General features: G+C 64.0%; 104 protein-coding genes and 1 riboswitch (2 of these 105 running past the window's edge). Of the genes, 62 read left to right on the top strand and 42 right to left on the bottom strand.

Annotated elements, in window-relative coordinates; genetic code table 11:
• The 7 genes from EN850_RS11750 to EN850_RS11720 all read right to left on the bottom strand — a co-directional run.
• Nucleotides 1–96, bottom strand: the 5' portion of a protein-coding gene (locus EN850_RS11750) for an aa3-type cytochrome c oxidase subunit IV (RefSeq protein WP_127277793.1). Its footprint begins 129 nt before the window's first position; the window shows 96 of its 225 coding nt (coding positions 1–96); it begins with the start codon at nucleotides 94–96; its stop codon lies beyond the left edge, outside the window.
• A 164-nt stretch (nucleotides 97–260) separates the two neighbouring features.
• The gene (locus EN850_RS11745) at nucleotides 261–410 is read right to left on the bottom strand and encodes a DUF3096 domain-containing protein (protein ID WP_015314280.1); all 150 of its coding nucleotides are present in this window, start codon (nucleotides 408–410) and stop codon (nucleotides 261–263) included.
• A gap of 142 nt (nucleotides 411–552) precedes the next feature.
• Complete coding sequence (locus EN850_RS11740) at nucleotides 553–1,368, bottom strand: acyl-homoserine-lactone synthase (RefSeq protein ID WP_246689178.1); 816 nt, start codon at nucleotides 1,366–1,368, stop codon at nucleotides 553–555.
• Between the two features lie 246 nt (nucleotides 1,369–1,614).
• Entirely contained in the window at nucleotides 1,615–3,930 is a 2,316-nt protein-coding gene (locus EN850_RS11735) for an EAL domain-containing protein (protein ID WP_127872939.1), read from the bottom strand.
• Between the two features lie 144 nt (nucleotides 3,931–4,074).
• Nucleotides 4,075–7,563 carry an indolepyruvate ferredoxin oxidoreductase family protein gene (locus tag EN850_RS11730; protein WP_135917339.1) on the bottom strand — a complete coding sequence of 1,163 codons (3,489 nt, stop codon included), beginning with the start codon at nucleotides 7,561–7,563 and terminating at the stop codon, nucleotides 4,075–4,077.
• 217 nt (nucleotides 7,564–7,780) lie between these two features.
• A complete protein-coding gene (locus tag EN850_RS11725) occupies nucleotides 7,781–8,314 on the bottom strand; it encodes a hypothetical protein (RefSeq protein WP_136091291.1) in 534 nt (177 codons plus the stop codon).
• A complete protein-coding gene (locus EN850_RS11720) occupies nucleotides 8,307–8,915 on the bottom strand; it encodes a CGNR zinc finger domain-containing protein (RefSeq protein ID WP_136091290.1) in 609 nt (202 codons plus the stop codon). The genes EN850_RS11725 and EN850_RS11720 overlap by 8 nt, the downstream gene beginning before the upstream one ends.
• Before the next feature lie 140 nt (nucleotides 8,916–9,055).
• On the opposite strand from EN850_RS11720, the gene EN850_RS11715 reads away from it, so the two are divergent.
• From EN850_RS11715 to EN850_RS11700, 4 genes are all read left to right on the top strand, one after another.
• Complete coding sequence (locus tag EN850_RS11715; protein WP_135930623.1) at nucleotides 9,056–9,961, top strand: branched-chain amino acid ABC transporter permease; 906 nt, start codon at nucleotides 9,056–9,058, stop codon at nucleotides 9,959–9,961.
• Between the two features lie 181 nt (nucleotides 9,962–10,142).
• Nucleotides 10,143–10,727 (top strand): TRAP transporter small permease subunit, encoded by a 585-nt coding sequence (locus EN850_RS11710; RefSeq protein ID WP_135883735.1) that lies wholly within the window; start codon nucleotides 10,143–10,145, stop codon nucleotides 10,725–10,727.
• Nucleotides 10,727–12,514, top strand: coding sequence for a TRAP transporter large permease subunit (locus EN850_RS11705; protein ID WP_136091353.1), 1,788 nt, complete (start codon nucleotides 10,727–10,729; stop codon nucleotides 12,512–12,514). The genes EN850_RS11710 and EN850_RS11705 overlap by 1 nt, the downstream gene beginning before the upstream one ends.
• 19 nt (nucleotides 12,515–12,533) lie before the next feature.
• Nucleotides 12,534–13,562 (top strand): zinc-dependent alcohol dehydrogenase family protein, encoded by a 1,029-nt coding sequence (locus EN850_RS11700; RefSeq protein WP_136091289.1) that lies wholly within the window; start codon nucleotides 12,534–12,536, stop codon nucleotides 13,560–13,562.
• 246 nt (nucleotides 13,563–13,808) lie between these two features.
• On the opposite strand, the gene EN850_RS11695 is transcribed toward EN850_RS11700, so the two are convergent.
• The gene (locus EN850_RS11695; RefSeq protein ID WP_127278183.1) at nucleotides 13,809–14,918 is read right to left on the bottom strand and encodes a TRAP transporter substrate-binding protein; all 1,110 of its coding nucleotides are present in this window, start codon (nucleotides 14,916–14,918) and stop codon (nucleotides 13,809–13,811) included.
• Between the two features lie 262 nt (nucleotides 14,919–15,180).
• On the opposite strand from EN850_RS11695, the gene EN850_RS11690 reads away from it, so the two are divergent.
• Nucleotides 15,181–15,954 (top strand): gamma-glutamyl-gamma-aminobutyrate hydrolase family protein, encoded by a 774-nt coding sequence (locus tag EN850_RS11690; RefSeq protein ID WP_136091288.1) that lies wholly within the window; start codon nucleotides 15,181–15,183, stop codon nucleotides 15,952–15,954.
• Here the strand turns inward: EN850_RS11690 and EN850_RS11685 are convergent, their stop codons facing one another.
• The 5 genes from EN850_RS11685 to EN850_RS11665 all read right to left on the bottom strand — a co-directional run bounded on the left by EN850_RS11685 (nucleotide 15,955) and on the right by EN850_RS11665 (nucleotide 19,999).
• Nucleotides 15,955–16,359, bottom strand: a complete 405-nt coding sequence (locus EN850_RS11685; protein ID WP_136091287.1) for a hypothetical protein — start codon at nucleotides 16,357–16,359, stop codon at nucleotides 15,955–15,957.
• Nucleotides 16,360–16,445: 86 nt separating this feature from the next.
• A complete protein-coding gene (locus EN850_RS11680; protein WP_136091286.1) occupies nucleotides 16,446–17,429 on the bottom strand; it encodes a 2-hydroxyacid dehydrogenase in 984 nt (327 codons plus the stop codon).
• Nucleotides 17,426–18,448, bottom strand: coding sequence for a LacI family DNA-binding transcriptional regulator (locus tag EN850_RS11675; protein ID WP_136091285.1), 1,023 nt, complete (start codon nucleotides 18,446–18,448; stop codon nucleotides 17,426–17,428). Before EN850_RS11675 ends, EN850_RS11680 begins: the two co-directional genes overlap by 4 nt.
• 65 nt (nucleotides 18,449–18,513) lie before the next feature.
• Nucleotides 18,514–19,398 carry a DMT family transporter gene (locus tag EN850_RS11670; protein ID WP_189591051.1) on the bottom strand — a complete coding sequence of 295 codons (885 nt, stop codon included), beginning with the start codon at nucleotides 19,396–19,398 and terminating at the stop codon, nucleotides 18,514–18,516.
• A gap of 193 nt (nucleotides 19,399–19,591) precedes the next feature.
• Nucleotides 19,592–19,999, bottom strand: coding sequence for a DUF2000 family protein (locus tag EN850_RS11665; RefSeq protein ID WP_136091283.1), 408 nt, complete (start codon nucleotides 19,997–19,999; stop codon nucleotides 19,592–19,594).
• 54 nt (nucleotides 20,000–20,053) lie between these two features.
• Between EN850_RS11665 and EN850_RS11660 the strand changes: the two genes are divergently transcribed.
• Nucleotides 20,054–20,923 (top strand): AraC family transcriptional regulator, encoded by an 870-nt coding sequence (locus EN850_RS11660; protein WP_136091282.1) that lies wholly within the window; start codon nucleotides 20,054–20,056, stop codon nucleotides 20,921–20,923.
• A 12-nt stretch (nucleotides 20,924–20,935) separates the two neighbouring features.
• Here the strand turns inward: EN850_RS11660 and EN850_RS11655 are convergent, their stop codons facing one another.
• Nucleotides 20,936–21,406, bottom strand: coding sequence for a MarR family winged helix-turn-helix transcriptional regulator (locus EN850_RS11655; RefSeq protein WP_127278016.1), 471 nt, complete (start codon nucleotides 21,404–21,406; stop codon nucleotides 20,936–20,938).
• Nucleotides 21,407–21,814: 408 nt separating this feature from the next.
• On the opposite strand from EN850_RS11655, the gene EN850_RS11650 reads away from it, so the two are divergent.
• From EN850_RS11650 to EN850_RS11635, 4 genes are all read left to right on the top strand, one after another.
• Nucleotides 21,815–22,876 carry a GTP-binding protein gene (locus EN850_RS11650; RefSeq protein WP_135862446.1) on the top strand — a complete coding sequence of 354 codons (1,062 nt, stop codon included), beginning with the start codon at nucleotides 21,815–21,817 and terminating at the stop codon, nucleotides 22,874–22,876.
• An 80-nt stretch (nucleotides 22,877–22,956) separates the two neighbouring features.
• Entirely contained in the window at nucleotides 22,957–23,235 is a 279-nt protein-coding gene (locus tag EN850_RS11645) for a DUF1778 domain-containing protein (protein WP_136091281.1), read from the top strand.
• Nucleotides 23,232–23,759: a GNAT family N-acetyltransferase gene (locus tag EN850_RS11640; RefSeq protein ID WP_136091280.1), complete on the top strand. Its 528-nt coding sequence runs from the start codon at nucleotides 23,232–23,234 to the stop codon at nucleotides 23,757–23,759. Before EN850_RS11645 ends, EN850_RS11640 begins: the two co-directional genes overlap by 4 nt.
• A 97-nt stretch (nucleotides 23,760–23,856) precedes the next feature.
• On the top strand, nucleotides 23,857–24,831 hold the full coding sequence (locus EN850_RS11635) for a WD40 repeat domain-containing protein (protein ID WP_136091279.1): 975 nt from the start codon (nucleotides 23,857–23,859) through the stop codon (nucleotides 24,829–24,831).
• A gap of 16 nt (nucleotides 24,832–24,847) precedes the next feature.
• On the opposite strand, the gene EN850_RS11630 is transcribed toward EN850_RS11635, so the two are convergent.
• Nucleotides 24,848–25,300: a hypothetical protein gene (locus EN850_RS11630; protein ID WP_135862449.1), complete on the bottom strand. Its 453-nt coding sequence runs from the start codon at nucleotides 25,298–25,300 to the stop codon at nucleotides 24,848–24,850.
• Between the two features lie 151 nt (nucleotides 25,301–25,451).
• Here EN850_RS11630 and EN850_RS11625 point away from each other — a divergent pair, with 151 nt between their 5' ends.
• The 4 genes from EN850_RS11625 (at nucleotide 25,452) to EN850_RS11610 (ending at nucleotide 31,041) form a co-directional block, all read left to right on the top strand.
• Nucleotides 25,452–26,831, top strand: coding sequence for an aspartate aminotransferase family protein (locus EN850_RS11625; RefSeq protein ID WP_136091278.1), 1,380 nt, complete (start codon nucleotides 25,452–25,454; stop codon nucleotides 26,829–26,831).
• A 32-nt stretch (nucleotides 26,832–26,863) separates the two neighbouring features.
• Nucleotides 26,864–28,249 (top strand): glutamine synthetase family protein, encoded by a 1,386-nt coding sequence (locus EN850_RS11620; protein WP_127278010.1) that lies wholly within the window; start codon nucleotides 26,864–26,866, stop codon nucleotides 28,247–28,249.
• An 87-nt stretch (nucleotides 28,250–28,336) separates the two neighbouring features.
• On the top strand, nucleotides 28,337–29,572 hold the full coding sequence (locus EN850_RS11615) for a putative DNA modification/repair radical SAM protein (protein ID WP_135933089.1): 1,236 nt from the start codon (nucleotides 28,337–28,339) through the stop codon (nucleotides 29,570–29,572).
• A 2-nt stretch (nucleotides 29,573–29,574) separates the two neighbouring features.
• Nucleotides 29,575–31,041, top strand: coding sequence for a UdgX family uracil-DNA binding protein (locus EN850_RS11610; RefSeq protein ID WP_136091277.1), 1,467 nt, complete (start codon nucleotides 29,575–29,577; stop codon nucleotides 31,039–31,041).
• A 250-nt stretch (nucleotides 31,042–31,291) separates the two neighbouring features.
• Here EN850_RS11610 and EN850_RS11600 read toward each other — a convergent pair whose 3' ends face one another.
• The 4 genes from EN850_RS11600 to EN850_RS11585 all read right to left on the bottom strand — a co-directional run bounded on the left by EN850_RS11600 (nucleotide 31,292) and on the right by EN850_RS11585 (nucleotide 35,667).
• Nucleotides 31,292–32,557 (bottom strand): glycerate kinase, encoded by a 1,266-nt coding sequence (locus EN850_RS11600; RefSeq protein ID WP_136091276.1) that lies wholly within the window; start codon nucleotides 32,555–32,557, stop codon nucleotides 31,292–31,294.
• Nucleotides 32,554–33,057: a heme-degrading domain-containing protein gene (locus tag EN850_RS11595; RefSeq protein WP_136091275.1), complete on the bottom strand. Its 504-nt coding sequence runs from the start codon at nucleotides 33,055–33,057 to the stop codon at nucleotides 32,554–32,556. The genes EN850_RS11600 and EN850_RS11595 overlap by 4 nt, the downstream gene beginning before the upstream one ends.
• A gap of 76 nt (nucleotides 33,058–33,133) precedes the next feature.
• Nucleotides 33,134–34,447, bottom strand: coding sequence for a guanine deaminase (guaD, locus tag EN850_RS11590; RefSeq protein ID WP_135917005.1), 1,314 nt, complete (start codon nucleotides 34,445–34,447; stop codon nucleotides 33,134–33,136).
• Nucleotides 34,448–34,449: 2 nt separating this feature from the next.
• Entirely contained in the window at nucleotides 34,450–35,667 is a 1,218-nt protein-coding gene (locus EN850_RS11585; RefSeq protein ID WP_127279466.1) for a urate hydroxylase PuuD, read from the bottom strand.
• Nucleotides 35,668–35,803: 136 nt separating this feature from the next.
• Between EN850_RS11585 and EN850_RS11580 the strand changes: the two genes are divergently transcribed.
• The 3 genes from EN850_RS11580 to EN850_RS11570 all read left to right on the top strand — a co-directional run bounded on the left by EN850_RS11580 (nucleotide 35,804) and on the right by EN850_RS11570 (nucleotide 39,339).
• The gene (locus EN850_RS11580) at nucleotides 35,804–36,724 is read left to right on the top strand and encodes a LysR family transcriptional regulator (protein WP_127872927.1); all 921 of its coding nucleotides are present in this window, start codon (nucleotides 35,804–35,806) and stop codon (nucleotides 36,722–36,724) included.
• Between the two features lie 378 nt (nucleotides 36,725–37,102).
• Nucleotides 37,103–38,098 (top strand): LLM class flavin-dependent oxidoreductase, encoded by a 996-nt coding sequence (locus EN850_RS11575; RefSeq protein WP_127279468.1) that lies wholly within the window; start codon nucleotides 37,103–37,105, stop codon nucleotides 38,096–38,098.
• Nucleotides 38,095–39,339, top strand: a complete 1,245-nt coding sequence (locus tag EN850_RS11570; protein WP_127872926.1) for an LLM class flavin-dependent oxidoreductase — start codon at nucleotides 38,095–38,097, stop codon at nucleotides 39,337–39,339. The genes EN850_RS11575 and EN850_RS11570 overlap by 4 nt, the downstream gene beginning before the upstream one ends.
• Here the strand turns inward: EN850_RS11570 and xdhC are convergent.
• The 4 genes from xdhC to uraH are packed head-to-tail and all read right to left on the bottom strand — an operon-like array spanning nucleotide 39,336 to nucleotide 44,652.
• Entirely contained in the window at nucleotides 39,336–40,370 is a 1,035-nt protein-coding gene (xdhC, locus tag EN850_RS11565; RefSeq protein WP_127872925.1) for a xanthine dehydrogenase accessory protein XdhC, read from the bottom strand. The genes EN850_RS11570 and xdhC overlap by 4 nt on opposite strands.
• Before the next feature lie 59 nt (nucleotides 40,371–40,429).
• Nucleotides 40,430–42,793, bottom strand: coding sequence for a xanthine dehydrogenase molybdopterin binding subunit (gene xdhB, locus EN850_RS11560; RefSeq protein WP_135862457.1), 2,364 nt, complete (start codon nucleotides 42,791–42,793; stop codon nucleotides 40,430–40,432).
• Nucleotides 42,793–44,274 (bottom strand): xanthine dehydrogenase small subunit, encoded by a 1,482-nt coding sequence (xdhA, locus tag EN850_RS11555; RefSeq protein WP_136091274.1) that lies wholly within the window; start codon nucleotides 44,272–44,274, stop codon nucleotides 42,793–42,795. The genes xdhB and xdhA overlap by 1 nt, the downstream gene beginning before the upstream one ends.
• Nucleotides 44,275–44,277: 3 nt before the next feature.
• Nucleotides 44,278–44,652, bottom strand: a complete 375-nt coding sequence (gene uraH / locus EN850_RS11550; RefSeq protein WP_127872922.1) for a hydroxyisourate hydrolase — start codon at nucleotides 44,650–44,652, stop codon at nucleotides 44,278–44,280.
• A gap of 203 nt (nucleotides 44,653–44,855) precedes the next feature.
• On the opposite strand from uraH, the gene puuE reads away from it, so the two are divergent.
• The 14 genes from puuE to EN850_RS11480 all read left to right on the top strand — a co-directional run bounded on the left by puuE (nucleotide 44,856) and on the right by EN850_RS11480 (nucleotide 61,213).
• A complete protein-coding gene (gene puuE, locus EN850_RS11545) occupies nucleotides 44,856–46,274 on the top strand; it encodes an allantoinase PuuE (protein WP_136091273.1) in 1,419 nt (472 codons plus the stop codon).
• 10 nt (nucleotides 46,275–46,284) lie between these two features.
• Nucleotides 46,285–47,145 (top strand): bifunctional allantoicase/(S)-ureidoglycine aminohydrolase, encoded by an 861-nt coding sequence (locus EN850_RS11540; RefSeq protein ID WP_135882793.1) that lies wholly within the window; start codon nucleotides 46,285–46,287, stop codon nucleotides 47,143–47,145.
• On the top strand, nucleotides 47,142–47,654 hold the full coding sequence (locus EN850_RS11535; RefSeq protein ID WP_127275733.1) for an ureidoglycolate lyase: 513 nt from the start codon (nucleotides 47,142–47,144) through the stop codon (nucleotides 47,652–47,654). The genes EN850_RS11540 and EN850_RS11535 overlap by 4 nt, the downstream gene beginning before the upstream one ends.
• Nucleotides 47,651–48,244, top strand: a complete 594-nt coding sequence (locus EN850_RS11530; RefSeq protein ID WP_136091272.1) for a nucleoside deaminase — start codon at nucleotides 47,651–47,653, stop codon at nucleotides 48,242–48,244. Before EN850_RS11535 ends, EN850_RS11530 begins: the two co-directional genes overlap by 4 nt.
• An 84-nt stretch (nucleotides 48,245–48,328) precedes the next feature.
• A complete protein-coding gene (locus EN850_RS11525; RefSeq protein WP_136091271.1) occupies nucleotides 48,329–50,314 on the top strand; it encodes a CocE/NonD family hydrolase in 1,986 nt (661 codons plus the stop codon).
• A 154-nt stretch (nucleotides 50,315–50,468) separates the two neighbouring features.
• On the top strand, nucleotides 50,469–52,055 hold the full coding sequence (locus EN850_RS11520) for an ABC transporter substrate-binding protein (RefSeq protein ID WP_136091270.1): 1,587 nt from the start codon (nucleotides 50,469–50,471) through the stop codon (nucleotides 52,053–52,055).
• Between the two features lie 16 nt (nucleotides 52,056–52,071).
• Nucleotides 52,072–53,031, top strand: a complete 960-nt coding sequence (locus tag EN850_RS11515; protein ID WP_127275729.1) for an ABC transporter permease — start codon at nucleotides 52,072–52,074, stop codon at nucleotides 53,029–53,031.
• 10 nt (nucleotides 53,032–53,041) lie between these two features.
• On the top strand, nucleotides 53,042–53,866 hold the full coding sequence (locus EN850_RS11510) for an ABC transporter permease (RefSeq protein WP_127275728.1): 825 nt from the start codon (nucleotides 53,042–53,044) through the stop codon (nucleotides 53,864–53,866).
• Nucleotides 53,866–55,521, top strand: coding sequence for an ABC transporter ATP-binding protein (locus tag EN850_RS11505; RefSeq protein ID WP_127275727.1), 1,656 nt, complete (start codon nucleotides 53,866–53,868; stop codon nucleotides 55,519–55,521). Before EN850_RS11510 ends, EN850_RS11505 begins: the two co-directional genes overlap by 1 nt.
• A gap of 119 nt (nucleotides 55,522–55,640) precedes the next feature.
• A complete protein-coding gene (locus EN850_RS11500) occupies nucleotides 55,641–57,227 on the top strand; it encodes an ABC transporter substrate-binding protein (protein ID WP_135862476.1) in 1,587 nt (528 codons plus the stop codon).
• An 83-nt stretch (nucleotides 57,228–57,310) separates the two neighbouring features.
• Nucleotides 57,311–58,150, top strand: a complete 840-nt coding sequence (locus tag EN850_RS11495; RefSeq protein ID WP_127275726.1) for an alkaline phosphatase family protein — start codon at nucleotides 57,311–57,313, stop codon at nucleotides 58,148–58,150.
• Between the two features lie 282 nt (nucleotides 58,151–58,432).
• Nucleotides 58,433–58,999, top strand: a complete 567-nt coding sequence (locus tag EN850_RS11490; RefSeq protein WP_127275725.1) for a sigma-70 family RNA polymerase sigma factor — start codon at nucleotides 58,433–58,435, stop codon at nucleotides 58,997–58,999.
• Complete coding sequence (locus tag EN850_RS11485) at nucleotides 58,996–59,664, top strand: anti-sigma factor (protein ID WP_136091269.1); 669 nt, start codon at nucleotides 58,996–58,998, stop codon at nucleotides 59,662–59,664. The genes EN850_RS11490 and EN850_RS11485 overlap by 4 nt, the downstream gene beginning before the upstream one ends.
• Before the next feature lie 160 nt (nucleotides 59,665–59,824).
• Nucleotides 59,825–61,213 carry a S8 family serine peptidase gene (locus EN850_RS11480; protein WP_136091268.1) on the top strand — a complete coding sequence of 463 codons (1,389 nt, stop codon included), beginning with the start codon at nucleotides 59,825–59,827 and terminating at the stop codon, nucleotides 61,211–61,213.
• Nucleotides 61,214–61,224: 11 nt separating this feature from the next.
• On the opposite strand, the gene EN850_RS11475 is transcribed toward EN850_RS11480, so the two are convergent.
• The gene (locus EN850_RS11475) at nucleotides 61,225–61,719 is read right to left on the bottom strand and encodes a hypothetical protein (protein WP_135917019.1); all 495 of its coding nucleotides are present in this window, start codon (nucleotides 61,717–61,719) and stop codon (nucleotides 61,225–61,227) included.
• A 23-nt stretch (nucleotides 61,720–61,742) separates the two neighbouring features.
• On the bottom strand, nucleotides 61,743–62,561 hold the full coding sequence (locus EN850_RS11470) for a class I SAM-dependent methyltransferase (RefSeq protein ID WP_136091267.1): 819 nt from the start codon (nucleotides 62,559–62,561) through the stop codon (nucleotides 61,743–61,745).
• Between the two features lie 79 nt (nucleotides 62,562–62,640).
• On the opposite strand from EN850_RS11470, the gene EN850_RS11465 reads away from it, so the two are divergent.
• Nucleotides 62,641–63,549 carry a LysR family transcriptional regulator gene (locus EN850_RS11465; protein WP_136091266.1) on the top strand — a complete coding sequence of 303 codons (909 nt, stop codon included), beginning with the start codon at nucleotides 62,641–62,643 and terminating at the stop codon, nucleotides 63,547–63,549.
• Here the strand turns inward: EN850_RS11465 and EN850_RS11460 are convergent.
• On the bottom strand, nucleotides 63,546–64,568 hold the full coding sequence (locus EN850_RS11460) for a substrate-binding domain-containing protein (protein ID WP_135921741.1): 1,023 nt from the start codon (nucleotides 64,566–64,568) through the stop codon (nucleotides 63,546–63,548). The two genes, EN850_RS11465 and EN850_RS11460, sit on opposite strands and share 4 nt — an antisense overlap.
• Nucleotides 64,569–64,934: 366 nt before the next feature.
• Here EN850_RS11460 and EN850_RS11455 point away from each other — a divergent pair, with 366 nt between their 5' ends.
• From EN850_RS11455 to ugpC, 5 genes are all read left to right on the top strand, one after another.
• Nucleotides 64,935–66,290, top strand: coding sequence for an ABC transporter substrate-binding protein (locus tag EN850_RS11455; RefSeq protein WP_127275672.1), 1,356 nt, complete (start codon nucleotides 64,935–64,937; stop codon nucleotides 66,288–66,290).
• Between the two features lie 168 nt (nucleotides 66,291–66,458).
• Nucleotides 66,459–67,472, top strand: a complete 1,014-nt coding sequence (locus EN850_RS11450; protein WP_127275671.1) for a sugar ABC transporter permease — start codon at nucleotides 66,459–66,461, stop codon at nucleotides 67,470–67,472.
• 1 nt (nucleotide 67,473) lies between these two features.
• A complete protein-coding gene (locus tag EN850_RS11445) occupies nucleotides 67,474–68,628 on the top strand; it encodes a carbohydrate ABC transporter permease (protein WP_127275670.1) in 1,155 nt (384 codons plus the stop codon).
• A gap of 4 nt (nucleotides 68,629–68,632) precedes the next feature.
• Nucleotides 68,633–70,297 (top strand): alpha-glucosidase, encoded by a 1,665-nt coding sequence (locus tag EN850_RS11440; RefSeq protein WP_136091265.1) that lies wholly within the window; start codon nucleotides 68,633–68,635, stop codon nucleotides 70,295–70,297.
• 29 nt (nucleotides 70,298–70,326) lie between these two features.
• Complete coding sequence (ugpC, locus tag EN850_RS11435) at nucleotides 70,327–71,439, top strand: sn-glycerol-3-phosphate ABC transporter ATP-binding protein UgpC (protein ID WP_136091264.1); 1,113 nt, start codon at nucleotides 70,327–70,329, stop codon at nucleotides 71,437–71,439.
• A 79-nt stretch (nucleotides 71,440–71,518) separates the two neighbouring features.
• Here ugpC and EN850_RS11430 read toward each other — a convergent pair whose 3' ends face one another.
• The 3 genes from EN850_RS11430 to EN850_RS11420 form a co-directional block, all read right to left on the bottom strand.
• A complete protein-coding gene (locus tag EN850_RS11430) occupies nucleotides 71,519–71,767 on the bottom strand; it encodes a DUF680 domain-containing protein (protein ID WP_127275667.1) in 249 nt (82 codons plus the stop codon).
• Nucleotides 71,768–71,831: 64 nt separating this feature from the next.
• Nucleotides 71,832–72,038 (bottom strand): DUF680 domain-containing protein, encoded by a 207-nt coding sequence (locus EN850_RS11425; RefSeq protein WP_127275666.1) that lies wholly within the window; start codon nucleotides 72,036–72,038, stop codon nucleotides 71,832–71,834.
• Nucleotides 72,039–72,111: 73 nt separating this feature from the next.
• Nucleotides 72,112–72,312 carry a DUF680 domain-containing protein gene (locus tag EN850_RS11420; protein WP_127275665.1) on the bottom strand — a complete coding sequence of 67 codons (201 nt, stop codon included), beginning with the start codon at nucleotides 72,310–72,312 and terminating at the stop codon, nucleotides 72,112–72,114.
• A gap of 494 nt (nucleotides 72,313–72,806) precedes the next feature.
• Nucleotides 72,807–73,009: riboswitch (cobalamin riboswitch) on the top strand.
• Between the two features lie 114 nt (nucleotides 73,010–73,123).
• Between EN850_RS11420 and EN850_RS11415 the strand changes: the two genes are divergently transcribed.
• From EN850_RS11415 to EN850_RS11380, 8 genes are all read left to right on the top strand, one after another.
• Entirely contained in the window at nucleotides 73,124–74,371 is a 1,248-nt protein-coding gene (locus EN850_RS11415; RefSeq protein ID WP_127873346.1) for an aromatic ring-hydroxylating dioxygenase subunit alpha, read from the top strand.
• A 77-nt stretch (nucleotides 74,372–74,448) separates the two neighbouring features.
• Entirely contained in the window at nucleotides 74,449–75,549 is a 1,101-nt protein-coding gene (locus EN850_RS11410; RefSeq protein ID WP_136091263.1) for a hybrid-cluster NAD(P)-dependent oxidoreductase, read from the top strand.
• Between the two features lie 139 nt (nucleotides 75,550–75,688).
• A complete protein-coding gene (locus EN850_RS11405; protein ID WP_127275662.1) occupies nucleotides 75,689–76,120 on the top strand; it encodes a PqqD family protein in 432 nt (143 codons plus the stop codon).
• 33 nt (nucleotides 76,121–76,153) lie between these two features.
• Entirely contained in the window at nucleotides 76,154–77,200 is a 1,047-nt protein-coding gene (locus EN850_RS11400) for a serine kinase (protein ID WP_136091262.1), read from the top strand.
• A complete protein-coding gene (locus EN850_RS11395; protein WP_189521925.1) occupies nucleotides 77,197–77,949 on the top strand; it encodes a glycosyltransferase family A protein in 753 nt (250 codons plus the stop codon). The genes EN850_RS11400 and EN850_RS11395 overlap by 4 nt, the downstream gene beginning before the upstream one ends.
• Nucleotides 77,950–78,004: 55 nt before the next feature.
• Nucleotides 78,005–78,757 carry a glycosyltransferase gene (locus EN850_RS11390; RefSeq protein WP_136091261.1) on the top strand — a complete coding sequence of 251 codons (753 nt, stop codon included), beginning with the start codon at nucleotides 78,005–78,007 and terminating at the stop codon, nucleotides 78,755–78,757.
• Entirely contained in the window at nucleotides 78,757–79,434 is a 678-nt protein-coding gene (locus tag EN850_RS11385; protein WP_127873341.1) for a glycosyltransferase family A protein, read from the top strand. The genes EN850_RS11390 and EN850_RS11385 overlap by 1 nt, the downstream gene beginning before the upstream one ends.
• A complete protein-coding gene (locus EN850_RS11380; RefSeq protein ID WP_189591050.1) occupies nucleotides 79,434–80,918 on the top strand; it encodes a nucleotidyltransferase family protein in 1,485 nt (494 codons plus the stop codon). The genes EN850_RS11385 and EN850_RS11380 overlap by 1 nt, the downstream gene beginning before the upstream one ends.
• 96 nt (nucleotides 80,919–81,014) lie before the next feature.
• On the opposite strand, the gene EN850_RS11375 is transcribed toward EN850_RS11380, so the two are convergent.
• The 4 genes from EN850_RS11375 to EN850_RS11360 form a co-directional block, all read right to left on the bottom strand.
• The gene (locus EN850_RS11375; RefSeq protein WP_136091259.1) at nucleotides 81,015–82,238 is read right to left on the bottom strand and encodes a glycosyltransferase family 87 protein; all 1,224 of its coding nucleotides are present in this window, start codon (nucleotides 82,236–82,238) and stop codon (nucleotides 81,015–81,017) included.
• 55 nt (nucleotides 82,239–82,293) lie between these two features.
• Nucleotides 82,294–82,923 carry an alpha-ketoglutarate-dependent dioxygenase AlkB gene (locus EN850_RS11370; RefSeq protein WP_136091258.1) on the bottom strand — a complete coding sequence of 210 codons (630 nt, stop codon included), beginning with the start codon at nucleotides 82,921–82,923 and terminating at the stop codon, nucleotides 82,294–82,296.
• Nucleotides 82,924–83,092: 169 nt separating this feature from the next.
• The gene (arfB, locus tag EN850_RS11365) at nucleotides 83,093–83,530 is read right to left on the bottom strand and encodes an alternative ribosome rescue aminoacyl-tRNA hydrolase ArfB (protein ID WP_136091257.1); all 438 of its coding nucleotides are present in this window, start codon (nucleotides 83,528–83,530) and stop codon (nucleotides 83,093–83,095) included.
• 91 nt (nucleotides 83,531–83,621) lie between these two features.
• Entirely contained in the window at nucleotides 83,622–85,232 is a 1,611-nt protein-coding gene (locus tag EN850_RS11360; RefSeq protein ID WP_136091256.1) for a phosphoenolpyruvate carboxykinase, read from the bottom strand.
• Nucleotides 85,233–85,576: 344 nt separating this feature from the next.
• Between EN850_RS11360 and EN850_RS11355 the strand changes: the two genes are divergently transcribed.
• The 15 genes from EN850_RS11355 (at nucleotide 85,577) to EN850_RS11280 (ending at nucleotide 104,227) form a co-directional block, all read left to right on the top strand.
• Nucleotides 85,577–86,278, top strand: a complete 702-nt coding sequence (locus tag EN850_RS11355; protein ID WP_010912942.1) for a response regulator transcription factor — start codon at nucleotides 85,577–85,579, stop codon at nucleotides 86,276–86,278.
• Between the two features lie 24 nt (nucleotides 86,279–86,302).
• Entirely contained in the window at nucleotides 86,303–88,087 is a 1,785-nt protein-coding gene (locus tag EN850_RS11350) for a sensor histidine kinase (protein ID WP_136091255.1), read from the top strand.
• Nucleotides 88,088–88,106: 19 nt separating this feature from the next.
• Nucleotides 88,107–88,568: an HPr kinase/phosphorylase gene (locus EN850_RS11345; RefSeq protein ID WP_136091254.1), complete on the top strand. Its 462-nt coding sequence runs from the start codon at nucleotides 88,107–88,109 to the stop codon at nucleotides 88,566–88,568.
• Nucleotides 88,569–88,732: 164 nt separating this feature from the next.
• Nucleotides 88,733–89,134, top strand: a complete 402-nt coding sequence (locus EN850_RS11335) for a PTS sugar transporter subunit IIA (RefSeq protein WP_010912939.1) — start codon at nucleotides 88,733–88,735, stop codon at nucleotides 89,132–89,134.
• Complete coding sequence (locus EN850_RS11330) at nucleotides 89,131–89,427, top strand: HPr family phosphocarrier protein (protein WP_127275650.1); 297 nt, start codon at nucleotides 89,131–89,133, stop codon at nucleotides 89,425–89,427. Before EN850_RS11335 ends, EN850_RS11330 begins: the two co-directional genes overlap by 4 nt.
• 173 nt (nucleotides 89,428–89,600) lie before the next feature.
• On the top strand, nucleotides 89,601–91,001 hold the full coding sequence (ahcY, locus tag EN850_RS11325; protein ID WP_127279621.1) for an adenosylhomocysteinase: 1,401 nt from the start codon (nucleotides 89,601–89,603) through the stop codon (nucleotides 90,999–91,001).
• Nucleotides 91,002–91,189: 188 nt separating this feature from the next.
• Nucleotides 91,190–93,745, top strand: a complete 2,556-nt coding sequence (locus EN850_RS11320) for a PAS domain-containing sensor histidine kinase (RefSeq protein WP_136091253.1) — start codon at nucleotides 91,190–91,192, stop codon at nucleotides 93,743–93,745.
• A gap of 8 nt (nucleotides 93,746–93,753) precedes the next feature.
• A complete protein-coding gene (gene tsaE / locus EN850_RS11315; RefSeq protein WP_127279619.1) occupies nucleotides 93,754–95,265 on the top strand; it encodes a tRNA (adenosine(37)-N6)-threonylcarbamoyltransferase complex ATPase subunit type 1 TsaE in 1,512 nt (503 codons plus the stop codon).
• A 2-nt stretch (nucleotides 95,266–95,267) separates the two neighbouring features.
• The gene (locus EN850_RS11310) at nucleotides 95,268–95,990 is read left to right on the top strand and encodes a nucleotidyltransferase family protein (protein ID WP_189591071.1); all 723 of its coding nucleotides are present in this window, start codon (nucleotides 95,268–95,270) and stop codon (nucleotides 95,988–95,990) included.
• Nucleotides 95,987–99,121, top strand: coding sequence for a double-strand break repair protein AddB (gene addB / locus EN850_RS11305; RefSeq protein ID WP_136091251.1), 3,135 nt, complete (start codon nucleotides 95,987–95,989; stop codon nucleotides 99,119–99,121). Before EN850_RS11310 ends, addB begins: the two co-directional genes overlap by 4 nt.
• Entirely contained in the window at nucleotides 99,118–102,624 is a 3,507-nt protein-coding gene (gene addA / locus EN850_RS11300) for a double-strand break repair helicase AddA (protein WP_136091250.1), read from the top strand. Before addB ends, addA begins: the two co-directional genes overlap by 4 nt.
• Before the next feature lie 74 nt (nucleotides 102,625–102,698).
• Nucleotides 102,699–103,022 carry a thioredoxin gene (gene trxA, locus EN850_RS11295; protein ID WP_015314366.1) on the top strand — a complete coding sequence of 108 codons (324 nt, stop codon included), beginning with the start codon at nucleotides 102,699–102,701 and terminating at the stop codon, nucleotides 103,020–103,022.
• A gap of 131 nt (nucleotides 103,023–103,153) precedes the next feature.
• On the top strand, nucleotides 103,154–103,435 hold the full coding sequence (locus EN850_RS11290) for a cupin domain-containing protein (RefSeq protein WP_127873332.1): 282 nt from the start codon (nucleotides 103,154–103,156) through the stop codon (nucleotides 103,433–103,435).
• Between the two features lie 133 nt (nucleotides 103,436–103,568).
• A complete protein-coding gene (locus EN850_RS11285) occupies nucleotides 103,569–103,817 on the top strand; it encodes a plasmid stabilization protein (protein ID WP_127280589.1) in 249 nt (82 codons plus the stop codon).
• Nucleotides 103,814–104,227, top strand: coding sequence for a type II toxin-antitoxin system VapC family toxin (locus tag EN850_RS11280; RefSeq protein ID WP_136091249.1), 414 nt, complete (start codon nucleotides 103,814–103,816; stop codon nucleotides 104,225–104,227). The genes EN850_RS11285 and EN850_RS11280 overlap by 4 nt, the downstream gene beginning before the upstream one ends.
• Before the next feature lie 28 nt (nucleotides 104,228–104,255).
• Here EN850_RS11280 and EN850_RS11275 read toward each other — a convergent pair whose 3' ends face one another.
• The 5 genes from EN850_RS11275 to EN850_RS11255 all read right to left on the bottom strand — a co-directional run bounded on the left by EN850_RS11275 (nucleotide 104,256) and on the right by EN850_RS11255 (nucleotide 109,607).
• Complete coding sequence (locus EN850_RS11275) at nucleotides 104,256–105,581, bottom strand: folylpolyglutamate synthase/dihydrofolate synthase family protein (RefSeq protein WP_136091248.1); 1,326 nt, start codon at nucleotides 105,579–105,581, stop codon at nucleotides 104,256–104,258.
• 152 nt (nucleotides 105,582–105,733) lie between these two features.
• Nucleotides 105,734–106,660 carry an acetyl-CoA carboxylase, carboxyltransferase subunit beta gene (gene accD, locus EN850_RS11270; RefSeq protein WP_127279848.1) on the bottom strand — a complete coding sequence of 309 codons (927 nt, stop codon included), beginning with the start codon at nucleotides 106,658–106,660 and terminating at the stop codon, nucleotides 105,734–105,736.
• 44 nt (nucleotides 106,661–106,704) lie between these two features.
• Nucleotides 106,705–107,544 carry a tryptophan synthase subunit alpha gene (gene trpA / locus EN850_RS11265; RefSeq protein WP_135917034.1) on the bottom strand — a complete coding sequence of 280 codons (840 nt, stop codon included), beginning with the start codon at nucleotides 107,542–107,544 and terminating at the stop codon, nucleotides 106,705–106,707.
• 62 nt (nucleotides 107,545–107,606) lie between these two features.
• On the bottom strand, nucleotides 107,607–108,857 hold the full coding sequence (trpB, locus tag EN850_RS11260; RefSeq protein WP_135862522.1) for a tryptophan synthase subunit beta: 1,251 nt from the start codon (nucleotides 108,855–108,857) through the stop codon (nucleotides 107,607–107,609).
• 90 nt (nucleotides 108,858–108,947) lie between these two features.
• The gene (locus tag EN850_RS11255; protein WP_136091247.1) at nucleotides 108,948–109,607 is read right to left on the bottom strand and encodes a phosphoribosylanthranilate isomerase; all 660 of its coding nucleotides are present in this window, start codon (nucleotides 109,605–109,607) and stop codon (nucleotides 108,948–108,950) included.
• Between the two features lie 112 nt (nucleotides 109,608–109,719).
• Here EN850_RS11255 and EN850_RS11250 point away from each other — a divergent pair, with 112 nt between their 5' ends.
• The gene (locus EN850_RS11250) at nucleotides 109,720–109,938 is read left to right on the top strand and encodes a hypothetical protein (protein WP_135862525.1); all 219 of its coding nucleotides are present in this window, start codon (nucleotides 109,720–109,722) and stop codon (nucleotides 109,936–109,938) included.
• 39 nt (nucleotides 109,939–109,977) lie between these two features.
• Here EN850_RS11250 and EN850_RS11245 read toward each other — a convergent pair whose 3' ends face one another.
• From EN850_RS11245 to EN850_RS11230, 4 genes are all read right to left on the bottom strand, one after another.
• Nucleotides 109,978–110,736 (bottom strand): M48 family metallopeptidase, encoded by a 759-nt coding sequence (locus tag EN850_RS11245; RefSeq protein ID WP_127873325.1) that lies wholly within the window; start codon nucleotides 110,734–110,736, stop codon nucleotides 109,978–109,980.
• A gap of 99 nt (nucleotides 110,737–110,835) precedes the next feature.
• The gene (locus EN850_RS11240; protein ID WP_127873324.1) at nucleotides 110,836–111,318 is read right to left on the bottom strand and encodes a DUF2852 domain-containing protein; all 483 of its coding nucleotides are present in this window, start codon (nucleotides 111,316–111,318) and stop codon (nucleotides 110,836–110,838) included.
• Nucleotides 111,319–111,435: 117 nt separating this feature from the next.
• Nucleotides 111,436–112,578 carry a benzoate/H(+) symporter BenE family transporter gene (locus EN850_RS11235; RefSeq protein WP_135862529.1) on the bottom strand — a complete coding sequence of 381 codons (1,143 nt, stop codon included), beginning with the start codon at nucleotides 112,576–112,578 and terminating at the stop codon, nucleotides 111,436–111,438.
• Between the two features lie 2 nt (nucleotides 112,579–112,580).
• The gene (locus EN850_RS11230) at nucleotides 112,581–113,348 is read right to left on the bottom strand and encodes an alpha/beta hydrolase (protein WP_136091246.1); all 768 of its coding nucleotides are present in this window, start codon (nucleotides 113,346–113,348) and stop codon (nucleotides 112,581–112,583) included.
• A 220-nt stretch (nucleotides 113,349–113,568) separates the two neighbouring features.
• Here EN850_RS11230 and infC point away from each other — a divergent pair, with 220 nt between their 5' ends.
• Nucleotides 113,569–114,015, top strand: the 5' portion of a protein-coding gene (gene infC / locus EN850_RS11225; RefSeq protein ID WP_010912915.1) for a translation initiation factor IF-3. Its footprint extends 90 nt past the window's final position; 447 of the gene's 537 nt are visible here — the first part of the coding sequence; it begins with the start codon at nucleotides 113,569–113,571; its stop codon lies off the right edge, out of view.

Raw genomic sequence — 114,015 nt, 5'->3', positions numbered from 1 at the left:
GGCCAGCGCCAGAAAGCCCGCATAGGTACGGTCATGCTCGGCATAGTCCATCTTCGCGCCCAGTTCTACAGGACCGGTCGGCGTGTGCTCAGCCATAGGAATACCCCTTCGAAGACATCTTTCAGGCACATACCGAAAAGCTGGGCGCAGAGCAATGGCGCTATTGCCGCATCGCAGCCGACAACTGCCTCAAGGGAAAATTGAAACTGGCCGCCGATGCCGGGCAATCGGCGGCTTTGCGGCACGCTTGACCCGCTGTCTCAGCCGGCCAGATGCGGAAACAGGCCCAGCAGTCCAACGACAATCAGATAGAGCGCGACGATGTAGTTCAGCAGCCGTGGCATGATGAGGATCAGCACGCCGGCAATCAGCGAGATGAGCGGCGTGAGGGCCAGCGAGTGGATGGTCATGACCGTATTCCTTCCCACGAACAATGCGACACGCCGGGGGCGAACGCCCGTTGGGCAGAATTGCGGCGATACTCGATGGCGATGCCGCTACTCATAACGGCAGATCCGCGGGAAAGGTTCATGATGCCAGGAAGGCGCCCGTTCAGGCAGCGTCGCGATAGTATTTCGCCGTCGGTACGATGGACAGCGGCGTCAGCCGGTTGATGGCCGGATTAGCGAACATCATCCGCTGCTCCACCGCCGTCGACTTAAAGAACGGGAACCGTTCGAGTGTCTGGCGCAAGTTTTCGCCGCAGGGGATTTCGAACAGAGCGATCGGCGCAAGAACACCCGGGAACACCTTGCCCTCTGTCCTCTGAATGGCATGGAAGATGCGAGCATAGTAAGCGGAATGCTCGATCTTGATCGGCGTAAGCACTGCCGTAAGGTTGAAGTAACTGGCGGCCACCATGCCAAGCCTGAGCGTCAGAAAAGGCAGGACTCCGGGCGCGGGCGCACTGTCGGCATCGGTTGCGAAGCGAGTCCCGTCGATGAATGTCTCTCCGCGGGCAAGCCGCTCGGTCAATATTTCCGGATAGGCGTCGACGGACGGCGAATGAGGGTGCTCTCGGGAAATGTAGTGGAGCCGTAATGTGCTGACCAGGTGTCCATCGAAGTAGACGCCGAACCGATAGGAATTCGGCAGATTGTCCCAGCGATCCTCGAACATCCCGCTGGCGATCGGGCCGCACATGCCCGATTGCAGGTAGGAATGATAGCGAAGGCGGTAGATCGCCTCCAGATCCTCGCCTCCAGTGATGAGACGATAGTCGACATGCTCCAGCAATTGCATGATCGAATGGTTCAGCGCCGACCCAGCATTTGCGCCGGCGCCAGCCCGCGCATCGTTTCTTGCAGCATCCATTCTCAAGTCCTCGTATCCGCCTCTGAACAGGCTATTCGAGTTGAAATGAGACACAAGCCGAAAATTCGACCCTACCAATTTACCACTTGTTAACCTTAACGACCGGAGATTCTGGCGGCAGAGTGGTGTTGGCTAAAGGAGCAGTTTTGGCGTCCAGATCCAAGTTCGCGTGAAAACTACTGAGCGCTTTGCTTGGAATTGTTCCAAGTCACTGCCAAATATGCTGGTTCCTACGAGCCCGCCACACGATCCAAGCAACGCACATTATTGACTTCGATGGGCGGGAATTTGCGGCGAAAGCTAGCCGGCTGTGCGCTTGGCGGCGAGACGCAGATCCGCGGCAAATGGCCAAGTGACGTTCGACATCGTCTCGATACCCGACGCGCTGAGCGCTGCGCCGAACAGGAAGCCCTGGACAAGATCCGGCTTCACCGAATGCATCAAGACCTTAAGCTGCTCGAATGTCTCCACGCCTTCGATGGTGACGGTAAGCCCCAGGATACGGGTCAGATCGACGACGCCCTTCAACAGCTCGAGTGAGCGCGGATTGTGGGTGATGTCCATCACGAACGACCGGTCGATCTTGATCTTGTCGAGTGGAAGCTTATGGAGATAGCTCAGGCTTGAATAGCCGGTGCCGAAATCGTCGAGGGCGATGCGGACGCCGAGCTGCTTCAGTTCCTCGATATATTGGCGGGTCAAGGACTTGTCGTCGAGCAGCGCGGTTTCCGTGACTTCGATTTCTAGGCGGCCGGCGGCGAGGCCGGAGTTCGCCAACGCATCGCGCACCTTCTGGATGACGTCGCGGCTGCGGAAATCCCTGGCCGAGAGATTGACCGAGACGCTGGTCTGGTCAGGCCATTTGGCGCATTCGGTGCAAGCCGCATGCAGCACGAAGGTGCTGATTTCGGAAATGATGCCCATCTCCTCGGCCAGCGGAATGAAGATGCCGGGCGAAATCGGTCCGAGATCGGGATGGTCCCAGCGGCAGAGCGCCTCGCAGCTGGCGATGCGCATGGTGTTCATCGCCACGATCGGCTGGTAGACGACCCGCAGGTCCCTGCTTTCCACGGCACTGCGCAGATCCGCCTTCATCAGCTGGCGATTGCGGAACGCGGCGTCCATCGCCGCCTCGAACAGCCGCCAACCGTTCTTGCCGAGCTCCTTGGCCTTGTAGAGCGCCAGGTCCGCCTTGACGATCATGGCGTCGACATCGGTCCCGCCGACCTTGGACAGCACCGCGCCGGCGCTGGCCTGGATCCGCAACCCGTGGCCCGCGACGTCGACCTCTCCCTGCAGCTCGGCGAAAATCCGGTCGAGCAGGCTCTCCAGGTGGCTCTCGTCATCGATGCGGTCGAAGAACAGCATGAACTCGTCGCCACCGAAGCGGCTGACGGTAAGGCCTTGCCCGGCGATGGCCGCTAGGCGATCGGCGACGGCGTAAATCAGCCCGTCGCCGACAGGATGTCCGAGCGTGTCGTTGACGCTCTTGAAATCGTCGAGGTCGATCACGGCGAGGCCGCACAGGCGGTCGCGGTCGCCGGAGGCCATCAGTTCGCCGACCAGTTCGTGGAAATAGGCACGGTTGGGAAGGCCGGTGAGATTGTCGTAGCGCGCCATGAACCGGATCTTTTCCTCCGCTTCGACGCGCGCCGTAACATCCTCGAAGGTGATCACGCCGAGTTCCTGGCTGCCTTCGCGCGCGGAGAATTCGTAATGCTGGCCGTTGGCGAGCGAAACAAGCACCTTGCGGTCCCTGCCCTCGCGCAGGGCGCGAGTCAGCTGCGCCTCGACGTAGCGGCAGTCCTTCGGCGCCAGCATACCGCCGGCGACGCCGCGCATCAGAAGGCCGTGGATGGAGCGCCCGAGCAGCGCGTCGGCCGATTTCAGCGACATCAGATGAGCGGCCTCGGCATTGGCGACCGCGACACGCCCGTCAGGGCCGAGCATGACTAGGCCGTGCGACATGGTGTTGAGCGCGCGGTCGAACCTGCGCGTTATGCTTTTCGCCTGCTGGTGGCCGATGACCGCGGAAAAAAGCACATTGCGAACATGGTCGGCGCTGTTGATGGTAATGAACGTCATCGGGAAGATCATCAGACCGAGGACGACAGACGGGGCATCCTGACGCAGCAGGAGCGCAACTGCCATCGGACCGATGAAGGTTACGGAAAAAATCCGCACCATGCGCGGAGAACCGTAGTTGCGGGCGACAACCGTGACCAGGGTTGCCAACGTCAGTGACATCGCCGCCAGTTCGGCGAATGGGTCGGGATACACATAGATCGACACGAAGCACAGCGCACCCAAACCGAGGCCCTGCAAGCAGCCTTTGAAGATGTAGCTGCGCTCCAATCGGTGTGCGTGTTCGACATCGGCAATCATGCCGCCGGTCTTCAGGAAGCTGCGAATACCGAAATAACGAAGAAGGCTGATCGGCAGTAGAATAAAAGAAAAGGCCAGAAACAACAGATTTTGCGTGCGCTGATAAATCATGAATCCGAGGATCCAGTAGCACGCGCCACCGATCACCAACATGTGCGCGTTGTCGAACAACGACCGCACAAATTGGATATAAACATCCGCGGGGATGCTTTCGGTCTTTGTTTTGCCCATATGGTCGGCCCAACGCTAGGCCTTGTCATGCCACAACCGCCTTAAGAAAGGCTTAGAACAGGGGGTTAAGCAACGGCTTCGGTCCGCCTGCCAAGGCGAGAGGGGCCTACAGCCCGAAAAAGGCTTTGAACATTGGTGGAGGAATCACTCAGCGGCACTGAGAACCGGTATCGGCATCGTTTGGGTCAGCCGCTGGAGCAACCTGCGGCGCTCGCCCGCCGCCTTTTCGGCGCTGGTCCGACGGACATGGCCGTAGCCGCGGATCAGCGCCGGGACCGAGACCAGGGCTGTCGCGGCCTCGATCTTGCCTGGCGCCAGCGAGTTGGCCACGAGCTGCAGATCGGCTTCGTACTGCGCCAGCAACTGCCGCTCCATGCGCCGTTCGGCGGTGTAGCCGAATAGGTCGAAAGCAGTGCCGCGCAGGCCCTTCATCGCCGCCAGCACGCGAAAACCCTTCATCATCCAGGGGCCGAAGCTCGATTTCCTCGGTTTGCCGTCATTGCCGCGACGCCCCATGATCGGCGGTGCGAGATGGAATTCGAGTTTCTCGTAGCTCTGGAACTGCTTGCCAAGCTCGGCGGCGAAGGAGCCGTCGGTGTAAAGCCGCGCCACCTCGTATTCGTCCTTGATCGCCATCAGCTTGAACAGGCTTTTGGCCGCGGCCTCGGTCACATCGGTCGAACCCGGCATGGCCTTCGTTTCCGCCGCTCGCAGCGTCGAAATCCTGTCGGCGTAGCGCTTGCCGTAAGCAGCATTCTGATAGGCGGCGAGGAAGGCGACACGGCGGGCGATGATCTCGTCGAGCGTCTCAGCGACCGAAGCGGCCTGTCCGGCCTTGTCGGCGAAGCCCGGCTGGGCGACGAGGCCGCGTACGAAATCCGGCTGATGCGCCGCGCGGCGACCCCAGCGGAAGGCGGCGATATTCATCGCCACCGCTTCGCCGTTCAATTCGATAGCCTTTTCAACAGCTTCGGCCGAGAGGGGCAGACCGCCGTGCTGGAAGGCAAAGCCGAGCATGAACATATTGGCGCCGAGCGAATTGCCGAACAGTGCGGTGGCGGTGCGGGTGGCGTCGAAGAAATGCGCCTTGTCGTCACCGGCGGCGGACCGGATCGCCTTCTTCAGGCGCTCGACCGGCAGCGAGAAATCGGCCGATCGGGCAAATTCGCCCGGCATGATCTCGGCGGTGTTGGCCAGGAAGATCGTATGCCCCTCGCGTACCGCGGTCAGCACCTTCTTGGCGCCCGACACGACGAGATCGCAGCCAAGTACGAGGTCGGCCTTCCCAGCCGAAACGCGGATGGCATTGATGTCTTCCGGCGTGCGGGCGATGCGGACATGAGTGAACACCGAACCGCCCTTCTGGGCGAGGCCGGCCATGTCGATCATGCCGCAGCCCTTGTCCTCCAGATGCGCCGCCATGCCAAGCACGGCGCCGATGGTGACGACGCCGGTGCCGCCGACGCCATCGATGATCGCCGCCCAGCCCTCGACGCCGAGCGGGAATTCGGCTGGTGTCGGCACGCCTTCAAGTGGGTCGGTCCCGCCGGCCAGGCCTTCGGCCTTGCGGATCTTGGCACCGTGCACGGTGACGAAGGACGGGCAGAAGCCGTTGACGCAGGAGAAGTCCTTGTTGCAGCTCGACTGGTCGATCTTGCGCTTGCGGCCGAATTCGGTCTCCACCGGCTGGATCGAGACGCAGTTCGACTGCACGCCGCAATCGCCGCAGCCTTCGCAGACCAGTTCGTTGATGAAAACGCGCTTGTCGGGGTCGGGAAAGGTGCCGCGCTTGCGGCGGCGGCGCTTTTCGGCGGCGCAGGTCTGGTCGTAGAGCAGGATCGACACACCCTTGACGTCGCGCAACTCGCGCTGGACGAGGTCGAGGTCGTCGCGATGATGAATGGTGGCGCCGGCCGGAAACTCGGCCTTGCCCGCATATTTGTCGGGTTCGTCGGTGACGACAGCGATGCGGTCGACGCCCTCTGCCCGCACCTGCCTGGCGATCATGTCCACGGTCAGCCCGCCCTCATGCGGCTGGCCGCCGGTCATGGCGACGGCGTCGTTGTAGAGAATCTTGTAGGTGATGTTGGCTTCGCTCGACAGGGCGAAGCGGATCGCCAGCGTGCCGGAATGGTTGTAGGTGCCGTCGCCGAGATTCTGGAAGATGTGGTCGCGCCTGGAGAACGGCGCCTGGCCGACCCATTGCGCGCCCTCGCCGCCCATGGCGGTGAAGCCGAGCGTGTTGCGGTCCATCCACAGCGCCATGAAGTGGCAGCCGATACCGGCGGCGGCGATCGAGCCATCAGGTACCTTGGTCGAGGAATTGTGCGGACAACCCGAACAGAAGAAGGGCGTGCGCGAGCCGATGTCGGTGGCGTCCGCCAGCATCGCCTGGAATTGGCGCAGCTTGGCGACCCTTGCCGAAATCTCCTCGGACGGGCCGATGGTCTTCACGATCCTCTCGCCGAGCGCTATGGCGATCTCGTTGGGGTCCAGCGCGCCCTTGGCCGGGAACAGCCAATCGCCGCGCTCGTCCTTCTTGCCGACAATGACCGGCGGCGAGGCCGTGCCATAAAGGCTCTCGCGCAGCTGCACCTCGATCAGCGAGCGCTTCTCCTCGACGACGACGATGGTGTCGAGACCGCGGGCGAACTCGGCAATGTGCTGCAGGTCTAGCGGCCAGGGGCAGCCGACCTTGAACAGCCGCACGCCGATGCGGTTGGCTCCCGCCTCGTCGATGCCGATATCCTCCAGCGCCTGGCGGACGTCGAGATAGCTCTTGCCCAGCGTGATGATGCCGAGCTTCGGATTGCGGCCGCCCGAATAGACGATCCTGTTCAGCCCATTGGCATGGATGAAGGCGGAAGCCGCGGCACGCTTGTGCTCATGCAGCCGCTCCTCCTGGCCGAGCATGTCGATCTCGTGGCGGATGTTGAGGCCGCCCGGCGGCATGTCGAAATCCGGGACGACGATCTTCAACCGTTCGAGCGAGGCATCGACCGAAGCCGTCGATTCGATGTTGTCCTTGACGCATTTTATCGCCGCCCAGGTGCCGGCAAAGCGCGACATGGCAAAGCCATAGAGGCCGTAGTCGATGATCTCCTGGACACCGGCCGGGTTGAGGATCGGCACCATGGTATCGACGAAGAGGAATTCGGTGGCGTGCGCATTGGTCGAGGATTCGGCCATGTGGTCATCGCCCATGAGCGCAAGGACGCCGCCATGTTTCGACGAGCCGGCGAGATTGGCGTGGCGGAACACGTCGCCCGAACGGTCGACGCCCGGCCCCTTGCCGTACCAGACCGAAAAGACCCCATCATGGGTGCCCTCGCCCAGCAGCTCCGTCTGCTGCGAGCCCCAGCAGGCGGTGGCGGCCAGCTCTTCGTTGAGGCCGGGCTGGAAGATGATGTCGGCCCCGGCGAGCTGCTTTTTCGCCTTCCACAGCTGCATGTCGAGGCCGCCGAGCGGCGAGCCGCGATAGCCGGAGACGAACCCTGCCGTGTTCAAGCCAGCGCGGCGGTCGCGCTCGCGCTGCATCAGGAGCATGCGGATGACCGCCTGCGCGCCGGACAGGAAGATGCGCTCCTTCCCGAGATCGAACTTGTCGTCGAGCGCGACATCATGCAGCGTCATCAGGCATTTCCTCTGCGAAGGCCGCGCGGGGCAGCGGCCAACGTCGGGATCGGATGACGCATCCTTTCTTCCCTTGCAAGGCAGGTCAAACAAAATCGAAAGGACCAGCCAACGCGCAACAAACAGTCCGGCGGATGGTGGACCGCGCATGAAAGCGTGCGCCGACAGCGCGACGGCGCACGAAAATTCCAGACGAAATCGATGCCGTCGGGAGGTGTCAGCCGCCTTTCGAGCAGTCCGGCTTCGGCTCGCCGGGCAGCTTGCCGTCGGGATGGCCGACGAGATCGGGATTGGCCGTATAGAGCTGGTCGATGACCAGCGGCCGGTCGGGCAGGATCGACTGATCTTCCGTCGACATCAGCGTGGTGTCGATGGTCTGCAGGACCGCACCATCGGCGCCCTTGATGCTGATGGCGATGGCATAGGGTTTGTTCTTGACGACGCAGGTCAGCGCCGGGCTCTCCAGGCTCACCTTGTCGAGCTTCGGCCAGACCTTCTGCTCGACCACGAATGGATCACCTCCGGCGGGGTTCTGGAAGCTGGCAACCGCCACCTGGCCCTCGCCCATCGGCTGCAGGGGCCGCAGCGTCACGACATAGGTCGCCCGGGCGAGGCGGTAGTTGAAGACGAATATCTTGCCGGAAACCTCGAACAGCTTGCCTTCGCCGCCGGTATCGCGACAGGCGCCGAGGGCCGCGGCGGCAAGCAGCATGGCGCCGGCAGCGAGCGAACGTGAAAATCCTCTAGGCATTCCTGACCTCATTGGCCGCCATGCGGCGGCGATAGTGACGGCTCGCCTTCTGCCTGTTGCCGCACACCGCCATGTCGCACCAAAGGCGGCTGGAATTGCGGCTTCTGTCGACAAACAGCCAGGTGCAGTTGGGGCAGATCCTGAGCCTTGCGACCGTGTCATCGCGCAACAGAGAAAGGGCTGAAACCGCCAGCGCCGCCTCGAAGGCGATCGGCGTCGCCGGATCGCCGAACGGCCGTCCCGGCGCCCCGATCTCGGTCCGGCCGGCAGCCAGGCCGTCTGCACAGGCCCGCAGGAACTCGGGCAGGTCGGCGGTGGAAACCGCGCCCTTCGACACCGCGCCTCGAAACAGCCGGTCGGTCGTCTCGCGGATCGACAGCACGATGGGCGCGATTGCCACCGGCGAGGACACCGACAACCGCCTGTCGCCAAGCTCGGCGGCGCGAAAGCCGCTGGCCGCGTCGGCGAAGCGGGCGATTTCCCCCGGATCGTCGAAGCGGTCGAACGTGCGCTCCGGATCGCCGCGCAGCACGACGGTATTCGCGGTGTCGAGCGCGAGCAGGCCGCCGGTAAACCGATGTGGGGTCCAGGCAACTGTCATTCCTGGAAATCTAACCGATAAATTGCGTTTGACAAGTTAGATTCGCCGATGCAAACCTCACATGCGCACGGTATCGTCGCCTTTGCCCGATCCGCTCTTGGCGAGATGCTCCGGGCGAGATGCTTCTGGTGTTGTCGAGCATGCTCTATTTCTTCCAGCAGGTGCTGAACGGGCTGCATTCGGGCGCGCTCTATGCCCTGCTCGCCTTCGGCTATGTGCTGACCAACGGCATCCTGCACCGCACCAACCTTGCCTATGGCGCGCTGTTTGCCTTCTGCGGCCAGGCAATGATCCTGAGCGTCGCCTTCGCCTACCAGGTGCTGTGGCTGACGCTGTTGGCCTCGGTGCTGTTCGGCGTCGTCGCGGCGTTCCTCTATGCCGCGCTCATCAGCCATGTCCTGTCGCGGAGCGTCTTTGAACCGTTGGCCGACCGCTCGCCCAACGCGATCGTGGTGACGACGCTCGGCATCCTGCTCGTGCTTTCGGAAGCGAGCCGCATCGCCGCCGACACGCACGATCTGTGGCTGCCGCCAATGTTGGCCGAGCCCATCGTTTTCGCCGAAAGCTCCGGCTTCATGGCGACGCTGACGCTGATCCAGGTGCTCGACTGCGCCGTGGTCCTGGCGGCGGTCGCACTCGCTACATGGGCGTTTGCCCGCTCAAACTTCGGCCGGTGCTGGCGTGCCGTCTCCGACGACCCCAGGGCCGCCGCCCTGTGCGGCGTCGACGTGCGCGGCGTGTTCCGGCGTGCCGTGCTGTTCGGCGGCTTCTGCGCCGCGCTGGCCGGGGTCATGGCCAGCCTCTATTACGGCAATGTCAGCTTCGGTTCCGGCCTTGTCTATGGCCTGAAGATCCTGTTCGTGACCGCTGTCGGCGGCTATCTCTCGCCGCCACGGGCCGCGCTGGGCGCGGCCGCTTTCGGCATGGCCGAATCACTGTGGGCCGGCTATTTCCCGGTCGAATGGCGCGATGCGTGGATGTATCTGTTCCTGGTGGCCATGCTGATCCTGATCGGCGCCGGCCGCGACACCGGCAAGGTCGTCTGAGCCCATCAGACTTTGGTTGCATGACGTTTCGTCAGGCTGCGGTTTTCCACCGTGCCGCAAGGGCTGATTGCCTGCATCCGTCCTCCTCGTGTTGACCAACCGGACCACGCACTGCATACCGTTGGGCCACGCGACGCGACGAAAAAGGGGGATCGCGCGTCACCGCATCAGGGAGGAATGCATGGCAGGGCTGCTTGCTCTATCCAGGGTCATTGACCGCGCCAACGAATTCATCGGCAAATCGGTATCCTGGCTGATCCTGCTGGCGATCCTGGTGAGCGCCGCCAACGCCGTCATCCGCAAGGTCTTCGACATTTCGTCGAACGCATGGCTGGAGCTGCAATGGTACCTGTTCGGCGCGGCGTTCATGCTGGCTGCCGCCTATACGCTGAAGCAGAACGAGCATATCCGCATCGACATCGTCTACGGCCTGTTTTCGCGCCGCGTGCAGCACTGGATCGATCTTCTCGGCCACATCCTGTTCCTGATGCCGTTCGTGACGCTGATGGTGTTCTATTTCGTGCCCTACGTACGGCTGTCGTTTCATAGCGGCGAGATGTCGACCAATGCCGGCGGCCTGATCGTGTGGCCGGCCAAGGCCATCCTGCTGGTCGGCTTTTTCCTGCTCGCGCTGCAGGGCATTTCCGAGATCATCAAGAAGATCGCCATCATGCGCGGCGTCATGGATGATCCCAACCCGTTCATTTCCGTGCACGAACAGGCCGAACTCGAAGCCAAGGCGCTCGCCGAAGAGGTGCGCTCGTGATGGAGTTCATCGCCCAGAACATGGCGCCGATCATGTTCGCCTCGCTGATCCTGTTCATGCTGATCGGCTATCCCGTCGCCTTTTCGCTTGCCGCCAACGGCCTGATGTTCTTCTTCATTGGCGTGCTTTTGACGCCCTATTCGGGCGGCGCGATCAATCTCGCCTGGCCCCTGCTCTATGCGCTGCCGGACAATTTCTACGGCAGCCGGGTGATGTCGAACGACACGCTGCTGGCCATCCCGTTCTTCACCTTCATGGGCATCGTGCTCGAGCGATCCGGCATGGCCGAGGACCTGCTCGACACGATCGGCCAGCTGTTCGGACCGATCCGCGGCGGCCTCGCCTATGCCGTGATCTTCGTCGGCGCGCTGCTCGCTGCAACGACCGGCGTGGTGGCGGCGTCCGTCATCGCCATGGGGCTGATCTCGCTGCCGATCATGCTGCGTTATGGTTATGACCGCCGGGTGGCGTCCGGTGTCATCGCGGCGTCGGGTACGCTCGCGCAGATCATTCCGCCGTCGCTGGTGCTGATCGTCCTCGCCGACCAGCTCGGCCGCTCGGTGGGCGACATGTATGCCGGCGCCCTGATCCCCGGCCTGGTGCTGACCGGCCTTTACACGCTCTACATCGTGATCATGTCGATCGTCCGGCCAAAGTCGATGCCGGCCCTGCCGCTCGAGGCGCGGACTCTCGGCCATGGCGTGGTGTCCCTGCTGATCGCGTTGGTGGTGGCCGTGGCGATCGCTTATGCCGCCTACCATTACCTGGTGCCCGCTCATGGCGACAATGCCGACATTCTCGGCGCGGCCGTCGGCGTCATCTTCATCTACGTCGTCGCGATTCTCGACCGCAGCCTGAACATCAACATGATGTCGCGGCTGGCGCAGCAGGTCGTGATCGTGCTGATCCCGCCGCTGGCGCTGATCTTCCTGGTGCTCGGCACCATCTTCCTCGGCATCGCCACCCCAACCGAGGGCGGTGCCATGGGCGCGGTCGGCGCGCTGGCGATGGCGGCGATGAAGGGCCGGCTGTCGATGGACGTGATCAAGCAGGCGCTGGCCTCGACGACGCGGCTGTCGTCCTTCGTGCTGTTCATCCTGATCGGCGCGCGGGTGTTCTCGCTGACCTTCTATGGGGTCAACGGCCAGATCTGGGTCGAGCATCTCTTGACCTCACTGCCGGGCGGCGAAGTCGGCTTCCTGATCGGCGTCAACATCCTCGTCTTCTTCCTCGCCTTCTTCCTCGATTTCTTCGAACTGGCCTTCATCATCGTGCCGCTGCTGGCGCCGGCCGCCGACAAGCTCGGCATCGACCTGATCTGGTTCGGCGTGCTTCTGGGCGTCAATATGCAGACCAGTTTCATGCACCCGCCGTTCGGCTTCGCGCTGTTCTACCTGCGCTCGGTCGCCGCCCGCGTGCCCTATCTCGACCGCCTGACCGGTAAGCAGATCGCGCCGGTAACGACGGGGCAGATCTATTGGGGCGCGGTGCCGTTCGTCTGCATCCAGGTCATCATGATCGGCCTGACCATCGCCTTCCCGCAAATGGTGATGCGCTACAAGGGCACGGCCGTCGATTCCGGCACGATCGACTACCAGGTGCCAGCAGCGCCCGGCCTGTCGCCGCTCGGCGCGCCGGAAGGTGGCGGCGCTCCTGCCAATGGCGGCGGCGCACCGGCCGCGCCCGGCACGCCCGACCTGTCGCAGCCGCCGAATTTCGGCGATGCACCGCCGGCCAAGCCGGCGACACCGACGCCGGACCTGTCGCAGCCGCCGAATTTCAACTGAGCTCGGAGGGGAAGACGCCATGAAAGCCGTGCGGCTGGAGAGCGTGGGCGGCATCGCGCTGCGCGAGGTCGCCAAGCCGGTTCCCGGTCCGGAAGAGCTTCTGGTGCGGATCGAGGCCTGCGGTGTCTGCGGCACCGACCGGCATCTTTTCCACGGCGAATTCCCTTGCAGGCCGCCTGTGACGCCCGGGCATGAGTTCGCCGGCATCATCGAGGCGGTCGGTAATGCGGTCTCCGGCTTTGCCGTCGGCGACCGGGTCACTGGCGATCCCAACATCGCCTGCGGACGGTGCCCGCATTGCCATGCCGGCCGGGTCAATCTGTGCCGCAATCTCAACGCCATCGGCATCCATCGCGACGGCGGCTTTGCCGACTATGTGGTGATGCCGCAAAAACAGGCTTTCATCCTGCCCGCCGATCTGCCGCCGACACATGGCGCGTTCTGCGAGCCGCTTGGCTGCTGCCTGCACGGTGCCGACCTTGCCGAGATCAAGCCTGGCAGTTCGGTTGTCGTGCTCGGCGGCGGCGTGATCGGCCTGCTAACGGTGCAGCTGGCTCGGCTCGCCGGGGCCACCACCATCATCCTGTCGACAAGGCAAGCCTCGCGCCGCGCGCTTGCGAGGGAACTCGGCGCGACGGCGACGGTCGATCCCACAGCCGCCGATGTGATCGATGCCATCGCCGGACGGGCGGGACTGATGCCCGGCGGCGCCGACGTGGTGTTCGAATGCGCCGGCGTGCGCGACACCGTCGAGCAGTCGATGCGGCTGGCAAGGGCCGGTGGCACCGTCGTCATCGTCGGCGTGACGCCGCAAGGCATGAAGGCGGAATTCGAGCCCTTCGACCTCCTGTTCCGGGAACTGAAGGTACTGGGCTCGTTCCTCAATCCCTATACGCATCGCCGCGCCGCCGAGCTCATCGCGTCGGGCGCGATCGAGATCGACCGGCTGATCTCCAGGCAGGTGTCGCTGGAAGAGGCGCCTGGTGTGATCGCCAATCCGCCCGCGCCGGGCGAGGTCAAGGTGCTGGTGGTGCCAGGCCTGGGCTGAAGTGCGGTCCTTCATCTTGCAACGTTGGCGATTGGCGAAACCGTCGATGACAGCTTCCCTCTCCCCGTCCCTATACGGGAGAGGATGCCGGCAGGCAGGTGAGGGGCGGCGCCAATGCTGAATTGATAAGATGCGCGGTTGGGCTTGCGCCGAGGGCGTTCAATCGCCGAAGCCGGCGCTGCCCCTCATCCCCCTGCCGGGACCTTCTCCCCGTATAGTGACGGGGAGAAGGGACAAGGCTCAACCCTACAGCTTGCCGTTGCGCTGCTGGACCATCATGAACGTATCGTAATTGTATTCGGCAACCTGCGCCCAGAGATAGTGCTCCTTGCGGAAGCCCTTGATCGATTCCCAGATCTTCTTGAAGGGCGCGTTCGAGGCTTCCATTTCGGCATAGACCTCGTTTGCCTTCTCGAAGCACGCGGTCATGATCTCCTGGCTGAACGGGCGCAGTTTGGCGCCGCCGGCCACCAGCCGCTTCACCGCCGGAGGGTTCACGTAGTCGTATTTCTGCAGCATGTTGGCATCGGCGGCCTGGGCGCATGTACGCAGCAGCGACTTGTAGGTCGGCGAAAGCTCTTCGTATTTCGCCTTGTTGAACATCAGGTGGACGGTCGGGCCGCCTTCCCACCAGCCGGGATAGTAGTAATAGGGCGCGACCTTGTAGAAGCCGAGCTTCTCGTCGTCATAGGGGCCGACCCACTCAGCGGCGTCGATGGTGCCCTTTTCCAGCGCCGGATAGATGTCGCCGCCGGCGATCTGCTGCGGCACGACGCCGAGCTTCTGCACCACTTTGCCGGCAAAGCCGCCGATACGCATCTTGAGGCCGGAGAGGTCGGCGACGGTTTTGATCTCCTTGCGGAACCAGCCACCCATCTGCACGCCGGTGTTGCCGCCCGGTAGGCCGAACAGACCTTGCGTGGCGAGGAACTCGTTGAACAGGTCTATGCCGCCGCCATGATAATGCCAGGCATTCATGCCGCGCGCATTGAGCGAAAAGGGCACGGCGGCACCCAGCGCCCATGTCGGATCCTTGCCCCAGTAATAATATGCCACCGTGTGGCAGGCCTCGACCGTGCCGGCCGTGGTGGCGTCGGCGGCCTGCAGGCCAGGGACGAGCTCGCCGGCGGCAAAGACCTGGATCTGGAAATTGCCGTCAGTGGCTTCAGACAGCATCTTGGAGAACACTTCGGCGCCGCCATAGATGGTGTCGAGCGACTTCGGGAAGGACGACGCCAGCCGCCATGTCACCTTGGGGTTGGACTGGGCTATGGCCGGTGCGGCGAGCGTGGCCGCCGCTGCGGCTGCACCGACGCCGGTCACGCCGGCCTTGCGGATGAATGAACGACGATCCATGCAGTTCCTCCCTTTTGGATCAACAGACCGACGCCGGAGACATCCTCCGTACCCGCATCGGCTGGCGAAACAATACACAGGCACGGGGTCGAGTCCAGCACGGCCGCCGGATTTGGCGACCGGGCCATGGGGACCTGCAACTATAGTCTAACAGGGGATTTCGTGGCCTATGCGACCCGCTGAAACTTGGCATGGAAAAATGCCCTGACATCGCCTATTTTGGGGGCAGGACATTCCTTGCCAGATGGAAAACAGACCCAAAATGCAGCAGCCGCTCGTCGCCGTATCGACCGACGTCCGTCAATTCGACAACTACACCTGGCATGCCGCGCCGCAACAATATCTGGAAGCGGCGATCGCGGGTGCCGGCGTTTTCCCCCTGCTCGTGCCCTCGTTCGGCGACCGGCTGGACTTCGACGAACTCCTGTCGTCGGTCGATGGTGTCATGCTCAGCGGTTCGAAATCCAACGTCGACCCTTCGCTCTATGGTGGCGATGCCAGCGAAGCCAACGGCCCCTATGACACCGCGCGCGACGGCACCACGCTGCCGCTGATCCGCAAGGCGATCGAGCGCGGCGTACCGCTGCTCGCCATCTGCCGCGGCATTCAGGAGCTGAACGTGGCACTTGGCGGTACGCTGGGCACCGAGATCCAGGAGCGCGAGGGATCGCTGGACCACCGTGCGGCAGTGAGCGACAAACAGGACGAGCGCTTCGCCATTCACCAGACCATTTCGATCAAGCCGGGCAGTTGCCTGGCCGGCGTGTTCGGTGCCGGCGACATCAAGGTCAATTCCTTGCATCGCCAGGCGATCGAGCGGCTGGGGTCGAAGCTCGAGATCGAGGCGGTCGCCACCGACGGCACGGTCGAGGCGGTTTCGGTCAAGGGCGCCCGCGCCTTCGCCGTCGGCGTCCAGTGGCATCCCGAATATTGGGTCAAGTCGGACAGCAATTCGGCCAAGATTTTTCGCGCCTTCGGCGATGCGGTGCGCCTGCATGCGGCCGCGAAAGCCGGCGCACGGGCCGCGGCGGAGTAGTCAGTCTCGCGGCTTCAAGTCACCATCCGCCGCGAGCGACAACAACGGCAGCGCCGGGGCATAGGATTCGTAGCCATCGCCGTCAGCCACGCCAAAGGTGACGATCGGATCGATGCCGTCGGCGCTGAAGGCGACCGTTCCGTCGTTTTGCTGGCGCCAGAATTTCGCCTGCTCGATGCCTGGCAGGAGCCGTCGGCAGTTCGGCGCCACGGTCAACTGCGACAGGCCATCCGAGACCGAGGCGCCGCGCGTGACCGCGCAGCCCCCCTCGTCACCGTTGGCGACCAGCCTGTAGATGTTTGACGGCGTGGCCTCCTCGGCGACGCTTTCACCGCTGCCGCCATGAAACAGCTGAATGCCGCCAAACAAGGCGGCGGCGGCGATCAATGCGGAAAGCGCCTTCATACTGATCTTCACCCATACATACAGACAGGATGAAGAATGATTTCAAAGGGTTAAGCAGACGTTAATAAATATGGCAGCCCGACCGCTCAAGGGCGAGCCTTCACATTGACCGTCTCCGGCACCGGCGTCAGCGCCCGGCGCTCGCTGAACCAGGACACCAGATTGTCGACGCAGAGATCGGCCATGGCGCGGCGTGTGTGCTCCGAAGCCGAGCCGACATGCGGCAGCAGAGAGGTGTTTGGCAAGTCGAGCAACGCCTTGGGGACATTCGGCTCGTCGGCGAAGACATCGAGCCCGGCGGCGGCGATGGTGCCGTCTGCAAGGGCCGCCGCGAGGGCCGCCTCGTCGACCGTGCTGCCGCGGCCGATGTTGACGAAGACGCCATTCGCGCCGAGTGCCGACAGGATTTCAGCATTGACCGCTTTCTGCGTCGAAGCTCCGCCGGGCGCCACCGAGATCAGCGTGTCGACCGCCTCGGCCAAGCCCTTCAACGTCGGGTGGTACTGGTAGGCAAGACCTTCGACACGACGCCGGTTGTGGTAAGCGACCGGCAGGCCGAAGGCCTCCAGCCGCCGGGCAATGGCCTGCCCGATGCGACCCATGCCGAAAATACCGACGCGGCGCGCGCGCAAGGTGAGCCGGCTCAGCGGATAGTTGCCCTTGCGCATCCAACTGCCGTCACGCAGCCAGGTCTCGGCGCGCGGCAGGTCGCGCACGGTGTTGATCAGCAGCCCGATCGCGGTGTCGGCGACCTCCTCGGTCAGCACGTCGGGCGTGTTGGTGACCATGATGTTCTTCGCCGCCGCATGGCCGACATCGACGGAATCGTAGCCGACGCCGAACGAAGCGATGAGTTCGAGATTGGGCAACGCATCCATCATCGCCGCGCTGATGCCGGCAAAGGAAGCGATGCCACGCACGGTGCGGCGCATCTCCTCGGTGACCAGCCCCGGATCGGTACGCTCGATGCCGACGCGCCTGAATGTCCGGTCGATGCGATCGGCGGCATGGCCGCTGAAATCCGCCGGCACCAGAATGGCGACGGCTTGCAGATCTTCGGCCCTGGTCATGCACGCTCCACCGGCTTGCCGGTCGACTGGCGCACATGCAGTTCCGGCTTGATCAATTCCTGCGAGGGCCGCACCGTCTGGCCGTTGAGCTTGTCGAGCAGCGCGCTGGCGGCGCGGCGGCCAACCTCGCGCTGGCCGTTCCAGACGGTGGTCAGCGCCGGCGTGGCGATCGCCGCCTCCTCGAGATCGTCATAGCCGGTGACGGAGATGTCGATGCCCGGCACGAGGCCGGCGCGCGCAATGCCGTTCATCAGGCCGATGGCGACGAGGTCGTTCCAGCAGCAGGCGGCGGTCGGCCTGTCCTTCAGCGCCAGGAATTGCCCCGCGGCCTCGAAACCCGCCTGCTTGGTGCGCGGGCCGGCGATTCGCCACGACGGCCTCACTTCGAGCCCCGCCGCCTCCATGGCGTTGACATAGCCCTGGTAGCGATCGCGGCCGGTCGAGGTCTGGTCGGTGCCGCCGATCATGGCGATGCGCTTGTGGCCGAGCGAGATCAGATGGTTGGTGGCGAGGCCTGTTCCATAAGAGTCGTCGCCGCGAAACACCGGCACGTCGGCGCCCTCGACGGTGCGTGCGATCAGCACCGCCGGCAGGCCGTTCTCCTCGGCCATGACGATGTCGGACGCGGGCGTGCCTATAGCGGGCGACATGATGACGCCGTCGGCGCCGAGTTGCAGCAGCGTATCGATGAAGGTGCGCTGCTTTTCGAGCTGATCATAGTGATTGGACAGGATGAAGGTCTGCCGGCTACGGTCGAGCTCGCTCTCGATCGATCGCAGGATCTCGGCGAAGAACGGGTTCATGATGTCGTGCACCACGACACCGACAATGCCCGAGCGCGAGGTGCGCAGGCTGGCGGCGCGCCGGTTGTAGATATAGCCGATGGCGCGCGCATGTTCCTTGATGCGATCTCGCGTCGAGCCGGCAACCAGCGGGCTGTCGCGCAGTGCCAGCGACACGGTGGCCGTGGACACGCCAAGCGCATCCGCGATCGTCGACAGCTTGATTTTCTGTGCCAGGCTTTCGCTCCCCGTCGTTTTTTAAACTGTTTAAGGGCGGCCTTATGCCATCGATCGGGGCCAAATCAAAGTTTTTTTGCCAGCGCCTCGGCCTCGACATCCGAGGCCGCGCGGCTGCGCAGCCGAAGTCGGTGTTCGCGATGGACGATGTAGAGGCCGCTGGCGACAATGATGCCGGCGCCGACCAGCGTCCAGCGGTCGGGGAACTGCTTGAAGACAAGCCAGCCGGAAAGGATCATCCACACCATCTGCGAATAGGGATAGGGGGCGAGCGCCGTGGTCGTTGCCCGCCGATAGGCCTGGACCAGCAGCCAGTGGCCGACGCCGCCGAACACGCCAAGCATGAGCAGGACGAACCAGTGCCAGCCATCGTGCGGCAGGGAGAAGGAAAACGGCAGCATCGGCAACAGCAGCACCGCCGGCGCCAGCGCCGAGAACAGGATCAGGCTTTCCGAGGTCTCGGTCGCCGACATGCGGCGCGTCATGATGACATAGAAGCAGTTCGACAGCATCGAGCCGAGCGCGAAGAGATGTCCGATGCCGAAAACACCGACACCTGGCCTCGTGATGATCAAAACCCCGGCGAAAGCGGCCAGGATCGCCAGCCACCTCCGCCAGCCGGCCCATTCGCCGAGCAGCGGGCCGGCAAGGGCGGTGATCACCATCGGCCCGAAGAAATAGATCGACGTCGTCTCGGCCAGTTGCAGGGACCGCAGCGCCAGGACGTTGAACATGGTCGAGCCGAACAGGAAGGCGCCGCGCATCACATGCGCCGGCAGGTTGACCGGGCGAAACCGCGCCGGCTCGCGCCAGCCCCGCAGCAGCGCCCCAACCAGCACGACATGCACGGCAAAGCGCACCCAGGCGACGATCAGGACGGAGACGCCGGCCAGGACGAGATATTTGCTTGAGGTGTCGAGGAAGGTGAAGAAGACATAGGTGGTCAGCATGCACAGGATCGCCACCGGCGGCGTCGCGCTTTCTGACTGTCTTTGGGAAGGATTCACGTGCAGGCCGGGGAAAAGCTGGGCTGGAGCCCACCTTTGCGGGAATTGTCGCTTGCCGGCAAGCCAATTGTCGCCCGCTGCCGCGCCTGGGGTCGCTGGTACAACAACAGCCGCCGCCAGGCTTAGTCCGCGGGCGCTATGTATGCATACGGGCGCCCTTGGTGATCTTGTCGACAACCTTCTTCTCGGCGCGCAGCGCGATGCCGACCACCTTGGCGTCTTCGGGCGCGAATTCGGCAAACACGGCGCGGTTGGCGGCGTCGAAGCCGGTGGAAAACATCTCCTCGACATAGAGCGAGATCGTCACGCCACGTTCCAGCGCACGCCGGTGGATCGCACCGATCGTCGCCTGGTCGGCCGAGAGCACGATGACCGGCTGGATCGACAGCGGGTTGTAGAGATTGCCGGCGCGGTCGCGATAGGGCTCGCCGATGATGTCGGGGAATTGCGCGACGATGCCGCTGGTCAGGAAGGCGGTGACGTTGAGTTTCTGCCAGACCGGCAGATCTTCCCTGAGTACGATTGCAAATTTCGTATCGAACATGAGAAAATGGACCATTCTAAGCGAGGCCCCGATTGCGGGGCTGAGAAGGAGACGATGTCGTTCGAACTAGACCGCCAGGCCTTCGAGGGTCTTGGACGTTTGTGCGCCGATGCCGCCGAAAACTGCATCATCTCGGCTCCCGATCCCGCCGGGATGGAGCGCATCGAGGCCCGGTTTCACGGCAGCGCCTTCGATCCGCATCGCCACGACACCTATGCGATCGGGGTGACGCTGCGCGGCGTGCAGACCTTCCGCTATCGCGGCGCGGCACGGCTGAGCCTGCCTGGCCAGGTCATCGTGCTGCATCCCGACGAACTGCACGATGGCGGCGCGGGCACCGAGGAAGGCCTGTGCTACAGGATGCTCTATCTCGAGCCGTCACTGATGCTCGACTGCCTCGGCGGCACGGCGCTGCCGTTCGTCAGGGACGGGGTGGTGACGGACGATGCCTTCTGCGCGACGCTGCTTTCGGCGCTCGGGCCGTTGGAGCAGGAACTCGACGAGCTGTTCGTCGACGACTTCCTGGCGCAGCTGATGCAAAGCCTGGCCCGGCACGCCGGCCAGCCGGCAAAGCCGATAGCCGGGACGGCGCGGCGGGCGGCGACGCTGGCGCGTGAGTATCTGACGGAAAACCTCGACCGGCCCGTGCGTTCGGGTGAGTTGGAAGCCATCACGGGTCTCGACCGCTATGCCCTGTCGAGACATTTCCGCACGGCCTTCTCGACCAGTCCGCATCGTTTCCTGGTGATGCGCCGGCTTCAGCGCGCGCGCAGGATGATCGCCGCCGGCGAGCCCTTGGCGCAGATCGCGATCGAAGCCGGCTTCAGCGACCAGAGCCACTTCAACAGGCAATTCAAGAAGGCGTTCGGCATGACACCGGGACGCTGGTCGTCCTTGATCCATGGAGCTGCCGCGGCAGCCTGATTGCCGAAGAGATCAGTCGTCCGACTCGGCGTCGTCGTCGATCAGCACCAGTTCCTCATTGGAGAGGTTGGCCTCGATGCGGGCGAGCAGCTTGAACAGCGCCTTCTGGTCCTTCTTGTCGAGGCCTTTCAACGCTTGCTTTTCGGTCTTCTTCACCGACTTCTCGATGGCGCGGATGGTTTCACGGCCGGTATCGGTGAGGAAGATATGCGCCTGGCGGGCATCGGATTCCGACGCGCGTTTTTCCAGAAAACCCTGCGCCTGCAGCCGGTTGATGGTCTTGGTGATGGTCGGCGGGCGCACGCCGAGACGCCCGGCGAGATTGCCCGGTGTCTGGCCGTCCTCACGGTCCAGCGCCAGCATGATCTGGTCCTGGCCGGCGTAGAAGCCATGTGCCAGGAGCCGTGCCGCCAGCGCGGTCCTTGCCAGCCTTGCCGCTGAATGCAGCCGGCTCATCGTTGCAGTCTTGTCCGCCTTGGCCATGGTCATCCCTCTTCGGCCGTACCGGTGCGCACAGCATAGACGCAGCCGGCCGGTTGGCAATCGACGATCGAAAGATTCCGGCATTCGAAACAGCTTTGCCGGCAAGCATTGCGGTGTCCGCCGTGGTGATGCCAGATGTTTATTTCAGTTAGATGACAAACGAGTTTGGCGGGGAACGGATTCGCTGCGGCTGCGATCCCACGACCGGCGGCCCCGGACAGGACGTCTCCTTGATCTTCCATCGCCGGGGGCGGCGACGGCTTTTCGCGGCCACGATGTCAGGGCGAATCCCAGCCGGTCTTTTGGCCGATGGTTTGCCCGTGCAAAAACCCGGCGCACATCCTATATGGAACCGACAATCCCTTTTCGCGGCCTGGATTTCAGGGCCCAGTCATTTCGAGGCAAGCCATGAGCGACGCACAGACGCAGATTCCCGTAACCGTTCTCACCGGCTATCTCGGCGCCGGCAAGACGACACTGCTCAACCGCATCCTTTCGGAGAACCACGGCAAGCGCTACGCCGTCATCGTCAACGAATTCGGCGAGATCGGCATCGACAACGAGCTAATCGTGGAATCCGATGAGGAAATCTACGAGATGAACAATGGCTGCGTCTGCTGCACGGTGCGTGGCGACCTGATCCGCGTCGTCGAAGGCCTGATGCGGCGGCCCGGCCGCTTCGACGCCATCGTCGTCGAAACCACCGGGCTCGCCGATCCAGTGCCGGTGGCGCAGACCTTCTTCATGGACGACGACGTGCGCTCCAAGACCAAGCTCGATGCCGTGGTGGCGCTGGTCGACGCCAAGCACCTGCCGCTGCGGCTCAAGGATTCCAAGGAAGCCGAGGACCAGATCGCCTTCGCTGACGTCGTCGTGCTCAACAAGACCGACCTCGTCACCCCCGAAGAACTCGCCAAGGTCGAGGCGACGATCCGCGCCATCAATCCGGCGGCCAGGATCCACCGCACGACACGCGCCGGCGTGGCGCTGTCGGAAGTGCTCGACCGCGGCGCCTTCGACCTGTCCAGGGCGCTGGAAAACGACCCGCATTTCCTCGAGGCGCATGACGACCATGATCACCATGACCACGATCATGATCATCACGACCATCATCATCACGACCACGATGGGCACGACCACCACCATCACGCGCATCCGTCCGATATCCATGACGTGACGGTGCAGTCGGTGTCGCTGCGCGGCGGCGAAATGGACCCGAAGAAATTCTTCCCGTGGATCGAGAAGATCACTCAGATGGAAGGCCCCAACATCCTGCGGCTGAAAGGCATCATCGCGCTCAAGGGCGATGACGAGCGCTATGTCATCCAGGGCGTGCACATGATCATCGAGGGCGACCACCAGCGCGCCTGGAAAGACGGCGAAAAGCATGAGAGCCGGCTGGTGTTCATCGGCCGCGAACTCGACGCCGAACGGCTGAAGAAGAGCTTTGACGCCTGCCAGGCATCGTAAAGTCGTATTGATGATCTTGAAGGGTTGATGTCGACTTCATGTACACATAGGATGTGTACATGAGTTTGAGGAGATTTCCGATGCCCAGGTCGGCAGACAATAAAACTGAGCGCTTTCAAATCCGCATCGCGCCTGCGCAGAAGGCGATGATCGCGCGCGCTGCCGCACTGTCTCATCAGGACGTTACCGACTTCATTCTCAACAAGGTGGTTCCCGAAGCACAGGCGGTAATCGAAGCAGCCGAGGTTGCGAAAGTATCCGACCGCGATTTCACACGTATACTCGACCTGTTGGAGAACCCGCCGAAACCAAATGCCAAGCTCCGAGCGGCGATCGCGGCCTTGCCGGATACTCTGTGACACTTCCGTCCTGGCACGAGGAGCCGATCGCGAAACGCCATGATCGGGCCTCGTTCGATTGCGGCGATGCGCAGATGAACGATTTTCTGCGGCGGTACGCGCGGCAAAGCCACGAACAAAATGCCGCCAAGACCTTCTGTGCGATCGACGATGCGGCTTTGGAGCAGATCCTCGGCTGCTATACGATCGCACCTTCAGCCGTTGCTCATGAAGCCATGCCCGAGGCGATGACGAGAGGTTTGGCGCGGCACGAGGTTTCCGGCTTCAAACTTGCCCGGCTGGCGACCGACCGCAGAGTCGCCGGACAGGGGCTCGGAAGTCAGCTGCTTGCCGCCGCGGCATTGCGCTGCTTGCGACTGGCCGGCGAAGGTGGCGGAATCCTGCTCATCATCGATGCCAAGAGCGAGCGGGCCGCAAGATGGTATGCCAGCTACGGAGCCGAGCGCCTCCAAGGATCGAATCTGACCCTGGTGATGCCATTGGCGACGTTCGCAACCGATCTGCGGGCGAAGGGGCTGCTTTGATGACAGCCTCTCGCACTTCGCTGATCCTCCGGTTGCCGGAACCGCAAACGTCGAGTAAGCCGCCTCTGTACTGTCATCTAGCTGAACAAAGATAATCATGCCCACTGTCGCCCCGCTCGATCTCGAAGGCCATTGCGTCGCCGCCGTCTTCCTTGGCGATGTGCCGCATTTCGCGCTGGCCGATGGCGCTATCCACCGGCTCGACAATGGCCACAAGACCGTGCAGGCCAATGATGGGCTGCTTGCGGCCTTCCATGACGCGGCAAACGACCGGCTGATCACCGGCGGCGAGGACGGCAAGGTGTTTGCCGTGAAAGCCGGAGGTGAGACCCGGGAGGTGGCGAGCGCCGGCAAGAAATGGATCACCAGCGTTGCCGCCGGGCCGCAAGGCGCCATCGCCTATGCCACGGGAAAGACGGCCTTCGTGCGCTTCGCCGATGGCAAGATCCGGGAATTTGCCCATCCGCGCTCGGTCGAGGGGCTGGCCTTCTCGCCCAAGGGGATGCGCTTCGGCGTCGCCCGCTACAATGGCGCGACGCTGCATTTCCCGGCCGCCGAAGGCAAGCCGGTGGAACTCGAATGGGCCGGCGCGCACACCGGCATCACCTTCTCGCCGGACGGCGCCTTTCTGGTCACCACCATGCAGGAAAACGCCCTGCATGGCTGGAAGCTCGCCGACGGCAAGCACATGCGCATGAGCGGCTATCCCGGCAAGGTCAAAAGCCTGTCGTGGAGTGTCAAAGGCAAGTGGCTGGCCAGTTCCGGCGCGCCGGCGGCGATCGTCTGGCCGTTTTCGGCCAAGGACGGGCCGATGGGCAAGGCGCCGCTGGAACTCGGCACGCGCGGCAACGCCATGGTGACGGCGGTTGCTTGCCACCCGAGCCAGGATGTCGTCGCCGTCGGCTATGATGACGGCATGGTTATGGCCGTGCGCTTTTCCGACGCCAAGGAAGTGCTTTTGCGGCGCCCGGGCAAGGGCGCCATCACCGCGATGATGTGGGACAAGGAAGAACGGCGCGTCGCCTTCGGCAGTGCCGCCGGCGACTGCGGCGTCATCGACATCACTGCCTAAGTCTTGAACCAGCGGATTACTCGGCGCCGCAGGAAACCTTGCCGGTCAGATCGACCGGCTTGCCATCGCTGTCCTTGTCGGCCGTGCTGTCATAGACGGCGAGCTTGTAGTTTCCATCATAGACGCCCTCGTCGCTGCCCTTGGTCAGGATCGTCAGTTCGACCGAACTGTAGGTCTTGGCCACCTCCTGCTCATGGTAGATGTTCAGCCGCAGTTCCTTGTTGTCCAGCCAGTACTGGGTGAGGTTGGAGTTCTCAAAAATGGTCTTTCGCAGCTGATCGCCGGCGGGCCTGGCCTTGATTTCGAGATCACCGCGAAAATTGAAGGTCGGGCCGCCCATCCCGGTGGTGACGCCGGCATCGACCTGGAATTTGACCTGTGGATCATCGACTGAGCACCAGATGCCGCCGGTGGCGAACGCCGTGCCGGCCGACAGGAACAGTATCGTCACGCAGATGATCGTCCGCATTTCCCTTGCCCAATTGCCGTCCACATTGGCGCCGACTTCGCACGGAGCGTCAAGCGCCGCCGGCCAAGGCTGAGCCAATGCAGAACAGACGCACGGCCAATTGCCGTTGCGGAGGTGGATTGGCTAAGAGGAATGAGCCAGAGGGGTTTTCATGCACAGCAGCGATAGTTCAAAGACCATCGGCGGCATCAGCCGCGACCGCATCGCGCAATTGCGCGAGACGGAAGGGGCTGCCTTCCGCAAGGCGCGGCCGAAATCGCAGGCCAAGGTCGGCAACGGCCTGCCCGGCTTCTTCGGCGGCGTGCCTATGCACTGGATGAATGACTGGCCGACGCCGTTTCCGATCCTGGTGGACAGCGCCAGGGGCGCCACGATCACCGACGTGGACGGCAACAGGCTCGACGATTTCTGCCTCGGCGACACCGGCTCGATGTTCGGCCACTCGCCGCCGGCAGTGGCACGCGCCATTCGCCGCCAGGCCGGGCGCGGCCTGACCTATATGCTGCCATCCGAAGATGCGCTGGCCATCGGACCGCTGCTGCAGCAGCGCTTCGGCCTGCCGTTCTGGCAGATCGCGACGACGGCGACCGACGCCAACCGCTTCGCGCTGCGCGTCGCCCGCGCCATCACTGGACGAGAGAAAATCCTGGTCTTCAATGGCTGCTATCACGGCTCGGTGGACGAGACGATGGTGCGGCTGATCGACGGTATCCAGGTCAACCGGCCAGGACTGGCGGGCGAATTCCGCGACCTGACCCGCACGGCCAAGGTCATCGAGTTCAACGATGTCGCCGCACTGGAAGCCGCGCTCAACGACAGGGATGTCGCTTGCGTCATCGCCGAACCGGTGCTGACCAATTCCTGCATGGTGCTTGCCGATCCCGGCTACCACGAGGCGCTGCGACAGTTGACCCGTGCTGCCGGCACGCTGCTTTTGATCGACGAGACGCATACGATCTCGACCGGCCCGGGCGGTTACACCAGGAAATATGGGCTGGAGCCGGACTTGTTCGTTCTGGGCAAGCCGATTGCCGGCGGCGTGCCGGCGAGCGTCTGGGGCATGAGCGATGAAGTCGCTTCGCGCTATGCCGACTACAACAGGACGAAAGAGCCTGGCTATTCCGGCATGGGCACGACGCTGTCGGCCAACCCGCTGCAGTTCGCCGCCATGCGCGCCACGCTCGAGGAGGTGATGACGCAGGAGAATTACGACCGCATGGATCATCTGGCGCGCCGGCTCGATGCCGGGCTGACCGGCGTGATCGACCGTTACCGCCTGCCCTGGCATGTCGCCCGTGTCGGGGCCCGTGTCGAGTTCATCTGCGCGCCCGGTCCGCTGCGCAATGGCGCCGAGGCGGAGGGCGCGCATGCGCCGGAACTCGAAGCCGCCATCCATGTCGCGCTGGTCAATCGCGGCGTGCTGATCGCACCCTTCCACAACATGATGCTGATCTCGCCGGCGACGTCAGGTGCCCAGGTCAACCGGCTGATCAGCGCCTTTGGCGCGGTTGCGGCAAAGCTTGCGGCATGAGACAAGCCCCTCAAGCCAACCCGAGTTCCATCATGACTTCACCTTCGGGCTCGACGCCCACCGAGGCGCAAGCCTTCCTCGACGCCCATCCCGAGATCGAGGCCTTCGATATCGTGCTGACCGACGCCAATGGCGTCGGGCGCGGCAAGATCGTGCGCCGGCATGAGCTGAAAAGCATTTTCGAAGGCGGCCGGCATATGCCGATCTCCATCCTCGGCCTCGACATCACCGGCGAGGATGTGCACGAAACCGGGCTGATCTGGGACAGCGGCGACGGCGATCTCCGGGCCTGGCCGATTCCCGGCACGCTGGTGCCGCTTTACGGTACGAACCCGCCGCGCGGCCAGGTGCTGATGGCGATGTATCATCTCGACGGCCAGCCAATGTCGTCGGACCCGCGGCTGGCGCTCGCCCGGCAGGTCGACATACTGGCTGCCAAGGGCCTCCATCCGGCCGGCGCCTTCGAACTCGAGTTTTTTCTGCTGGCCAATGAGCGTGATGCCGATGGCAAGGTGCAGCCGGCGCGCGCGGTGCTCGATGGCCGCGTCTCGGGCAAGACCGAAGTCTATTCCGTCGACCATCTGCACGGCATGGAGCCGCTGTTCTCCGACATCTACGCCGCCGCCAAGGCGCAAGGCATCCCGGCCGAGACGGTGATTTCCGAATATGCGCCTGGCCAGTACGAGCTGACGCTGAACTACCGCAAGGACGTGATGCGGGCGGCCGACGACCTAGTCATGCTGAAGCGGCTGGTGCGGGCGCAGGCGCGCCGGCACGGTGTCACCGCCTGCTTCATGGCCAAGCCGATCGAGAAATATGCCGGCTCCGGCATGCATTTCCACGTGTCGCTGCAGGACAAGGATGGCCGAAACGTCTTTTCGGAAGCCACCGGCGAGAACTGGTCGCTGCCGCTGCTGCGTGGCCTTGGCGGCCTGATCCAGACCATGGCGGAATCGATGCTCGTGTTTGCGCCGCACGCCAATTCCTGGCGCCGCTTCGTCTCGCAATCCTACGCACCGGTGGCGCCGACCTGGGGCGTCAACAACCGCTCGGTGGCGCTGCGCGTGCCGGCGGGCGATGCGAAAAACCGGCGCATCGAGCACCGGCCGTCCGGCGTCGACGCCAATCCCTATCTGATCGCCGCGACGGTGCTCGCCGGCATCGTCAAAGGCCTCGACGAAGGGCTCGATCCGGGCCCCGAAACGACCGGCAATGGCTATGAGGCTGCCGTCACCCGTACGACGATGCCAGCCGATTGGCGCGCGGCAATCGAAGCGGCCAGGGCGTCCAGTTTCCTGAAGGGCGCGCTCGGCGAGGACCTGCACCGCACCTTCGTTGCGATCAAGCAGTCCGAATACCTGCGCGTGGCCCGCACGGTCAGTGAACTGGACTATCACCTCTACCTGCACGAAGTCTGACGGCTGGGCGACCCGGCGGCGATCACTTTTTCGCCGTCACCATCAAATGAGATGGCGTGATGATTGATCAGAACATATCATGAACAAATGAGTGTTCTCACCATCCGTGAAAAACTGGCAATCCTGTCCGACGCCGCCAAGTACGATGCCTCCTGCGCCTCATCGGGCTCCGCAAAAAAGGATTCGCTGAAGTCCGGCGGCGTCGGCTCCACCGAAGGCATGGGCATCTGCCATTCCTACGCGCCGGACGGCCGCTGCATTTCGCTGCTGAAAATCCTGCTGACCAATTTCTGCATCTACGACTGCAGCTATTGCATCAACCGCTCGTCGTCGAATGTCCGGCGCGCCCGCTTCGGCATCGACGAGGTGGTGAAGCTGACCATGGATTTCTACCGGCGCAATTATATCGAAGGCCTTTTCCTGTCCTCGGGCGTCATCCGCTCGCCTGATGAAACCATGGGGGAAATGGTCGAGGTGGCGCGGAGGCTGCGGCTGGAGGAAAAATTCTCCGGTTATATTCATCTCAAAACCATCCCCGAGAGTTCGGCGGACCTGGTGGAGAAGGCCGGGCTCTATGCCGACCGCTTGTCGATCAATATCGAATTGCCCACCGACGAGGGTGTGAAGAAGCTGGCGCCGGAAAAGAGGCCGGAGACAATCCGGCTCTCGATGGCCAACCTGCGCCGGAAGATGGAGGAGAAGGCCGAGCCGACGCTGCGGACCAAAAAGCGCGAACGCTTCGCGCCGGGCGGCCAGTCGACGCAGATGATCATCGGCGCGGACAAGACCTCCGACGACGGCATCCTGCACACCAGCGCCCGGCTTTATGGCAGTTACCACCTGCGGCGCGTCTATTATTCGGCCTTCAGTCCGATCCCCGATGCCTCGTCTTCGCTGCCGTTGCAGAAGCCGCCGCTGATGCGTGAACACCGGCTCTACCAGGCCGACTGGCTGATGCGCTTCTACGGATTTTCTCAACCGGAAATCCTGGCCGGCAGCAGCGACGGCATGCTCGATCTCGCCATCGACCCGAAGCTTGCCTGGGCGCTGCGCAACCGGGGACGCTTCCCCGTCGACGTCAACCGCGCCGACCGCGAAGCGTTGCTGCGCGTGCCCGGCCTGGGAACCAAGGTGGTGGCGAAGATTCTGGAAACCCGCCGCCACCGGCGGCTGCGGCTCGAGGATGTCGGCAGGCTCTGCCATTCGATCGCCAAGCTACGGCCCTTCATCATCGCCGAAGGCTGGTCGCCAGGTGCGCTGACCGACAAGGCCGGCCTGCGCGGCAAGATCGAGCAATCCTGCGAACAACTGGCGCTGTTTTGACCATGCTGCCAGCGGAGCTCGACCTCGCCCGCTACACAGTTTGGCTTGAAAGCCAGACCGATTTCGCCGGCTGGCGCGACGCGGCTCGACGGCTGGCGCTGAATGAGGTCAGACCCGAGGATATCGGCTGGCGTGTCGCAGCCGGTTCAGACCGGCCGCAAAGCGATTTGCCTGACGTGCCCCAGGGCGCGCAGCTCGCTGTGCCGCGCGACTTTATCGAGCACGCTGAAACCGCCTTCTGCCATTGCGACCCCCGCCGTTTCGCCTTCCTCTACCGGCTGTTGTGGCGGCTGCGCACAGAGCCCAAGCTGCTGGCGATCGCATCGGATCCCGATACCAGGCGGCTCGAGGCGATGGAAAAGGCGGTGCGGCGCGATAGCCACAAGATGCATGCCTTCGTCCGCTTCCGGAAGATCGGCGATGGCGAGGAGGAACGCTATGTCGCCTGGTTCGAGCCCGACCATTTCATCGTCGAGCGCAATGCGGATTTCTTCGTCCGGCGTTTTACCGGCATGCGCTGGACGATCCTGACGCCTTACGCCTCCGCCGACTGGGATGGCGAAAGGCTAGCGATCGGACCGGGCGCCGCCAAGACCGACGCGCCTGACCAGGACGACACCGAAGCGCTGTGGCGGACCTATTTCGAGAACATCTTCAATCCGGCGCGGCTGAAGGTGAAGGCCATGCAGAAGGAGATGCCGAAGAAATATTGGCGGAACCTTCCCGAGGCCTCGCTCATTCCTGACTTGATCGCGGGAGCGGACAAGGCCGCCAGAGATATGATTGCGAAGATGCCGACAACGCCCGCGCCGCACCACGCCAAGGTGCAGGCGAGGCACTGGCCGAAGGGTGGGCCGGCCGCATCGGAAGACGATGACGCCAGCTCGATTTCCGAGTTGCGCGAAGCGGCGAAGGGCTGCCGCCGCTGCCCGCTTTGGCGCGATGCGACGCAGACCGTATTTGGTGAAGGGCCCGACAATGCCAAGGTGATTTTTGTCGGCGAACAGCCGGGCGACCAGGAAGACCTCGCCGGCCAGCCATTCGTCGGCCCGGCGGGCAAAGTGTTCGATGCAATCTTGAACGATGCCGGGGTCGACCGCCTGAAGGTCTATGTCACCAACGCGGTCAAGCATTTCAAGTTCGAGCCGCGCGGAAAACGCCGCATCCATTCCAAGCCGAATGCCGGCGAGGTTCAAGCCTGCCGCTGGTGGATCGACCAAGAGTTTGACCTGATCAAGCCGAATCTCGCCGTGGCGCTCGGTGCGACGGCGGCGCTGTCGCTGCTTGGCAAGGCGATCCCGGTGACCAAGATGCGCGGCCAGGTGATCGAACGCGAGGATGGCTTGCGCGTCTTCATCACCATCCACCCCTCCTTCATCCTGCGCATCCGGGATCACGCCGATAAAGAAGCCGAACGCGAGCGGTTTTTGCAGGATATAAAGCAGGTGAGGAAGCTTATGTCGACTTGATCCATCAGGTCCGAGCGCTGGATAAGGATCGAGCGGTTGGCGCCGCCCCTCATTGTCCTGCCGGACATTTCTCCCCGTGTAGTGACGGGGAGAAAGGGGCTGTGCCCTGCGCTTTCGTCAATCACCATCGTTGCAAGAAAAAGCTCCAAGACGCAGTTAGCGTCCTTCTCCCCGTCACTATACGGGGAGAAGGTGCCGGCAGGCGGATGAGGGGCAGCGCTTGCGTTTGGGAGAGGGGACGCACCAGCCTTTAACGGACGAGAATTGCCCTGAGATCATTGACGTTCGTGCCGGTCGGGCCGGGCACGAAGAGATCGCCGACGGCATTGAAGGCCGTCCAGGCATTGTTGCCGGCCAGCATTGCCTTGGCATCCACACCCGCCGCCCGCATGCGCGAAACGGTTGAGCCGTCGGCGAAGGCGCCGGCATTGTTTTCGGAGCCATCGATGCCGTCAGTATCCGCGGCAAAGGCGTGAATACCCTCTACGCCATTGATGCCGATGGCGAAGGCGAGCAGGAATTCCGAATTGCGGCCACCTTTGCCCTTTGCCCGTAAAGTCACGGTGGTCTCACCACCCGAAAGGATCAGAACCGGCTTCGAGAACGGCCGGTTGCGGGTCGCCACTTCGCGGGCGATTGCCGCATGGACGCCGCCGACCTCGCGCGCTTCTCCCTCGATGGCATCGGAGAGGATGACCGCCTCGATACCTTGCCGCTTGGCTTCCGCCGCCGCCGCTTCCAGTGATACGCCGGCCGAGGCGATCAGATGCACCTCGTTGCGCGCAAAGCGCTGATCGTCAGGATCTGGTGCGTCGGCCGCCGGCGACTGGATGTGCGCCATGACGGCGTCCGGCAATTTCATGCCATAGGCGGATATCGAGGCCAGCGCGCCGTCACGGCTGCCGGTATCGGGAACGGTCGGGCCGGACGCCACCAGGGCCGGATTGTCGCCGGGGATGTCGGAGACAACCAGCGACACCACCTTGGCCGGCCATGCGGCAGCGGCCAGCCGGCCACCCTTGATGGCGGAGAGATGCTTGCGGATGGTGTTCATCGCCGCGATCGGCGCGCCGGAAGCAAGCAGCGCCTCGTTGACGGCAATTTCGTCGGCCAGCGTCAGGCCGGCGGCCGGAGACGGCAGCAGGGCCGAACCGCCGCCGGAAATCAGCGCCACGACCAGGTCGTCCGCTGTGAGCCCTTGCACTTTCTCCAGCAGTCGCCGCGAGGCCTCGAGCCCGGCGGCGTCCGGCACCGGATGCGCGGCCTCGATGATCTCGATGCGCTCGCATCTGGCGCCATAGCCGTAGCGGGTGACGACCAGCCCGTCGATCGGACCGTCCCAGACCTTCTCGAAGGCCGCCGCCATCTGTGCCGAGCCTTTGCCGGCGCCGATGACGATGGTGCGGCCCCTGGGTCTGGACGGCAAATGGTCGCGGATGGTTCGCTCCGGATCGGCAGCGGCGACCGCGGCATTGAAGATCGAGGTAAGAAAAACCTTGGGATCGGGCACGGTCATTCGGGGTCCGCGGACAACGCCAGCTCGCGCCTGTCTATACCCAGGTGATCGCACAGCGCATCGACCACCACGCCATGATCCTGGCGCTCCGGCAGGCCAGACACCGCGATCACGCCGATGACACCGGCACCCTTGACCGCGACCGGGAAGCCGCCGCCGGCCAGCACGTAGTCCGCAATATCCAGCCCCTCGCCGATCTTGAAGGTGCGGTCGGGACGCTGCTGCTCCAGAACCAGACGGTAGGTGCTTTTGAGGTAGCGCTTGACGACATTGATCTTGCGCCGCGCCCAGTCGGGATTGGATGCATTCGACCCCGGCATGGCGGCATAGAAGAGCGGCCGGTCGAAAGTCCTGATGTCGACGATAACGGGCAGGTTCTCAGCCAGCGCGCGATCACGGATCGCCGAACCGAGCTTGAAGGCGACGGCCTCGTCGAAGGCCGTGAAGACAAGGGTCTCTTCCTGTTTCTTGATCAGAGCGATGTCGTCAGCAACGGTCATGTCGTTCCCCTGTCAACTTCGCCGCACGCTTTGACCGATGGCTGCCGCCGGGTCAAGCAGGCAACACACCGCAGCGCTAAATTGCGATGTCGCTCTTGGCCGCCCGCCCCGCGACATAGACCTCGCGCACGGCTCGATCATCGCCCAGCGTCTGCAGCAGGAACAGTTCCTGCGCCAGCGTCTCGACCGTTTCCATCCTGAGCCGCATGGCCGGCGTCGCCCTGGCATCAAGTACGACGATGTCGGCATCGGTGCCTTCCTCCAGCGTGCCGATCTTCTCGACGACAGATAGCGCCTCGGCATTGCCGCGCGTGATCTGCCAGAAGGACTGGAAAGGGTTGAGCTTCTCGCCGTTCAGGGCGATCACCTTGTAGCCCTCGTCCATGGTGCGCAGCATCGAATAGTTGGTGCCGCCACCGACATCGGTGGCGGCCGCGATGCGCAACGGCTTGTCGCGGCGGCGAAAGCGCTGGTAGTCGAACAGGCCCGAGCCGAGGAACAGGTTCGAGGTTGGGCAGAACACGGCCACCGAACCGCTGTCCGCCAGCGCGTCCGCCTCGCGCTCCGACAGATGGATGCAGTGGCCGAAAAGGCTCTTTTTGCCCAGCAGCCCATAGTGCTCGTAAACGTCGGTGTAGTCGCGCGACCAGGGATAAAGCTGTTGCGTGAAGGCGATCTCGGCGTGATTTTCCGACAGATGCGTCTGCATGTGCAGGTCGGGATGTTCGCGGCACAGCGCGCCGGCCATCTCCATCTGCTCCGGCGAGGAGGTGATGGCGAAGCGCGGCGTTATGGCATAGTGCTGCCGCCCCTTGCCGTGCCACTCCTTGATCAGCGCCTTGGTGTCGTCATAGCCGGTCTGCGGCGTGTCGAGCACGCCTTCGGGCGCATTGCGGTCCATCATCACCTTGCCGGCGATGTTGAGCATGTCGCGCGCGTGCGACTCGGCGAAGAAGGCTTCCGCCGAGGCCTTGTGCACCGAACAGTAGGCGGCAACCGTCGTTGTGCCGTGGCGCACCGTTTCATCAAGAAACAGCCGCGCGATGCGGCGGCCATGCTGCGCGTTGGCGAATTTTGTTTCCTCGGGAAAGGTGTAGGTGTTCAGCCAGTCGAGCAGTTCGGCGCCATAGGAGGCGATGACCTGCATCTGCGGGAAATGCACATGCGTATCGATAAAACCCGGCAGCAGCAGATGCGGCCGATGGTCGATCTTTTTGACGCCCTCGCCGGCCTGTTTCTCGACATCGGCATAGGCGCCTGATGCAACGATCCTGCCATCGCTTATCAGCAGGCCGCCATCCTCCTCGTAGCGCCAGGCTGAGTGGTCGTCGATGGTTTGCGGCCAGCGCACGAAGGACAGGGTGCGGCCGCGCAGAAGTGTCGAGGTCATGCTTATTTCCCCGCGCCTTCGAACCAGGCGACCAGCAGCGCCCGTTCCTTGTCGGTGATCTGGCTAACATTAGCCGGCGGCATGGCGTGGCTGCGGCCGGCCTGCAGATAGATCTCGCGGGCATGGTCGGCGATGCCGGCGTCGGTGTCGAGCATCACGCCCTTGGGCGCATGATAGATGCCTTCATAGACCGGCTCGGCCGCATGGCACATCGAACAGCGGCCGAGAACGGTGTCGCGCACCGCCGGGAAATGCGCCGAGGCGATATAGACCTGCGCCGAGGCGGACACCTTCGGTTCACCGGTCAGCACCTTCGGCACGGTCGACAGCCAGATGATGATGATGAACAGGACAAGGGCGCCGAGCCACGTCCAGTGCGGGTTGCCGGCACGCTTGTGCACGGTGTTGAAATAGTGGCGGATGAGGACGCCGATGATGAACACCAGCGAGGCGATGACCCAGTTGAACTCAGTCCCGAATGCCAGCGGATAGTGGTTCGACAGCATCAGGAACAGTACCGGCAGCGTCAAATAATTGTTGTGGAGCGAGCGCTGCTTGGCGATCTTGCCGTATTTCGGATCAGGCTTGCGGCCGGCGATGAGGTCGGCGACGACGATCTTCTGGTTGGGAATGATGACCATGAAGACATTGGCCGACATGATCGTCGCGGTGATCGCGCCCAGATGCAGGAAGGCGGCGCGGCCGGTGAACAGGTGCGTCAGCCCCCAGGCGATGAAGACCAGCACGCAATAGAGCACCAGCATCAGGCCGGTGTCGCTTTTGCCAAGCGGCGAGCGGCACAGGAGATCATAGACCACCCAGCCGACGCCGATCGTGGCCATCGACAACAGAATGCCCACCGGCACCGACATCGGCAGCACATTGGGATCGATCAGGAACAGATCGGCTCCGGCGTAATAGACCACGCACAGCATGGCGAAGCCGGACAGCCAGGTGGCATAGGATTCCCATTTGAACCAGGTCAGGTGCTCGGGCATCTCGGCCGGCGCCACCAGGTATTTCTGGATGTGGTAGAAGCCGCCGCCATGCACCTGCCATTCCTCGCCGAAGGCGCCGACCGGCATGCCGGGCCGCTGGCGCAGGCCAAGATCGAGCGCGACGAAGTAGAAGGACGAGCCGATCCAGGCGATGCCGGTAACGACGTGCAGCCAGCGCACGGCGAAGCTCAGCCAGTCCCAGAAAATCGCGAAATCCATCATTGAAATCGTCCCTGCCGATCCGATGACTTTACGGTGTGGGGCGCAAACGAAAAGAGGCGAGGTGTACGATGACTTTCAAAAAAAAATGGAAAATACTAGGTTGATCACCGCAAACCGGTGAAGGGTGCCGATCCGCATGGCCTATCTCGACAACATCGCCGTCTTTGTCCGCGTCGTCGAGCTCGGCAATCTGTCGGCGGCCGGCCGCGACATGCGCATTTCGCCGGCGGTCGCCTCCAACCGCATCAAGGAACTGGAGAAGCATCTCGGCGTGCGGCTGTTCAACCGCACCACCCGGCAATTGATGCCGACCGAGCACGGCACTGTTTTCTATTCCGGCGCCAAGCAGGTGCTGGAGGCGATCACCGAGGCGGAAGCGGCCGTCTCGGCGCTGTCCGGCCAGCCGCGTGGCACCATCCGCGTCACCGCACCGCTCGGCCTCGGGCGCCGGCTGGTGGCGTCGGGCATTCCCGATTTTCACGACAAATACCCTGACGTCGAGGTGCGGCTGAGGCTCTCGGACCACAATGTCGACATCATGAAGGAAGGCATCGACGTCGCCTTCCGGTTAGGGATCATCGAGGATTCCAGCCTCAGGATGCGCGGCATCATGGAATGCGAGCGCGTGCTGGTCGCCGCACCCAAATATCTGGAAGCGCGCGGCGAGCCGACGGAGCCGCAGGAGCTGATCGGCAGGAAGCATGACTGCCTGATGCTGCGCTATTCCGGCGCGCGCGAATATGTCTGGACCTTGCAAACGCCCACCGGCCCGCAGAAATTCGAGGTGCATGGGCCCTATGACACCGATGATGGCGACGTGCTGACCGGCTGGGCGCTGTCGGGGCGCGGCATCATCAACAAACCGCGCTTCGAGGTCGAGCCGTTCATCCGCGACCAGCGGCTGAAAGTGATCCTGACCAGCACCCCGCCAACGCCGGTGCAGTTCGCCGCCGTCTATCCGCACAAGAAGCTGCAGGATCCCAAGGTGCGGCTATTGCTCGACTTCATGGCCGAGCGTTGCCAAAGGCTGATCAAGGACATTCTGGCGGGCAAGTGAGGGGCGGTCGCGTTGCTACGGGATCGGCCGAAGGCCCTCGACTTCGTCATCCACGGGCGGAGCGACGCGAAGCGGAGCGCAGACCCGAGGATCCATTCCGTGACTTTCGCCGTAAAGTGCAACGGAGCAGAATTCTGCACCGTGGCAGCGCCTTGACGCCGCGGCATGGATCCTCGGGTCTGCGCGACGCCGCTTCGCGGCTGCTCCGCCCGTGGATGACGACGCGGCGGATGTTTCAGCTAATTTTCGAGGTGTTTGAGAGCCAGCCGAAACGTGACTGCTGGCCGGCACATGGCCGGCGGTTGGCCCAGCGCCAGCGGTTGCCATTGGGGCATGCGGCGAACATAGTTCCCGCATGCCTTCCCCCAGGAACCATCCATGACCGACGGCGCCACAACGCATCTCGCCGCTTCGCTCAACATTGCCCTCGCAACCGGGCAAGCGCTCACTTTCAGCGATCTGGCCGGCTTCGCCCGGGAGGCCGAGGCGGCGGGGCTGGACATGATCATCCTCGACGACTCCGCGCCGCATGGCGCCGCGCCGAGCAGTCCGTTCGAGGCGACCACTCTCATCGCCGCGCTGGCGACCGTGACCGAAAAGATCGGTCTCGTCGCCAGCGCCTCGACGATCGCTCACCAGCCCTACAATCTCGCGCGCCGCTTTGCCTCGCTCGACATGATCAGCCATGGCCGCGCGGGCTGGAACGCGACGCTGGCGCAGACACCGCGAGAGGCCGCCAATTTCAGCCGACCCGACGGGTTTTCAGCCGATGATTTTCGCCGCCGCTCGGAGGAATATATCGGCATCGTTCAAGGGCTCTGGCAGGGCTGGGACGCGGACGCGCTGCTGTTCGACAGGGACGGCGGCCGCTTCCATGATCCGCAAGGAATGCACCTGCTCGACCACAAGGGCGAGTTCTTCTCCGTGCGCGGGCCGCTGAATGTCGCGCGGTCGCCGCAGGACGCGCCGGTGCTGGTGCTGTCCGATCTCACCGAAGGCGACCTCGACTTTGCAGCCCGCACCGCCGATGTCGTTCTGCTGGACGAACGGGCGGCGGCAGAAGACAAGGCGTGTCATGGTGATTTGAAGCGCCGGGTTTCCGCCTGTGGGCGCGAGCCGGATGCGGTGAAGATATTGGCTGATATCTCGCTCACCGCTGACGGCGTCAGCGGGCTGGCCGACAGGCTGGAAGAAAAATCCTTCTCTAAGAGCTGCGACGGCTTCAACATCCGCTTGCCGGCGCAGCTTTCGGTGTTCGACGATTTGATCGATCGTGTTCTTCCGGAGTTGCGGCGGTGCGGGCTGCTTCGAGAAAACCATCCCGGCACCACCTTGCGCTCGCATCTCGGCCTTGCCGGCGGAGGTGACCAATGACCGCGCAAATGAAGCTCGGCGCCTTCCTGTGGGCGACGGGCCATCACATCGCCGCCTGGCGCCATCCGAAGGCGCATGTGAAAGCTGGCATCGACATCGATCACTACATGGCGCTGGCGCGCACAGCTGAAGCGGCGAAGTTCGACATGATCTTCTGCGAGGACGCCGCCGGCCTGCGCGAGGCCAATGTCGACATTGCCAGCCAGACGTCGCGCTCGATCGGCTTCGAGCCGATCAGCCTGCTTTCGGCGCTGGCTGTCCAGACCAGCCGCATCGGCCTCGTTTCCACCGCGTCGACCAGCTACAACGAGCCTTACGGCCTGGCGCGGACCTTCCTCTCGCTCGATCACCTGAGCGGCGGCCGGGCCGGCTGGAACCTGGTGACCTCGGCCAGTCAGATCGAAGCCGCCAATTTCGGCGCAGCCGGCCTCAAGCCTCATGCCGACCGCTATGAGCGGGCGCGCGAGTTCGCCGAGGCGGTGACAGGGTTGTGGCGCGGCAAGGCAGGCCATGACGGACAGAGTTTTTCGGTCCGCGATCCGCTCGATCTGCCGCGCTCGCCGCAAGGCGCGCCTGTCATGGTCCAGGCCGGCGCTTCCGACGTCGGCCGCGACCTCGCCGCCCGCACCGCCGACGTGGTGTTCACGGCGGCACAGACCTTCGAGGAGGCGAAGGCCTTTTACGACGACCTCAAGGGGCGCATGGCGGCGTATGGGCGTGAACCCGATGACATCAAGATCATGCCCGGTGTCGCGCCCGTGGTGGCGGAGACCGAAGCCGAGGCCCGCGAAAAATTCGAGGAATTGCAGGAATTGATCCCCGACGACGTCGGCGTGGCGCTGCTGTCCAGCTATCTCAGCATATCCGACCTCTGGCGCCATCCGCTCGACGGTCCGCTGCCCGACTTGCCCGAGAGCGAGGGCATGAAAAGCCGGCAGGCCCTGGTCGTCGAGCAATCGCGCCGCGATGGCCTTTCCATTCGCCAGCTGGCGCGGCATTTCGCCGGCGCGCGCGGCCATTGGCGCATCGTGGGAACCGCGGTCCAGGTGGCGGACGAGTTGCAGGCGCGGTTCGAAGGCGGTGCCGCCGACGGCTTCAACGTCATGCCGTCTTATTTTCCCGGCGAACTCGATGCCTTTGCCACGCTGGTCGTGCCGGAACTGCAGCGGCGCGGCCTGTTCCGCAAGGCGTATGAAGGCGCCACGCTGCGCGCGCATCTGGGCCTCAGGCGACCGAGCTAGCCGGCGGTCACCCTGTCATGCGGAGCGTGATGCTCTGCGTTCGAAGCCGCATTGTGGATGACCAGCGCCGTCATGATCTCGGCGGCGGCGAGCGCGGCAATAACCGGCGGACGCTTGTCCTTGACGGCGTCGCCGCCGATCGGCGAGACGAGGCGGGCGAATTCGGTCTCCGTGCCGTCGGCCGATTTCAGGAACCAGTGCCTGAAGGTCGCTTTCTTGGTCTTCGAACCGATCATGCCGACATAGGCCGCGTCGTCGCGTTTCAGCGCTTCGGCGACGATCAGGAAATCGAGCGCGTGGTCATGCGTAAGGACGGCGAAGGCGGTGCCGGCCGGGGCGTTGCGCAGCTCTGCCTCGGGCATCGGCGTCAGCCGCGTCTCGACGGTTTCCGGCATGCCTTCCAATGCCTCGGCGCGTGTCTCGATGACGACGCCATGCACGGGAAGAAGCGCAATGGTCGACGCGAGCGCTTGGCCGACATGGCCGCCGCCGAAGATATAGACATGCGGCAGATGCGCCTCCTCCGATTCAGCGTGCGCCATCAGCTTTTCCTCGATTGTGCCGTCGACCAAGCGGATCAACACCTTGACCCGACCCCCGCAGCACTGGCCGATTTCCGGCCCGAGCGGAACGTCGAGCGTGACGCCAGCTTCGTCAGCGTCGCGCTGCCCCTCACCCTTACCCTCTCCCCGTAAGGACGGGGAGAGGGGGTCGCCGGCGTTACGGCCGCTTCCCTTCTCCCCGTCACTATACGGGGAGAAGGTGCCGGCAGGCGGATGAGGGGCGGCGCCGACATCGGCAAACTCGCTGAAAGATGCGGAGCGCAAAGAGCCCAGCATCTGCCGCGCCTTATCGATCGCCATATATTCGAGCTGACCGCCTCCAATGGTGCCGAAAATCGCCGATGGCGAGACAAGCATGAACGCACCGGCCTCGCGCGGCGTCGAACCCTTTGCCGCCGCAACTTCGACAAGCGCGACCCGACCGGCATGGTCGAGAAACACTTTCAGCTCTTGAACCTTCGAGTTCATCGCCTGCACTTCCATCCAGGAAATATAGTATTTTTCGGCGCGATTTGCACGTTTTGGCCTCAGGAAGGCTCTGAAGCCTCCCGCTTCAGCCGCTCGATCGCCATCAGCACGCGTTCGGGTGTCGCCGGCGCGTCGAGACGCGGGCAGATCTTGTGGTCGGCGACGCTGGCCACTGCGTCCGACAGCGCGTGCAGCACCGCCATGCCATGCGGCAGCGGCGGTTCGCCGACCGCCTTGGAGCGATGGATGGTCGGCTCATAGGCCTGCGACCAGTCGGTCAGCGCCACGTTGAAGATCTTCGGTCGGTCCGACGCCAGCGGAATCTTGTAGGTCGACGGCGCGTGCGTGCGCAGCCGGCCCTTGTCGTCCCACCACAGTTCCTCCGTCGTCAGCCAGCCCATGCCCTGGATGAAGCCGCCCTCGACCTGGCCGAGGTCGATGGCCCGGTTCAGCGAACGGCCGCAGTCGTGCAGGATATCGGCGCGCTCGACGACATATTCGCCGGTCAGCGTGTCGACCGACACTTCGGCGCAGGCCGCGCCATAGGCGTAGTAATAGAAGGCGTGGCCCTGGCCCTTGCTGCGGTCCCAGTGGATCTTCGGCGTCTTGTAGAAGCCGGCGGCCGAGAGCTGCACACGTGCGATATAGGCCTGCTTGACCAGATCGTTGAAGCTGACCTCCTGGTTGCCGACGCGCACCCGGTTTGGCAGGAACAACACCTGGTCGACAGGGATCTGATATTTCTCGGCGGCGAAGTCGGTCAGCCGGCGGCGGATCTGGCGCGCCGCGTTCTGCGCCGCCATGCCATTGAGGTCGGCGCCCGAGGACGCAGCCGTCGGCGCGGTGTTGGGCACCTTGGCGGTGGTGGTGGCGGTGATCTTCACGCGATCGAGGTCGATCTGGAACTCCTCCGCAACGACTTGCGCCACCTTGAGATGCAGGCCCTGCCCCATTTCGGTGCCGCCATGGTTCATGTGCACCGAACCATCGGCATAGACATGCACCAGCGCGCCGGCCTGGTTGGCCTCGGTCTTGGTGAAGGAGATGCCGAACTTGACCGGCGTCAGCGCCAGGCCGCGCTTGACGAAGCGGCTGTTGGCGTTGAATGCGGAAATCTCGCGACGGCGGCGCGCATAGTTGGCGCTGTCTTCCAGTTCCGCCACGATGCGCTGGATGATGCAGTCCTCGACCTTCTGGTGATAAGGGGTGACGTTGCGGCCGCCGATCGCTTCCATCGGATCGTAGAAATTCAGCTTGCGGATTTCGAGCGAATCCTTGCCGACCGCGAAGGCGACCTCGTCGATGACACGCTCGGCGCCGACCATGCCTTGCGGGCCGCCGAAGCCGCGGAACGCGGTGTTGGAGACGGTGTTGGTGTAGAGCGGCGCGGACTTGGCCAGCACCGCGGGATAGAAATAGGCGTTGTCGCAGTGGAACAGCGCACGGTCGCCGACCGGGCCGGACAGGTCGGCGGAGAAGCCGCAGCGCAAGGCGTAAGTGAAATCGACGCCGAGAATATTGCCCTCGTCGTCGAAGCCGACCTCGTAGTCGATGGCGAAATCGTGCCGCTTGCCGGTGGCGGTCATGTCCTCGTCGCGGTCGAGCCGGATCTTGACCGCCCGCTTCAGCCTCTTGGCGGCGATCGCGGCGATCGCGGCGCACTGGTTGGCCTGCGTTTCCTTGCCGCCGAAGCCGCCGCCCATGCGGCGCACTTCCACCGTCACCGCGTTACTCGGCACGCCAAGCGTGTGGGCGACCAGATGCTGCGTCTCGCTCGGCCCCTGGGTCGAACAATAGACGGTGACCTCGTCGTCCTCGCCGGGGATGGCGAGAGACACCTGGCCTTCGAGGTAGAAATGGTCCTGGCCGCCAAGCCACATCCGGTTCTTGATGCGGCGGGGCGCTGCCTTGATTGCCGCAGCCGCATCGCCGCGCCGCAAGATCAGCGGCGTGGTCACCTGCTTGTCCTTCGCCGGATCAAGGTCCCAGATGTCGATCACGGCGGGAAGCTCGTCATATTCGATCCTGGCCAGGCGCGCGGCGCGCCGGGCTGCCTCGCGCGTCTCGGCAATCACCGCGAAGATCGGCTGGCCGAAGAACTGCACCTTGCCTTCCGCCAGAACCGGATCGTCATGCATGTTGCTGGGCGAGACATCGTTCTCACCCGGCACGTCGGCATAAGTCAGCACGTCGACGACACCAGGGGCCGCGCGCACCGCCGAGAGGTCGACGCTTTTCAGAACGCCATGCGCCACCTTGGACAGGCCAAGGCCGGCATGCAGGGTGCCGGCCGGCTCCGGCATGTCGTCGATATAGACGGCGCCGCCGCTGACATGCTTGTGGGCGGAATCATGCCGCTGGTCGGTAGCGACGCCGCCGACGATCTTCTCGGCCTTGAGGTTTGATGGTGCGTGCTTGTTCATCAGGCCGCCTCGCTGCGTGATACCTGGAACGGCGCTTTCGTTCCGGTCGTCTCGACGTAAAAACGCAGCAAGAGGTTCTTTGCCGCCAGCGCTCGATATTCGGCGGTCGCGCGCATATCCGTGAGCGGCGTGAAATCCTTGGCGTATTCGGCCATCGCTGCCGCCACCGTCGCTTCACTCCAAATCTTGCCTATCAAAGCCCGTTCAACCGCCGACGCCCGCTTCGGCGTTGCCGCCATGCCGCCATAGGCGATGCGGATATCGGCCACCGTGCCGTCCTTGGCCAGAGCCAGACAGAAGGCACCCAAGGTCGCGGTGATGTCCTCGTCGCGGCGCTTGGTGACCTTGTAGACGGCGAATTTCACGTCCTTTGCCGGCACGGGCACGTGCACGGCCTCGACGAACTCGCCCGGCTGGCGATCCTGCTTGCCATAGGCAATGAAGAAGTCCTGCAACGGGATCGTGCGCCGCTTCTTGCCCTTGCGCAATGTCAGCCGTGCGCCGAGCACGATCAAGGGCGGCGGCGTGTCGCCGATCGGCGAGCCGTTGGCGACATTGCCGCCGATCGTGCCCATGTTGCGGACCTGTTCGCCGCCGATGCGGTCGAACAACGGCCCCAACGCAGGGATGCGTTTCGACAGCGTCGAAAAGGCTTCGGTGTAGGTCACGCCGGCGCCGATCGATATGACGCCGTTTTCTTCCGTGACGGCGCAAAGCCCCGGCAGATTGCCGATGAAGATCGCCGGCGAGATGTCGCGCATGTGCTTGGTCACCCACAGGCCAACGTCGGTCGAACCGGCGACGACCGTCGCGGTGGGTTCCTTCTCGAAGACAGAGGCGAAATCGTCGGCATCGGCCGGCACGACCAGCCGCGTCCTGCCGGAGCCAAGCTCGACCCTGGCGCCATCGCGCAACGCTCGCAGCCGCGTCGTGATGTCCCGGCGCTCCGCCGCCAGCGGGTCCTTCGCCGCCTTGCCATAGCTCGATATGGCGTGCGCGGCGCGCATGATCGCTTCATAGCCGGTGCAGCGGCAGAGATTGCCTTGCAAGGCCTTTTCGATGGCCGCGTCCGACGGGTCCGGTGACTTCATCCACAGGCCATAGAGCGACATGACGAAGCCCGGCGTGCAGAAGCCGCATTGCGAGCCATGGAAATCGACCATCGCCTGCTGCACGGGATGCAGCTGGCCCGACACACCGCGCAGATGCTCGACCGTCACGACATGGGTGCCGTCGAGCGAGCCGAGGAAGCGGATGCAGGCGTTGACGCTTTCATAAACCAGCCCCGTGGCCGAAAGCTTGCCTATGAGCACGGTGCAGGCGCCGCAATCGCCCTCGGCGCAGCCTTCCTTGGTGCCGCGCAGCGAACGGTCGAGCCGCAGCCAGTCGAGCAAGGTCGCGTCGGGCGCCACGGATGACAGCGCGACATACCTGCCATTGAGGATGAAGCGGATTTCGTTGCGGATGTTGACCTTCTCCATGCCTCAGCTCCCCCTGTAGGTGGAATAGCCGTAGGGCGAGATCAGCAATGGTACATGATAGTGCACCGCCTCCGCCATGCCGAAGCGTATCGGCACGCTGTCGAGGAAGGCAGGCTCCGGCAGCTTCGTGCCCTGGCCGCGCAGATAGTCGCCGGCCGCGAACATCAGTTCGTATTCGCCGGTGCGGAAGTCGGCGCCTGCCAGCAGCGGCGCGTCGCAGCGGCCGTCTGCATTGGTGACGACCGTCTTCAGAAGCGTGCGAGCAGCACCGTCGAGACGGTAGAGCGCGATCGACAATCCCGCCGCCGGCCTGCCGGTCGCGGTATCGAGGACATGGGTCGTCAGACGCCCGCCATCGGCTTTCGACGTTTCTGCCATTGGCCGCCTCCCATTTCCAGTACGAACAAATTGGCCGGTATAATCGAGCACTGCTGATGAATTGTGCGCCAATTAAAGGCGATGCATAAGTCCCGGTCGAGCGGAGTGCGACAAAAACACTTTCAAAAATTTTGAGGGGAATGCGAGAAGCACCCTTTCGATATTCTGATCATACTTACGGTGATGCCGGGCGCGGAGGGACGATGCGTTACACCAGGGACATGCGTGGCTACGGGGCCAATCCGCCAGATCCGAAATGGCCTGGCGGCGCGCATGTCGCCGTGCAGTTCGTCGTCAATTACGAGGAGGGCGGCGAGAACTGCGTGCTCCACGGCGACAAGGCTTCGGAAGCCTTCCTCTCGGAAATCGTCGGCGCGGCGCCCTGGGTGGGCCAGCGCCACTGGAACATGGAATCGATCTACGAGTATGGGGCGCGAGCCGGCTTCTGGCGGCTGCTGCGCCTGTTCGGCGAGGCGCAAGTGCCCGTGACCTGCTATGGCGTCGCCACGGCACTCGCACGCTCCCCCGACCAGGTCACGGCGATGCAGGAAGCCGGCTGGGAAATCGCCTCGCACGGGTTGAGATGGATCGACTACCGCGACCACGACGCCGAGGACGAGCGCCGCGACCTCGAGGCGGCGATCAAGCTGCATTACGAGGTGACCGGCCAGCGCCCGACCGGCTGGTATACCGGCCGCACATCGGTCAACACGGTGCGCCTGGTGGCGGAAGAAGGCGGCTTCGACTACGTCTCGGACACCTATGACGACGAACTGCCCTACTGGTTCGAGCATAGCGGTGGCACGCAGCTCATCATCCCCTACACGCTCGATGCCAACGACATGCGCTTCGCCACGCCGCAAGGCTTCAATTCGGGCGACCAGTTCTTTGCCTATCTCAAGGATAGTTTCGACACGCTCTATGCCGAAGGCAAGGCAGGCAGGCCGCGCATGATGAATATCGGCCTGCATTGCCGCCTTGTCGGGCGGCCGGGCCGGGTGGCGGCGCTGAAGCGCTTCCTCGATTATGTCAAATCGCATGACAAGGTCTGGCTGGCGCGGCGCATCGACATCGCCAAGCACTGGCAGGAGAACCATCCCTACAAACCGGCCGCTCTGCGCCCGTCGAAGATGGAATTCGAGACGTTCGTTCACACCTTCGGCGGCGTGTTCGAACATTCGCCCTGGATTGCCGAACGGGCCCACGAGTTGGAGCTCGGTCCGGCACACGACACGGCGGGGGGCCTGCACAATGCGCTCTGCCGCATCTTCCGCGCCGCCAGCGAAACCGAACGGCTCGGCGTGCTCAACGCCCATCCCGACCTCGCCGGCAAACTGGCCAAGGCCAGGCGGCTGACGGCGGAATCCACCCGGGAACAGGCTTCCGCCGGCCTCGACGCGCTGACCGACAAGGAACGCGAACTGTTCTCCAAGCTCAACGCCGCCTACGTCACCACCTTCGGCTTCCCCTTCATCATCGCGGTGAAAGGCAAGACAAAGGAGGAAATCCTCGCCGAATTCGAAGCCCGTATCGGCAACGGCCGCGGCGTCGAATTCGAAACCGCCTGCAAACAGGTCGAGCGCATCGCGCTGCTGCGCCTCAAGGACATGCTTCCACAATAGGTTTAAACCCATGGATACGATCAGGATGCCCGAGCGAACCTATTATGCCCCACAGGGAGGCCATCCCGGCCAAAACGAGCTTTTGACCGGGCGCGCCGTCTTCACCGAGGCCTATGCGGTCATCCCCAAAGGCGTGATGCAGGACATCGTGACCAGCCCGCTGCCGTTCTGGGACAAGACCAGGGCCTGGATCATCGCAAGGCCGCTGTCGGGATTTGCCGAGACGTTTTCGCAGTACATCGTCGAGGTTCTGCCGGGTGGCGGCAGCGATCGGCCGGAACCTGACGCCGGCGCCGAAGGCGCGCTGTTCGTGGTCGAGGGGGAACTCACCGTATCGCTCGCCGGCAAAAAGCATGTGCTTGCCGCCGGTGGCTTTGCCTTCCTGCCGCCGGCAAGCGGCTGGGCGGTGCGCAACGAGAGCAGCGCTGCCGTGCGCTTCCACTGGATCCGCAAGGCCTATGAGGCCGTCGACGGCCTGGACACGCCGGAAGCCTTCTTCAGCAGCGACCAGCAGGTGGCGCCGACGCCGATGGCCGGCACCGAGGGCCGCTGGGCGACGACGCGTTTCGTCGATCCGGACGACATGCGCCACGACATGCACGTCACCATCGTCACGCTCGAGGCGGGCGCGGTCATTCCCTTCGCCGAAACCCATGTCATGGAACATGGGCTCTACGTGCTCGAAGGCAAGGCGGTCTACCGGCTGAACCAGGACTGGGTCGAGGTCGAGGCCGGCGACTTCATGTGGCTGCGCGCCTTCTGCCCGCAGGCCTGCTATGCCGGCGGCCCCGGAAAATTCCGCTATCTGCTCTACAAGGACGTCAACCGGCACGCCAAGCTCGGCGGCTATCTCGGGGGCCGCGCGCGGTGAGCCGCATCGTCGCGCAGCCGCTGAGCCGCGAAAACTTCGCGCCCTTCGGCGACGTCATCGATATGGGCGGCGACAACCGCTACCCAATCAATGGCGGCAAGGCGATCCGCTATCATGATCTCGCCACCGCCGAGGCCGCTGGGCCGAATGCGCGCGTGCTGATCTCGATGGTGCGCGGCACACCCTATGAAATGCCGCTGAAGCTGACCATGGTCGAGCGCCATCCGCTCGGCAGCCAGGCTTTCATCCCGCTGTCGCCACGGCCGTTTCTGGTCGTCGTCTGCCACGATACCAAGGACGGGCCGGGCGAACCGCATGGCTTCATCGCCGCGCCCGGACAGGGCATCAACTACAAGCGCAATCTCTGGCACGGTGTGCTGACGCCGATCGGCGAGGAACAGGATTTCCTCATCGTCGATCGCGGCGGCGATGGCTCCAACCTCGAAGAGTTTCACTTCTCGCACCCTTACGAAATCCACCTTCCCAGAAAGCCCGTGATTTCATCATGACCGACATTTCGCTGATCGACCGCCTGCTCGACGTGATCGAGCACGACATCGTGCCGAAGACGACAGAAGGCGTCGCCCATGGCAACAAGCTGTTCGGCGCGGCGATCCTGCGCAAGGACGACCGGTCGCTGGTGCTGGCCGAGACCAACAACGAGATGGAAAACCCGCTCTGGCATGGCGAGGTGCATTGCCTGAAGCGTTTTTACGAGATGCCCAGAGCCGAACGCGTCGACACGAAAGAGGCCATCTTCATTGCCACGCATGAGCCGTGCTCGCTCTGCCTGTCGGCGATCACCTGGACCGGTTTCGACAATTTCTACTATTTGTTCAGCCACGAGGACTCGCGCGACAGTTTTGCCATCCCGCATGATCTCAAAATTCTGAAAGAGGTCTTCACTCTCGACCCTGGCGGCTACAATGCCGAGAACGCCTATTGGAAAAGCTTTTCGATCCGTCGGCTGGTGCGGGCCCTCCCCGAGGCCGAGCGCGCGAGGCTGGAGACGCGGATCGGCAGGATTTCCGCACGCTATGACGAACTGTCCGACGCCTATCAGGCGAACAAGGCCGCAAACGACATTCCGCTGAGTTGATGGTATGAGACAAGTCGCATATTTCGCTGCTCCAGTCGCGAATGGCGATTGAAAGTTTTCGTGCCGCGGAGCGTTATGCCTGCCATGAAAACCATCACCGAATTTCCCCGTAAGATCGTCGAATTTCCCGACATGGGTATCGTCATGCCCGATGGCTGCCGGTTGTCGGCGCGGGTGTGGATGCCGGAGGATGCGGGCGACGATCCGGTACCTGTCATCCTTGAGCATCTGCCCTACCGCAAGCGCGACGGAACGATCTTTCGTGATCAGCTTACCCATCCCTATTTCGCCGGCCACGGCTACGCCTCGATCCGCGTCGACATGCGCGGCAATGGCGATTCCGAAGGGCTGATGGACGACGAATATTCCGAGCAGGAACTGCAGGACGCCTGCGATGTCATCGCCTGGGCGGCGGCGCAGCCCTGGTGCAACGGCAATGTCGGCATGATGGGCATCTCTTGGGGCGGCTTCAACTGCCTGCAGGTGGCGGCCAAACAGCCGCCGGCGCTCAAGGCGGTTATCAGCCTGTGCTCGACCGTCGACCGCTATGCCGACGACATCCACTACAAGGGCGGCTGCCTTTTGAACGAGAATTTCGGCTGGGCCTCGACCATGCTGTCCTATTCGTCGCGGCCACCGGATCCGCTGATTGCCGGCGACAACCGCTGGCGCGATCTGTGGCTGAGACGGCTGGAGAACCAGTCCTTCCTTTTGCCGCTCTGGCTCAGCCACCAGCATCGCGACGCCTACTGGAAACGCGGTTCGATCTGCGAGGATTTTTCCGCAATCAAAGCCGCAGTGCTGTCGATCGGCGGCTGGCATGACGGCTACCGCAACACGATCTCGCACCTCGTCACCAACATCGAGGCACCGGTCAAGGGCATCGTTGGACCGTGGATACACAAATACCCGCACTATGCGGGCCCCAAGCCGGCCATCGGCTTCCTGCAGGAAGCGCTGCGCTGGTGGGACCACTGGCTGAAGGGCGCCGAGACCGGCGTCGAGGCCGATCCCGACTATCGTGCCTATGTGATGGACAGCGTGCGCCCCGCTCGCTGGCATCCGGAGCGGCCCGGCCGCTGGATAGCCGAGCAGGAATGGCCGTCGTCCAACATAACGATTGAAACGATCGAACTCGTTTCCGCTGATGCAGGACCTTCCATCGTCGCTTCGCCGCAGACCTGCGGGCTTGCCGGCGGCGAATACTTTCCCTTCACCTTCGGCCCGGAATTGCCTGGTGACCAGCGCCCTGACGACGGGCTGTCGGCGTGTTTCGACCAGCCTGAGCTCACCAAGCCGATCGAGATCGTCGGCGCGCCGGAGCTTGAGATCCAGTTTGCCTCCGATCGGCCCCAGGCCAACATCGCGGTCCGGCTTTGCGACGTGCATCCCGACGGCGCCTCGGAACTTATCTCCTATGGCGTGCTCAATCTGACGCACCGCAAGTCGCATGAATTCCCCGAGGCGCTGGTCCCAGGGGAGACAGTTTCGGCGCGTGTCGTGCTCGATCAATGTGCCTACCGCGTGCCGGCCGGCCATCGTTTGCGCGTCGCCGTTTCGACCGCCTACTGGCCTGCCATCTGGCCCTCGCCGGAGCCGGTACGGCTGACCTTGTCGGCGGCCTCGCTATCAGTGCCGCTGCGCCTGCTCGCAACAGGCGACGAAGTCGTCTTCGGCGAACCGGAAGGCGCCACGCCCTGGGCGACCGAGACGGTTCGACCCGCCAATTCCGAACGCCATGTCGACCGCGACGAAAAGACGGGAATCGTCACGCTTTCCATTGCGGATGATTTCGGCGAGGTGCGTGATCTCGACCACGGCCTTGTCAACGGCAGCATCGCCCGCGAAACCTGGACCATCCATGCTGACGATCCTCTGTCAGCCTCCGGGAAAACACATTGGACGCAGACCCTGTCGCGAAATGGATGGTCGGTCCGTACCGAGACATGGGCGCAGATGCGGTCGGATGCGCAAAACTTCATCGTCAGCGCCAGAATCGAGGCCTACGAAGGCGAAAACCTCGTCTTCGAGCGCGATTTCGACGAAAGGGTCCCGCGCGCGCTGGTCTGAGTGCTGAAACCGTTGGTCCAAATGCGACGTGCGATTTACGCCACGGCATGTCGCAATCGGTCTTGCTTACCGCTTTCCCTTGCGGTCATTATTCCCCTCACAAGAAGCAAGAAAATCGACCACAGAGTCGAACCAACAGAGTGAGGAACTCAAAATGTCGAATGAACTCGAATTCCTTAGCCGGCGCGTTGCAGCAGGCAAGCTGAGCCGTCGTGATTTTCTCGGCCGGGCGGCAGCGCTCGGCATCGCCGCACCCTTCGCCAACTCGCTGCTTTCAAGCGCGGCGCGGGCGGCCGGTCCGGTCAAGGGCGGCACGCTGAAGGCCGGCCTGGTCGGCGGTGAATCCACCAACAGTCTCGATCCGGCCCTGTTCATGACCCAGGTGCCGTTCGCCTTCGGCAAGTGCTGGGGCGAAATGATCGTCGAGCTGTCGCCCGACGGCAAGCTCGACAACCGCATCGCCGAGGAGATCGGCTCGTCCAAGGACGCCAAGACCTGGACGCTGAAGATCCGCGAAGGCGTCGAATTCCACAACGGCAAGAAAGTGACCGCCGAGGACGTCGCCGCGACGCTCGAGCGCCATTCCGACGAGAAATCGAAATCCGGTGCGCTCGGCTACATGAAGGGCATCGAAACCATCAAGGCCAATGGCAAGGAAGTGGTGCTGACGCTGAAGGAAGCCAATGCCGACCTTCCCTACCTGCTCAGCGACTATCACCTGATCGTGCAGCCCAATGGCGGCAAGGACAAGGCCGACGCCGGCATCTCGGCCGGACCCTATAAGGTCACCACCAACGAGCCCGGCGTGCGCCATGGCGGCGAGCGCTTCGCCAATTACTGGCAGAGCGACAAGATGGGTCATGCCGACCAGATCGAGATCATCGTCATCAACGATGCGACTGCGCGCACGGCGGCCCTGCAGGGCGGCCAGGTCAACATGATCAACCGCGTCGAGCCGAAGATCGTCGACCTGATCAAGCGCGTGCCGGGCGTGACCATCCGCAACCACGCCGGTCCGGGCCACTACGTGTTCATCATGCATTGCAACACGGCGCCGTTCGACAACAACGACCTCAGGATGGCGCTGAAGCTGGCGATCGACCGCGAGGAGATGCTGAACAAGGTGCTGCGCGGCTATGGCTCGCTCGGCAACGACTTCCCGATCAACGCGTCCTATCCGCTTTTCACCGAGATCGAGCAGCGCAAATACGATCCCGACAAGGCCAAATTCCACTACAAGAAGTCCGGTCATGACGGCGCCGTGCTGCTCAGGACCTCGGACGTCGCCTTCCCGGGCGCTGTCGATGCGTCCCAGCTCTTCCAGCAGAGCGCGGCCAAGGCCGGCATCAAGATCGAGCTCAAGCGCGAGCCCGGCGACGGCTACTGGAACGAGGTCTGGAACAAGCAGCCCTTCTGCGCTTCCTATTGGGGCGGCCGCTCGACGCAGGACCAGATGTACTCGACCGCCTACCTGTCGACCGCCGACTGGAACGACACGCGTTTCAAGCGCCCGGATTTCGACAAGATGGTGCTGGCGGCGCGCGCCGAACTCGACGAGGCCAAGCGCAAGCAGATGTACCACGACATGGCGGTCATGGTGCGCGACGAAGGCGGTCTGATCCTGCCGATGTTCAACCAGTTCATCGACGCCACCGGCGCCAAGGTCGATGGCTGGGTGGACGACCCGCATCAGGAGCTGATGAACGGCTACGCCCTGGCGAAGTGCTGGCTGCAGGCCTGAGTCCGGCTTTGCGGATATGTCTTCACCCATCCTGAAACTAATCGCCCAGCGCATCGCGCTGGGCATCCTCCTTTTGTTGGCCATTTCGGTCCTGATCTTTGCCGGCACGCAAATCCTGCCCGGCGACGTCGCGCAAGCCATTCTGGGACAATCGGCGACACCGGAGTCGCTCGCCAATCTGCGCGAGCAGCTTGGACTGAACGACCCCGCCTATATCAGGTACTTCCATTGGCTCGGCGGCGTCTTGACCGGGGACCTCGGCACGGCGATGTCGAGCGGGCAGGATATCGCGACCTCAATCAAGGGCCGGCTGTGGAACACGCTGTTCCTCGCCTTCTGGGCGGCGATCGTGGCCGTGCCGCTGGCAATCATCCTTGGGCTGATCGCGGTGCGCTATCGCAATGGCTGGGTCGACAAGCTGATCTCCGGACTGGCGCTTGCCTCTACCTCGTTCCCGGAATTCTTCATCGGCTATCTCCTGGTCTATTTCTTCGCGGTGAAATGGCAGATCTTTCCCGCCATCTCGACTGTCTATGACGGCATGCCTTTCGGCGAACGCATGCAGGCCATCGCGCTGCCGGCCACGGCGCTGACGCTGGTAGTGCTCGCGCACATGATGCGCATGACGCGTGCGGCGATCCTCAACGTCATGCAGTCGGCTTATGTCGAAACGGCGGAACTCAAAGGGCTTTCAGCCTTCTCCGTCATCCGCAGGCACGCCTTCCCGAATGCCATCGCGCCGATCATCAATGTCGTCATGCTGAACCTCGCCTATCTCATCGTCGGCGTCGTCGTGGTCGAGGTGATCTTCGTCTATCCCGGCATGGGACAGTATCTGGTCGACCACGTCACCAAGCGCGACGTGCCGGTGGTGCAGGCGGTCGGCCTGATCTTCGCCGCCGTCTACATCAGCCTCAACATCATCGCGGACATTGCGGCGATCGTCGCCAATCCGCGTCTCAGACATCCAAAGTGAGGGGGCGGGCATGCTCGATATAAAACGCATCCCCATCCCCGCTCTGATCGGCCTGGTGCTGACAGCCCTGTTCGTGCTCGCGGCGATCCTCGCGCCGTGGATTTCGCCCCACGACAATGCCGAGATCGTCGGCGACGTCTGGGAACCGATGTCGGCAGCGCATTGGCTTGGCACCGACAATCTCGGCCGCGATCTCTTGTCGCGCATGATCTACGGCGCCCGGATCACCCTGTTCATCGCCGTGCTGGCCACCGCGCTGTCGTTCTCGCTCGGCGCCATACTGGGTTTTTCGGCGGCTGTGTTCGGCGGCTGGTTCGACACGATCCTGTCCCGCCTCGTCGATCTCCTGATGTCGATCCCGACACTGATCATGGCCCTGGTCGTGCTCTCCGTGCTGCCGACCAACCTGGTGACGCTGATCCTGGTGATGGGCATTCTCGATTCGACGCGCGTCTATCGCCTGGCGCGCGCAGTCGCCGTCGACATCAACGTCATGGACTATGTCGAAGCGGCCAAGCTGCGCGGCGAAGGCAGCGCCTGGATCATCTTCCGCGAGATCCTGCCCAACGCGCTGTCGCCGCTGGTCTCCGAGCTCGGCCTGCGCTTTATCTACGCGGTGCTGTTCCTGTCGACGCTGTCCTTTCTCGGTCTCGGCGTGCAACCGCCAGACGCCGACTGGGGCGGCATGGTCAAGGAGAACAAGGACGGCATCGTCTTCGGCATCGCCGCCGCGCTCATTCCCGCGGCCGCGATCGCGGCCCTGGCGATCTCGGTCAACCTAGTGGCCGACTGGGTACTGAACCGCACGACAAGCCTGAAGGGAGGACGCGGCTGATGGCTGACGGCAAGGCAAAGTCCACTCCCCTGCTCGACATCCGCAATTTGCGCATCGAGGCGACGGTCTATCCGCCTGGTGAGGCGCCGAAGACCATCACGCTGGTCCACGACGTGTCGCTGACGCTGGAGAAGGGCAAGGTGTTGGGCCTGATCGGCGAATCCGGCGCCGGCAAGTCGACGATCGGCCTGTCGTCGATGGGCTACGGCCGCGGCGGCGTGCGCATCACCGGCGGCGAAGTCATTCTCAACGGCCGTGACATCCTGAAGGGCGGCAAGGACGAATTCCGCAAGCTGCGCGGCCGCGAGGTCTGCTATGTCGCGCAATCGGCGGCAGCCGCCTTCAATCCGGCGCACAGGCTGATGGACCAGGTTGTGGAAGCCACGCTGCTGCATGGCACGGCAACCCGCGCGGAGGCCGAGAAGCGGGCCGTCGCGCTGTTCAAGAAGCTCAGCCTGCCCAATCCGGAAACCATTGGCGAACGCTTTCCGCACCAGGTGTCGGGCGGCCAGCTGCAGCGCGTCATGACGGCGATGGCGCTGTGCTCCGAACCCGACCTGATCGTCTTCGACGAGCCGACCACAGCGCTCGACGTGACGACGCAGATCGACGTGCTGTCGGCGATCAAGGACGCCATCCGCGACACGCATGTGGCGGCGCTCTACATCACCCATGACCTTGCCGTCGTCGCCCAGGTCTCCGACGAGATCATGGTGCTGCGCCACGGCCGGCTGGTCGAATGGGGAGGCACCCGCCAGATCATCAAGGAGCCTCGCCAGGAATACACCAACGCGCTGGTCTCGGTGCACGAGATCGAGCATGCCGAACAGAATCCGGGCGCGACGCCGTTCCTGTCGGTCAAGAACGTCACCGCCGCCTATGGCGGCGGCCAGGTCAAAGTGCTCAAGAACGTTTCGGTCGACATCTATCCGGGCCAGACGCTGGCCGTGGTTGGCGAATCCGGTTCCGGTAAATCGACGCTGGCGCGCGCCATCACCGGCCTGTTGCCGCCCGAGCAGGGCAATGTGACCTTCGACGGGCGCCCGCTGGCCAACCGGCTTGCCGACCGGCCGAAGGAGGATCTGCGCCAGTTGCAGATGATCTACCAGATGGCCGACGTGGCGATGAACCCGCGCCAGACCGTCGGCACCATCATCGGCCGGCCGCTCGAATTCTATTTCGGCATCCGCGGCAGGGAACGCGACCGGCGTGTGGCCGAGCTGCTCGACGAGATCGAGATGGGCAAGGGCTTCGTCGACCGCTATCCGGCCGAGCTTTCGGGGGGCCAGAAGCAGCGCGTCTGCATCGCCCGCTCGCTCGCCGCCAAGCCGAAGCTGATCATCTGCGACGAGGTGACATCGGCTCTCGACCCGTTGGTGGCCAACGGCATCCTCAAGCTGCTGCTCAACCTGCAGCAGCACGAAAAGGTCGCCTACCTGTTCATCACCCACGATCTGGCGACGGTGAAGTCGATCGCCGATTCGATCGCGGTGATGTATCGCGGCGAAGTGGTGCGCTACGGCTCCAAGAGCAAGGTGCTCACACCGCCCTTCGACGCCTATACCGACCTGTTGTTGTCGTCTGTTCCGGAGATGGAGATCGGCTGGTTGGAAAAGGCGATCAAGGGGCGGCGCATGGCCAGCGCGGGGAACTAATCAGCCAGCTGCCGCCAGCCGGGGAGATGGCGGCCGTCATCCGCATGCAGCACTAGGGCGCCACACGTCCTCCGGACGGGCGCCACTGGTGTGACGTTATTTTCAACAAGGGGCAGGACATGAAGACTGAACTCGACCATCTCGCTGAACTCGCTGGCCAGGGCCGGATATCGCGTCGCGACTTTCTTGGCCGCACAGCGGCACTTGGCGTGTCCGCCGCGCTGGCAACGACGCTGGCCGGGAAAGCCTTCGCGCAGAGCCCGGTCAAGGGCGGCATCCTCAAGGCCGGCCTGCAAGGCGGTGAATCGACCAACAGCCTCGACCCGGCGCTGAACCTCAGCCAGGTCACTTTCAGCTTCGGCAAGCAGTGGGGCGAGTATCTTGTCCGTCTCACCCCCGACAACAAACTGGTGAACCTGATCGCCGAGGATATCGGCGCCTCCAAGGATGCCAAGACATGGACGATCAAGATTCGCGACGGCATCGAATTCCATAACGGCAAGACGGTTGGCGCCGAGGACGTCGCCGCCACCATCGAGCGCCATGCCGACGAGAAATCGAAGTCGGGCGCGCTCGGCATTCTCAAGAACATCAAGGGCGTCAAGGCGAGCGGCAAGGAAGTTATCTTCACGCTCGGCGACGCCGATGCCGACTTCCCATATCTGATGGCCGACTACCACCTCGTCATCCAGCCGAATGGCGGCAAGGACAACCCGAATGCCGGCATCAGCGCCGGGCCTTACAAGGTGACCGTCAACCAGCCGGGCGTTCGCCATGGCGGCGAGCGCTTCGCCAATTACTGGCAGGGCGACAAGGCCGGCCATGCCGACCAGGTCGAGATCGTCGTCATCAATGACGCGACGGCCCGTCTGGCCGCGCTGCAGGGCGGCCAGGTCCACATGATCAACCGCGTTGAGCCAAAGGTCGTCGACCTGGTCAAGCGCATTCCCGGCGTCAGCATCGAGAATGCGTCCGGCAAGGGCTATTATCCGTTCAACATGTTCTGTGACACGGCGCCCTTCGACAGCAACGATCTCCGGATGGCGCTGAAGCTCGCCATGGATCGTGACGAGATGCTGGAGAAGATCCTCCGCGGCTATGGTTCGGTCGGCAACGACTTCCCGATCAATGAGGCCTATCCCCTGTTTACCGCCATCGAACAGCGCAAGTTCGACCCGGAAAAGGCGGCTGCGCTCTACAAGAAGTCCGGCCACAGCGGTTCGATCCTGCTGCGTACCTCCGATGTCGCCTTCCCTGGTGCCGTCGATGCAGCCCAGCTCTACCAGCAGAGCGCCGCCAAGGCCGGCATCAAGATTGAGATCAAGCGCGAGCCGGGCGACGGCTACTGGTCGGAAGTCTGGAACAAGCAGCCCTTCTCGCTCTCCTATTGGGGCGGACGCGCCACGCAGGACCAGATGTACTCCACCGGCTATGTCTCGACCGCCGACTGGAACGACACACGCTTCAAGCGGCCGGAGTTCGACAAGATGCTGTTTGCGGCGCGCGGCGAGCTCGACCAGGACAAGCGCAAGGCGATCTACCACGACATGGCGGTGCTGATGCGCGACGAAGGCGGCCTGATCGTGCCGTTCTTCAACCAGTTCATCGACGCCGCCGCCACCAACAAGATCGGCGGCTTCGCCAAGAGCCCGATCGGCGAAATGATGGATGGTTACGCGCTCGCCGAGTGCTGGCTGAACGCCTGACATCCCTCTCATAGTGAAAAGCGCCGCGTGTCCTGACGACACGCGGCGCACTCGTTTCAACAAACAATCGCATGGAGCAGCCCGTGGCGATCCGATCCAAGCTTCTGCTGATCATCCTCGACGGCGTTCCCTACCGGAACTGGCGCCGGCTGATGGGCAATCTCGAAGGCTGGGTGCAGTCGGGCGAGGCGCGGGTGTGGAAGATGCGCTCGGTGCTGCCGTCGACCTCGGCCTGCTGCTATGCCTCGATCCACACCGGCGTGTCGCCGCAGGTGCACGGCATCCTGTCCAACGAGAAACGGTTTCGCGTCGGGCAGCCCGACATCTTCTCGGAAGTCAGCAAGGCCGGCGGCAAGACAGGTGCGGTCACCCATTCCTACTGGTCCGAATTCTTCCGCTCCTACCCGTTCGACCTCGTCGAGGACATGGAGTATGATGAGCCTGGTGGGCCGATCACGCATGGCCGCTTCCACACCATGACCGGCTACAATCTCAAGAACCAGATGACGCCGAGCGATGTCGACCTGTTCGCGACGCTTACCATGCTCACCCGGCGCCATGGCATCGACTACGGCATCCTGCACACCTGCACGCTGGACTCGATGGGCCACCGTTTCGGCCATGACTGCCACGAGATGGACTATGCCTGCTACGCCATGGACGGCATGCTGGCGGCCTTCCTGCCGGGCTGGATCGAGGCCGGCTACGAGGTCATGGTCACCGCCGACCACGGCCAGACCGACCGTGGCCACCATGGCGGCCATGACGACGAGATGCAGGATTTCGCGCTCTATTATTTCGGCGCCGGCAAGGGACCGCAGGCCGACACGCTGCTCGACCAGCTGCAGCTTGCACCGACCGTGCTGAAGCGGCTGGGCGTGGCAATACCCGAGACGATGAAGGCCAAGCCGTTTTTGGATTAGTGCGGCGATCTTCCCTTCTCCCCTTGTGGGAGAAGGTGGATCGGCGCGGAGCGCCGAGACGGATGAGGGGTGTTCCAGGAAACACCAACGCCTCACTCCGCTGGAACACCCCTCATCCGTCGCCTTCGGCGACACCTTCTCCCACAAGGGGAGAAGGAAAAATGCGCGGCTCTGGCAAGACAAACTTTCTTCGGATAGCCTCCGAAAATTCCTTGGCGGAGGATGAACCTTTTTGGACCGATCGGCGACAGAGCAGACAGGGGCCAGGCGGCTCAACCGGCCATGACGGCGGCGGCGGAGACCGATCGCGCGCTTGTCGACCGGGTCGCGAAGGGCGACCGGGCTGCCGTGCGGCTCCTGTTCATGCGTCACCACGCGCGGATTTACCGCTTCGTGGCGCGCCAGACGGGATCGGAAATGATGGCTGACGATATCGCGAACGAGGTGTTCCTCGAACTGTGGCGCCAGGCGCCGGGCTTCGAAGGGCGCTCCGAAGTCTCGACATGGCTGCTCGGCATCGCCCGCTTCAAGGCGCTCTCGCTGCTGCGCAAGAAGAAGGAAGACTGGATCGACGACGAGGCCGCCGCCGCGGTGCCCGACAGCGCCGATACGCCCGAGGTCGTCACCATGAAGGAGGACAAGGCGGCCGCCTTGCGCCGCCTCATCGACGCCCTGCCCGAGGAGCACCGCACGGTGATCGACCTCGCCTATTATCAAGGGCAATCGGTGACCGAGATCGCGCAGGTGCTCGACATCCCGGTCGCGACCGTCAAGACCCGGATGTTCTATGCCCGCAAGAAACTCGGCGAAGCCCTGAAGGCCGCCGGTTACGACAGGGGGTGGCCATGAGCGCCGCTGAAAAGATGTCGCGCCGCGACGAAATGGAAACGTTGCTGCCGTTCTACCTGAACGGTTCGCTCGAAGGTTCGGATCTGGAAGCCATCGAAGAATGGCTGGCCAACGATCCCGCGGCACTTGCCGCGCTTGGCGAGGCGGAAGCCGAGTTCTCCGGCACGGCCGCCGCCAACGAGGCGATCCGTCCACCGGCCGATGCGCTCAGCCGCTTCGCCAAGGCGCTGGACGCGGAGGCAGGGCCGACTCGGGCGCCGGCAAGCGCGTCCTGGCTGGCGCGGGCCTGGGACCGCTTCATGGCGGTGCCGGCTGGCGTCGCCTGGGCGACGGCCGCGGTCCTGCTGGCCTTGATCGCGGTGCAATCGCTGGTGCAGCCAAGCGGCAAGGGCGGCAATTTCGAGATCGCCGGCACTGAAGACGATCTGGCGAAGATGCCGTTCGCCCTGGTCAAGTTCAAGCCGGACGCCAGGATGGCCGATATTGCCGTCTTCCTCGACACCAACAAGCTCAAGATCATCGGTGGTCCGACCGCCGACGGCGTCTTCAGGCTCGCCATTCCGGCGACGACCGCCGCCGACTACGAGAAGGCGCGCGGCCTTATTGCAGCCCAGCCTTTCGCGGAGACCGTGATCGAGGGAAGGAAGCCCGTTGATGGCGGCTAAGGCGGTCATTCGATTTGCGGCAATGCGAGAGCGGTTCACCGTTTCGCGAAAACGATGGACTGCTCTATCTTCTTGTTTTGATGCAATTCCCAAGGGAAAGCGCTTTGCGCTTTTCCCGAGAAAACCGCTACGCACTTTTCTTGGAATTGCTTTGGCGGCGATGGCAATCGTCACCGTGCCTGCGTCGGCGCAGACCAACGCCACCAATCCGGACCGGGCGAAAATCGATTGTAGCGACGAGGCCAATGCGACGGCAGCCGACTGCGTCAAGGACGGCGGCGCCAAGGGCGGGTCGGGTGCGGCAGAGCCCGGCGCCGTTTTTCTGCCCGCCCTGATCGTCGACCTCTTCCCCAACCCGGCCGCTCCCCCGGCACCGGTGCCGACACCACGGCCGGAGCCCGCGGCACCAGCTGGAGGCAACCAGGCCGGCCCGCCGTCGGGCGGAGCGATCGTCTCGCCGACCGATCTCATCGCCGTTCAGCCGCCGCGTGCCGTGACCGGCGAGTTCGTGCCCGACGAGGTGCTGGTGACCCTCGATGGCGGTGCCGGCGCCGTGCAGCAGATCGCCGCCTCCTTCGGCCTCGAAGTGCGCTCGCAGCGCCAGTCCCGGCTGCTTGGCACGACTTTGGTGCGCTTCGGCATTCCCGACGGCCGCCCGGTCGGCGTCGTGCTGGCGCAGCTTGCCGCCGACGGCCGCACGCAGCGCCGCGAGCCCAACCATATCTATTCGCTGCAGCAGGCGGCCGGCATCGTCAATTATGCCTTCGACCGCATCGCGCTCGACGCCAAACAGGCCAGTGGCGAAAACGTCCGTGTCGCCGTCATCGATACCGGCATCGACGACACCAATCCGGCTCTGGCCGGCGTCATCGCCGTGCAGTTCGATGCGATGCCCGGCGTGCCGGTCGAAAAGCGCGATCACGGCACCTCGGTCGACGGGCTGATTGCCGGCGTCGGCGCGCTGGAAGGCATGGCGCCGGGCGCCAGGATCTACCACGCACGCGCCTTCGAGGGCGGCAAGTCGACCATGGACGTCATCCTGTCGGCGCTCGACTGGGCGGCGGACCAGAATGTCAGCATCATCAATATGAGCTTCGTCGGCCCGAAGAACGACCTGCTTGGTACTGCCTGCCGCAATGCCCGCGCACTCGGCATGGTGCTGGTCGCGGCGGCCGGCAACAACGGACCGAAGGCGCCCTATGGCTACCCGGCCGCCTTTGACGGCGTCATTGCGGTGACGGCCACCGACGCCAAGGACGGATTGATGCCGCAGGCCAATCGCGGCGCCTATGTCTTCATCTCGGCGCCGGGGGTCGAGATGGTGGCGCCGAGCGGCGCCGGCTCGGACGTCGTCACGGGCACCTCGTTTGCCGCGGCAATCGTCAGCGGCGCCATCGCCAACCTCATCCACGCCGCCCCCGAGCGCTCGGCCGACGACATCGAGAAGGCACTGGCCGCCACCGCCAGGGATCTTGGCCCGAAGGGCCGCGACAATGATTTCGGCTTTGGGCTGTTGGACATCAAGGCCGCACAGACGGCGAAGGAGTAGCCCGTGACGGCTCAGGCCGCGCGTTGCCCGGGACGGACCAAGAACCAGAACGCGGCGATGTGCGTGATCATCAGCAGCGGCACATAGATGATCGGGATCGCATAGGTGGCGCCGAATTGTTCCGCGTGTGCGGGAAGGCCGAGCTGCGTGGCATGATAATAGTCGACTAGCAGATCGACCATCCCGAAAAGGTTGAAGGCGACGACGAACGGCCAGAAGAGCCGAGGTATCCGCACCGTGAGCAATGCCAGCATGGCCAGCACCCCTGTTGCGAAGTCGCCGTAGGCGGCGAATGCGGCGAAGCCGGCAGGCAAGTTGGAACCCACGACGCCCGGGAGGATGAAGACGAGGCCGAAGAAGCGGAAGCTGTGCAGGGTGGCGATGGCGCGTTGTGCTGCGACCGGGTCCATTTGCCGGAGCCAGGGCCAGATATACGCGCCGAAGCAAAGCAGCCATGCGACATAGCCCAGAACGAGATGGGTTTGAAATAGGACTTCCGTGGACATCTGAGGTCTTCCCGACAGCCGGTTCACACTGCTTCGAACACCGCGGTCAGGATGCCGAGCCGGCCCTGCATGAGATTTCGACCCAGGTTGGTCGTAAGCTCGGCGAAGTCCGGCCCCATCACCACGCCGAGATTTGGCGAAGGCGGCGGCCCCGATGCGCGCAGTTGCGCGAACCAGGCTCTGGCGGCCTCAGTGTCGTCTTGCCATGCGAGCACGCGGAAGCCGGCCGCTTCGATCGCCGCGCGCGTCGCGTCGGCTGTCAGGAGGAAGCTCGTCGCCGGCATTCGTGCCCAGGGGAGCGGATAGTGCGGTTCACCCTTGCCCAATGCGACGTCGAAGGTGGCAAACCGGCCGCCTGACTTCAACACGCGCCTGGTCTCGTGATAGAGCCGCGCCCGGTTGGAGATGTTCATCGCCACGTGCTGCAGCAGTACGATGTCGAAACGGCCGTCGTCGAACGGAAGCTCCAGGGCATTGGCAGTCTGGAACGACAGCTGCCCGCTCTGTCCCGTGCGTTCGGTCAGATAGCGTGCGGCTTCCACGAAAGGCTCGCTGAGGTCCACGCCAGTAACCCGGCAGCCATAGGTCGCAGCCAGAAAGCGCGCCGGCCCGCCGATGCCCGAGCCGACGTCCAGGACCGACATATCGGCGGCGACCCCTGCCAATTGGGCAAGCTCGGCGGTGGCAGCAAGCCCACGCGTGTGAAACTGGTCGAGGGTACCCAATTGCTGTGGCGTGAGAAGCTGGTCCGCTGGACCAAGGGCGGCCAGTACGGTCTTCAGCCGCTCAGTCAGGCCGGTCGCGCGATAATGGTCGCGCACCCCATCGAGTTCATTGGTCATTGCAAGATGTCTCCGTGCTTCGACCTACTACCTAAGCCCGCTTCCATAATTCGACTATCCCCTGTAATCACAACGACCTATGAAGCAGAACTACACAGTCCGTCATGGTGCGCTGGAGGGCGTCGAGGCGTTCCTGGCTGTCGCCAGGCACCGCAACTTCCGCCGCGCCGCCGCGGATCTCGGCGTGACGCCGTCCGCCGTGAGCCAGGCGGTGCGCGCGCTGGAAGCGCGCTTGGGCACCGCGCTGTTCGTCCGCACGACGCGCAGCGTCGGCTTGACCGAGCCCGGTCAGCGGTTTCTTGACCGCGCCGGCCCTGCCTTCGAAGAACTCGTCTCGGCCGGCGAAGCCGCCCGAGATGTCGGCCAGCGGCCAACCGGACTGCTACGCCTGTCCGTGCCCCGGGCCGTCGTGCCGCTGATCCTGGAGCCGATGATCGCGTCGTTCTGCCGAGCCTATCCCGAGATCGAGCTGGAGATCGCCGCGAGCGACGAGATGGTCGATCTCGCGAACGGCGGGTTCGACGCCGGCATCCGCCTCGGCCAATTCGTCGCGCCTGACATGGTCGCGGTGCGGCTGACGCCGCCGTTCAGCTTCGTCCTCGTCGGCAGCCCGGACTATTTTGAGCACCATGGCTATCCCGCGCATGTCGAGGATCTCCGCCACCACGCCTGCTTGCGCTTGCGCCGCTCGAACGGCGCCATCGCGCCCTGGTCCTTCGTCGACGGCAACGAAACGATCGAGGCGATCGTCTCGGGCCCGCTGATCGCGCATGACTATCCGACATTGCTGGGGGCCGCGATGCAAGGCGTTGGATTGGCGCAAACGCCTCGACCCATTGCCGAGGGTCCGATTGCCCAGGGAAAACTAAAGCCCGTTCTAGAGGGCCTCTCGGCGACGACGCCGGGTGTCTTCCTCTATCATCCCGGCAAGCGCCAGGTCCTGCCGAAGCTGCGCGCCTTCATCGATCATCTCAAATCCGCGGGCTAGGCAGGCGCGCCAGCCACGGACCCCCGCACCACCAGGTCGACCGGCCAGACCTCGCCGCGGGCGCCCTCCTCCAGCCCCGATATGCGTGCCGCCAGCCGCTCGGCAATGCGTGCGCCGGCCAGCCGGATCGACGAGCGCGTCGTGGACAGCGGCACGGAAAAATTCTCCGGCTTCAGCCAGGGAAAGACGTCGTCATGGGCAATCAGCGAGACGTCGCCGGGAATGCTGAGCCCGAGATCACGCACCGCGCGCACGACGCCGAGCGCCATGATCAGGCTGGAGCAGGCGATTGCCGTCGGCGCGCCGTCCTGTTCGAGCAGGCGCCGGGCAGCGCGATAGCCATTCTCCTCGGTCATGACGACGGAGCAGACATGGCGATCGCCCAATGTCAGGCCGCTCGCGGCCAGCGCCCGGCGCAGGCCGCGCTCGCGGTGAATGGCGAAGGTTTCCCTGTCATCGCCGTTGATCAGCGCCAGCCGCCGATGGCCGAGCTGGACGAGCAGCCGGGCCGCCTCGTGGAAAGCGCCTTCATTGTCGATGTCGAGATAGGGATAGTCGAAATCGAAACCCTCGCTGCGGCCATGGACGATGAAAGGAATGCCGAGCGTGTTGACCAGCGCCACGCGCCGGTCGGCGGGCCTGGGCGAAGAGATGTAGACGGCGTCGACCTGCCGGTTGGCGACGATACGCCGGTAGGTCGTCTCCTGATCGTCGGCATCAGCCGGCGACAACACGAGGTCGAGTTCGTGCGAGCGGGCATAGTCGCCCAGGCCGGACAGAAATTCGACGAAGTGCGGGTCGATGTCGACGGCCGCACCCGTCGGCAGGACATAGCCGATCATTCCGGACTTGCCCGTGGCCAGCCGGCGCGCGCTCGGATTGGGGCGATAGCCGTGGCGCTTGGCGGCGTCCATGACGCGCCTGCGGGTTTCCTCGTTGACTTCGGGGTAGCCGTTCAGCGCCCGGCTAACCGTGGTCTGCGAAAGCGCCAGCATATGCGCAAGTTGCTTGAGGTTCACGAGAGGCCTCCCCGCCTCAAAGCGCTTTTAGATTGAATCGACCCAACTACCGTCCGCGACGCGGCCATATCGCAGAGACCATAAGCGTGCCGGGGCTGGGTTTGAAACAAGAATTGCTGTTGCATTGCCAAAAAAGCATGTTGCGACGCACTTTTTCGAGCCCTGGCTGCAGGCAATTAAATCGATTAGTCCGCAGGCCCTCTTGACTCCTGATCGATTCAATGGCGAGATCGGCGAAGCCAAAGCGCTTTGGAAGACTCTTCGAAAGGTTGCGGTTCCCTTGCGACTGAGTCACAGTCCTGCGGCGTCGGCGGGCGGAATGGAGGTTCCGTCCGGTGAGTGTGTGACCCACTGGGAGGAATACCGATGAAGAAAATGCTTTTGCTGGGTGTTGCGTCTGCCGCATTCGCCCTGAGCGCGCCCGCGCATGCCGAACTGAAGTTCAAGCCGGGCGAGGACAAGCGCTTCAACTGGGCGAATTACGAAGATCTCAAGAAAGTCGACCTCAAGGGCGAGACTCTGTCGATCTTCGGACCGTGGCGTGGCGAGGACGAGACGCTTGTGCGGTCGGTACTCGATTATTTCTCCGAAGCCACCGGCGCGGAGGTCAAATATTCCTCGTCCGAGAATTACGAGCAGCAGATCGTCATCGACACCCAGGCCGGCAGCCCGCCCAACATCGCCGTGCTGCCGCAGCCGGGCCTCATCCAGGACCTTGCTTCCAAGGGCGTGCTGACCCCGCTGGGCGACGACGTCGCGGCTTGGGTCAAGGAGAATTACGCCGCCGGCGACTCCTGGGCCAAGCTCGGCACCTACAATGGCAAGGACGGCAAGCCGGGCTTCTATGCCTTTCCCTACAAGATCGACGTGAAGGGGTTGGTCTGGTACTCGCCCGACAACTTCGAGGAAGCCGGCTACAAGGTGCCGAAGACGCAGGAAGAACTGGCCGAGCTCGAAAAGAAGATCATCGCCGATGGCGGCAAGCCGTGGTGCATCGGGCTTGGTTCGGGCGGCGCGACGGGCTGGCCGGCGACCGACTGGGTCGAGGACATCATGCTGCGCACGCAGCCGCCCGAAGTCTACGACAAGTGGGTGAAGAACGAGATCCCGTTCACCGATCCGGCGGTGGTCAACGCCATCGACATCTTCGGCAAGATCGCCACCGACGACAAGATGGTGGACGGCGGCGCCAAGGCAGTCGCGGCGACCGACTTCCGCGACAGCCCGAAGGGCCTCTTCACCGTGCCGCCGAAGTGCTACATGCACCATCAGGCATCGTTCATCCCTTCCTTCTTCCCGGAGGGCGTGAAGCTCGGCCAGGATGCGGACTTCTTCCCCTACCCGCCTTACGCCTCCAAGCCGGAACTGGGAACGCCGCTGGAAGTGGCCGGAACGCTGGTGATGATCACCAAGGATTCCAAGGCGTCGCGCGAATTCATCAAATTCCTGCAGATGCCGCTCGCGCATGAATTGTGGATGGCGCAGAAGAGCTTCGTCACCCCCTTCAAGGGAGCCAACAAGGACGCCTATGGCAGCGATGCGCTGAAGAAGCAGGGCGAGATCCTGGTCGGCGCCACGACGGTACGCTTCGACGGCTCTGACCTGATGCCCGGCAAGGTCGGTGCCGGCTCGTTCTGGACCGGCATGATCGACCTGGTCGGCGGCAAGTCCGCCCAGGACGTCGCCACCGACATCCAGAAGAGCTGGGACGCTATCAAATAGCGGGGCGACCTAACACCTTCCAATCCTCCTGCTGGATCCGGGCCACGGCCCGGATCCGACCGGCGGTGCTCGCCGGAAGCCTTCACGTTTCGATTGTTCCGAATAACTGAAAGTCGGTGCATCCGATCGCCAGCATCGCTGGCCGGTCATGCGCAGGGAGAGGGACCCATGGCGACTCAGATTTTCTCGGCAATATTCGTCATCATCATCGGCGTCGGCGGCTGCGTCGCCTATTTCTGGGGCGCCAACAAACTGCTCGATTTGATCTTCCCCTCGCGCGGGGTGTCCGGGACGGCCGCCGTCAACAATCTGCGCCGGCAGGGATTGGTGCGGCCCTGGCTGTTCGTGGGTCCGGCGCTGATCATCCTGACCATCTACCTGATCTATCCGGTGATCGCGACGCTGTGGCTGTCTTTCTTCGACCGCGGCGGCACGAGTTTCGTCGGGTTCGCCAACTACGAATGGGCGCTGCGCGATCCGGATCTGCGAAACGCGATCATGAACAACATCCTGTGGCTGGCGGTGGTGCCGGCGGCCTGCACCTTCCTCGGCCTGATCATCGCCGTGCTTACCGACAAGATATGGTGGGGCACGATCGCCAAGAGCCTGATCTTCCTGCCGCTGGCCATCTCCTTCGTCGGCGCCAGCGTGATCTGGAAGTTCATCTACGAATATCGTGGCGACGGCCAGATCCAGATCGGCCTGCTCAACGCCATCATCCAGCATTTCGGCGGCCAGCCGCAGGTCTGGATATCGCTGCCGTTCTGGAACAACTTCTTCCTGATGATCATCCTGATCTGGATCCAGACCGGTTTCGCCATGGTCATCCTGTCCTCGGCGCTGCGCGGCATCCCCGAAGAAACGCTGGAAGCCGCCGTCATAGACGGCGCCAACCCGTTCCAGATCTTCTGGAAGATCATGGTGCCGCAGATCTGGGGCACCATCGCGGTGGTGTGGACCACCATCACCATCCTGGTGCTGAAGGTGTTCGACATCGTCTTGACCATGACCAACGGCCAATGGAACAGCCAGGTGCTGGCCAATCTGATGTTCGACTGGATGTTCCGCGGCGGCGGCGACTTCGGCCGCGGCGCGACCATTGCCATCATCATCATGATCGCGGTCATTCCGATCATGATCTGGAACATCCGCCAGGCCAACAAAGAGACGGGAGGGCACTGATATGGCCGTGGCGACCGGAAATTCCTTCGCAAGCCGTTTCGGCGTCCATATCGCGGTGCTCGTCTTCGTGGCGATCTGGACCATCCCCACGCTCGGCATCCTCGTCTCGTCGCTGCGCGACAAGGACCAGATCGTCGCCTCGGGCTGGTGGAATTCGTTCGCCAGTTCCAGCCAGACCGAGGCCGGGCGCCTGCCGGCCGCCTCGGCGCAGACCCAGAAGGACGGCAAGTTCGTCCTCGAGGGCAACATTTTCGGCGACGGCGTCAAGCGCAACATCAGCGCCTTCGGCGTCAAGGCAGCAGCACCTACACAATATCCGGCCGGCACATCAGCCGACCTCGGTGACGGCGTGACCCTGCAGGTCAATGCCGACGGCAGCTTCGTCATGGCATCGCCCAAGGCCTTCGAAGGCGATCGCGGCCAGCGCGTCTACTACGCCTCGTCGGCGCCGCCGAAATTCACCACCGACAACTACCAGACCGTGCTGTTCTCCGAAGGCATCGGCCGCTCCTTCATGAATTCGCTGACGGTCACCATCCCGGCTACCGTGATCCCGATCCTGATCGCGGCCTTTGCCGCCTACGCGCTGGCCTGGATGCGGTTTCCCGGACGCGCCTTGCTCATAGCGGTCATCATCGGCCTTCTGGTGGTGCCGCTGCAGATGTCGCTGATCCCGCTGCTCAGGCTCTACAACGGCGTCGGCACTTTCTTCGGCGTGCCGTCCAAGACCTATCTCGGCATCTGGCTGGCGCATACCGGCTTCGGCCTGCCCTTCGCCATCTACCTGTTGCGCAGCTATATCGCCGGCCTGCCGCGCGAGATCATGGAATCGGCCCGCATCGACGGCGCCAGCGATTTCGAGATCTTCGTCAAGATCGTGCTGCCGCTGTCCTTCCCGGTGCTTGCCTCCTTCGCCATTTTCCAATTCCTGTGGGTATGGAACGATCTGCTGGTGGCAATGGTTTTCCTCGGAACGGCGCCCGATCAGATCGTGCTGACGGCCAAGCTCAATGCGCTGCTCGGCTCGCGCGGCGGCAACTGGGAGATCCTGACGACATCGGCCTTCATCACCATCATCGTGCCGCTGATCGTCTTCTTCTCGCTGCAGCGCTATTTCGTCCGCGGGCTGCTGGCCGGCTCGGTGAAAGGAGGTTGAGACAATGCAATCGGCTTTGAAGGCGACTTCGAAACCAGACCCCGCCATCGACCGCGACTGGTGGCGGGGCGCGGTGATCTATCAGATCTATCCACGCAGCTTTCAGGACTCCAATGGCGACGGCATCGGCGACCTCAAAGGCATCATCGGCAGGCTGCCCTACATTGCCGCCCTTGGCGCGGATGCCATCTGGATCTCGCCTTTCTTCAAATCGCCGATGAAGGATTTCGGCTACGACGTCTCGGATTATTGCGACGTCGACCCGATGTTCGGCACGCTGGCGGATTTCGACGCACTGACGGCGGAGGCGCACCGGCTGGGCCTCAAGGTGATGATCGACGAGGTGCTGTCGCATACCGCCGACATCCATCCCTGGTTCAAGGAAAGCCGCTCGAGTCGCGTCAATCCGAAAGCCGACTGGTATGTCTGGGCGGACGCAAGGCCCGACGGCACGCCGCCCAACAACTGGCTGTCGATCTTCGGCGGCTCGGCCTGGCAATGGGACACCAGCCGCCAGCAATACTACCTGCACAATTTCCTGGCCGAGCAGCCCGACCTCAACTTCCACAACGCGGAAGTCCAGGACGCGCTGCTCGACGTCACCCGCTTCTGGCTGGAGCGCGGCGTCGACGGCTTCCGCCTCGACACCATCAATTTCTACTTCCACAGCCAGGGGCTGGAAAACAACCCGCCGCTGCCACCGGAAGAGCGCAACGACCAGACCGCACCGGCGGTCAATCCCTACAACTACCAGGATCATATCTACGACAAGAGCCGGCCGGAGAACCTCGCCTTCCTCGAGCGTTTCCGGGCGCTGCTCGACGAGTATCCGGCGACCGCCGCGGTCGGCGAAGTCGGCGATTCGCAGCGCGGGCTGGACGTGGTCGCCGCCTATACAGCGGGCGGCAAGCGCGTGCATATGTGCTATTCCTTCGACTTCCTGGCGCCGGAAAAGATCAGCGCAGCCAAGGTCCGCTCGGTGCTGGAAGCCTTTGGCGAGGTGGCCAGCGACGGCTGGTCGTGCTGGGCGTTTTCCAACCATGACGTGATGCGCCCGGCCTCGCGCTGGGCCGCCGGCGAAACCGACCCGACCGCTTATCTCAAGGTTATCTCGGCATTGCTGATGTCGCTGCGCGGCTCGGTCTGCATCTACCAGGGCGAAGAACTCGGGCTCGGCGAGGCCGACCTGCGCTTCGAGGACCTGCAGGACCCCTACGGCATCCGCTTCTGGCCGGAATTCAAGGGCCGCGACGGCTGCCGCACACCCATGGTGTGGGACGGCAATGCCAGCAATGGCGGCTTCTCCCAGGCAAAGCCCTGGCTGCCGGTGCCGGTCAAGCACCTGTCACAGGCGGTCAACGTGCAGCAAGGTGACGAAACCTCGCTGCTTGAGCATTACCGGCGCTTTCTCGCCTTCCGCCGCGCCCATCCGGCATTGGCCAAGGGCGACATCAGCTTCATCGAAAGCCAGGGCGACACCGTCGCCTTCACCCGCCGGGCGGGCAATGAGGAGATCGTCTGCGTCTTCAATCTGGGCGCTGCGCCAGCGAAGGTTGACCTCGGCAACCGAACCCTGCAACCTTTGGCGGGACACGGATTTTCCGGGCAGGCAAGCACCGGTACGGTCGAACTCGGCGGTTACGGCGTCTGGTTCGGGCGCATAGGCTGAACATCTGAGGAACCACTGGGAGGAAATCAATGGCCGATGTCAATTTGAGACAAGTGAAGAAGTCCTACGGCAATCTCAACATTCTCCACGGCATCGACCTCGACATCAAATCGGGCGAATTCATCGTCTTCGTCGGCCCGTCGGGCTGCGGCAAGTCGACCTTGCTGCGCTCGATCGCCGGGCTTGAGGAAATCACCTCGGGCGAACTCAAGATCGACGGCCAGGTGGTCAACGACGTGCCGCCATCGAAGCGCGGCATCGCCATGGTGTTCCAGTCCTACGCGCTCTATCCGCACATGACAGTCTACGACAACATGGCCTTCTCGATGAAGATCGGCAAGGAAAGCAAGGCCGAGATCGACAAGCGGGTGCGGCAGGCCGCCGAAATCCTGCAGCTGACCAAATATCTCGACCGCCTGCCCAAGGCGATGTCGGGCGGCCAGCGTCAGCGTGTCGCCATCGGCCGCGCCATCGTGCGCAATCCAAAAGTGTTCCTGTTCGACGAACCGCTGTCGAACCTTGACGCGGCACTGCGCGTCGCCACGCGTATCGAGATCGCCAAGCTCAAGGAATCGATGCCCAACACGACCATGATCTATGTCACCCACGACCAGGTCGAGGCGATGACGCTGGCCGACCGCATCGTGGTGCTGAAGGATGGCCACATCGAGCAGGTCGGCACCCCCATGGAGCTCTACAAGAACCCCGGCAACCTATTCGTCGCCCAGTTCATCGGCTCGCCGGCCATGAACATCCTGCCGGCCACGGTCGACAAGACGGGCAACCCGACCATCATCAGCCATGTCGGCGGCCGCAAGGCGACGGTGCCGATCGCGACGCCTGCTTCGGCAAAGGGAGCGGCGGTCAGCTTCGGCGTGCGGCCGGAAGATCTCGCGATCGCCAGTGGTGCGGACTATCTGTTCGAGGGGACGGTCGATTATGTCGAGCAGCTCGGCGAGGTTCAGTTGGTCTATATCGACATCGGCCGTGCCGACCTGCCGCTGGTGACCAAGCTGCCGGGCAATGTCGAGGTCAAGCGCGGCTCGACGCTGCAGTTGACCGCCAATGCCGGCGACCTTCATATCTTCGATGCGGATGGACGGTCGTTCGCGCTGCACGAAGCGGAAGCAAAAGCCGCCTGAGGCCAGCCATGTCTCGACAACGCAAAAAGAGAGCGGCGGGCAGGCCCGTCGCTCTCTTTTTATACATCACGACGGCTGGTTAGTTGTTGCCGAAGAGATTGCGGTCTGCGCCGTGAGGGGCGGACTTCTGCACGTCGCCGGACGAGTTGAGCAGCTTGTAGATTGGTGAGTCGCTGTTGCGGACCGAACCCGTATGCGACGTATCGACATTGACGGTCGACGATGCAGTGGGCTGATTGGCGCCATTGGAGCCATAGTTGTCACTGCCGGCGAAAGCGCTGCCGGAGAGGGCCAGAACGGCGGCGGCAGCAATGAGGATCTTGTTCATTTCCAATACTCCTGATGTCTTGAATTCCACGAGTGGCGAGCGAGCCCGCCACTCGCAACAGGCGTCAACGGCCGAAGAGGTTGCGATCGCTACCCGGCCGGGCAGGCGCCTCGGTGGCCGGAGCCGACTTGCCGATCGACGCGGTGTTCGCGTTGTCGGTCGACGTGACAGCCGCCTGGTTGGCGCCGCTCGAACCGTAGTTGTCGCTGCCGGCAAAGGCGCTGCCGGAGAGGGCCAGGACGGCGGCGGCGGCAATGAGGATCTTGTTCATTTTAGGTACTCCTGAATTTGTGGCATCCACCCCGCGCGGCAGGGTCGCCCCGCCGCAAGCCGGGGATCGGCTGTTAGTTGTTGCCGAAGAGATTGTGGTCGGCGCCCTGGGCAGGCGTCTGAGCAGCCGGCTCCGACTTGCTGGTCGAAGCGGTGTACGAGCTGTCGACAGTGGCAGCGGGGGTGGCGGCGTTCGAACCGTAATGGTCGCTACCAGCGAAGGCGCTGCCGGAAATGGCCAGAAGGGCGGCGGCAGTGAGAACAATCTTTTTCATTTTGGGTACTCCAGTATTTTTCCGTCCGTCTAGCGGCGTGTCTTGGGATTAAAATCGCGTCGTTCGGACCGCCCCGATGTGGGAGAGCACCTCTGCTGTTTCCAATCACGAAGTTGTTCAGCGTGGACCATGACTCTACCACTTGAAATTGTACCAATGATTTCCACATCTGTTATTTTCTGTCGTTATATCAATCAGTTAGCTAAAAATGACACCCCGATCACCAACTGTATCGGAGGCTCGGCGTTCACACCGTCCTGCACGCACCGTCAACAGAAACGAACCGTTCGGTTCGATTTTAGAATCTGCTAATAGTCACTTTTCGAAACTGTTAACCTTTTCGCCCCCGGCAAAGGGGTCGAAAAACGGTGCCGGCGCGCCTGGCGACAGAAGGCGATTTGATGATGCGACCCCTGTCACGACGTTCCAGCATGCGTGTCGCGCCGCATGGATGCGATGTCGCTTTTCATGCCGATGTCGCAAACCCTGCCGTGATTAGATCAGGCATCTCAGGTGCCGCTGCGTGACGACGGAGCGGAGAATTGGGAAGCCGGTCAGATTCCGGCGCTGCCCCCGCAACGGTGGTGGAGTTCAAGTCGCAACGGGAGACCACTGGGCGTAAGCCTGGGAAGGTGTCGCGATGGTCCGTAAGGACGACTCCAGAGCCCGGAAACCAGCCCGAGATGGCTAGAACTCGACTGATCGCGGTGGGCGGTCAAGAGGCGGATGGTGTTTGTCCGGCTTTGCGCCGATCTGCGTCCAGTCCTTCCTCAATCACCACCAGTTCAGTCCTTGAAAATGAGGACAGGACATGGACGCGCGCAACGACATGCTGAGGCTCTTGAACAGCCGCAGACAAGGCTTTTCGCTGGAACAGCCTTTTTACACCGACCCGGACTACTTCAAGCTCGACATGGAGCTGATCTGGTATCGCGACTGGCTGTTCATCGGCCACGATTGCGAATTGCCCAAGCCGGGCAGCTTCATCACCGTGCAGATCGGCGACTATCCTATCGTGCTGGTGCGCGATCAGCAGGGCAAGATCAACGCCTTCCACAATTCCTGCCGCCATCGCGGCAGCCGCGTCTGCAACAGCGACAAGGGCATGGCCGCCAAACTGGTCTGTCCCTATCACCAGTGGACCTATGAGCTGGACGGGCGCCTGCTGTTCGCCCGCCAGATGGCCGAGGGGTTCGACAAGAGCCAGTTCGGGCTGAAGCCGGTCGCCTGCGAAAGCGTCGCCGGCTATGTCTTCATCTGCCTGGCCAAGGAGCCGGCCGACTTCGCGCCGATGCGGGCGATGATCGAGCCCTATCTCAAGCCGCACCGGCTGAGCGAGGCCAAGATCGCCTTCGAGAGCACGATCATCGAGAAGGGCAATTGGAAGCTGGTCTGGGAAAACAACCGCGAATGCTATCATTGCGCGGGCAATCATCCCGAACTGTGCAAGACCTTCCCGGAAGCACCGACCGTGACCGGCGTGCAAGGCGCCGACAGCGATCCGGAGATGCTGGCGCACTGGGCGAAGTGCGAAGCTGTTGGCCTGCCCAGCAAATTCCGCATCGACCCGGCCGGGCAATACCGCGCCACCCGCGCGCCGCTGCTGCGCGACGCCCAGAGCTACACGATGACCGGCAAGCGGGCGGTGAGGAAGGACCTGTCCGACAGCGTTTCGGCCGACCGCATCGGCACGCTGATGCACTATCACTACCCGACGACCTGGAACCACATCCTCGTTGATCATGCCGTCACCTTCCGCGTGCTGCCGGTCAGCGCCACCGAAACGGCAGTGACGACGAAGTGGTTGGTGCACAAGGACGCGGTCGAGGGTGTCGACTACGATCTCGCCGAACTCACCCATGTCTGGACCGAGACCAACGACCAGGACCGCCGCATCGTCGAGGAGAACGCTTTCGGTATCCTGTCGCCGGCCTATGAACCCGGCCCGTATTCGGAGCTGCATGAAGGCGGCGTCATCCAGTTCGTCGACTGGTATGCCCGCTTCATCGGTCCGCGCCTGGCCGAAGGCGGGCGGCCGGCGCTGCGCAGCGTCGCCTAGCGCATGTCACCCAAAAGTGTGCAGCGGTTTTGGGATCACGACATCCGCAAAATGAAAGGTATGCAGGGATGAATGCGATGACCGACCTTGGCCTCTATCGCCATCTCGACCAGATGGCGCCCTGGAACGACAGGCTGCAGGTGCTGGAAGTGACCGGTGTCAGCGACGAGGCGCCCGACGTCAAGACCTTCACCTTCCGGTCCGACAACCAGACCTGGTTCCGCTACAAGCCGGGCCAGTTCGTGACGCTGGAACTGCCGACGCCGGATGGGCCGCTGATGCGCACCTACACGCTGTCGTCGTCGCCGTCGCGGCCGTTCTCGATCGCGGTGACGGTGAAGGCGCAGGCGGGCAGCATCGGCACACGCTGGATGTTCGATCACCTGGCGCCCGGCTCGCACGTCAAGGCCTATGGACCGGGCGGCGACTTTTCACTGCACAGCCATCCGGCGGCGAAATATCTGTTCGTCTCGGCCGGCTCCGGCGTGACGCCGATGATGTCGATGCTGCGCTGGCTGAACGACTGTGCGCCATGGACCGATGTCGGTTTCGTCAACTGCGCGCGGCGCCCGGAAGAAATCATCTTCCGCAAGGAACTCGAACTGCTCGGTGGCCACATGCCTGGCCTGTCGCTCGGCTTCATGATCGAGGAGCGGTCGAGCCGCGAGGGCTGGTACGGCCATATGGGCCGCATCGACGCCATCCGGCTGCCGCTCCTGGCACCCGATTTCCGCGAACGCGAAATCTTCTGCTGTGGGCCCGATCCCTTCATGCGCGCCGTGCGCGGCATGCTCGAAGCCGCCGGCTTCGACATGGCAAAATACCATCAGGAAAGCTTTGCCGCGCCGGCCGTGGACGAAGTCCCGGCACCGTTTGCCGCGCCGGCTGAAGACGGCGCGGCAATTTCCGTCGAAGCCGCGACGCCGATCCGCTTCGCGCTTTCGGATGTCGACGCCGACTGCGTCGCCGGCCAGACCGTGCTGCAGACCGCGCGCGCCTCGGGCGTGCGAATACCGGCGGCCTGCGAATTCGGCCTGTGCGGAACCTGCAAGGTGAAGAAAGTCTCCGGCAGCGTCGAGATGAGCCACAATGGCGGCATCCTCGATCATGAGATCGACGACGGCTTCATCCTGGCCTGTTGTTCCAAGCCATTGTCGGCGCTGGAAATCGAGGCTTGATCCGCCCGTCCTTCGACTGATCCCGGAAATGTCGGCGCCTTGCCGGCAAGGTTACCTTGCCAAGGAACGACCGAAAGTCTACAGGCGTTGTCGGTGGAAGCGGTCCTGCTGGCGGGCAGGGATGTAAAGCGGGGCAACAATGAAGCATGAATCCCATGCCTATGCGGTTGCGAGCCGGGATATCGTTTTCGAATCCTTCGATGGCGAGGCCGTGGTGCTCAACCTTGCCAATGGCAAATATTTCGGCTTCTCCGATTCCGGCAGCAAGGCGTGGCAGGTGCTTTCGTCCGGAGCGGACGCCCAGGCTCTGATCGGGCTGGCCGCGGGCGGCTCGACAATAAGCCAGGCCGAACTCGAACACTTCATATCGCAGCTGCTCGAACTGGGTTTGCTGGTGCGTTCGGAAGCGGCGGCGCAGCCACTGCCGGGCGAATTGCAAGCCGAGCTTGCCGCCACCAGCGAGCCGCTCAATGTCAGCATCCACGACGACCTCGCGGACTTGATCGTCGTTGATCCCATCCATGAGGTCGAGGAACCCCTTGGCTGGCCGGCGGTCAAGCAGGCTTCCTGATCGGCCGGCCGCAGCCGTGATGGAAGGCGCTTGATGCCGCGCGTCACGCTCGAAACCCTGCCGGACTACGCCCGGTATCTCATCGCCGCCGCTGAAGGCGCTGCCTCGCGCTATCCGACCATACGGCGGGTTCGGCTGCCCGGGCTGGAACTGGCCGTGCATCTGGGTCACGGTGTGCTCGCCGACGCCCTGAGCCATGCATTTGTCGAGGCCGCTCACGATCAGGAACCGTCCACCTGCCGCATCTTCATCGCTCATCCCGGCATCGACGGCATCCCGGAGCCGGCGCGATGGGGCGACGCGCATTTCACCGAGCACGGCTTTGCCAAACGGCTCGCCGAAGCGGGGTTACGCGGCCACTATTTCCACGATCTAGATTTCTGGCAGATCTACGATCCGCAACGTTGCGTTGGCGTACAGCTGATGGCCTCGGCCGATGCCTTTCCGCCTTGGGAGCCGGGGGCACCGGTGCGCGCCTTCCTGCATTGGGAATATGCCGCACGCGGCATGCGGCTGACCCATGCCGGCACGCTCGGCATCGATGGCAAGGGTATCCTCCTTGCCGGCTCGGGTGGAGCCGGGAAATCCGGCACCGTCGCCGCCGGCCTGCTCAACGGACTAGACAGTGTCGGCGACGACTATGTGCTGATCGATCTCGCCGGAGGCGTGACCGCGCGGCCCCTTTTCTCGACCTTGAAGCAGGACGCGCAAGGTTTCACGCGGCTGGGCCTGCAAAAGCGGCTAACGGCGCAAGGCCCGCTGAACTGGCAGGGCAAGCACATGTTTCACGTCGATGACATCGCGCCCAGGCCGGTGCCCGCGATGCTGGACATCGTTGCGCTGATGGTGCCACATATTAGCGGTGGCGGAGCAAGTTCGATCATGCCGGTGTCGCGCAGGGATGCCATGATTGCCTTGGCGCCGTCCGGCATCGCACAGATGCCGGGCGAACGCGAAAGCGGCTTTCGCTTCTTCAGCGAATTGACGCGCCGCCTGCCGTGCTTTCGTTTGTCCCTCGGCACCGACCCGGCGGAGATCGCCGGCACGATCGAGGACGTCCTGACACGAGGCGCCCGGTGAAGCTCAGCGTGATCATGCCTGTGTACAATCGCGAGCGCTACGTCGTCCCGGCGCTGCGCTCGTTGATCAGGCAGCGCGCTGACGCCGACTTCGACATCATCGTCATCGACGATGGCTCCACGGACGCCTCGGTGGAGGCCGTACGGTCGACGATGCGCGAGGCGCCCTGCATCCGCCTGTTTCTGCAACCCAATATGGGTGTCGCGAGGGCGCGCAATGCCGGGCTGAGACAGTTGCCGCCGGATGCCGGATTTGTGTCGTTCCTCGATTCCGACGACATCTCGCTTGCCGGGCGCTTCAAGGCGGATCTGGCTTGCTACGAGGCCGACCCGGGCCTTGACCTGACCTACTCCCTGATGACCCTGGCCGAGCAGATAGACGATGACACGATGGAGCCGGTAGCGGGCAGCCGCACTGTAACGCTGCGCGGCATTTCAATGAGCACCGGACTGTTCAGCCGGGCGCTTGTCGATCGCATAGGCTGTTTCGACGAGGAATTCGACCAGTGCGAGGACACTGACTATCTGCTGCGTATCTTCGAAACGGGTCCGAATTACCGTCTTCTGGAGACCGTCGCGATCTACTACAGGCGCCACGCCGGCAATATCACCCGGAAGCGCGAGGCCCGGCTCCGCGACCACATGCGGGCGATCCACAAATTGATCCGGCGACGCCGGGCGAACCCGTCCCTGCGTGAGATTCCAGGCATTTTCGAGCTCAAGAGCACGCCCGACTGGCGGGTGTTTTGATGCGGGATATCTCGCGATCAAAACGGGTGGTGCAGCAGCGGCCGCGAGGCCGAGGATGAGGCTGAGCGTGATCATGCCGGTCTACAATCGCGAGGCCTATGTCGGCGCCGCGCTGCGCTCGCTGCTCAGGCAAGCCGACGCCGCCGATCTCGACATCATCGTCATCGACGACGGTTCGACCGACGGCTCGGTCGAGGCCGTGCGCGCGATGATGGATGATCATTCCTGCATCCGGCTGTTCCGGCAAGAAAACATGGGGGTGACCCGAGCGCGCAACAGCGGGCTCAGGCAGCTCAAGCCCGAGGCGGACCTGGTGTCGTTCCTCGATTCGGACGACATCTCGCCAGCGGGGCGCTTCGGAGCCGATGTCGAGCTTTTCCGGAAGAATCCCGATCTCGACCTGACCTATTCGAGGATGATGCTGGTCGACAAAATCGATGATGGGACCTTGGAGCCCATGGCGGACAGCAACAGCATCACGGTTCGCGGCATTCACCTGTCGGCGGCGATCTTCGCGCGCCGCCTCGTCGCGCGGATAGGCGATTTCGACGAGGATTTCGTCCAGGCCGAAGATACCGACTACCTGCTGCGCGGTTTTGAGATCGGCCCCAGATACGTGCTTCCCGACACGGTCGCGCTCTATTACAGACGGCATGCGGGCAACATGACGAGGCAAGAGGACGTCCAGTCGCGGGAATTCCTGCGCGCTATCTACAAATCCATGAAGCGGCGCAAGGCCGACCCGTCGCTGCGGCCGATCGAAGGGATCTTCGAGCTCGACAAACTGTCAGATTGGCGTGCCCTGTGATGGACGGATACGGCGTCGTCATACCGGCCTTCAACGCCAGCGGCACCATCGCCGAGACGCTGCGATCGGTTGCGGCGCAGACGGTGCGGCCGGAGCTGGTGGTGATCGTCGACGACGGATCAACCGACGATCTCGCCGCGGCGATGGGCGGAACGGACCTGCCGCTGCAATTGCTGCGCCAGGCAAATGCCGGACCGGGCAGCGCCACGACCAGAGGCATCGCCGCGCTGACGACGCCGTTCATCGCGACGCTCGACGCCGACGACCTTTGGCTGCCGACCAAGATCGAGGATCAGCTTGCATATCTGCGAGGATTGCCCGGCACATCGGGCGTCTTCTGCCATTTGCGAAACTTCCGCAATGACCGGCCCGATGCACCCGAGGACGCGGTCGTGCCCGGCTGGTCGCGGACCACGATGCTAATCCGGCGCGAGGTCGCCGAGACCGTCGGGCCGGTTGTCGATCCGCCGGGCGGTCGCGGCGAAATGATCGACTGGATCGCGCGGGCACGCGAGGCGGGCCTTGCCTTCGACATGATGGAAGAGGTGCTGGCGCTGCGCCGCATCAGGCCCGGCAGCCTGTCGTACGGACGCGATGCGACGCGCGACCGCGGCTATCTCGAAGTGGCGCGGCTGGCCATGTTGCGACGGGTCCGAAACAAGACCGGCGCGGACTGATGGCGCGCATCCGCCGCATCAGCCGCCGTTTCCCGGACTATGGCTGGCCCTGGCCGACGGGCGGGCTCGACCAGTTGCTCAAGGCCGCGCTTCTTGCCGACGACGACGCGGCCGCCGGTTGCGCGATGGAGTGGCTGAGCGCCAACGACATCGATCTCGTCTCCTTCAGGGAGCATCGGCTGCTTGCCGCCATCTGCGACCGGTTCGGCCGGAAATTGGCCGGCCATTCCGCCTATCCACGTCTTGTCGGCCTGCAAAAGATGCTGTGGACCAAGTCGCGCATGGCGATGCGCGAGGCCGAACCGGCGCTGCAGGCGATGACGGACGCGGGATGCCTGGTGATGCTGATCAAGGGTGCCAGCCGCATTGCCTTGGACGCGTCGGCGCAGCGAGGCAGGGTGGCGCACGACATCGACATATTGGTGCGGCCGCAGGACATGCGAACGGCGTTCGACGTGCTGCGCGACCGCGACTGGCAGATCGCCACCGGTGTGAGCCCGCAATATCTGAGGACAAGACTGGCGTCGTTGCGGTCGATGAACTTCTTCAAGGGCAATTATGGCGACATCGACCTGCACCAGCTTGCCTATGACGGTTCCCAGCAGAGCGACGAGGACGACCAGGCGATCTGGCGGCGGGCGGCGGCGGCCGAATTCAGTGGTGTCGGCGTGCTGGTGCCGTCGCCGGCGGACCGCATCGCGCTGGCCATCGCGCATGGCGGGCTCGACGCCCACACCCACAGCGATTGGCTGGTCGATTGCGCGGTAGCCATTCGCGTCGGCGACGTCAACTGGGACGTGTTCCTCGACGTTGTCGCCAGGCGTGGCGTTGCCGTTGCCGCAACGGTGGCGCTCTCCTACCTCGCGCTCGAAATAGGCGTGGCGGCGCCGGACAGGGTGCTGGCGCGCCTGCTTGAGATGGCCGACCGTACAGGCCTTTCGCGCTGGTCGGCCATGCTGCAAGCCAAGCCACGGACCGACTTCGGCAGGCTGGTCTGGTTGTCGCGCGGCTTTGCCAAGCAGTTGCGTCTGCGACGCAAGAGCGGCCGGCTTCGGCAGGAGCCGCCCGCCAGGGCATGGCGCGGAAAAGCATGGCGCGACGGGCCGGCCCGCCGCGAGCAGCCGGAAGCACCGTCGCCCCTGGTGTTCTCGCAGACCATACCTTGCCCGCCGACGGCAGGGGAGATGATGCTGGACATCACGGTCAGGATCAGCGTTCCGCCGGTCCGGCGCCGTATCGAAATGGAGATCAACCGGGATGACGACCACGTCGCGCGTCTGCGTGCGATGGCCATCAGCCGGTCCGGTGGGGAAAGGGTGCTGCGCTTTCGCGGCAAGGTTACAGTCGACGGCCGGCAGCATGCCCTGACGCTGGAGGCGCGGCCGTCGCGGCAATTCCGCCAATGGGATGACCAGGCGACGGTCGCCGCCTATGGCGCATTGCCTTTCCATCTGGTCTCGGCGACCTTTTCGCCGCTGCGCTGAGATATCGGAGTTCACCCGCCAGGGTCGCGATGGCGGCACGAGCGGATCGAGCCCGATGGACACCCCGCGGAAGAGAGCCGAGGGCACGGCAATGGTTCACCGTGGCGATGATATCCGGCCGTCAGCTATCGTCGAGGTCACGCGTTCGCGGCCTATTATGTCGGCAAGCATCCATGCCGACAGGGACAAGGGCACCAACACGCCGATGCCAAGCCCGATACCGTTCACCAGATGGGCGATGGCAGGATAGAGCCAGATGAGCGCCAGGAAAATCCTGGGCATGTTGACGCGCGTCGAAAACAGGTAGGCCACTGCGACGGCAAGACCGACCGTGTCGTAGCTGTAGCCATACGGCGTCGCGACCGTTGCCAGCACGGCGGTAAGGACCACTCTTTCGCCGTGCTCGACCTGCCGCCGGGGCAACCAGACCCAAATGGCGGCGCAGATTGCGGCAATGGTCGCAACAGCCTGCATCGCATAGGCCACTGTCAGCCCGGCGCCGCATGCGCGCGCCAGGAAGAACATGGTTGCGGCATTGGCCTGGTAGGGTTGTGGATAGGGCGCCTCGAGGATCGCCGTCATCAGAGGGCGGGTTTCGGTCCAGAACAGATGCCAGACGTCGAACCCGAGCGAGAGCCCGGTCAAAATGAACAGTGTGGCCGATGACAGGACCGCGGCGGCGATGGCACGCCAGTTGCCGCCGGCCAGCAGGCAGAACGGCACCAGAATGCCCAGATGCGGCTTGATCGTCAGCAAACCGAACAGCAGCCCAGCCAGGATTGGCCGTTTTGGCGCCACGGCCAGTCCGCCAATGAGAAGAGCGGTGGTCAGGGCACCGTTCTGGCCGAAGATGGCGTTGATGAAGACGGCCGGACACACAAGGACGGCCGCTTCGGCCAGCTTGTCCAGTTTCAGCGGCCGCACCGCCAGCCAGAGGCAGAAGACGGTGCCGAAAGTCCAGATGAAATAGGCCGGAAAGATCGGCAGCAGCGCGAGCGGCACGCCGAAGACCAGGATGCTGGGCGGGTAGCTCCATTCCTGGTTGGGAAGATCGGGCGAAAACATCCGCCGCAAGGCCGCGCGATAGCTGTCGACGTCAAACAGCCAGGCTACATGGCCGTCGAGCGCCATGCGTCCGCCGGCCCACAGATTGGTGAAATCCCAATAAGGCAGCCGGTCACTGAGTTCGGAGAAGCCGTGCTCGTCGAAGGTCCACAAGGCAAGATGATAGCGCAGTCCGATCAGGATTCCGGTGGACAGCACAAGTGCCGCGAAACGGAAATCGGATCGATTGCGGGCGGTCTGATCGGCCTGTGCCATTGCGCTGTTTCCAAGACCCTGTCCGCCTTGGTAAACGACGCGCGTTAAGATCGGCTTAGTTGGAGATCTCGTCGGGCTTCGTCACCCGCCGCAGCGTCAGATTGATCCTGCCGCCGTTCTTGAGCAACGCCGAGGTCGAAGGGTAGATGCGGTCGACGCCATGGAAGGCAAGACGGCCCTCGCCGCCAAGCACGACGACATCTCCGCTTTTCAGCCTGAACGATTTGGTGGCGCCATCGCGCGTTGTCTGGCCGACCCTGAACAGACAGTCGTCCCCCAGCGAGACAGAGACGACGGGCGCCGAGAAATCGGCCTCGTCGCGATCCTGATGCAGGCCCATCTTCGCGTCGGGCGTGTAGAAATTGATCAGGCAGGCCTCCGGTGGATTCGCGTATCCCGACACCTGCCGCCACAGCTCGAGCAGGCTGTCGGGAATAGGCGGCCATGGCTCTCCGGTCAGCGGATGCGTCGGCTGGTAGCGATAGCCGCGTTCCTTGTCGGTGACCCAGCCGAGCGGACCGCAATTGGTCATGCGCACGCTCATCTCCTTGCCGGTCCGCGGCATGGCCGGCACGAACAGCGGCGCTTGCTGGACGATGCTCCTCACCTCCTCGACCAGCATCTCCTGGACGGCACGTGACAGATGGGCCGGCATGTGGCGGACGCCTTTGGGCAGAACGAGCATGGACTGGTTCACCTTGCGAATGTTCGGAGCCGCAAGATGCCACCATCACAGGCAGAGGGCGACCCGAAAGCCGTCATCGCTTTCACTGAAATTGCCCAGGCAGAACGCGCGGTGAATTCGTTTCCCCCAATTGGCCAAAGGCGGTTGACGGGCACGTTTGGCGTGGTGCTTAGTCGTCCCCCACCCGGCCGCGCAGCTTCTTGATCGTGCCGCGCCCCGCCTTGCTCTTCAGCCGTCGCTCGACCGCCCCCTTGGACGGCCGTGTCTTCTTGCGCGGCGGCGGCGGTGGTTCGGCGGCCTTGGCGACCAGTGCCGTGAGCCTGGCCCGCGCATCGGCGCGGTTCTGTTCCTGGGTGCGGAAGCGTCCAGCCTCGATGACGATGACACCGTCCTTGGTGGCGCGCTGGCCGGCAAGTTTTATGGTCCGCTCGCGCACGCGGTCCGACAGGCCCTCCGCGTTCTGGGCATTGAAGCGCAGTTGCACCGCCGTCGCCACCTTGTTGACGTTCTGGCCGCCGGGACCGGACGAGCGGATGAAATCCTCGTGCAAATCGCCCGGGTGGATTACGGCCTCGCCTGAGATGATGATGTCGTCGTCGATCGGCATGCCGCAGTCATGGCGCGGCGGACCGAAAAAGAAAAGGCCCGATCGAAACCGGGCCTTCAATGGTGCCGAGCCGCGGCGATGCCTTTGGCGATTACTCCGCCGCTTCCTGCATGCGAGGTGCCGCCCCCAGCACCACGGCGTCGACATGGCTTTCGAATTTCTCGAAATTGACGGCGAACATGCCGACCAGCCTTGCCGCCTGCCGGTCATAGGCCGCCTTGTCCGCCCAGGTTGAGCGCGGGTCGAGAATGGCGCCGTCGACGCCCGGCACCGCCACCGGCACCTCGAAGCCGAAATTGGCGTCGGTGCGGAAAGCGCCTGCCTTCAGCGAGCCGTCGAGGGCGGCGGCGAGCAGCGCGCGCGTCGCCTTAATCGGCATGCGCTTGCCGGTGCCATGGGCACCGCCGGTCCAGCCGGTGTTGACCAGCCAGCAATCGGCGCCATGGCGGGCGATCAGCTCGCGCAGAAGGTTGCCGTATTCCGACGGATGGCGCGGCATGAACGGCGCGCCGAAACAGGTCGAGAAGGTCGCCTCGGGCTCGGTCACGCCCTTTTCGGTTCCGGCGACCTTGGCCGTGTAGCCGGAGAGGAAATGATACATCGCCTGCGCCGGCGTCAGCCGGGCGATCGGCGGCATCACGCCGAAAGCGTCGGCGGTCAGCATGATGATGTTCTTCGGATGACTGGCGCGCCCGGTCTTCGAGGCATTGGGGATGAAGTCGAGCGGATAGGCACAGCGTGTGTTTTCGGTGAGCCTGCCGTCATTGAAATCCGGCACTGCGTCGGCATCGAGCACGACATTTTCCAGCACCGTGCCAAAACGCTGCGTGGTGGCGAAGATCTCCGGCTCGGCTTCCGCCGACAGCTTGATCGTCTTGGCGTAGCAGCCGCCTTCGAAATTGAAGATGCCGTGCGGGCCCCAGCCATGCTCGTCGTCGCCGATCAATGTGCGGGACGGATCGGCCGACAGCGTCGTCTTGCCGGTGCCCGACAGGCCGAAGAAGATGGCGGCATCGCCGGCCGGTCCTTCATTGGCCGAGCAGTGCATCGGCATCACGCCCTTCTCCGGCAGGAGGTAGTTGAGCATGGTGAATACCGACTTCTTCATCTCGCCCGCATAGGAGGTACCGCCGATCAGCACGATCTTGCGCGTCAGGTCGACGGCGATCACCGTTTCGGTGCGGCTGCCATGGCGGGCGGGATCGGCGCGGAAGGACGGCAGGTCGATGATCGTCATGCCGGGCACGAACTGTTCGAGTTCGGCCGCGTCGGGACGGATGAGCAGGTTGCGGATGAACAGCGAGTGCCAGGCAAATTCGGTGATCACCCTGGTGGGCAGCTTGAGCCCCTCGTCGGCGCCGCCGACCAGATCCTGTACATAGAGATCCTTGTCCTCGGCGTGGGCCTGGAAATCGGCGAGCAAAACGTCGAATTGAGCCGGCGAGATCGCCTTGTTGTTGTCCCACCAGACATGCGGCTCGGTGGCGCCGTCGCGAACGACGAACTTGTCCTTGGGCGAGCGGCCAGTGTGCTGGCCGGTCTCGGCGACGAGCGCGCCATGGGCGGTCAGCCGGGCTTCGCCGCGCCGGATCGCTTCCTCATAGAGGGCGGCCGCGCCGAAATTGTAGCGCACCATGCCGGAGGTTTTCAGACCGATACGATCGATCGCGCAGGCACGATTGCGTTTGCCGATTTCCGACATTGGAGACCTTTCTCAAGATTTGCCGCATCTTTGCCGGCGTATTTCCGGCACACCCGCCAAGCAGGCCAGGATGGTCAGAACCAGAAAAGCCAAATGATATCAAATCATTAATCGATTTAAATATTTTGAAAGTTGTTTAAATCGTTTATATATGCGAAAAGTTTCGTGGTTGCCCAAAGGATTGGTGATGTTCGTTCGTCCAATCCGTGTCGAGGTTGAATTGTGGCCGGCGGCACCCTGCTCGTGACAGCGGACAAGGCCTACGCCACATTTTGTACCTAATTTGTCCTGCAAAAGCCCCTTCTCTACGAAAGAAGGGACAGCTCATGAGGGAGCCGCTTGAAATGGCAACAATCGCGCTTGTCGATGACGACCGCAACATTCTGACGTCGGTGTCGATCGCCCTCGAATCCGAGGGATATCGTGTCGAGACCTACACGGATGGTGCGTCCGCGCTGGAAGGCCTGGCGGCGCGGCCGCCGAATCTGGCCATCCTCGACATCAAGATGCCGCGCATGGACGGCATGGAGCTTCTGCGCCGGATGCGCCAGAAATCCGACCTGCCGGTGATCTTCCTGACCTCCAAGGACGATGAGATCGATGAATTGTTCGGTCTCAAGATGGGCGCCGACGACTTCATCCGCAAACCGTTCTCGCAGCGCCTGCTGGTCGAGCGGGTGCGCGCCGTATTGCGCCGGGCCAGTGCCCGCGAGGCCGCGGCAAAAGCGCCCAGCCAGCAGGCTCGCTCGCTCGAACGCGGCCAACTCGTCATGGATCAGGAGCGCCATACCTGCACCTGGAAGGGCGAGCCGGTAACGCTCACCGTCACCGAGTTCCTGATCCTGCATTCGCTGGCGCAACGCCCCGGCGTGGTAAAAAGCCGTGATGCGCTGATGGATTCGGCCTATGATGAGCAGGTCTATGTCGACGACCGCACGATCGACAGCCACATCAAGCGGCTGCGCAAGAAGTTCAAGGCCGTCGACGACGACTTCGAAATGATCGAAACCCTTTACGGAGTCGGATACCGGTTCCGCGAAGCGTAAAGCCTAGGCAGGAGCTGCTATTCGATGGCAGTGGAAGCACAACGAAGCAGACCGGCGGCCGCTGCCAGGCGGCCGTCGCGCATCATGCCGTCCTTCGTGTCGAAATTCACGGTGCCGATGCGCCGATTCCTCGGCCACCATATCTTTTCCAGCCTGACGCGGCGTATCCTCTTCCTCAATCTCGCCGGGCTGGCGGTGCTCGTCACCGGCATCCTCTACCTCAACACCTTCCGCGACGGTCTGATCGACGCGCGCGTCGAAAGCCTGATGACGCAGGGCGAGATCATCGCCGGCGCCATCGCGGCGTCGGCGACGGTCGAGACGGATTCGATCAGCATCGACCCGGAAAAGCTGCTCGAGCTGCAGGCCGGCGAAAGCCTGGGACCTGGCTCGGACCAGCTCGATAATCTGGATTTTCCGATCAATCCGGAGCGCGTGGCGCCGGTGCTGCGGCGGCTGATCTCGCCGACCCGCACCCGCGCCCGCATTTATGACCGCGACGCCAACCTGCTGCTCGATTCACGCCATCTCTATTCGCGCGGCCAGATCCTGCGCTACGACCTGCCGCCGGTCGAAGAGGAGGAACCCGACCTTGTCGAGCGCGTCCAGAAATTCATCTTCGACTTCTTCCGCAACACCGACCTGCCGGTCTATCACGAGCAGCCGGGCGGCAACGGCGCCGCCTTTCCGGAAGTGGTCAAGGCGCTGACCGGCAGCCCGTCGACCATCGTGCGTGTCTCGGAACAGGGCGAGCAGATCGTCTCGGTGGCGGTGCCGATCCAGCGTTTTCGCGCCGTTCTCGGTGTGCTGATGCTGTCGACCGAAGGCGGCGATATCGACAAGATCGTCGCCGCCGAACGCAAGGCGATCCTGCGCGTCTTCGGCATCGCGGCGCTCGTCACCGCCATCCTGTCGATGCTTTTGGCCTCCACCATCGCCAACCCGCTGCGCAGGCTGTCGGCGGCGGCCGTGCGGGTGCGTCGCGGCGTCAAGAGCCGCGAGGAAATCCCCGATTTTTCCGACCGCCAGGACGAGATCGGCAATCTGTCGATAGCCGTGCGCGACATGACCAACGCGCTCTATGCGCGCATCGAGGCGATCGAGAGTTTCGCCGCCGATGTTTCGCATGAGCTGAAGAACCCGCTGACGTCGTTGCGCAGCGCCGTCGAGACGTTGCCCCTGGCGAAGAATGACACCTCGCGCGCGCGTCTGATGGAGATCATCCAGCATGACGTCAAACGGCTGGACCGCCTCATCACCGACATTTCCGATGCCTCCCGCCTCGACGCCGAACTGGCGCGCGAGGACGCGGGAACCGTCGACCTGAAGAAATTCGTCACCGACCTCGTCGCTGTTTCGCGTGAAACGACGCGCAACAAGAAGGCGGTCGAGATCGAGCTCAAGGCTGCCAAGCTGCCACAGGGCGCCAAGGGCTATGTCGTCGTCGGCCATGACTTGCGCATCGGCCAGGTCATCACCAACCTGATCGAGAACGCCCGCTCCTTCGTGCCCGAGGATCATGGCCACATCAGCCTGTCTCTGGCGCGCGCCGGCAAGTTCAACATCCTGACCGTCGACGACAATGGGCCCGGCATCCGCGCCGACACGATCGACCGCATCTTCGAACGCTTCTACACCGACCGGCCGGCCGGCGAGGCGTTCGGCCAGAATTCGGGGCTTGGCCTGTCGATCTCCAGGCAGATCGTCGAGGCCCATGGCGGCACGCTGACCGCCGAAAACATTCCCGGCACCAAGCCCGGCGAGATCAAGGGCGCACGCTTCGTCGTGACGCTGCCGGCCGAGGGATGACCTTGGCCCTGATATAACCATGCCCGAAGCCGCCGCGCAGCCTGAAAACATCCACGGAACCGCGATCCTGATCAGCGATCGCGGCGTCCTCATCACCGGCCCGTCCGGGGCCGGCAAGACGACACTGGCGCTGACGCTCCTGGACCATTGCCGGGCGCGCGCGCTGTTCTCGCGGCTGATCGGCGACGACAGGCTGCTTGCCTCGGCACACGCCGGGCGGCTGGTCTGCCGCGTGCCGCCGACCATCGCCGGTCTCGCCGAGGTGCCTGGGTTCATGCCGCGCCCGCTACCATTCGAGCCGGGCGGCGTGATCGACCTGCATGTGCGGCTTGTGCCGAAGGCGGAAATGGCCCGTTTCCAGGAGGAACTCAGTGAGCCGGTCGCAGGCTGCCCGGTGCCGTGTATCGACCTTGCGGAGCGCAACGCCGCCACGGCCTTGCCGGCCATCATGGCGCGGCTGTCGATCGCGCCTTTTCTATGATCCGCCCTGGGTTTTTTGCTGCAATGCGTCAAAATGGCATGGGCCGGCGCAATTTTGGGCTTGTCAACGGGCCGCGCGTCGACAAGATAGCGCTCCCGCCGCCTGGATTGGCTGGCGAGCATAAAATGCGCCTGTGAAGCGGCGATGACGGGAGCCACCAAAGAATGATCGGACTCGTGCTTGTAACGCACGGTCAACTGGCCACCGAGTTCCGACATGCCGTCGAACATGTCGTCGGGCCACAAGACAATTTCGAAACCGTGGCGATCGGTGCCGACGACGATATGGAGCAGCGTCGCCGCGACATCGTCGACGCGGTCGCCCGTGTCGATACAGGGGCAGGTGTGATCGTGCTGACCGACATGTTCGGCGGCACGCCATCCAACCTGGCCATCTCGGTGATGGAGTCCGGCCGCACCGAAGTGATCGCCGGCATGAACCTGCCGATGCTGATCAAGCTGTCGTCGATCCGCAAGGGCGACAACATGGCGGCGGCGCTCGATGAAGCGCAGGCCGCGGGCCGCAAATACATCAATGTCGCCAGCCAGCTTCTGAGCAGCAAATGAACGCGATATTCCCGGAAAAAGACCAGATCGTCCGGGAGTTTCCGATCGTCAACCAGCGCGGCCTGCATGCGCGCGCCTCGGCGAAATTCGTCCAGCTCGCCAGCGGCTTCAACGCCTCTGTCCATGTCGAGAAGGACGGCGTCCAGGTCGGCGGCACGTCGATCATGGGCCTGATGATGCTGGCCGCCAGCCCGGGATACTCGATCCGCGTCACCGCCAGCGGCCCGGAGGCGCTCGAGGTCATGGATGCGCTGGAGCAGCTTGTCGCCTCCCGTTTCGGCGAAGAGTGCTGACCCCGAAATCAGCCCTCCGGGACATGCACGAATAAAGATTTCTTTATATCCCATTGTCGTGTGGAACCTGATCTGCTAGTCAGACCGGCAATTCGCGCCCTTGGAAATGTCTTCCGGCACGGGCGCATCCGCAAACAATTCGCACGCATAACAATTCGCATCGGAGCACTGCCATGACGGGTAGCAAGGACTATGTGGTCGCCGACATCTCGCTTGCCGGCTGGGGCCGCAAGGAACTCGATATCGCCGAGACCGAAATGCCGGGCCTGATGGCCTGCCGCGAGGAATTCGGCGCCAAGAAGCCGCTCAAGGGCGCGCGCATCACCGGCTCGCTGCACATGACCATCCAGACGGCGGTGCTGATCGAGACGCTGAAGGTGCTCGGCGCCGATATCCGCTGGGCTTCCTGCAACATCTTCTCGACCCAGGATCACGCCGCCGCGGCGATTGCCGAGGCCGGCATTCCGGTCTTCGCCGTCAAGGGCGAAAGCCTCGAACAGTACTGGGACTACACCGACAGGATCTTCCAGTGGGCCGATGGCGGCCTCTCCAACATGATCCTCGATGACGGCGGCGACGCCACCATGTACATCCTGATCGGCGCCCGCGCCGAGGCCGGCGAGGACGTGCTGTCCAATCCGCAGAGCGAGGAAGAGGAATACTTCTACGCCCAGGTCAAGAAGCGCCTGAAGGCTTCGCCGGGCTTCTTCACCAAGCAGAAGGAAGCGATCCGCGGCGTCACCGAAGAGACGACGACCGGCGTCAACCGGCTCTACCAGCTGCAGAAGAAGGGCCTGCTGCCCTTCCCCGCCATCAACGTCAACGACTCGGTGACCAAGTCGAAGTTCGACAACAAATATGGCTGCAAGGAATCGCTGGTCGACGGCATCCGCCGCGGCACCGACACGATGATGGCCGGCAAGGTCGCGGTCGTCTGCGGCTATGGCGATGTCGGTAAAGGCTCGTCGGCCTCGCTCAAGGGCGCGGGCGCCCGCGTCAAGGTCACTGAAGTCGACCCGATCTGCGCGCTGCAGGCGGCGATGGACGGTTTTGAAGTGGTCACGCTGGAAGATGCGGCACCGACCGCCGACATCGTCATCACCACCACCGGCAACAAGGATGTCGTCACTCTCGACCATATGCGCTCGATGAAGGACATGGTGATCGTCGGCAACATCGGCCATTTCGACAACGAGATCCAGGTCGCGTCGCTGCGCAATCTGAAATGGACCAATGTCAAGCCGCAGGTCGACATGATCACCTTCCCGGACGGCAAGCGGATGATCCTCCTGTCGGAGGGCCGCCTGCTCAATCTCGGCAACGCCACCGGCCATCCGAGCTTCGTCATGTCGGCGTCCTTCACCAACCAGGTGCTGGCCCAGATCGAGCTCTACACCAAGGGTGAGCAGTACCAGAACCAAGTCTATGTGCTGCCCAAGCATCTCGATGAGAAGGTCGCGCGCCTGCATCTCGACAAGCTCGGCGCCCGCTTGACCGAGCTGTCGGGCGAGCAGGCCGCCTATATCGGCGTCACGCCGCAGGGTCCGTTCAAGCCGGAACACTACCGCTATTAACCAAAGCCGAATTTACTACAAGATATTGATGCCGGGCGATTGACTTTTCGCCCGGCTTTATTTTTGCGCCGAATGATTCTTCACGCCGATTCCAGCAGGCGCTATTGTTGTGATTCGCGGGTCCAGGGGCGAGGACCGGCGCACGCGTCAGGGCGGTCTTGCATTCAGGCGGCGAAGAGGACCAAGACATGCCGGGGGAAAACCCGCTTCACGCGGGACAGGCCGTTTCCGGCGGCCACGATGATTCAGGGACCATGGGCTGCGCCACACGCGGCGAGCGCCTTTCCTGGCGCGCCCGTGCGGGATTGCTCCTTGCCGGTTCCGCGCTTGCCTGCGCCTTGCAGGGGGCGGTCGCGCATGCCCAGGCGGCCGGCGCCGCGGTGGCCGGTCTTTCGATCAGCACCGTCGAGGTCGTACAACTGGCGGTGTTCGTCGGCGTAACGGGTACGGCATTCCTGTCGGCCATCGTTCTCATCCGCGAACGAGCGCGTACCTCGGCGGAGAATGTCGAGCTGAGAAGCCGCGTCGCCGATGTCAGCGCGGCATTGCGGCGTTCGGAAGCGCTGCTCAATTTGCGCGACCAGCGTGTCGTCGTCTGGGCCTCGGAAAACAAGAAGCCCGAACTCATCGGCACATTGCCGACCGAAAGCGGCGCGCCGGAGGAACGGGCCGCGTTCCTCGCCTTTGGCCGCTGGCTGATGCCGCGTTCGGCGGCGGCACTCGAACATGCCGTGGCGGGTTTGCGCGAAAAAGGCAGGCCGTTCGACCTGGTGATCGAATCCCAGGCCGGCGCTCCATTGGAGGTGCATGGCCGCAAGAGCGCGGCCCATGTGCTGGTGCGGTTTGTCTCGCTGTCCGAGACACAGCGCAGCCAGGCCCGGCTCAAGATCGACAACCAGCGGCTGGCCGCCGACCATGACACGATGATCGGCCTGCTCGAAGCGCTGAAGATGCCGGCATGGCTGCGTGACGAGCATGGCCGCCTGAAATGGGTGAACCGGGCCTATGCCGACGCCGTCGAAGCCGAGAGCGCGGAAGCCGCCGTGCGCGGCGCCAAGGAGTTCCTCGGCGGCCAGGCGCGCGACGCCATCGCCACGCAGCACAAATCGCATCCGGTGTTCGAGCAGTCGCTTTCGACGGTGATCGAAGGCGACCGCCGCGTGTTCGCCGTGACCGACTTTGCCGGCGCCGACGGTTCGGCCGGCCTTGCCTGCGACACCAGCGCCATCGAGGCCATCCGCGGCGAATACGAGCGGACTGTGCGCAGCCACGCCGATACGCTCGACCAGCTCAACACCGCGGTCGCCATCTTCGACACCGACGAGAAGCTGCGCTTCTTCAACCAGGCTTTCCAGAAACTGTGGGGGCTCGACAGCGGCTTCCTGCACAGCGCGCCCGACAACGCCCTTTTGCTCGACCGCCTGCGCAGCGAGGGCAAGATCGCCGAACAGCCGGAATGGCGCCGCTGGAAGGAAGGCCTGCTCGGCGCCTACCGTGCCGTCGAATCGCAGGAACACTGGTGGCATCTGCCGGACGGCAAGACGATCCGTGTCGTCGCCAATCCGCAACCCAAGGGCGGCGTCACCTGGGTGTTCGAGAACCTGACCGAGAAGATGGATCTCGAAAGCCGCTACCGCACCGCGGTTCGGGTCCAGGGCGAAACGCTCGACAATCTGGCGGAAGGCGTCGCGGTGTTCGGCCCCGACGGCCGGCTGCGCCTGTCGAACCCGGCCTTCGCCACGCTGTGGGGGTTGGACGCGGAAGCCGCCAAGCCCAATGTGCACGTATCGGCCATACGCGAGCTCTCCGACCGACAAGCGGTCGAGAGCCCCTGGCCCGGCTTCGTCGCCGCCATCACCGGCTTCGACGACGAGCGCCGCGACCGCCACGGCCAGACCGAGCTCAACAACGGCACCGTGCTGCGTTACGCCGTGATTCCGCTGCCCAACGGGCAAGTGATGATGACCTTCGTCGACGTTACCGACAGCGTCCACGTCGAACGCGCGCTCAAGGACAGGAACGAGGCGCTCGAGAAATCGGACCAGCTCAAGAACGAATTCGTCCAGCATGTGTCCTATGAACTGCGTTCGCCGCTGACCAACATCATCGGCTTCACCGAGCTGCTGTCGCTGCCGGCAACCGGCCCGTTGACGCAGAAGCAGCGCGAATATGTCGAGCATGTCGGCTCGTCCTCCTCGGTGCTGCTGACCATCGTCAACGACATACTGGACCTTGCGACCGTCGATGCCGGCATCATGCAGCTCGACATTTCCGAAGTGCATGTCGACCGCACCATCGCGGCCGCCGCCGAGCTTGTCGCCGACCGGCTGGAGGAGCATTCGATCCGGCTTGCGGTCGACGCCGCCGCCGCGCCGAAGACGTTCCATGGCGACGAAACCCGCATCCGCCAGATCCTCTACAATCTGCTGAGCAACGCCGCCAATTACGCGCCGGAGGCCAGCACCATCCGGCTGGCCTGCCGCCAGCTGGCGGACGGAGTCGAGTTCTCGGTTCACGACGACGGGCCCGGCATGCCGCCTGATGTGCTCGATTCGGTGTTCCGCCGCTTCGAGCCGCGCACCAATGGCGGCCGCCGCCGCGGCGCCGGCCTCGGCCTGTCGATCGTCAAGAGCTTTGTCGAACTGCATGGCGGCGCCGTTCGCATCGAAACCGGCAAGGACAAGGGCACGACCGTCATCTGCACCTTTCCCGACATGCCGGGTATCCGCGCAGCGGCCGAGTAGCGCGCTCGATGACGGAACCGGTGCTGGAGCGTTTGCTCGCCGACGAGACCCAGACGGCGCGACTGGGCGAGGATCTGGCGCTGGCGCTGCGCGTCGGCGACGTGCTGGCGCTCAAGGGCGATCTCGGCGCCGGCAAGTCGACGCTGGCAAGAGCGCTCATCCGAACACTGGCCGACGATGCCGATCTCGAAGTGCCGAGCCCGACCTTCACGCTGGTTCAGAGCTACGACACACGCATCCCGGTCCATCATTTCGATCTCTACCGCCTGTCCTCGGCGGCCGAGCTCGACGAGCTCGGCTTCGAGGAAGCAATCGCGCAAGGTGCCGCCCTCATCGAGTGGCCCGAACGGGCTGAGGGCTATTTGCCCAAGACGACGGTGCTGATCGAACTCGTCCAGCACGGCGAGGGCCGGCTGGCGCGCCTGTCGGGGCAAGGCGCGAGCTTCGACCGTGTGGCGCGCTCGCTGGCCATGCGCGGCTTCCTCGACAACGCCGGATGGGGGCAAGCGCGGCGCCGGCATTTCATCGGCGATGCCTCGGCCCGCTCCTACGAGATCGTCTCGCTTGCCGGCGAGGCGCCGCGAGTGCTGATGAATTCGCCGCGGCTGGTGCTCGGCCCTCCCGTGCGCGACGGCAAGCCCTATGCCGTGATCGCCCACACCGCGCAGTCGGTGTCGGCTTTCGTCGCCATCGACCGTGCGCTGCAGGCTGCCGGCGTCGCGGTGCCCAGGATTGACGCGCAGGATCTCGACCAGGGCTTCCTGCTGCTCGAGCATCTGGGCTCGGAAGGCTTTCTCGCCGGCAATGGCGAGCCGGTCGCCGAACGCTACGAGGCAGCGGCCGAACTGCTTGCCATGATGCATGGCAAGACCTGGCCGCCCCGCATGGAGGCGGCACCCGGCGTCGTCCATGACGTGCCGCCATTCGATCGCGACGCCATGCTGATCGAGGCGGACCTGCTGATCGACTGGTACGTGCCGGCGATATCGGGCGGCCCGGCGAGCGACGCGCTGCGTTCCGGCTACCACAGGACATGGAACGCGCTTCTCGACCGGCTGCAAGGCAGCGAATACACGTTGATGCTGCGCGACTTCCATTCACCCAACATCATCTGGCGCGGCGAGCGGTCCGGCCTCGACCGGCTCGGCATCGTCGACGTGCAGGACGCGCTGATCGGTCCCGCCGCCTATGATGTCGCCTCGCTTGCCATGGACGCCCGCGTCACCATCCCGCCCGAGATCGAGAAGCGGACGCTTGCTGCCTATGTCGCGGCGCGTCACAAAGCCGGCGGCTTCGATGAAGCAGGCTTCCTCGAAGCCTACGCAATCATGGCCGCGCAGCGCAATTCCAAGATCCTGGGCATTTTCGTGCGCCTCGAAAAACGCGACGGCAAACCCTATTATCTCAAGCACCTGCCGCGCATCCGCGACTATCTCAGGCGGGCGCTGTCGCATCCCGCGCTCGCCGAGCTGCGGGATTTCTACGGCGCGCACGGGTTGCTGGAGGAACGAGCGCTGTGACAATGAGACCGGACACCGCCATCGTACTTGCCGCGGGGCTTGGCAAGCGCATGCGGCCGATCACCGACACCATCCCCAAACCGCTGGTTCGGATCGCCGGCAAGACGCTGCTCGACTGGGGCCTCGACAGCCTGGCCGCGGCCGGCGTCGGCACGGCGGTGGTCAATGTCCATTACCTTCCCGAACAGATCGTCGCCCATGTCGCCGCGCGCCGCGCGCCGCGCATCGTCATTTCCGATGAAAGCGACCGGCTGCTCGATTCCGCCGGCGGCATCGTCAAGGCGCTGCCGGAACTCGGCCAACAGCCGTTCTACATCCTCAACGCCGATACATTCTGGATCGACCACGGCCCGCTCAATCTCAGGCGGCTCGCCCTTGCATGGGACGCGGCGAAAATGGATATTCTGCTGATGCTTGCGGATCTCCATCAGGCGACAGGCCATTGTGGCAGCACCGATTTCCTGGTGGCGCCGGACGGCGCGCTGCGGCGTTCGAAAGGCGATCCTGCCGGCCTGATCTATGCCGGCGCCGCGATCATCCATCCGCGCCTGTTCAAGGACGCAACCGCCGAACCGCATTCGCTCAACGCCTATTTCGACAAGGCGATTGCCGGCGGCCGCCTGTTCGGCATGCCGATGCATGGTCGCTGGATAACCGTCGGCACGCCCGACGCCATTCCGCTCGCCGAAGACGCGGTGGCCGGCGCACTCATCGGATCGCAATGAGCGGCTCAAGCCGCGTTTTCTCCATTCCCTCCGGAGCGCCGTTTCTGCCGACGCTGGCCGAGGCGCTGCTTGCCGGCCGGCTTGTCCCCGGATTTCGTTTCGACGGCGATCCGCTCGCCCTGGCCGACGTCACCATCTATGTGCCGACGCGCCGTGCCGCACGTGCCTTGCGCGGCGTGTTCGTCGACAGCCTGAAGGCGCGTGGCGGCGGCGGTTCGGCGATCCTGCCGGTGATCCGTCCGCTCGGCGAATTCGACGAGGATGAAGCCTTGTTCGAGGCCGAGCCATCGGCGGCAATCGATCTGGCGCCGCCGATCGCCGCCACCGAACGGCTGTTGCTGCTGACGCCGCTGGTGCGGGCGTGGAAACGCCGGTTGCCCGCCCATGTCGCGGCGCTCTTCGCCGAGGAGATCGTTGTGCCTGCCTCCACCGCCGACGCGATCTGGCTGGCGCGCGATCTGACCGGACTGATGGACGAGATCGAGACGGAAGGCACCGACTGGGCCAAACTTGCCGGCCTGGTGAGCGGGAACCTTGCCGGATGGTGGCAGGTGACGCTCGAATTCCTCGGCATCGTCACCGATGCCTGGCCGAAATTCCTCGAAGAAAGCGACCGCTCCAACCCGGCAGCGCATCGCAGCGCCTTGATCCGCGCCGAGGCGGCGCGGCTGCGGCGCAATCCGCCCGCCGGGCCGGTCATAGCCGCGGGGTCCACCGGCTCCATCCCCGCCACGGCGGAGCTGCTTGCGACCATCGCCGGCCTCACCGGTGGCGCCATCGTGTTGCCCGGGCTCGACCAGTTACTGGACGAAGCCTCCTTCCAGGCGCTCGTGGCGCCAGGCGCGCGTCCAGCCGTGCTTGGCCATCCGCAATACGGCCTGGCGAAGCTGATCGGCAAGATTGGCGTGCTGCGCGGCGATGTCGAGGAGATCGGCGCGGCCGAGCCGAAGCTCGCGCTCCGCGCGGCCCTTGTCGGCGAGGCGTTGCGGCCGGCCGAGACCACTGAATTGTGGGCGGAGACGCGAAACGGGTTTTCAGCGTCCGATATTGCCGCCGCCTTCGCCGACGTGACGCTGCTCGAAGCGGCAAGCGAGCGCGACGAGGCCGTCGCGATCGCGGTCGCACTCAAGCAGGCCGTGGAAGAACCCGGCCAAAGGGCCGCTCTCGTGACCGGCGACCGCGCCCTGGCGCGCCGCGTCAGTGTCGAGCTCAAGCGCTTCGGTGTCGTTGCCGACGATTCCGGCGGCACGCCGCTTTCCAACACGCCGGCGGCCAGCCTGCTCAGGCTGGCGCTCGAGGCGGTGTTCCGGCCGGGAGATCCGGTCGGCCTGTTGTCGCTCCTCAAGCATCCATTGCTCGGCCTCGGCCTGGAACGCGGCGATGTGCGCCACGCGGCGGAATTGGTCGAACTGGTGGCGCTGCGCGGCGGCACCGGCCGCCCCGACATTGCGTCGCTGCCGGACCTTTTCGAAGCGCGCCTCACCGGCCTTGGCGATGACAGCCGGCCGCCCTTCTGGTTTGCGCGGCTGACCGTGCGCTCCATCGAAGGCGCGCGGAATTTGCTTGAACGTCTCAAGCAAGCGCTGGCGCCGCTTTCAGCCTTTCGGGGCCAGGCGGAAGCCGGCCTTGCCGCGCTGGTCGAGACCAGCGTCGTTGCCCTGGAGAATCTCGGCAGTTCCGCCGATGGCGGCCTTGGCGAACTCTACGCCGGCGATGCCGGCGAAAAGCTCGCCGACCTTTTGCGCGGGCTGGTCGCGGCTTCGGCGCCGCTGTCGTTCGCGGCAATCGAATGGCCTGACGTGATGGAGGCGCTGATCGCGCCCGAGACCGTCAAGCCGGCGCAAGGCACCGACAGGAACATCGCCATCTGGGGCGCGCTGGAAGCCCGGCTGCAGCATGTCGACACACTGGTCATCGGTGGGCTCAACGAAGGGGTCTGGCCGCGCAAGCCGGAGAGCGACCGCTTCATGTCGCGGCTGATGAAGACCGGCATCGATCTCGAACCGCCGGAGCGGCGTATCGGCCTCGCCGCGCATGACTTCCAGATGGCCATGGGTGCCAGGAAGGTGCTGCTGGCGCGCTCGGCGCGCGCCGGCGACGCGCCCGCCGTGCCGTCACGCTGGTTGCAGCGGCTGCTCACCTTCATCGGCAACGACCAGGCGACGGCGCTGCGCCGGCGCGGCGATGAATTGCTTGCCTGGGCACGCGCGCTCGACACAGGGTCGAAGCGGGATTTCGCGCCGCGGCCGCAGCCGAAACCGCCATTGCCCGTGCGCCCGGGCCATTTCTCGGTCACCGAGATCGAGACGCTGCGCCGCGACCCCTACGCCATCTATGCCCGAAGGATGCTCGGCCTGATGCCGCTCGATCCACTGATCCGCGATCCCGGCGCGGCCGAGCGCGGCACGCTGTTTCACGCCATCCTGCATCTCTTCTCGTCCGAGGTGGCCGACCCGCGCGCACCCGACGCGCTGGCCGGGCTCATCGCCGCCGGCCGCGCCTGTTTTGCCGAGGCCGTGCTTCCGGCCGATGTCGAGGCGGTGTGGTGGCCGCGTTTCGAAAAGCTCGCCGCCAACATCATCGAATGGGAGCGCACGCGCGCCGATGCGGTGGTCCAGCGGCATGCCGAGGAGAGGGCTGGGAAAACCGTCGTCGGACAGTCCGGGGTGACGCTGTCCGGTTACGCCGACAGGGTCGACCTGCTGGCCGGCGGCATGGCCGACATTCTGGACTACAAGACGGGTTCCTCGCCTTCGAAGGCCCAGGCGCATACGCTGCTGGCGCCTCAACTGGCGCTGGAAGGCGCGCTGCTGAGGCGTGGCGCGTTCAAGGATCTGGGGATGCGCGAACCGTCGCAACTGGCCTTCATCAGGCTGAAGCCGAATGGCGAGGTGTTCGAAGAGTCCATACTCGAACACAACCGCCAGCCACGCACCGCGGCCGATCTCGCCGAAGAGGCCTGGGCGCGGCTGGAAAAGCTGCTGATCCATTATGCCGACCCGGCGACCGGCTATCTGTCGCGCGCGCTGCCGTTTCGCGAAGGCGAAACCGACGGCGACTACGACCACCTCGCCCGCGTACTCGAATGGTCCGCCGGCGGAGACGCCGGGGACGAGGGCGGAGAGGCATGAAGAAAGCCTATCCGATCCCGACCGACACGGCTTCGAGCCAGGCCCGCGCCGCCGATCCCGGCAATTCCGCCTGGGTGTCGGCCAATGCGGGATCGGGCAAGACCCATGTGCTTGCCCAGCGCGTCATCCGGCTGCTGCTCAACGGTACCGACCCATCGAAGATATTGTGCCTGACCTATACGCGCGCCGCGGCCGCCAACATGTCGAACCGGGTTTTTTCGACACTGTCGGAGTGGACGACGCTTAACGACGCCGAACTGGCGTCCAAAGTCGAGGCGCTGGAGGGGCGCCGGCCCGATCGCGACACCATGCGCAGAGCCCGCCGCCTGTTCGCCGAGGCCCTGGAAACGCCTGGCGGGCTGAAGATCCAGACGATCCACGCTTTCTGCGAATCCGTGCTGCATCAATTCCCGCTCGAAGCCAACATCCCCGCCCATTTCGAAATGCTCGACAGCCAGATGGAGGCCTCGCTTTTTGCCGCCGCCCGCCGCGAGATGATTTCCGCCGCCGGCGACAGGACCCTGGCCGAGGCCTTCGCCACTGTGCTGGAGCGCGGCGGCGAAGCCGGTCTCGACGCCCTGCTCGGCGAGATCGTGCGCAAGCGCGACGGGTTGCGCGATTTCCTCGATGCCGTCGGGCGCGACGGCTTCCAGCCCTTGTTCGATGAGTTCCATTTCCGCCCCGGCCAGACCGCCGAAGGCATAGCGGCGTCGATATGGCCGCTGCCCGGCTTCCTGCCGGACTATTTTGCCGGCTTTGTCCAGGCAGCCGAAGCCACCGACGCCAGATCGGTGCTGAACAACATCCTGCCCTATGCGCGCCAGGCTTTCGCCGAGGGCGATCCCGTTCGTCGGCTGCAACTCCTGGCAAGAGCCTTCCTCAAGACCGATGGCGATCCCTATGATCCGGCAAAGGCCTTCAAGAAGGCGCTGGCCGACCGGCTGCCGGACCTTGCCGAGCGCTATCTCTCGGCGGCCGGCGCCATCGTGGAGACCGTCGACCGGCTGGCGCTGTTCCGGATGCTGGAAGGCACACGTGCGGCGCTCACCATCGCCGACTGGCTGATCGCGCGCTACGAAGTGCTGAAGCGCAGCCGCGGCTTTCTCGACTTCAACGACCTGATCACCCGCACGGTGAACCTTCTGGCGCGGCCCGATGCCGGCCCATGGGTGCAGTACAAGCTCGACCAGGGCATCGACCACATTCTGCTCGACGAGGCGCAGGACACCAGCCCGGATCAATGGGAAGTGGTGAAGCGGCTGGCGGAAGAATTCTTTGCCGGCTTCGGTGCGCGCGATCGGGTCCACCGCACAGTCTTTGCCGTCGGCGACGAGAAACAGTCGATTTATTCCTTCCAGGGTGCCGCCCCGGACTCCTTCGCCGACAGCCGGCTGTTGTTCGCCGGGCGGGTGCGCGAGGCCGATGCATCCTTCGCCGACCTCAAGCTGACCTGGTCGTTCCGCTCCACGGACGATGTGCTGGCCGCCGTCGACCGGGTCTTTGCCGATCCGACCGTGCGGCGCGGCATCAGCCACGACCCCGATCCGCTGGACCACAAGGCGATCCGCACCGATGCGCCGGGCTATGTCGAGGTGTGGCCTTCGATCGGCGCCGAGGCCGTCGACGAGCCCGACGACTGGACGCAAGCGATCGACCATGCCCATGCGCCGGCGGTGCGCGTCGCCGAGCATGTCGCGGCCACCATTGCCGGGTGGATCGGCATGGGCGAAATCATCGAGGGCCGTGGCAAGCGGCTGCGGCCGGGCGACGTGCTGGTGCTGGTGCGTAAGCGCGACAGCTTCGTCCACGCGCTGACCCGCGCGCTCAAGCGTCGCGACATTCCGGTCGCCGGCGCCGACCGGCTGAGATTGCCCGGCCATATCGCGGTCAAGGATCTGATCGCGCTCGGCCATCTGCTGATCCAGCCGCAGGATGACCTGTCGCTCGCCGCCGTCCTGCGCAGCCCGATCTTCGACCTGCCGGAGGAGAGGCTGTTCACGCTCGCCGCGCAGAGGCCGGCCGGCGTGTCGCTGGCGGCATCGCTGCGCCAGCAAGCCGGCGACGACGAAGCCCTCGCAAAGGTCGTCGCTCAGCTTGACCTCTGGGCTGATGAGGCCGCCTTCAAGCCGGTGTTCGAGTTCTATGCCGGCCTGCTGGCGCGCGATGGCGTGCGCCGCAGGATGGTCGCCCGGCTCGGGCCGGAAGCCGGCGACATTCTCGATGAGTTCCTGAGCTTCTGCCTTGCGGACGAGCGGACCGGCCTGCCCGGGCTGGAAGCCTTCCTGTCGACACTGGAAAACGCCGGCCCCGAGATCAAGCGCGAGATGGATCAGACCCGCGACGAGGTCCGGGTCATGACCGTGCACGCCGCCAAGGGCCTGGAGGCGCCGGTGGTGTTCCTGGTCGACGGCGGTTCCGCTCCCTTCAGCGACCAGCATTTGCCGCGCCTGATGCCTTTCGAGGGGTCGGGCAGGCATTGGGACGGCAAGGGCTATCTCTGGCGTTCGGCCAGCGACGTCGCCAACGGCTTTTCGAAAACGGCGGCTGCTCGCGCCCGCGAACTCGCCGACGACGAATACCGCCGGCTGCTCTATGTCGGCATGACGCGCGCGGAGGACCGGCTGATCGTCTGCGGTTATCACGGCAAGCGGGCGCCGAACACCGGAACCTGGCATTCGATCGTCAGCCGCGCGCTGATCGGTGCGCCGGAAAGCGAACAGCGTCCGCACCCCGCCGGCGGCGAGCCGGTGCATCGTTTCCATGTCACCAACTTGCCGCCGGTCGCGCCGGGCGTCAGTGAACAGGCGCGGCAAGCCGATGCTTTCGGCCCGCTGCCGGCGACCCTGTTCCGGCCCTTGCCGCCTTTCGAGGACCTGCCGCGACCGTTGTCGCCATCGGGCGCCTCGGCGCTGATCGAGGAAGGCAAGGAAGCGGTTGTCGACAAGGCCTCGCCGGTGCTGGACGCCGATGCCGAGCCGGGTTTTGCCGTGATGCGCGGGCTCGCCTTGCACAAACTGCTGCAGATGCTGCCCGGCATGGCCGAGAGCGGCCGCCAAAGCGCGGCGGAGCGTTACCTCTCGCGAACGGGTGCGGGGTGGCCGCAAGCCGAGCGTGAAAAGGCCCTGGCATCGGTCATGGCCATCCTTGCCGACCCCGGCCTCGGTCAACTGTTCGCGCCGTCATCACGTGCGGAGGTCGCGATCATGGGCAGCCTGGAGGTCAAGGGCAAAATCCGCTCCATCTCCGGCAAGATCGACCGGCTGGCGGTGACGCCGGATACGGTCTCGATCGTCGACTACAAGACCAACAGGCCCGCACCCGCCTCCCTGGCCGAAGTCCCGCCGGCCTATCTGCTTCAGCTCGCGCTCTATCGCGCCCTGCTGCAGCCGCTTTATCCCGGGTGGGAAATCAAGGCGGCCCTGCTGTTCACCGAAACGCCTAGGCTGATCGAGCTCCCGGCCCGGGCCATGGACGACGCCCTTGCCCGACTCACGGGAGCGTGACACAAGAACTGCTTGAAGAAGGGCGCGGCAACCACCACATTTGGTGCGACGAAAAATTTCGAAAGGATTTCCGCATGACCACCGTCAAGGTCGACAAGAACAATTTCCAGGCCGATGTTCTCAATGCCCAGGTACCGGTCGTGGTCGATTTCTGGGCGGAGTGGTGCGGCCCCTGCAAGATGATCGCACCGGCGCTTGAGGACATCGCCACCGAACTCGGCGCCAAGGTCAAGATCGCCAAGCTCAACATCGACGAGAATCCCGAGCTTGCCGCCCAGTTTGGCGTGCGCTCGATCCCGACGCTGATGATCTTCAAGGGCGGCGAAGTGGCCGACATCAAGGTTGGCGCCGCGCCCAAGACCGCGCTGTCGCACTGGGTCAATGGCAATCTCGCCTGATACCATCTGAATTCGAAGCATTGAGCCCGGCCATCGCGCCGGGCTTTTTGTTGGCGCCATCGGTGCGCCGCTCTGGCACTCACATCGGCGCCCTCCATGTCTTCTCTTGGCGCCAGAAGCAGGAGAGAGAAATGACCGGATCCGCCAAGGCCACAGTCTTCATCGACAATGAGCGCGTCATCGTCACCGAATACCGCTTCCAGCCGGGCGACAACACTGGCTGGCATCGGCACGGCCACGACTATGTCGTGGTGCCGCTGATGGACGGCAAGCTGAAGCTGGTGACCAAGGACGGCGAAACCTTCGCCGAGATGAAGAAAGGTTCCCCCTATTTCCGCAAGGAGGGCGTCGAACACGACGTCATCAGCGCCAATGACGGCGAATACGCTTTTATCGAGATCGAGCTGAAATAGGGCCATTCGCTCGCCGATAGTTTACACCGGGAAATTCATCGACTGATCGGCACGATGTGCTGGCATGCCATCCCCTGCCATCTTGATGGCAGGTGCTGATCGGTCTATAGCTCTTTCCAAACGGGAGTTTGACATGGCCGAACCACAGCTCTCAGTCCGCAGCGCAAAAGCACGCGACCTGGCTCACAGACTTGCTCGTCGCGAAAATCGTTCGATAGCCGATGTGGTCGAACGTGCGCTTGAATCATACGAAATCCGTGAAGCGGGCCGCGAACCCGCATCAACCTTCTATGCCAGCCTGATCGCGAGCGCCGGCGTCGACATCGATCTGGAGGAAGTTATTCACGAAGCTCGCCAGGTTCATTCAGGGCTTGAGCTTTGATTTTCGTCGATACCAACGTGATTTCGGAGTCCTTCAAGAAGGCGCCGAACCCGGCCGTGCTGGCGTGGCTCGTCCGCAACGACGCCGAACTGGCCCTTCCCACGGTGACGATTGCGGAAATCGCCTTTGGCATTCAAAAGATACGGCCCGATGAGCGAGCCGATCGGCTGGAGCAGGGACTTTCACGATGGCGCCATCGATTTGCCGACCGGATTTTTGGGCTGACGGAAGAGGCGGCCTTGGCTTACGGCGAGATTATGGGGGCCGCGACGCGCCAAGGCCGCGGCATGTCAGCGCCCGATGGCATGATCGCAGCGATAGCGCGCGTGAATGGAGGCCGGTTGGCGACACGCAATCCCAGCGACTTTGGCGCCACCAGCCTCGAGATGATCTCGCCGTGGGACTTCTGAATCGGGCAAGGCGCACATTGTCAGGCTATCAAGTCGGCGGCGTGCCGTTTTCGGCCAGCACCGCACCGGCCAGATAGAGGGACCCGCCAATCAGGATGCGCGGCGGCGGGCCGTCCCAGGTGTCGCGCAGCAGCATGAGCGCGCTGGCGACGGAGCTTACCGGTTCGGCCGTCAGCCCGGCTTCCGTGGCGCGGACCGCCAGTTCGTCGTTCGGCACGCCGGCGTCGCTCTGGCTCACTGGCACCGTGTAGACATGCCTGACCAAGCCCTTGAAGGCGCGGAAATAGCCGCTCTGGTCCTTGGTGTTGATCATGCCCGAAATGAGGAAGAGCGGGCGCGGGTTCTTTTCTTCCTGCTCGGCCAGCGCTTCGGCGACGACCACGCCGGCGCCCGGATTGTGGCCGCCGTCGAGCCAGATGTCGGCGCCCTTCGGCGCCAGTTCCGCCAGCCTGCCCTGCACCAGCTTCTGCATGCGGCCGGGCCAGGCGACGTTGGTCATCGCCTTCTCGGCGGCGCGGTGGCTGATCTCGAAGCCGGCGGCCTTGACCGCGGCGATCGCGGCGGCGGCATTGGCGAATTGGTGGCGACCGGGCAGGCGCGGCGAGGGCAGGTCCATCAAGCCATCATCGTCCTGGTAGACCATGCGGCCGTTTTCCTCGAAAGCGAGAAAATCCTGGCCATAGACGAGGGTCGGGCATTCCAGCCGCTCGGCGGTGTCGATCAGCACCTGCAGCGCCGTCTCGCTTTCCTGGGCGCCGATGACCACGGGACAGCCGCGTTTCATGATGCCGGCCTTTTCGGCGGCGATCAGCTCCACACGGTCGCCGAGATAGGCCTCGTGGTCCATCGACACCGGCATGATCACCGACACGGCCGGCCGCGCGATGACGTTGGTGGCGTCGAAGCGGCCGCCAAGACCGACCTCGATGATGGCGGCATCGGCCGGATGTTCCGAAAACAGGATGAAGGTGACGGCGGTGAGGATTTCGAAGACGGTGATCTTCTGGCCTGCATTGGCCTTGGCGACGCGGGCGATGGCCTCGGCGAAGATGTCATCGTCGACCAGCCTGCCGCCGCCCTCGGCGGCCAGCCTGTAGCGCTCGTGCCAGCTGACCAGATGCGGCGAAGTGTGGACGTGGACGAGGCGGCCGGAAGCTTCCAGCAGCGCCCGCGAGAAGGCGGCGCAGGAGCCCTTGCCGTTGGTGCCGGCAATGTGGATGACCGGCGGCAGCAAATCCTGCGGATTGTCCAGCCGCTCCAGCAGCCGCGTGATGCGATCGAGCGAAAGGTCGAAGCCTTTCGGGTGAAGCGCCATCAGGGCTTCGATTTCGCGGTCGGCGGCAAGCGTCGTCATGGCACAATCCCGGCGCATGGCCCGAGAGCCAGAATCGCTCCCGCAATGACCACGGCTATCAAAAGGCTACAGCGCGTCATGGGCGGCGCGCAATCGCTGTTCGCGGCGGCCAATGTCGCGCCAGGCCGGGGTCACCTCCGGCCATCGTAGCGTCAAGCCTGTGGCCGGGCTTCGGCGGCAAGCACGGCCGGCGGCAGGATTTCCGGTTCCAGCGGCTTTTGCTCTTCCGGCATCTTGAGCAGCATCTTGAGCAGACGCGCGATCGTCTGGCGCATCTCCAGCCGGGACACCACCATGTCGACCATGCCATGCTCCATCAGATATTCGGAGCGCTGGAAGCCGTCCGGCAATTTCTCGCGGATGGTCTGCTCGATGACACGCGGCCCGGCAAAACCGATCAGCGCGCCGGGCTCGGCAATGTGCACGTCGCCCAGCATGGCGTAGGAGGCGGTGACGCCGCCGGTGGTCGGATTGGTCAGCACGACGATATAAGGGAGGCCGGCTTCCTTCAGCCGGTCGACGCCGACCGTGGTGCGCGGCAATTGCATGAGGGACAAAATACCTTCCTGCATGCGGGCGCCGCCGGAAGCGGCGAACAGGATCAGCGGCCGCTTGCGCTGCAAGGCGACCTCGAAGCCATGTACGATGGCATCACCCGCCGCCATGCCGAGCGAGCCGCCCATGAAGGCGAAATCCTGCACCGTCACCACCACCGGCAGGCCCTCGACGGTCCCCAGCGCATTGATGATGGCGTCTTCCAGGCCGGTCTTGGCCTTGGCGTCCTTCAGCCGGTCGACATAGCGCTTCTCGTCGCGGAATTTCAGCGGATCCTGCATGACCTTGGGGTTGTCCAGGGTCTCGTACTTGCCGTCATCGAAGAAGAATTTCAGCCGCTCCTTGGCCGAGATCTTCATGTGATGGCCGGAGGACGGGATGACGAACTGGTTGGATTCCAGATCCTTGTGGAACACCATCTCGCCGGTCTCGGGATCCTTGATCCAGAGATTCTCGGGCATGTCGGTGCGTCGGCCGAGCATCGAGTTGATCTTCGGGCGAACGTAATTGGTGATCCAGTTCATCGCTTCGGCTCCTGTCCTGACGAAGAGGTAAAGACCTAGGAAAACTATTCGGCAGCAGCAAGGCGGGCCGAGCGCACGCCTTGCGCCAGGCCGCTGACCAGCGTGGCGACGGCCTCGGCCGGATCGGCGGTCTTTTCGCCCTTCGGCCCCAGCACATTGGCGACCGCGTTGACGATCGCCGTGCCGACCACCACGCCGTCGGCATTGGCGCCGATGACGCGCGCCTGTTCGGCGGTCTTGACGCCGAAGCCAACGCAGACAGGCAGGTCGGTGTGACCCTTGATGCGCTTGACCGCCGACGCCACCTTGCCGGTGTCGGCGAGTGCCGCACCGGTGATGCCGGTCATCGAGACGTAGTAGACGAAGCCGGAGGTGTTCTGCAGCACCTTGGGCAGGCGCTTGTCGTCGGTTGTCGGCGTCGCCAGCCGGATGAAGTTGATGCCGGCCTTCAGCGCCGGAATGCACAGTTCCTCATCCATTTCCGGCGGCAGGTCGACGACGATGAGCCCATCGATGCCGCTCGCCTTGGCGTCGACGAGGAAGCGATCGACGCCGTAGATGTAGATCGGGTTGTAATAGCCCATCAGCACGATAGGCGTTTCGTCATCGCCGGCGCGAAAGTCGGACGCCAATTTCAGCGTCTTCACCAACGTCTGGCCGCCCTTCAGTGCGCGCAGGCCGGCGGCCTGAATCGCCGGGCCGTCGGCCATCGGGTCGGAGAACGGCATCCCCATCTCGATCACGTCGGCGCCCGCCTTGGGCAGCGCCTTCATGATCGACAGCGAGGTCGCATAGTCGGGGTCGCCACCCATGAAATAGGTGACGAGCGCCGGGCGGCCCTCGGTCTTCAGCTTCGCCATGCGGCGGTCGATGCGGGTGGTCATGTCTGGCCCTTTGGACGAATTTTGCTCATAATCAACTCCCAAATCGAAACTGTCCAAAGGGCCTAGATCTCCATGCCCAGCATCGAGGCCACCGTGTGCACGTCCTTGTCGCCACGGCCGGACAGGTTGACGATGACGATCTGGTCCTTGTCCATGGCGGGTACGATCTTGACCGCATGGGCGATGGCGTGCGCCGATTCCAGCGCCGGGATGATGCCTTCGACGCGCGTCGTCAGCTTGAAGGCTTCGAGCGCCTCGTCGTCGAGGATGGGCACGTATTCGACACGGCCGGAATCGCGCAGCCAGGAATGCTCCGGGCCGACGCCGGGATAGTCGAGGCCGGCCGAGATCGAATGGCCGTCCATGATCTGGCCGTCGGCGTTCTGCAGGAGATAGGTGCGGTTGCCGTGCAGCACGCCGGGAGAGCCGGCATTCATCGAGGCGCAATGCTCGATGCCGTCGAGGCCGCGCCCGCCGGCCTCGATGCCGATGATGCGGACTTGCCTGTCATCGAGGAAGGGATGGAACATGCCGATGGCATTGGAACCGCCACCGACGGCGGCGATGATGGTGTCGGGCAGCCGTCCCTCCTGTTCGAGGATCTGCGCGCGTGCCTCGGTGCCGATCACCGACTGAAAGTCGCGCACCAGCTCCGGATAGGGATGCGGGCCGGCAGCGGTGCCGATCAAATAATAGGTATCCTCGACATTGGTCACCCAGTCACGAAGGGCTTCGTTCATGGCGTCCTTCAGCGTGCCGTGACCCGCGGTCACCGGCCGCACTTCGGCGCCGAGCAGCTTCATGCGGAAAACGTTGGGGCTCTGCCGGGCAACGTCGGTCGCGCCCATATAGACGACGCAGGGAAAGCCGAAGCGGGCGGCGACGGTGGCGGACGCGACGCCATGCTGGCCGGCGCCGGTCTCGGCGATGATGCGCTTCTTGCCCATGCGCTTGGCCAGCAGGATCTGGCCGAGGCAATTGTTGATCTTGTGCGAGCCGGTGTGGTTCAAATCCTCGCGTTTGAAATAGACTTTCGCGCCGCCCCCGAGGCCCTTCGCCGAGGAAACGTCACGAAGATGCTTCGTCAGGCCTTCGGCGAAGTAGAGCTTTGACGGCCGCCCGGCATAATGGGTGGATAGATCGGTCAGCTCGGCTCTGAAATCCGGATCGTTCTTGACCTCGTTCCAGTTTTTCTCCAGGTCGAGGATGAGGGGCATCAGCGTTTCGGCAACGAAACGACCGCCGAAAATGCCGAACATACCCTGTTCGTCAGGCCCGGTGCGGAAGGAATTGGGTGTCGCCGGCTTGTTCATCGCCGATCTCCTAGATCTGTACTTTGAGCATGTCCGTGTCGGAAAACCGGTTCCCACTTTTCCGGGACATGCTCAGGGTTCGAAATTTGTTCAGGCGGCGCGGTCGTCCCGCGCGGCCCTGACGGCCCGGAAAAACTGTTCGATCAGCGCCGGATCCTTGACGCCCGGCGCACTCTCCACGCCCGAGGAAATGTCTATTCCGGGCGGGTTTGCAAGCCGAAGGGCATCGCCGATGTTGGCGGCGTTGAGCCCACCGGAAAGCATGTAATCGATCCCGGCGTCAAGGCCGGCAAGGATACGCCAGTCGAAGGCGACGCCATTGCCGCCCGGCAGTTCCGAGCCCTTTGGCGGCTTGGCGTCGAACAGGAAGCGGTCCGCGATGCCGACGAACGGCTTTATCCGTTCGAGATCGGCAGCCTCGCTGAGCGGCAACGCCTTCATCACCGGCAGGCCATGGCGGGCTTTCAGTTCGGCCACTCGCTCGGAGGTTTCGGAGCCGTGCAGTTGCAGCATGTCGGGCCGCATCTTTTCCACGATTTCATCGAGGAAGGGGTCATTGGCGTCGACGGTGACGGCAACCGCCAGGGCCTTGCCGCGCGCCGCTTGGCGCAGACGTCCGGCTTCGGCCGGCTCGACATAGCGCGGGCTTTTGGCGAAGAAAATGAACCCGACATGGCTGGCGCCGCCGGCCAGGGCCGCAGCCATTGCCTGATCGGTCTTCAAGCCGCAGATCTTGATATCGAGCGCCATGGCGCGGGAATTGACATGAAAAGCGCCAAGAGTCGAGAAAAAGCATGCTGTTTGCCGGCAAGGCCAAAGGCGCTACCTATGGATGGACAGCATGCAAGGCGGGAGCACAGCCATGGCCGACCAGACCGTTGCCGAACTGAAGCAGAAGATCGCGCAGGCGCGCGAGGTGATCGCGCATCTCATGGACAAGGCCGCCTTCAACGGCGCCGAAGCGCATCGGGCGCTGGATTATTTCGGCGGCGATGCCTTCGACCGCAACTTTCTGCCCTGGCCGCATCATGGCGATGAAGGGTTGCGGCCGGATGAGCTCAATGCGGCGAATGACGATTGAGTGCGTGGCCGGTAGCTGAAACGCCGCCGTCCGCTATCCCTATTCGAAAACGATCGCCTGCAGGGCGCCGCCGTTGCGCTTCAGCCAATCCTTGCAGCGGTCCGTGTCGGGGCAGAGCTTTTCGCACAATTTCCAGAATTTCGGGCCGTGGTTCATCTCCTTGAGATGCGCCACTTCATGCGCGACGAGGTAGTTTATGACAGGCTGCGGCGCCATCATGATGCGCCAGGAGAAGGACAGATTGCCTTCCGAGGTGCAGGAGCCCCAGCGGCTGGAGGTGTCCTTGTAGCGGATCGCCTTGGCGCGCTTGCCGAGCGCTTCCGTATGCCTGACCACCAGCTTCTCGATATCCTTCTTGGCCTCGCGCTTCAAAAAATCGGCGATGCGGCGCGGCAGATGGATGCGCTCGCCATGCACGATCAGCAGCGGGCCGCGCTCGTCGCGCGATATGGTGACGGTGCCGCGCTTTGACGGTTCGTGGACAATGCGATGCGGCACGCCGCGCACCGGGATCTTGATACCTGGTCTTACTTGAGGACGAGCCGGCACCTTGGCCAGACGCTGCTCCAGCCAGTCCTGGTGGCGGTCGAGGAACCTGTCGACCTCGCCGCGCCGCAGGCCTGGCGGCACGGTGATGCGCAGGCCCTGGCCGCCGGAATCGATGCGCAGCGTCAGGCGCTTTGCCCTGGCGCTCTCGACGATCTTGAGCGGCAGCGTACGCCCGGCGACACAGTATTCCCGTTCCACGGCAGGCGTGGGCTTGGGCTTCGTCAGATTGCGGAAGAACCCGATGGTCATGGCGGGACGATACGCGATTCGAGGAAAACGAATAGAACAAAAAAGAAACGGCGCCGCTCGCGCGACGCCGTCATCATACCTTGGCCCTGTCGCTGGGCCTCAGTCGTCGAGCAGGTTCGAGCCTTTGCCACGCTTGGTGGGCGTCGTTCCGGTGCTCGGGTCGGTCTTCGCCGGAGCCGTCGATTTGTTGCGGTTGGCCATGAACCGGTCGAACTCGTCCTGATCCTTGGCGCGGCGCAATTCGCGAGCGTACTCGTCGAACTGGGTCAGCATCTCGTCGAGCTTGCGGCGCTCTTCGTTCAGACGCTCAAGCTCCTTTTCGCGCCAATCGTCGAAAGCGACGTTGCCGGTGCGGGCGGAGCCATTGCCCCAGCGCGCGGCCTTGTCGGAACCACGGCGGCAGCCGGCGAAGATGCCGTCGGTCGCACGGTTGACGTCACGCTTGAAGCCCTCGAGCCGGTCGCCCCAGATGATGTAGGCGAGCATGGCGAAGCCGAGCGGCCAGAACACCATGAAGCCGATCACCATCAACGCGATGGTCGCCGGCGTCCAGGCCGGGCGGATCAATGCAGATGTGTTCATTTTCTCCCATTCCTTCGGTTGGAGACAGCCAGGACCGGCTGCGTGGAATCGAAATGGGAAGGCGAAAACGGCGATTCAAGACAATGTCCGCCAAAACCGAACAAGGTTCTGAAATGATTATCGCTTTTTGAGCATATCGAGGAAAAGCACGACCAGCCCGGCGACAAGGCCCCAAAAAGCCGCGCCGACGCCGAACAGCGTCAGCCCGGAGGCGGTGACGACGAAGGTGACGGTGGCGGCCATGCGGTTGCCTTCGTCCTTGAGCGCAATCGCCAGCGCGTTGGCCAGCGAGGCCATCAGCGCCAGGCCCGCCACCAGCACGATCAGGCTCTGCGGCAGGACGGCGAAGATCGCCACCAGCGAAGCGCCGAAAATCGCGAAGATCAGATAGGCAAGCGCATAGAACGGACCCGTCTTCCAGCGCTCGGCGGGGTCGGGATGAACGTCAGGTCCGGTGCAAATGGCCGCCGAGATGGCCGCCAGATTGGTGGTTCCGGCCCCGAACGGCGCCGACAGCAGCGAAAACAGGCCGGTGATACCGATCAGCGGCCCAGGTTCAGGGTGGTAGCCGGCCGCCCGCAATACCGCCAGCCCCGACAGGTTCTGCGAGGCCATGGTGACGAGATAAAGCGGCAGCGCCAGCCCGATAATCGCCTTGGCGGTGAAATGGGGAGCAATAAACGTCAGCGTCGACAGTTCGGGCGCGGGCAAGCCGCCGACACGGCCGGTAAGGAAGGCGGCAAGGCCGCCGCCGACCAGCACCGCCAGTACCGACAGCGCCGGATTGAACAGCCGGATGACAAAGAATGCCGCGATCAGCGGCAGGATGAGCCAGGGGTCCGCCGGAATGGCTTTCATGGCATTGATGGCGAAGGTGACGACGATGCCGGCCAGCATGCCTGAGGCGACCGAAGCCGGTATTCTCGATATCAGCCGGGTCAGCGGCCCAAACAGGCCGGTCGCGACCAACAGCACGCCCGTGACGATATAGGCGCCGACGGCCTCGCCCATCGAAAAGCCGCTCGAGGCGGCGACCAGTGCCAGGCCCGGCGTCGACCAGGCAGTGATGACAGGCATTTTCGTGCGCCATGACAGCAACAGGCACTCGACCGTCATGGCCAGGCAGATCGCCGTCACACCGCTCGCCGTCTCGACCTGCGTCGCGCCGACCGCCTTGGCGGCGGCGATGACGATGGCCAGCGTGCCGCCGAAACCGACGATTGCCGCGACAAAAGCGGAGATCGGGATGGAAAGGCGCATCGTCACTTGCCTCGTCCGGCGATGTCGCCGACCGCCCGCACCAGCATGTCGAGATCCTGCGGGCGCGACAGGCGATGGTCGCCGTCGGGGATCAGCGACAGCGTGACATCGTCGGCCGGCAGCAGGGCGGCGAGCTTCAACGCGTGGCTCGATGGCACGTCCGCATCGGCCAGCCCCTGCAGGATGTGAACCGGGCAATGCGTGTCGATCGGCCCGGTCATCACCCGGTTTTCGCGCCCGTCGTCGATCAGCGCGCGCGTGTAGACGTAAGGCTCGGCGGAATAGTCCGACGGCTCCGCGAAGAACCCCTTTTCGGCGAGGTCGCGTTTCTGCGCCTCGGTCAGCACCGGCTCGATCAGGTCGCTGGTGAAATCGGGTGCCGGCGCCAGCAACACCAGGCCGACGACGCTTGCATCGCCCGCCTTGCGCAACTCCTGCACCATGCGCAGCGCGATCCAGGCACCCATCGACGAGCCGACCAGGACCTGATCGCCCTTGGCGAAATGCCGGAAAACCGCAAGGCTTTGCGCAAGCCATTTCGAGATCGTACCGTCGGCGAAGGCGCCGCCGGATTCGCCATGGCCCGAATAGTCGTGGCGCAGGAAGGCCCGGCCTTCCCGTGCCGCCCAGTCCGACAGCGTCTCGGCCTTCGTGCCCAGCATGTCCGACTTGTAGCCGCCGAGCCAGACGATGCCGGGCGTCGAGCCACCCGCATGGCGCACGGCGATATCGGATTCATCAACATGCAGAAAGGTCGGAGCGGCGGTCATGGCTGTGGGGCGGTCCCGGTTTTTTTCACGCCTCGCTTTTGGCACGGCCAAAGGCAAGGCGGAAAGTGCTCGCGATGTTTCTTTGCTTGGCACAGGCTCGTGATCAGGTGATTTCTTGAGAACGCTGTGCTATTGACTTGCGCCGCGCGCTTCCCACATTGGCGCGTCCGCGCACAGATTCATACGAACCCTGAACGAAACGGCCAAGGAGACCACGACCATTCGCAGACCTTTCAAAGCAGCGGCGCCGACCAAGGATGGGCCGCGCTCCAACCGTGACATCCGGGTTCCCCGGGTCCAGCTTATCGACGCCGAAGGCCAGAACCGCGGCGATGTTTCCATCAACGACGCATTGCTGCTCGCCGAAGAGGCCGGGCTCGATCTGGTCGAAATATCGCCCAACGCGGTGCCCCCCGTCGTAAAAATCCTCGATCTCGGCAAATTGAAATACGCCAACCAGAAGAAGGCGGCCGAGGCGCGCAAGAACCAGAAGGTCATCGAGATCAAGGAGATCAAGATGCGCCCGAACATCGACAGCCATGACTACGAGACCAAGATGAAGGCGGTTCGCCGCTTCTTCGAGGAAGGCGACAAGGTCAAGCTGACGCTGCGCTTCCGCGGCCGCGAGATGGCGCATATGGAACTCGGCATGCAGCTTCTGAACAAG

This window comes from Mesorhizobium sp. M8A.F.Ca.ET.207.01.1.1 (assembly GCF_004794715.1).
Taxonomy (GTDB): domain Bacteria; phylum Pseudomonadota; class Alphaproteobacteria; order Rhizobiales; family Rhizobiaceae; genus Mesorhizobium.
The sequence above is the reverse complement of the archived record's forward strand: the minus strand, read 5'-3'. Positions and strand labels throughout refer to the sequence as shown.

Bases quoted from the DNA above. Each gene is read 5' to 3' on its own strand.
- EN850_RS11720 (WP_136091290.1), bottom strand. From the start codon at position 8,915: ATGACAGTTGCCTGGACCCCACATCGGTTTACCGGCGGCCTGCTCGCG.
- trxA (WP_015314366.1), top strand. From the start codon at position 102,699: ATGACCACCGTCAAGGTCGACAAGAACAATTTCCAGGCCGATGTTCTC.
- EN850_RS11350 (WP_136091255.1), top strand. From the start codon at position 86,303: ATGGCAGTGGAAGCACAACGAAGCAGACCGGCGGCCGCTGCCAGGCGG.
- EN850_RS11345 (WP_136091254.1), top strand. From the start codon at position 88,107: ATGCCCGAAGCCGCCGCGCAGCCTGAAAACATCCACGGAACCGCGATC.
- EN850_RS11400 (WP_136091262.1), top strand. From the start codon at position 76,154: ATGCCGCGCGTCACGCTCGAAACCCTGCCGGACTACGCCCGGTATCTC.
- EN850_RS11680 (WP_136091286.1), bottom strand. From the start codon at position 17,429: ATGACCAGGGCCGAAGATCTGCAAGCCGTCGCCATTCTGGTGCCGGCG.
- EN850_RS11635 (WP_136091279.1), top strand. From the start codon at position 23,857: ATGCCCACTGTCGCCCCGCTCGATCTCGAAGGCCATTGCGTCGCCGCC.
- EN850_RS11610 (WP_136091277.1), top strand. From the start codon at position 29,575: ATGCTGCCAGCGGAGCTCGACCTCGCCCGCTACACAGTTTGGCTTGAA.
- EN850_RS11575 (WP_127279468.1), top strand. From the start codon at position 37,103: ATGACCGACGGCGCCACAACGCATCTCGCCGCTTCGCTCAACATTGCC.
- EN850_RS11310 (WP_189591071.1), top strand. From the start codon at position 95,268: ATGAGACCGGACACCGCCATCGTACTTGCCGCGGGGCTTGGCAAGCGC.
- xdhA (WP_136091274.1), bottom strand. From the start codon at position 44,274: ATGGAGAAGGTCAACATCCGCAACGAAATCCGCTTCATCCTCAATGGC.
- EN850_RS11620 (WP_127278010.1), top strand. From the start codon at position 26,864: ATGACTTCACCTTCGGGCTCGACGCCCACCGAGGCGCAAGCCTTCCTC.
- EN850_RS11500 (WP_135862476.1), top strand. From the start codon at position 55,641: ATGAAGACTGAACTCGACCATCTCGCTGAACTCGCTGGCCAGGGCCGG.
- EN850_RS11360 (WP_136091256.1), bottom strand. From the start codon at position 85,232: ATGTCGGAAATCGGCAAACGCAATCGTGCCTGCGCGATCGATCGTATC.
- accD (WP_127279848.1), bottom strand. From the start codon at position 106,660: ATGAACTGGATCACCAATTACGTTCGCCCGAAGATCAACTCGATGCTC.
- EN850_RS11405 (WP_127275662.1), top strand. From the start codon at position 75,689: ATGAAGCATGAATCCCATGCCTATGCGGTTGCGAGCCGGGATATCGTT.
- EN850_RS11505 (WP_127275727.1), top strand. From the start codon at position 53,866: ATGGCTGACGGCAAGGCAAAGTCCACTCCCCTGCTCGACATCCGCAAT.
- EN850_RS11240 (WP_127873324.1), bottom strand. From the start codon at position 111,318: ATGAACACATCTGCATTGATCCGCCCGGCCTGGACGCCGGCGACCATC.
- EN850_RS11375 (WP_136091259.1), bottom strand. From the start codon at position 82,238: ATGGCACAGGCCGATCAGACCGCCCGCAATCGATCCGATTTCCGTTTC.
- EN850_RS11355 (WP_010912942.1), top strand. From the start codon at position 85,577: ATGGCAACAATCGCGCTTGTCGATGACGACCGCAACATTCTGACGTCG.
- addB (WP_136091251.1), top strand. From the start codon at position 95,987: ATGAGCGGCTCAAGCCGCGTTTTCTCCATTCCCTCCGGAGCGCCGTTT.
- EN850_RS11580 (WP_127872927.1), top strand. From the start codon at position 35,804: ATGGCCTATCTCGACAACATCGCCGTCTTTGTCCGCGTCGTCGAGCTC.
- EN850_RS11335 (WP_010912939.1), top strand. From the start codon at position 88,733: ATGATCGGACTCGTGCTTGTAACGCACGGTCAACTGGCCACCGAGTTC.
- EN850_RS11745 (WP_015314280.1), bottom strand. From the start codon at position 410: ATGACCATCCACTCGCTGGCCCTCACGCCGCTCATCTCGCTGATTGCC.
- EN850_RS11230 (WP_136091246.1), bottom strand. From the start codon at position 113,348: ATGACCGCCGCTCCGACCTTTCTGCATGTTGATGAATCCGATATCGCC.
- EN850_RS11440 (WP_136091265.1), top strand. From the start codon at position 68,633: ATGCAATCGGCTTTGAAGGCGACTTCGAAACCAGACCCCGCCATCGAC.
- EN850_RS11735 (WP_127872939.1), bottom strand. From the start codon at position 3,930: ATGGGCAAAACAAAGACCGAAAGCATCCCCGCGGATGTTTATATCCAA.
- trpA (WP_135917034.1), bottom strand. From the start codon at position 107,544: ATGACCACCCGCATCGACCGCCGCATGGCGAAGCTGAAGACCGAGGGC.
- EN850_RS11570 (WP_127872926.1), top strand. From the start codon at position 38,095: ATGACCGCGCAAATGAAGCTCGGCGCCTTCCTGTGGGCGACGGGCCAT.
- EN850_RS11245 (WP_127873325.1), bottom strand. From the start codon at position 110,736: ATGACCATCGGGTTCTTCCGCAATCTGACGAAGCCCAAGCCCACGCCT.
- tsaE (WP_127279619.1), top strand. From the start codon at position 93,754: ATGACGGAACCGGTGCTGGAGCGTTTGCTCGCCGACGAGACCCAGACG.
- EN850_RS11655 (WP_127278016.1), bottom strand. From the start codon at position 21,406: ATGGCCAAGGCGGACAAGACTGCAACGATGAGCCGGCTGCATTCAGCG.
- EN850_RS11595 (WP_136091275.1), bottom strand. From the start codon at position 33,057: ATGACCGTTGCTGACGACATCGCTCTGATCAAGAAACAGGAAGAGACC.
- EN850_RS11630 (WP_135862449.1), bottom strand. From the start codon at position 25,300: ATGCGGACGATCATCTGCGTGACGATACTGTTCCTGTCGGCCGGCACG.
- EN850_RS11540 (WP_135882793.1), top strand. From the start codon at position 46,285: ATGGATACGATCAGGATGCCCGAGCGAACCTATTATGCCCCACAGGGA.
- ahcY (WP_127279621.1), top strand. From the start codon at position 89,601: ATGACGGGTAGCAAGGACTATGTGGTCGCCGACATCTCGCTTGCCGGC.
- EN850_RS11600 (WP_136091276.1), bottom strand. From the start codon at position 32,557: ATGACCGTGCCCGATCCCAAGGTTTTTCTTACCTCGATCTTCAATGCC.
- EN850_RS11290 (WP_127873332.1), top strand. From the start codon at position 103,154: ATGACCGGATCCGCCAAGGCCACAGTCTTCATCGACAATGAGCGCGTC.
- EN850_RS11465 (WP_136091266.1), top strand. From the start codon at position 62,641: ATGAAGCAGAACTACACAGTCCGTCATGGTGCGCTGGAGGGCGTCGAG.
- EN850_RS11250 (WP_135862525.1), top strand. From the start codon at position 109,720: ATGGCCGACCAGACCGTTGCCGAACTGAAGCAGAAGATCGCGCAGGCG.
- EN850_RS11420 (WP_127275665.1), bottom strand. From the start codon at position 72,312: ATGAAAAAGATTGTTCTCACTGCCGCCGCCCTTCTGGCCATTTCCGGC.
- EN850_RS11695 (WP_127278183.1), bottom strand. From the start codon at position 14,918: ATGGATCGTCGTTCATTCATCCGCAAGGCCGGCGTGACCGGCGTCGGT.
- EN850_RS11385 (WP_127873341.1), top strand. From the start codon at position 78,757: ATGGACGGATACGGCGTCGTCATACCGGCCTTCAACGCCAGCGGCACC.
- EN850_RS11425 (WP_127275666.1), bottom strand. From the start codon at position 72,038: ATGAACAAGATCCTCATTGCCGCCGCCGCCGTCCTGGCCCTCTCCGGC.
- EN850_RS11235 (WP_135862529.1), bottom strand. From the start codon at position 112,578: ATGCGCCTTTCCATCCCGATCTCCGCTTTTGTCGCGGCAATCGTCGGT.
- EN850_RS11285 (WP_127280589.1), top strand. From the start codon at position 103,569: ATGGCCGAACCACAGCTCTCAGTCCGCAGCGCAAAAGCACGCGACCTG.
- EN850_RS11480 (WP_136091268.1), top strand. From the start codon at position 59,825: ATGGCAATCGTCACCGTGCCTGCGTCGGCGCAGACCAACGCCACCAAT.
- EN850_RS11685 (WP_136091287.1), bottom strand. From the start codon at position 16,359: ATGAAGGCGCTTTCCGCATTGATCGCCGCCGCCGCCTTGTTTGGCGGC.
- uraH (WP_127872922.1), bottom strand. From the start codon at position 44,652: ATGGCAGAAACGTCGAAAGCCGATGGCGGGCGTCTGACGACCCATGTC.
- EN850_RS11585 (WP_127279466.1), bottom strand. From the start codon at position 35,667: ATGATGGATTTCGCGATTTTCTGGGACTGGCTGAGCTTCGCCGTGCGC.
- EN850_RS11615 (WP_135933089.1), top strand. From the start codon at position 28,337: ATGAGTGTTCTCACCATCCGTGAAAAACTGGCAATCCTGTCCGACGCC.
- EN850_RS11520 (WP_136091270.1), top strand. From the start codon at position 50,469: ATGTCGAATGAACTCGAATTCCTTAGCCGGCGCGTTGCAGCAGGCAAG.
- EN850_RS11705 (WP_136091353.1), top strand. From the start codon at position 10,727: ATGGAGTTCATCGCCCAGAACATGGCGCCGATCATGTTCGCCTCGCTG.
- EN850_RS11700 (WP_136091289.1), top strand. From the start codon at position 12,534: ATGAAAGCCGTGCGGCTGGAGAGCGTGGGCGGCATCGCGCTGCGCGAG.
- EN850_RS11525 (WP_136091271.1), top strand. From the start codon at position 48,329: ATGAAAACCATCACCGAATTTCCCCGTAAGATCGTCGAATTTCCCGAC.
- EN850_RS11275 (WP_136091248.1), bottom strand. From the start codon at position 105,581: ATGACGACGCTTGCCGCCGACCGCGAAATCGAAGCCCTGATGGCGCTT.
- EN850_RS11490 (WP_127275725.1), top strand. From the start codon at position 58,433: ATGACGGCGGCGGCGGAGACCGATCGCGCGCTTGTCGACCGGGTCGCG.
- EN850_RS11380 (WP_189591050.1), top strand. From the start codon at position 79,434: ATGGCGCGCATCCGCCGCATCAGCCGCCGTTTCCCGGACTATGGCTGG.
- EN850_RS11475 (WP_135917019.1), bottom strand. From the start codon at position 61,719: ATGTCCACGGAAGTCCTATTTCAAACCCATCTCGTTCTGGGCTATGTC.
- EN850_RS11650 (WP_135862446.1), top strand. From the start codon at position 21,815: ATGAGCGACGCACAGACGCAGATTCCCGTAACCGTTCTCACCGGCTAT.
- EN850_RS11320 (WP_136091253.1), top strand. From the start codon at position 91,190: ATGCCGGGGGAAAACCCGCTTCACGCGGGACAGGCCGTTTCCGGCGGC.
- EN850_RS11470 (WP_136091267.1), bottom strand. From the start codon at position 62,561: ATGACCAATGAACTCGATGGGGTGCGCGACCATTATCGCGCGACCGGC.
- EN850_RS11450 (WP_127275671.1), top strand. From the start codon at position 66,459: ATGGCGACTCAGATTTTCTCGGCAATATTCGTCATCATCATCGGCGTC.
- EN850_RS11445 (WP_127275670.1), top strand. From the start codon at position 67,474: ATGGCCGTGGCGACCGGAAATTCCTTCGCAAGCCGTTTCGGCGTCCAT.
- EN850_RS11455 (WP_127275672.1), top strand. From the start codon at position 64,935: ATGAAGAAAATGCTTTTGCTGGGTGTTGCGTCTGCCGCATTCGCCCTG.
- EN850_RS11690 (WP_136091288.1), top strand. From the start codon at position 15,181: ATGCAGCAGCCGCTCGTCGCCGTATCGACCGACGTCCGTCAATTCGAC.
- EN850_RS11660 (WP_136091282.1), top strand. From the start codon at position 20,054: ATGTCGTTCGAACTAGACCGCCAGGCCTTCGAGGGTCTTGGACGTTTG.
- guaD (WP_135917005.1), bottom strand. From the start codon at position 34,447: ATGACCTCGACACTTCTGCGCGGCCGCACCCTGTCCTTCGTGCGCTGG.
- EN850_RS11515 (WP_127275729.1), top strand. From the start codon at position 52,072: ATGTCTTCACCCATCCTGAAACTAATCGCCCAGCGCATCGCGCTGGGC.
- xdhC (WP_127872925.1), bottom strand. From the start codon at position 40,370: ATGAACTCGAAGGTTCAAGAGCTGAAAGTGTTTCTCGACCATGCCGGT.
- EN850_RS11410 (WP_136091263.1), top strand. From the start codon at position 74,449: ATGACCGACCTTGGCCTCTATCGCCATCTCGACCAGATGGCGCCCTGG.
- EN850_RS11485 (WP_136091269.1), top strand. From the start codon at position 58,996: ATGAGCGCCGCTGAAAAGATGTCGCGCCGCGACGAAATGGAAACGTTG.
- EN850_RS11530 (WP_136091272.1), top strand. From the start codon at position 47,651: ATGACCGACATTTCGCTGATCGACCGCCTGCTCGACGTGATCGAGCAC.
- EN850_RS11430 (WP_127275667.1), bottom strand. From the start codon at position 71,767: ATGAACAAGATCCTCATTGCTGCCGCCGCCGTTCTGGCCCTCTCCGGC.
- addA (WP_136091250.1), top strand. From the start codon at position 99,118: ATGAAGAAAGCCTATCCGATCCCGACCGACACGGCTTCGAGCCAGGCC.
- EN850_RS11510 (WP_127275728.1), top strand. From the start codon at position 53,042: ATGCTCGATATAAAACGCATCCCCATCCCCGCTCTGATCGGCCTGGTG.
- EN850_RS11730 (WP_135917339.1), bottom strand. From the start codon at position 7,563: ATGACGCTGCATGATGTCGCGCTCGACGACAAGTTCGATCTCGGGAAG.
- EN850_RS11390 (WP_136091261.1), top strand. From the start codon at position 78,005: ATGAGGCTGAGCGTGATCATGCCGGTCTACAATCGCGAGGCCTATGTC.
- EN850_RS11670 (WP_189591051.1), bottom strand. From the start codon at position 19,398: ATGCTGACCACCTATGTCTTCTTCACCTTCCTCGACACCTCAAGCAAA.
- EN850_RS11645 (WP_136091281.1), top strand. From the start codon at position 22,957: ATGCCCAGGTCGGCAGACAATAAAACTGAGCGCTTTCAAATCCGCATC.
- EN850_RS11725 (WP_136091291.1), bottom strand. From the start codon at position 8,314: ATGCCTAGAGGATTTTCACGTTCGCTCGCTGCCGGCGCCATGCTGCTT.
- EN850_RS11370 (WP_136091258.1), bottom strand. From the start codon at position 82,923: ATGCTCGTTCTGCCCAAAGGCGTCCGCCACATGCCGGCCCATCTGTCA.
- ugpC (WP_136091264.1), top strand. From the start codon at position 70,327: ATGGCCGATGTCAATTTGAGACAAGTGAAGAAGTCCTACGGCAATCTC.
- EN850_RS11415 (WP_127873346.1), top strand. From the start codon at position 73,124: ATGGACGCGCGCAACGACATGCTGAGGCTCTTGAACAGCCGCAGACAA.
- xdhB (WP_135862457.1), bottom strand. From the start codon at position 42,793: ATGAACAAGCACGCACCATCAAACCTCAAGGCCGAGAAGATCGTCGGC.
- EN850_RS11710 (WP_135883735.1), top strand. From the start codon at position 10,143: ATGGCAGGGCTGCTTGCTCTATCCAGGGTCATTGACCGCGCCAACGAA.
- EN850_RS11665 (WP_136091283.1), bottom strand. From the start codon at position 19,999: ATGTTCGATACGAAATTTGCAATCGTACTCAGGGAAGATCTGCCGGTC.
- arfB (WP_136091257.1), bottom strand. From the start codon at position 83,530: ATGCCGATCGACGACGACATCATCATCTCAGGCGAGGCCGTAATCCAC.
- trpB (WP_135862522.1), bottom strand. From the start codon at position 108,857: ATGAACAAGCCGGCGACACCCAATTCCTTCCGCACCGGGCCTGACGAA.
- puuE (WP_136091273.1), top strand. From the start codon at position 44,856: ATGCGTTACACCAGGGACATGCGTGGCTACGGGGCCAATCCGCCAGAT.
- EN850_RS11330 (WP_127275650.1), top strand. From the start codon at position 89,131: ATGAACGCGATATTCCCGGAAAAAGACCAGATCGTCCGGGAGTTTCCG.
- EN850_RS11715 (WP_135930623.1), top strand. From the start codon at position 9,056: ATGCTCTATTTCTTCCAGCAGGTGCTGAACGGGCTGCATTCGGGCGCG.
- EN850_RS11255 (WP_136091247.1), bottom strand. From the start codon at position 109,607: ATGGCGCTCGATATCAAGATCTGCGGCTTGAAGACCGATCAGGCAATG.
- EN850_RS11625 (WP_136091278.1), top strand. From the start codon at position 25,452: ATGCACAGCAGCGATAGTTCAAAGACCATCGGCGGCATCAGCCGCGAC.